Genomic DNA, 107,112 nt, shown 5'->3' on the forward strand with positions numbered 1-107,112 from the left:
CCAACATCAGGCGGCCTTGTCATATCCAGAACACGCAAGGTAAGCTCACGCTTGCTTTGGACGCCAGTCCAAAATGGTGACGCGGGGTGGAGCAGCCCGTTCGGCCTGAAATTGATCCACAGGATCAATTCCTTGACGGCCTCACCTCATCAGGCTACGCCTGACTTCGCTCCCGGGCCACAAACGCCCGGTTCAAATGGTGACGCGGGGTGGAGCAGCCCGGTAGCTCGTCAGGCTCATAACCTGAAGGTCGTTGGTTCAAATCCAACCCCCGCAACCAACTTCAAACTTCTCAGCAATCAACATTCAACGCCGCGCACTTCAGGGTCAGCTGGCGGGACGCATGCGTCCCTGGCCGAGGTAGCTCCTCGTCCTGCGGACCATAAGCTGAAGGTCGTTGGTTCAAATCCAACCCCCGCAACCAACAAATCCCCTCAATCGATAGATGCAGGACGCCAGATGTACCCCGATCTGGCGCGCCAGACTTTTATTCTCCTGGCGGAATTGGTTCGTCGCCGATGCTTGAGCATGAAAACGACGGGGAACTAGTTCAGGCTTTGCGGCATGGCATCGTCATGATGATTGGTCGAAAGGGCCATATTGCGCGTTACAGACGCGAGCATGTGCGCTTGCCAAGAGACGCTAGCAAAATGGTGATCCCGACAGGATTCGAACCTGTGACCCCCAGATTAGGAATCTGGTGCTCTATCCTGCTGAGCTACGGGACCGCCAATGCGGATATAAACGGTTCCATTGGCTTAGCCAACCGTTTTGGTGATATTCATGCGCGGCTTGCAGCGGTTTCCGCGATGCGGATCCAATAGGCTATGCCGTGGGGGAGGGCATCGTCGTTGAAGTCGTAAGCAGGATTGTGGAGGCTGGCCGTATCGCCATTGCCTGTAAAGATGAATGCTCCCGGCCGCGCGATCAGCATGTAAGAGAAGTCTTCACTGGCCATGAGAGGACGAAGCTCGGTATCGACCTTTGAAGTGCCGGCGACTTCCTGTGCGACCTGGATCGCGAAATCTGTCTCCGCGTCATGGTTGACGGTCACGGGGTAATTGATCTTGATCTCGACGTCAGCGCGCACGCCAAGTGCAGCTGCAACACCCTCTGCGATCTCCTTGATGCGCTTGTAGGTGTTGTCGCTGACCTCCTGTCGCAGGGTACGTATCGTTCCGCCAAGGAATGCGCTTTGCGGGATGATGTTGTGGGTGTCGCCGGCGTGGAACTGGGTCACAGAAACTACCACAGCGTCGAGTGGATCTGTGTTGCGGGACGCGATTGTCTGCAAGGCCTGTACGATCTGACTTCCGGCGATGATCGGATCTGCGCCCGTATGCGGCATGGCAGCATGTGCGCCTTTGCCGTGCAGGGTAATCTGAAATTCGGCGGTCGCCGCCATGATCGGGCCGGGGCAGATGGCAAATTGCCCAACTGGGAGACCAGGCATGTTGTGCATGCCATAGACCTGATCGATCCCGAAGCGCTCCATCATGCCATCGTCAACCATGGCCTTTCCTCCGGCACCGCCCTCTTCGGCTGGCTGGAAGATCGTGACGACCGAACCTGAAAAATTACGCGTCTGCGCGAGATATTTGGCGGCACCGAGCAACATGGTGGTGTGGCCGTCGTGCCCGCAAGCGTGCATCTTTCCCGGCTTGGTTGATGCGTAAGGCGTGCCGGTCACTTCGGTGAGGGGAAGGGCATCCATATCCGCCCGCAGACCGATGGTCGGACCATCACCCTGCGAGCCGCGAATGACGGCAACGACCCCTGTTCGACCAATTCCGGTAACCACCTCGTCGCAACCGAATTCCCGAAGTTTGGTCGCCACGAATTCAGCGGTCTCGTGCACGTCGTACAGGAGTTCGGGTATCGAGTGGAGATGACGGCGCCAGGCGGTTACTTCATCGTGCATAGTGGTGACCCGGCTTAGAATCGGCATTATACAGTCCTCGTCATACTCCAGCGTATGCCTGTTGCTCGTATCGGCGACAGGCCCTACGGGTTCTTTGCCTTCTTGGCGTCACATAGATTAAATAGCAAGATCGGACTTTCGATACAGGGACAGCTGCGGCGTTGGCGCGTTTCTTACCGCCGGCAATTTGGTGTCCCACGGTACGGCAAGGGCGGTTCACGATGAAGTTCAGGTCTACGATTATCGCAGGATTGCTGCTGTCTTTCGCGTCAGGAAGCGCCGCGGCGGGGCCGGCGATATTGTTGGACCTTGATAGCGGCAAGGTGCTCGAACACGAGGATGTGTTTGCGCCCTGGTATCCGGCTTCTCTTACCAAGCTCATGACGACCCTGGTGGTTTTCCGGGCTGTAAAGGCCGGTGAAATTACCCTTCAATCACCCGTACGCATTTCTGAGCGGGCTGCCAAAGAGCCGCCGAGCAAGATGGGTTACAAACCCGGTACCGTTATTACCTATGAAAATGCGATCCGCATCCTGATGGTGAAATCTGCAAATGATGTCGCCACCGCGATCGCAGAGAGCTTGACCGGCACACGTCAGGCGTTTGCGGCGCGTATGAATGAAGAGGCCAAGCGCCTCGGAATGACGTCTACACGCTTCGTCAATGCACATGGCCTTCATGCTGATGAGCAGGTGACGACCGCGCGAGATCTTGCCATTCTCGCCATGGCGGTCTGGAACGAGTTTCCGGAGTATCACGAATATTACGGGATCGAGGCGTTAAAGGCGGGAACGCAAACCCTCGACAATCACAACGATCTCATCATGCGCTTCGATGGCGCGAACGGTATGAAGACGGGCTACACATGCCCGTCCGGATTCAATCTGATTGCCACTGCGGAACGGCAGGGCAGGTCCCTCATGGCCGTGGTGATCGGTGAGCCGACAGTAGAGGCGCGCGCCGACAAGGCTGCCAACATGCTGGCGCGAGGATTTGAAACGATGGGGGATTCCTCTCCGTTCATTGGTCAGCTGCGCGCTTCGGGGAAGGAGGCTGCAAGCCCTCCCAATCTGCGTCCCGTTATCTGTACCCAGGAACATTGGAAGGCGGTGGAAGCGGCGCGCGGCCCAAGCGGCAAGCCCAAATACACCTCGCCGCATCTGAAGGACCTGCCGCAGCGCGAGCGTGTGGCTGTTGCGATCAGTACGGGAGCCACGGGACCAGAGTCGAAAGCTCCGCGCTATGCTAATGTGCCACTTCCGACCCCGCGTCCTGAATACACTCCAACAAGCGTCGCGGAAGGCGGCTGATTTATGCACAATACTCCTATTGCGGTATCGGTCCTGACGGGGTTTCTCGGTGCGGGCAAGACGACTTTGCTCAACCGGCTTCTGAAAGATCCAGCGCTCGAAAATACCGCTGTCATCATCAATGAGTTTGGCGAGGTCTCGGTCGATCACATGCTGGTCGAACAGGCCTCCGATGGGATCATTCAGCTCGCCGATGGTTGCCTTTGCTGCACCGTTCGCGGCGAGCTGGTCGATACGCTGGCTGAGCTGATCGAAAAATCGCAGACCGGCAAGATCCAGCCATTGAAGCGGATCGTCGTCGAGACGACGGGTCTTGCGGATCCTGTTCCGGTCTTGCAATCGATTATGGGCGATCCGGTTCTCGCGCGGATGCTGCGCCTTGACGGCGTTATCTGTGTCGTGGACGCGGTGAATGGTGCGGCAACGCTCAGCGCGCATGAGCAGGCTGTCAGGCAGGCAGCCGTTGCCGATCGGATCGTCATTTCAAAGGCAGAGCTTGCGGAGCCGCACGAAGAGGCCTCGCTGCGGGCACGGCTATCCGTTATCAATCCATCCGCAGAGGTACTGGATGCCGGGCGCGGCGAAGCGGGTGTGAGCCAGTTGTTTGAATGCGGTCTTTACAATCCGCAGACAAAGACAGCGGACGTCCGGCGCTGGCTGGGTGAAGATCAGGCCCATAACCATCAGCACCATGATCATCACGATCATGATTGCGAGGGGCATGGATGCACTCACCACCACCACCATCACCATGATGAGCGGGTAAAGAGCATTTCGCTGGTGCACGACAAGCCGGTCTCCTACTCGACGGTCGAGATGTTCCTTGATCTGCTGCGTTCAACGCAAGGAGAGCATCTACTGCGCATGAAGGGCGTGATCGAGGTGGTTGAGGACATGGACCGCCCGCTCGTTATCCATGGCGTGCAGAAATTGCTGCACCCGCCCGCATGGCTGCCAGAATGGCCGGAGGGACCGCGTGGTACGCGGCTCGTGCTAATCGGTTATGATCTTTCGGAAGACTATACCCGCAAGCTCTTCTCAGCTTTCGTGGGGGAGCCAATGATTGATACCGCCGATGGTGCGGCACTGTCCGACAATCCACTGGCAATAGCAGGCTTCAAGGCCTGAGACACAGGCTTGTCTGACGCGGAGGCCGGGGTATCGCACTCCGGCTTTTTTCTATCGTCAACAGCGCTCGATTAGGAAGCGATGAGAGCCATCGGCAGCGGTTTCGCTGCTGATGAGGCGGTGCCCGCTGTCGTTGCAGAAGGCGGGAATATCGATGACCGCCAGCGGATCTGTGGTTTCCACCCAGATGCGGGAGCCGCGCGGCATCCCTGCCAGTCTCTTGCGCGTGCGCAGGACAGGCAGCGGACAGTTAAGTCCCTTCAAATCATAAACGTCATGACTTCGCGGCTGCACGACTTATCCGCCAAACATGCCGAGCAGGCGGCTGCGAAGCCCGGGCTTCTCCGAAACAACCGTCTCGGCCTGTGCGGCTCCCGTAGCTTCGGCAATGCCGCTTTCTGCGCGGGCAGTCGCTGCAGGCGTAGGGACCTCTGCAACGGTGGCTGGAGCTTGAGCCGGGGCGGTGGTCTGTGCGGGACGCTGCTGCTCCGCGAGCATCACCTGGGGCCGCTCCAAGGTTGGGGGCTCGCGTGAAACGCGTTCTCCGCGTGCGCGTCTGCGTGACCAGTCAGCAACGAGGCTCGCTTCCTTGAAGCCGGCGATCGTAGGGGCAGGGCTCTTGTTGCTCTTCTTGCCGAGCGCTGCCTGGAATGCGCTGTCATAGGTCTTCAGATAGCTGCGGTAGGCGATCTCAAGCGACTGCGGCTTTGCCAGAGACGGGCATGCGGCAACCGGATTGAGCGGACGTCCATCAGTCGCAACCGAGTTGAAGACGTAACGCTTGCCACAAACGTCTACCTTGGGCGGGACCTTTGTGATTTCGAAGTGGTCATAGCCTTCCTTCAGCATGGTCCAGAACTCGTAGTTCGGATCATCCTTGTAACGCGCCATATTTGCCGGCGTCATGCGGAAGGGAAACGCCTGGATCTGGAACGATTGCTGGCCGCCTTTGAAGGCGTCGCGCGCAAATGCGTAGATTTCCTCGACCTGCTTGTCGGTCATGGAGTAGCAGCCTGCGGATGAGCAGGCACCATGAACCATCAGGTGCTGGCCGGTCCGGCCATTGGCGCGATCATAGCTGTTTGGAAAGCCGATATTGAACGCCAGATGATAAGACGAGCGCGGGTTCATCTGGTGCGGGCCGACGGAATAAAAACCTTCCGGAGCCTGGCGGTCACCTTCGATGAATTTGGGGCCAAGTCGTCCCGACCATTTGCAGATATCGTAGGAAGCGGCCAGATCGTAGCGGCCATTGTCCTTTTGCTTCCACACTTCCAGAACGGCTTCTTCCTTGAAGATGCGGACCATAATCGGCGAAGTTGAAGACATGCCCTTCGCCTTGAGCGACTGCACCACTCTCGCGGGCAACGGCTTGTTAGCCTTCTCGCTTGAGGGCGCAATATCTTCGAGCGTGCCGTTGCAGCCAGCAAGAAATAGGCCTGCAATCATAAGCCCGATACTGACAATTCTGGTCGTCATGGATCGCGATCTGCTCTGGTTTCAGGAACCGGACCTGAGTGTCCGGGCCAAACACGCCCCGGAACACACCATAGCCCGGTTAACCTTGAAAAAACCTTACCGCAAACTTTACGGTTGGCCACCGCCAGGCGGAAGGCATGCGCGCAAGTTTGTAGGGAATGCTGTCAGACCTTTTGTGGCAAAAAAGGGGCCGCAATCAGAGCGTGCGGCCCATTGCCAGGAATTTTTCGCGGCGATGTTCGCGGTAATCGATCGGTTCAGCGCCTAGTTCGGCGAAACCCGTGGCGATCTGTTCGCCAGCGGCCCTTATGACGACGTCCGGCGCGCGATGAGCGCCGCCGAGCGGCTCGCTGATGATCGCGTCGATGATCTTCAGGCCCAGAAGGTCCTGAGCGGTGATCTTCATGCTGGTAGCCGCGTCTTTCGAACGGGTGGTGTCGCGCCACAGAATAGAGGCGGCACCTTCGGGCGAAATGACCGAATAGATGGAATGCTCGAGCATGTAGACCTTGTTCGCAACGGCAATTGCAATTGCGCCCCCCGAGCCACCTTCGCCGATCACGACAGAGATGTTCGGCACCTTCAGGCCAAGGCAGGCAGATGTCGAGGTTGCAATGGCCTCAGCCTGACCGCGCTCTTCCGCGCCAATGCCAGGGTAAGCACCGGCGGTATCAACGAGGCTCACCACCGGGATCCCGTAGCGGTCGGCCAGTTCCATGATGCGGACAGCCTTGCGATAGCCCTCAGGCCGCGCGCTGCCAAAATTATGCTTCAGCCGGGTCTGCGTGTCGTTACCTTTTTCAAGGCCGAGAACCGCGACGGACTCGCCACGGAAGCGGGCAAAGCCGGCGACCAACGCCTGGTCCTCACCAAAAGCGCGATCCCCTGCAAGCGGAGTGAAGTCCGAGAAGAGCCCGCGCACATAATCGAGGCAATGCGGCCGGTCGGGATGACGTGCGACCTGGACCTTTTGCCAAGGGGTCAGCTGCCGATAGGCTTCGCGCAGCGCGTCCTGCGACCGCTTCTCGAGCCGGGCAATTTCGTCTCCAACGTCGACTGCCTCGCCGCTCTCGGAAAGCTTCTTCAGTTCGAGAATCTTGCCTTCGAGGTCGGCAACGGGTTTTTCGAAATCGAGATAGTTGAACATTCGCCGTGTCGTGTCCGAAGGATGGTTGGAGCGAGAATGCCCCGGAAATTTGCCATGCGCGGGCGTAAACGCACGCCTCACATAACGGTCATAAGGCTAATCGGCAAGCGGATGATGCTTTGTGACCAGTTCGATGAGCCTGTTTTCGAGTACGTGGGTGTAGATTTGCGTCGTTGAAATGTCGGCGTGGCCCAGAAGTTGCTGCACCGCGCGCAGATCCGCGCCGCGTTGAAGCAGGTGACTTGCGAAGGCGTGACGCAAAACGTGAGGCGAAACTTTTGCGGCGGGGATGCCGGTTCGTGCCGCCAGTGCTTTCAGTTCACGGGCAAATACCTGGCGGGACAGGTGCCCGCTTTCAGAATCAGCAGGAAACAGAAATGCGCTCTCTGCGCAGGAGGGGACCGTGTTGCGAGAGGCAATCCACTCCCGCAGCGCTTCTTTCGCCTTAGGTGACAAAGGCACGATGCGATCCTTGCCGCCCTTGCCCCTGACCGTGAAGAACCGCTCGTTTCTGAGGGCAACCGCAACCGGCAGAGAAACGAGCTCGGATACGCGCAATCCGGTGGCATAAAGCGTCTCCACCAGTGCGTGGAGGCGGAAGGCCGCGAAACGTGCAGCGTAATCGTTTGCCTCAATCTTCTCGGCTTCAGCGCGGGACAGAAGTTTCAAAACCGCGTCCTCCTGCATCGTCTTGGGGAGTGAAGCAGTTTTTTTCGGCGAGTCGATCACACTGGTCGGGTCATCTTCGCGAAGACCCTCCGCATGCAGAAACTTGAAGAACTGGCGCAGCGCGGAAAGTTTGCGCGCCTGGGAGGAGGCGACAAAACCGCGTGCCGAAATGTCGTCGAGCCACCGGCGTATATCCGTCGGCGTTAGGTCGTCGAGGCGGCCGCCAAAGAACTCGGCGGCGTCTTCAAGATCACGACGATAGGCCTCAAGCGTGTTTTCGCTCGCCCCTCGTTCAGCGCTCATCATTTCCAGAAAGGTTTCGAGCCGGACGGCTGCTTTCATCTGCTGTCTCTCCGTCCCTCCGCTCGCAAATTGTACAATCACCGCGTTTCCGAATGGTGAACCGTTCCGGAACCCAGCGGAGGTGATGTGCGTTTCTCTGGCGAAAGGTAAAAAGGTCATGGAACACATCGCCGCATTCATCCTCGCCGTAACATGTTCAGGTGATCTGAAGGATTGCCACGAGCTTCCCGCTCCTTTGCCTGTTTATGAGACCTATGCAGATTGCACCTCTGACCTGCCAGCCGTTCGCCAGCGGTTTGAGACGTATCAGAACCTGCATATTGCCTGTTTCGAGGTCGATCCTCTTTTGGCCGAGGTCGACGCGGAAATCGTGTGGGATGTCACAGTGGAGGACGGATTGACGGCGAGCGTGGAACCGATTGAGGCTGAAGAGGTTCTTGTAGCGTCGAAGCAGCCGCACAACGGTTATTCAGAGACTTTGCATCCTTAGGTGGTGGCGCTCTTGAAGCAGACGTTGTGTTGGGGCATCGTCGTTCCGGAAGGGGCGGATCCAACACCCAGGAGGTTGTAATGAGGAATATGTTGTTCGCGGCCGTTGCCGCTCTGACGATGGCAGGCTGCACGACTGCGGAGCAGGCGGGTACGGTTGGCGCCATCGGTGGTGGTCTTGTCGGCGCCGCTGTAGGTGGCACTGAAGGTGCGCTGATCGGCGTTGTTGCTGGCGGTGCCGGTGGCTATCTGCTGGGTCGCGCATCAGATCGTCCAGGCTATTGTAATTATCGTCACGCACGCACCGGTCGCGTCATCGTCGACCGCTGCTATTGATCGATAGGCATAGAGATTGAGGGCTCGGGTTACCGGGCCCTTTTCTTATGCGAAAGCGCGCATTGCTCCCGGGCCGGGGGTAGCACCTGGCGGGCACTTTCCCAAGATGATCATTCCGAGCACTTCGTCCTTCGTGACATCTTGCGTCCGCGCAGTTCCCACCACCTGACCGTTCTTCATCACACAGACGCGGTCTGACAAATCAAACACGTCGTGAATGTCGTGGCTGATCAGGAAGATGCCGATGCCATCGGCCTTCAACTGTTTGACCAGTTCGCCGACCTGCGCGGTCTCCTGAGGCCCAAGTGCAGCTGTGGGTTCATCCATGATCAGGATCTGGGCGTTGAAGTGAATGGCCCGTGCAATCGCTACCGATTGGCGCTGGCCACCGGAGAGCTTGATGACGGGCTCCTTGAAGCGCTGGAAGCGGGGGTTGAGCCGCCCCATGACCTTGCGGGTCTCGGACTCCATGGCGACATCATCCAGCGTGCCCCATTTTGTACGGATCTCGCGTCCGAGGAACAGATTGGCTGCCGCATCGACATTATCGGCAAGCGCCAGGGTCTGGTAGATTGTCTCAATGCCGTACTTCTTCGCGTCGCGCGGGTTATTGATGATGGCTTCTTCCCCTCTCACGAAGATTTCGCCGGCATCGCGCTTGTAGGCGCCGGAGAGAATCTTGATCAGGGTGGATTTGCCGGCGCCATTGTGTCCGAGGAGCGCGACGACTTCTCCCGCATGCAGGTCGATGGATGCGTCGTCCACGGCGTGAATGCCACCAAAGGAGATCGAAATGTTGCGCATTTCAACAAGAGGCGTTGAGGGCTGGTCCATGATCTTCTCCTCAGCCGATGCGGCGGCGATAGACAGTGTCGAGCCAGACGGCGATGACGAGCGCCAGACCGACGACAATGTTCTGCAACGGGGTGTCGACACCGAGCAGGATCATGCCCGTGGCAAGGGATTGCATGAGGACAGCGCCCAGCATCGCGCCCGCAATGGTGCCAACGCCGCCTGAGAGAGACGTGCCGCCAATGACGGCAGCAGCAATGACAAGCAGCTCATCGAGCGTACCTTGGGCGTTGGTCGCGGCATTGAGACGGGCCGTCGAAATCAATGCGCCGACCGAAGCCAGGCCGCCCATGAGCATGAAGATCTTCATCGTCACCCAGCGGGTGTTGATGCCAGCCAGGGCAGCTGCTTCCGGATTGCCGCCAATCGCGAAGACATAGCGACCAAAGCGGGTTCGGGTGGTCACGAACGTCATCACGATGCCGACGGCCAGCGCGATCAGCACCGGAATTGCGATCCCGTGGGCAATGTAAGCACCCTCTGGAACCTCCTGACCAAGGGCCTGATAGTAGCGGCGGACGATGCCAACAGGCCATGGATAGGAATTTGCGACCCAGACACATGCGAGGATGACACCGCACGTGACCGTTCCAAGGAAAGCCTCGGCCCATAATGGGCGCAGGGGGAAGCGGAAGCGCTTGCGCTGGGTTCGCGCGTTCATCAGCAGCCAGATGATGGCTGCGCATGCGATGATTCCGATGATCCAGCTCCAGGTGGAGCCTATTGCCCCATCAGGGCCGCCGCCCATCAGGCGGAAGGTGGCATCCATTGGAGCAACCGTGCGACCGCTCGTCACCCACCAGGCAGCACCGCGCCAGACCAGCAGACCGCCCAGCGTAACGATAAAGGCGGGAACGCCAAGATAAGCGATCACGTAGCCATGCAGAGCCCCGATGGCGACGCCCACAATCAGGCCGGCGATTGCAGCCAAAATCCAGATGGAGGGAGAGCCGAAGCCGAGATATTGCGGCAACAGTTCCGCCTGGGTCACGCCCATGATCATCCCGGTGAATCCGAGGATTGAACCAACCGAGAGGTCGATGTTGCGGGTGACGATGACCAACACCATACCGGTTGCCATCACGGCAACGGAAGAAGATTGGACTGAAAGGTTCCAGAGGTTTCGTGGAGTGAGGAACAGTCCACCGGACAGGACGTGGAACAGCGCCCAGATGATCAGCAGCGCGCCGACCATTCCAAGCATCCGGGTGTCGAGTTCAGTGTCTTTGAGGAAACGCGCGACCGGCCCAAGGTGGCTCGCTCGTGCCCGGTCAACAGGGGTCTGAGCCGTTGCGTCCGACATATCGTCCTCCCGTTTCCGGTCGGCCTTCTGTGGGACGCACCGGATCATTCACTTGACCAGACGCCGCGGGGATCGTCAAACCGCGGCGCCGGTTCCCAAAGCGGGAAAATCAGTCGCAGGCTGCGACAGTTCCAGCCTGCACACCCTGGCAAACCACGTCCTTGGATACCCAGCCCGCATCAATCACGGTGGCGAGGTTGTCCTTGGTGATTGGGTTGGGTGCGAGGAAGATCGCGTTCATCTCAATGCCGTTGGGGCCATCTGACCATTTAACCGCACCTTCAACTTCCTCGAGCGACTTGCCGTCTGCGAGTTGATTGGCGATTTCCGCAGCGGCCTTGCCGAGTTCGCGCGAGTCCTTCCAGACCGAGACGGTTTGGGTGCCAAGTGCGATGCGGTTGAGAGCAGCGTGGTCGCCGTCCTGGCCCGAAACCGGCACCGAGCCAGCAAGCCCCTGTGCTTCGAGAGCAGCAATTGCGCCACCAGCGGTGCCGTCGTTCGAAGCAACCACTGCATCAACGTTGTTGTCGTTGGCGGTCAGGAACTGCTCCATGTTGCGCTGGGCGTTCGCAGGGAGCCAGCCATCCGTATAGGCTTCGCCGACATTCTTGATCTTGCCGCTGTCGATGGCTTCCTTCAGGACTTCCATCTGGCCGGCAAACAGGAAGTCTGCATTGGGGTCGGCGCCATTGCCCTTGATGAAGACGTAGTTGCCTTCCGGCTGGACGTCGAAGACAGCCTTGGCCTGCAGGCGACCAACTTCCTTGTTGTCGAAGGTGAGGTAGAACGCATCCGCGTTCTCGATCAGGCGGTCATAGCCAACAACAGGAATGCCCTCGGCGACGGCTTTTTCAACTGCGGGGCCGATGGCGCTGGCATCTTGAGCCAGAATGATGAGAGCGTCCGCGCCCTGCGCGATCAATGCTTCAACGTCTGTGAGCTGCTTGGAGGCGGACGACTGCGCGTCAGCCGAGATGTATTTGTTGCCGGCGGCTTCCAACGCAGCCTTGATCGCAGCTTCGTCCGTCTTCCAGCGTTCTTCCTGAAAATTGGACCAGGACACGCCAACAGTCTTACCTTCTGCCAGAGCCGCCGCGGACAGAGTAAGCGACAGCGCGGCACCCGCGAGCAACGCGGTTGCAAATTGTTTCATGACTCTCCTCCCAATCGGGCCTGTTAGGCACCAAACGAAACCCTTTTTTTCGAGCTTCGAAAAAATGAATGACTCAGCATTGTCTGCATGTCAATATCTCGCGTGCGCACTGTCTTTTCCGGTTCGCGGAGACTAAACCCCGCTGAACTGGAATCTGGGAGGAGATTGGAATGACGGTCGGCGTGCGGCACGACGATCTGCGCAGGCGTAACCGGGCGATGGTGATCGCAGCGGTGCGCGGCGGAGGTCAGCCATCCCGGACGGAAATCGCTGCCGCAACGGGCCTCAGCAATTCGACGATCTCCACCATCTCTGCTGATCTGATCACGGAAGGTGTTTTGACGGTTGTTCCGGCTATCGAAAACGGGATCCTGAAGCGAGGACGCCCGCAAGTGGCGCTTGGGCTGCATCCACGAGCCGCGAATGTCATCGCCGTTACCTTGTCGCTGAATTCCCTTTCGGCGGCGATTATCGACTATTCGGGCAAGGTGATCGTGCACGAGTTCAGGCGGCCCTCGACGCTGACCATGAGCGCGGACGAACTGCTCAATGCATTAGCCGAGCTTGTCCAGTCAGTCATCCTTCGTATGGGGCAGGACCTTGCACCGCTGCTGCGTATGACGCTGGCGATACAAGGCATCACCGATTCCTCAAAGCGCGCGCTTTTGTGGTCTCCAATTACGCCACACAGCAACATCGACTTTGCCGATTTTTTCGAGACCCGCTTCAGGGTACCGGTCACCGTCGAGAATGACTGTAACATGATCGCAGTGGCGCTCAGGGCACGTTCGCCGGAACGCTACGGCAAGAACCTCATAACGGTGATGCTGTCGGACGGGATCGGTATGGGGCTGATCCAGCGGGGCGAGCTTTTTACCGGATCGCGGTCATCCGGTGGGGAGTTCGGTCACATGATCCACATCCCGGATGGCGCCCAATGTCGCTGTGGCCGCCGCGGATGTGTGGAAGCCTACGCCGGAAATTACGCCATCCTTCGCCATGCGCGCGGCGAATGCGAAACTGCTCAGCCTGCTGCGGATATCGACCATCTGACGATGACCGAAATGGCAAATGCGGCGCGCAACGGTGAGGGGCTTGAGCGAGATGCGTTCAAGAGGGCCGGCGAGGCGCTGGGCTTTGCGCTGGGCAGTCTCTTTGCGTTGTTCGATCCGGCGCCTGTGGCGTTCGTCGGCCTTGGAACATCTGCCTTTGACCTGATCGAGCCGTCTATTCGAAACGCGATCGCCCGTACGGCGGGCGGTCAGCATAATGCAGAGTTCGACTTCGCGATCCAGGCGGATGAAGCGCCTCTGATCCGCGAGGGGGGCGCCTATCAGGCGCTGACTTATCTCGATCAGACCGTGTTTGCGGCAAGCCCGCCGCTGCAAGTTCTCGATCTGGCCTAGAAGAAAAAAAGAGCCCCCAACGGCTATACGCTGGGGGCTCTTTCTGGCTTAGCCAGAATTCAATCCTCTTCGACGAAGACTTCTTCGCGCTTCTTGCGTACCGACGGCATGAGGACGATTGCCAGGACCACCAGCGACATGACCAGCAATGTCGCGCTGATCGGGCGGGTCAGGAAGACTGAGGGGTCGCCCTTCGAGATGATCATCGCGCGCCGCAGGTGCTCTTCCAGCATCGGCCCGAGCACAAAGCCGAGCAGCAATGGTGCTGGTTCGCAGCCAAAGCGGACGAGTGCGTACCCAAGAGCGCCGAAAAGCGAGAGGGTATAGAGATCATACGGGTTCGAGTTGATTGAGTAGATCCCGATTGCTGCGAACGCCATGATGGCCGGGAAAAGAAGATAGTAGGGGATCGTCAGCAGTCGCACCCAAAGGCCGATCAGCGGCAGATTGAGCAGCACCAGCATCAGATTGCCCGCCCACATTGAGGCGATGATGCCCCAGAACAAGTCAGGGTTCTGATTAACGACGTTAGGGCCGGGCACGATGCCCTGGATGATCATGGCACCGATCATCAGCGCCATCACGGGGTTGGCAGGAATGCCGAGGGTCAGCATCGGGATGAATGACGTCTGAGCACCCGCATTGTTGGCTGACTCGGGCCCGGCGACACCTTCAATCGCCCCGCGACCGAACTCTTCCGGCGTGCGAGAGAGGCGTTTTTCCACCGTATAGGAAGCGAAGGATGCCAGGATCGCGCCGCCGCCCGGCAAAACGCCCAGAATGGATCCGAGGGCCGTGCCGCGCACGACGGGGGCGGCCATGCGGCGGAAATCCTCGCCGGAAGGCCACAGATTGGCGACCTTCTTCACCATCACGTCGCGGTCCGTTTCGCTTTGAAGATTGCGCAGGATTTCGGCAATGCCGAAGATGCCGACTGCCACAGCCACGAAATTGAGCTCGTCTGAAAGCTGAGGAATACCGAAGGTGAAACGCTGGGCTCCGGAATAGAGGTCGGCACCAACGAGGCCGAAAAGGAGCCCGATGACGATCATCGCTGTCGCCTTCAGGATCGAGCCGTGGGCGAGGGCGATGGCGCAGATGAGACCGAGGACCATCAGCGAAAAATATTCGGGAGACCCGAAATTAAGCGCTGCCTTCGCGAGCGGCGGGGCAAAAAGCGCGAGAATTACGGTCGCCACCGTTCCGGCAAAGAACGAGCCAAGTGCCGCAGTGGCAAGCGCAATGCCAGCGCGTCCCTGCTTTGCCATCTGATAGCCGTCAATCGCAGTCACCGCGGAGGACGATTCGCCTGGCAGATTGATCAAGATGGCGGTCGTCGATCCACCGTACTGCGCGCCATAGTAAATGCCGGCGAGCATGATGAGCGAGGTCGCGGGATCAAGGCCCAGGGTGATCGGCAACAGCATAGCGATGGTTGCCGTCGGACCAATGCCCGGCAGCACGCCGACAAGCGTTCCCAGCAGACAGCCGAGGAAGCAGAACATCAGATTGTGCGGCTGCAGCGCGATGGAGAGGCCCAGATACAGGTTCGATACGAGATCCATCTCAGCGAACTCCGAAGATTGGCCGCGTCCAGGGCTCTACAGCGGAGCCGAACACGCGAAGTGGCAGGCCAAGACCGATGCTGAAGACAAGGATGCAGAAGATCGTGAGGCCGACCGACAGGGCGACTGCAGCGAGGAGGGACATGCGCCGGCTGGCGAAGGAGGTGACGAAGGTGGTGATGAGCAGAACGGGTGCTATTCCGAGCGGTCGTATCAGCAGCCCGAAAAGCACGGGCACGCTGAGGAGCACCGGGATGCCGCGCCAAGGCAACGGACCGCGTTCCACGTCTGGATGGCTCATTCCCTTCAGGATGGTGGCAATGCCGAAAACGATCAAGATGCCCGACAGGACGATCGGAAAATAGCCAGGGCCCATGCGCCGGGCTGTTCCGATATCCAGCCCGTAAAGTGTCATGAGACCGAAAAACAGGCCGATCGCGACAAAAATGCTCCCGGCTCCAACATCACTTCTGTTGAAGGTCATCGTCTCTCCTCTCCGAAGAAATCGCCGACGCGACGGGGGCGTCGCGCCGGCGAGACTGCCGAAGCAGATGATCAGTCGGCGTAAACGCCGGCAGCTTCGATCAGCGGCTTCCAGCGCGCGATTTCAGACTCTACCTTGGCCTTGAGCGCGTCAGGCGTGGCGTTCTCTTCCGGCTCCGGGCTCGTGGCGAGGGCGGCGAAGCGCTCGATCACGTTCGGGTCCTTGAGGGCCACCTTGAGCGACTGGCTCAGGCGGTCAACGATCGCAGCGTCGGTTCCGGCAGGTGCATAAAGGCCGTGCCAGATACCAAACTGCATCGAGGCGAGGCCGCCTTCTGCTGCAGTTGGAAGGTCAGGGAGCTGCTCAAGGCGTTCAGCGCTTGTCACTGCGTACGCCTTGACCGCGCCAGCCTGGATCTGGCTGGTCGTGTTGGTTGTCTGGTCGCACATGAAGTCGACCTGGCCGCCGAGAAGATCGGTCATTGCCGGGCCGGTGCCCTGGTAAGGCACCGTGGTCAGCTGGGTGCCAATCTCGCTCATGAACAGCATGCCGCAAAGATGCGAAGCTGCGCCGATGCCAGCATTGGCGTAGGTCACGTCATCTGCATTTTCTTTGACGTAGCTGATCAGTCCCTGCAGATCTTCCGCCGGGAAATCCGGACGGGCGATGATGGTCATCGGAACTTCGGTGACGAGGCCCGCATATTCGAACGATTCAAGCGGATTGTAGGTGAGGTTACGGTAGAGAGTCGCGCTGGTAGCCATGCCGATATGGTGGAGGAGGAGGGTGTACCCATCCGCCTCTGCCTGTGCGACGCGTGCGGCGCCAACCGTGCCACCTGCACCGCCGACGTTCTCAACGATAACTTGCTGGCCCAGATCCCGGCTCATCGCTTCCGCAACGAGGCGCGCAACCGTGTCGGTCGGGCCGCCAGCCGAGAACGGCACGACCATCGAGATGGTGCGCTCGGGGTAGGTTTGAGCGCTGGCAAATTGCGGCAGCACCGCAAGCGCGGCAGCGATGGATAGCGATGCGACTAGCTTCTTCATGAGATCCTCCCGGTGATCATTTTATTGACCGGCAGGCGCAGTTTCCTCCCCGCGCCAGCCCTGGGAGACAGTAGGAAGCTTCTGAAGACACTATTTCAATGCTCTCGACCGCCCTTAAGCGGACTCGACAAGTTCATTGGGAGATGATGGGTAGAAAAGGTAACATCTGCGTCAAGTTGATGTGTCGAGTCTCACACATCAGCTGCTAGTCCGTGTGGTCACGACGATCCAGCTTGTAGCGTTGCATCTTCTCGTACAGTGTCTTTCTCGAAATGCCGAGCTCTTCATATACCGGTTTGAGAGAGCCGCCATGGGCCTGCAATGCGCTGGCAATTACGGATTTTTCGTAGCGTGCCATGCGTTCTGCCAAAGATATTCCGGGCTGCTCGCCGGCTGCAGGGTCAAGACCATCAATGCCCAGACCCAGTACATACCGGTCAGCGGCATTGCGGAGTTCGCGGACATTGCCGGGCCAGTTTCGCCGGGTTACCGCTTCAATGACGTGCGCTGGCGGTTCGAGCGGTTCGCGCCTGTAGCGACCGGCCGCCTCGCGCAACAATTGAAGGAAAAGTATCGGCACATCCTCTCGCCGTGCCGCTAACGGTGGCACCTTGAGGGTCACCACATTGAGCCGGTAGAAGAGATCGGCTCGAAATCGCCCTGCGGCCACTTCCTCTTCAAGATCCACCTGGCTTGTTGCGACGAAGCGAAGATCAAGTGGGATCGGCTCGTTGGAGCCAAGCCGGACGATAACCCGATCTTCAATCACGCGGAGCAATTTCGCCTGAAGGTCGAGCGGCATCTGGCCGATCTCGTCGAGCAAAATCGTGCCGTCGCGTGCATGCTCGAACTTGCCGTAACGCGCGCGGATTGCGCCGGGAAATGCGCCAGCCTCGTGGCCGAATAACTCGCTCTCGATGAGGTTTTCAGGAAGGGCGGCACAGTTGATGACGACGAAGGGCCGATCCGCGCGGCGGCTGATATCGTGGAGGGCTCTAGCTGCGACTTCCTTGCCGACGCCGGTATCGCCGACGATGAGAACGTCAGCATCGGTGCCTGCGACAGCTCTTAGCCGGTAGCGCAGGTCGATCATCGCTTGCGACCGTCCCGGAAGGCGAGTTTCGACGTCATCGCGCTTTCCGGCAGCGGCGCGCAGCAGGCGGTTTTCGAGGACGAGGCTGCGCCGGTCGAGCGCCCGGGCCACCACGTCTGCCAGTTGCTGACCGGAGAAGGGTTTCTCGATAAAATCGTAGGCACCCTCGCGCATGGCCCTTACTGCCAGTTGCACGTCACCGTGGCCAGTTACGAGAATTGCCGGGACATCCGCGTCAATGTCGCGGATCTTGGTGAGAAGCGTCATGCCGTCCATGCCCGGCATGCGGATGTCGCTGACAATGACACCGGCAAAACCGGGAGTAACAAGGTCAAGCGCGGCTTCGGCGGACACTACCTCCTGAACATCGAAACCGGCCAGCTCAAGCGACTGGCGGGTGGAACGGCGGATGTCTTCCTCGTCATCCACCAGGAGAACTGACGGCTGCTTCATTCTGCAGCCTCGCGGGATGACGAGGCCTCATCTTCCTGGAGGATAATAGTCGCGATGGTGCCGCCCTCGTGGTGCTGTTCGACGGACAGGGTGCCTCCGAAATCCTTGGCGATGTTGTAAGAAATTGAAAGCCCCAGCCCGAGGCCCTTTCCGACGCCCTTTGTCGTGAAAAACGGGTCGAAGATCCGCCCGGCTATCGCTTCCGGCACCCCGGGACCGTGATCTCGTACGGTGATTGAAATTTTGTCCGGCTCTGCGCGCTGCGCCGAAAGGGTGATGGTACGGTCTTTGGTGCCTTCGATTGCGTCGGCCGCATTGGAGATGACGTTTACCAGCACCTGTTGCAGACGGACCGTTCCCGCCTTCACCCATAAGGGCTCGCTGCCGAGGTCGAGTGTAAGAGCAGCATCGGCAGCTTTTAGCCTCCAGCCAACGATCTCGAGCGTTGCGTTGACAATGTCGTCGAGCAGGACCGGTCCCAGTTTCTCATTCGGCTTGCGCGCAAAGTTGCGCAGATGCCGGCTGATTGACGCCATCCGCTCCGTCAAGCTGGCGATGCGTTGGACGGCGTCTCCGGCTTCGTCCAGTCGCCCGCGCTCGATGAATTGAGCTGCGTTGTCGGCATAGGTTCGGGTCGCGGCCAGCGGTTGATTGAATTCGTGCGAGAGAGCGGCGGCCATTTGGCCTAGTGCTGCAAGCTTTCCCGCCTGGACAAGATCTGATTGCGTCTTCCGAAGAACCCGCTCGGTTGCGCGCCGCTCTGCAACTTCAGCCTGGAGGAGTTGGTTTACGTCCGCAAGATCAGCGGTGCGTTCCGCAACCCGCTGCTCGAGCTCTTCCTGCGCTTCACGCTGTACCTGAAGCCGTTCCGCCAGCCGGGCACGGCGCTCAAGCCAGACGGCAAAGCCCATTGCTCCAAGGGCCACCAGAAGGACCAGTGCTGCGATGGTTGTGAGCACCTGCGTGCGGACGGATGCGGTATCGAGTAGGACCTTCACGGTCCAATCGGCCTCGGGCATCAACTCGGTGACCGCCAGATATTGTCGCTGTCCCTCTGCACCCGTGATGGTGAGAAGGTCATGCCCGTCTTGCGACTGGCTCCGGACTACGGGGAGTTCGCGAAGCTCCGCATTTGCGTAGCGACGTGTCGCCACGGTTCGGGCAAGCCGGTCAGGCGTCAGCGGCTGGATGGCAGTGAAGAGCCAGTCCTGGCGGCCGGACATGAAGACAATGCCCTCGGGATCGGTGACGATGATCTCATAGTCACTTCCCCGCCAGCTGCTCTCGATGGCGTCTATGTCCACCTTGAAGACGACGACACCGGAGACACGCTGATCGGTTACAATCGGGGCGCCGAAATAATAGCCGCGTTTAAAGGATGTTGTGCCAAGCGCGAAGAAGCGGCCCTTCCCACCATCGAGCGCGTCGCTGAAATACGGGCGATAACTGAAGTTTTCTCCGATGAAGGTCGGGCTTTGATCGAAGTTAGATGCAGCAAGTGTGACCCCGTCCGTGAGCATCACATAGATGTCGGACGATTCGAGCAGCGAATTGATCTGTTTGAGGAACAGGTTGATCTCATCGACCTTTGTACGGTCTTGAGGATTCGCAACAAGCTGCTTGATGTCGGGATCGTCTGCGATCAGTTCCGGCAGCTTCTCGTATCGGGCGAGCTGCCCACGCAACGCGGTGACCGCAAGCCCCAGCGTGTTGCTGCCGCGGGCGGCAGCTTCGTCGAGGTAGCCCGCGGTAGCATAACGATGTCCAAAGCTGGCGATCAGCAGGCAAAGGGCGAACGCGACTGCCCCCAGGATGATCAGATGTCGCCGCCGGTTCCGGTTCATGCGTTATGTCGTTCCTCCCGAAATGATCATAACGCCGGATTTGTCGCGGTGTCGAATGCCTAATGCTTGAGCACGTCCGCCCATTCAGGATGACGCTGGAACTGTGCGGCTGCAAACGGGCATAGCGGCAAAATTGTCTTCCCGGCAGCGCGCGCGTCCTCTACGGCCCTCGCTACCAGCCGAGCGCCGATACCTTGGCCTCGGAACGCATCAGGGACCATGGTGTGGTCGATGATAATCTGGCTTTCGCCGATGCTGGTGTAGGTCATCTCGGCTTCAGCGCCGTCCGGTCCTTTCACCAGATACCGCCCCTTGGTGCCGGTCAGTTCAAGCTCGATCGGTAAATCACCTGTCATCACTCTGTCTCGCTCCGCTGGAGGCCAGGAAGCGCTGGGCTGCTTCCATCTCTACCGGACGGACTTCATGTCCGCCGTCGTGCCATATTGTTTCAACGATCGCGCCATGTCGCCCGAAATCGGATTCCAGGCGCTGCGTCTGGGGCGCGGGGCAAATCGGATCGTGACGACCGGCCGTCATCAGTATCCTCGTATCGGCCAGCGTTCCTTCCACCTTCGGTTCGAACGGGATCAGTGGGTGCATCAGGACGGCGGCGTCGAACAGGCCTGGCTGCGCGAAGATCGCGGAGGCAAGGATGTTCGCGCCGTTCGAGTAACCGAGACCCAGAACCGATGAAGGCTTTATTTCGGCGCGGTGTGCTTCGACGAAAGCCAGCATCTTCTCCGTCGCGCGCGCGAGGTCAGCCATGTCGTAAACGCCTTCACCGGTGCGGCGAAAGTAGCGAGCAGCGCCAAATTCCGAAACGTCCCCGCGCGGGGCGACGATGGTCGCATCCGGCGCAAGATGGCGTCCGATGCTGAGGAACTGATTTTCATCTGCGCCGGTGCCATGGAACACGAAGAGCAAAGGCCCGCCGGTTTCCCCGGCGGTCTGCTTGTAGGTGTAGTTGTCGATGGCCATGGTCATTCCCCTAGCGGCTGGAGGTGGCTCTCAAGGAAGCTGCGCAAATGCTCGTGCTGCGTGGGAAGCTTGAGAGCTTCGCCGAGATGCGCGGTGTCCTCGTCGCGATCAAAACCCGGTTCGTTGGTGGCAATTTCGAATAGGATGCCGCCGGGCGTGCGGAAGTAGATCGCCCAGAAGTAATCCCGGTCAATGACAGGCGTTACCTGGTAGCCCGTATCCATCAACGCCTTGCGGACTTCGAGCTGCTTCTCCCGATTTTCAACCGCAAACGCGACGTGGTGGACCGAGCCCGCACCCTGGCGACCATGATTGACCATCGGCAGGGTTTCGAGGTCGACGTAATTGGCTCCGTTACCCGCTCCCCTGACAGCGAAGCGGCGGACGTTCCCCGCCTTCTCCACTTCCTCGTAATTCATGAACTTCAAAAGCTCGGCGGTCGCATCGGCATCCTGCAGCCGCATCGACACCGAATGGAAACCGCGAATAGCTTCATCGGTGCCTACGCCGCCATTGGTCCACGGTGCCCGTCCATCCTCGGCAGCTTCCACGAGTACAAACCCGTCACCATCGGGACCGTCAAATGCCAGGCGCTTCTCGCCGAACCGCTCTTGCGGGCGCACATTGGTGACGCCTTGGTCAGCAAGTCGCTGCTCCCAATAACGAAGCGTGCCGTTTGGCACTGAAAAGGCGGTCACACCCACTTCACCGGTTCCTTGACGGCCACGTGCCGCGTGGGGGAACGGGAAATATGTCATTACGGAGCCAGGCGTTCCAACCTCGTCACCGTAGTAGAGGTGGTAGACGTCAGGCGCATCGAAATTGACGGTCTTCTTGATGCGGCGCAGCCCCAGCTTGTGCGTGAAAAAGTCATTGTTCGCCGCAGCGTCGCGAGCAAGCGATGTGACGTGATGAAGGCCCTTGATCTGTTCGAGCATGATCGGCTCCTTTTCTAAGCACCGCCTGATGCGGCTTTCACATCCATATGTCTTTTAATCTGCTCGCGGGGAAAGCTCGTAGGGACGCTAAGGACTGTTCTTAAAAATTGAACGATGGTGGCTGCGCTGTTCAATTCGAGGGTCTTGATCCCGGAACGGAAACGGGCTCGCATCCGAAGATGCAAGCCCGCCTCAGGTCCGCCTGAAAGAAATTACTGTGCGGGGACTACCAGAAGCTGGCCGTCACGATTCTCGGCAAAAGTGCCTTCATCATATTCCGGCTGGGCTTCGAGCTGCTCCTTTGTCATGGACGTGTAGAGATAGTGGTTGGCATCTCCATCGGCCATAAAGGCGAGGTTTTCCATGCTCACTGCGACGGACTTTTGTCCGATGCCAAGGAAGCCGCCGACGTCAATAATAACCGCATCGACCCCGCCGTCCTGGGACAGAAGAACGTCGCTGATTTCACCGACGTTTTCATCATTGGCACCGTAAACCGTGGTCCCGATGATGTTGTCGGCGCTCATCGTGCCTGCATCGACTTCATTCAGCGTCGAGCGGTCAATTGCGGCAGTTGCAGTATCATCGGTATCAGTAACAACAGTGTCGTTAGCAGCAGTGTTATAGGAGGTAGTGTCCGTCGTCGTTGCTGGTGCAGTAACGGCCGGAGCAGTTGCCGTCGTATCATTTGTCGGGGCAGTCGCTGCCGCGCCAGCACCCGTCGCTGCTACACCGATGTCCTGCCCGGTAGCCGGGGTGGTGTTGCCCACTTCAGCGTTCGCATCCTGAGGAGTGAAGGCAGAGCGATCAAACTCAGGAAGCGCTTCAAGGGCCTCACGGTTCGTCGGAATTACGAGCCATTCGTCGCCATCACGTTCGGCCCATTCAGCAACGCTGAATTCGAGAGCTACGTCCTTACGGCCAATCCCGAGGAAGCCGCCGACACCGACAACAAGCGCTTCAATCTGGCCCTGATTTGAGATCACCATATCGGTCACGCTGCCAATGTTCTCGGCATCATCGCCGGTACCGTTGTAGACGGTCTCACCGATCAGATTGCTGGCGAGATGGCCTTCAGCGTGTTTGACCTGAGGTGCGGCCTGTTCCGTCTGCATCGTTGGTTCAGTCGTTGTCGTCGTCTGAGCGTAGGCACCGGTGGCTACGAGCGTTGCAATTGCAGTAGTCGCCAAAAGATTGCGGATCATGTTAGTGTCTCCTTGTGCATGTTCTTTTGCACGACCGTGCCCCGGCCAAACTTTTCGCAGAGGGAGGCCCGGGGCGCGGCCTTCACCCGTCGACAACGCCGACCTCCCGATGAGGTTCCGCATTAGATCAATCGTTTCCCGGCTCCTCAGGAACGAAACCATCATGCTCACGTTGCTGGCGGATGAAGTTCCAAATCATACTGAACAGGGATGGCGGTACGCTGCGGACACTTGATCTCGAGCAGTTCGAGAGCGAGTTGCGCGCAGTGCTCCAGGCCGCTGGCCATCAGGTAGACGTTTCAGTTATCGAAGGTGCAGAGCTTGAGCGCCGCCTCGACAATGCGCTCGCAAGCGATTGCGACGTCGTCATGGTGGGAGGCGGCGATGGCTCGATCTCTGCTGCCGCCAGCCGGATGAAGGGATCGGATAAAGCGCTCGCCATTCTACCGGCGGGGACCATGAACCTGTTCGCGCGCAGTCTCGGTATTCCGCAAAATCTCAGCCAGGCGGTGGTTTCGTTTGCAGATGGTCAAATCCGCAGGGTCGATCTTGCCTCTGCAAACGGCCGCTTTTTCATCCACCAGTTCTCCGTGGGCCTTCACGCCAAGGTTATTCGGATCCGCGAAAGCCACGTATTTGGTTCCCGCCTAGGCAAGATCTGGGCATCGCTTCGCGCTGGTTGGAAGGCCATGTTCAAGCCGCCGCGCCTCAAAGTGGAAATGGAGCTGGATGGCGTCCGGATCCGGCGCAAGACGGCGGGGATAGGCATCAGCAACAATATCTTTGGTGAAGGGCATCTTCCGTATGCCGATGACCCAGATGGTGGCGTGCTGGGGGTCTATGTCACACGAGCGCGCAAGCCGGGTGACATATTTCGGATGGCAATCCAGGTCGGCCTTGGGCGGTGGAAGGCGATCGACACGATTGAAGTCTTGCAAGCGAAGAAAGTCTCGCTACGCCTGCTGTCGAGGCACGAACGCTATGGATGTGCGATAGACGGCGAGATTTGCCCGCTGGAGACAGTGACGCGCCTGGAAATCCATCCGGGCGCGCTCAATGTCCTGGCTCCTTCGCAAGGCGAAATCAGCTAGGGTTTGCGGGTACCTGTTCGGTTGGGGTTTCGCCGATCGGATTTTCAGGCTCAATGGACTCGCCGTAAATTTCTACAGCCCACCAGCCGATTGCTACCAGGATCAGCGCGCAGATGAGGACGACCAGCACGGGCCATCCGCTGCGGCCCTGTCGCGCTCGATTTCCGTCTATCTTCTTTTCCATAGAAAAAGCTCCGGGAGGTGATTGATCTCCCGGAGCAATGTTTGGATCTGTGTGTTGTTCCTGCCTAGTCGCGCATATCGCCCAAATTCCTGCGCCCGCGCGAGTTCTCTCGCCAGACAGCCCAACCCAGCCCAGCAAGAGCAGGAGCGAGCAAGGCCAGCGACGACCGCCCTTTGCCGCCGGCGAGAAGGGTAGGGATCATCGCCACGGCCGCTGCACCCACAACTGCCGTAATTTCGCTCTGACGCCTTTTTGCCGCCAATTTCGCTTTCGATCGCGCCGCGACACGATGGACTATCACGATGATTGCGGCACCGATGATGAAAACGGCAGCGAACCCGAGCGCAGCCTTAACGACGCCGAACTCACGCGCTGCGACAACGAACGCCGCAATAAGGAGAAAGACGAGGCCTGCCGCCATCAAGGCCGCGGCGATCAGATATGCCACCACGGCCCGGCGTATCCGGCCCGCGGTCTCGGCAGCTTCTCCGGAAACAAGACCTGTAATCAGCGATGCCAGCATGTCGACTAGCGGCGCAGGACTGCGAGGAGGTAGCCGATGCCGGCTGCTATAGCGAGCGCAGTGATTGGCTTTTCGCGCACGGCGTCCGAAATCTGCTCTTCGATATCGCTTGCGTTTGAGCGGATCGCGTCGACCGCAGCTTCGCCTTTCGCGCGCAGATGATCTGCGCCTTCGCTGGCAACGCGGCGCGCGGCGGAATAGGTATGCTCGCTGGTCTTGGCAAGTTGGTCGGCGAGCTTGGCTACATCTTCTCGCAGCCTTTTGATCTCTGCCTCGAGATCCGCCGGTGAGCCGGTGGTGAAATCGTCGACGCCGCCGGCGCCCGCCCTTGGTGTTACTGCCATATTCAGACTCCCGTGACTGCTAACAGATCAGGTAACGCACTGGTGAAGTCGGGGTTCCACGCGACACGGGAACACAAATTTAAGCGTTAGTTCTTTTTGGAGCGGATCAAGTCAGCCCTAGTCTTTACCTAGCGTAATGCATGTTGCCGGTGACAAACAACTGCGTATACGCCAAAGCTTCTTGATCGATGGAGGGCGCTGCTTGATAAACAATTCGCTGGATGGTTTGCGCATCCTCGTTCTGGAAGACGAGATGCTCATTGCAATGGACGTGGAAGACATGTGCCGGCAAAGCGGAGCTGAACACGTCACCATCGCTCGTAGTTTTGATCAGGCTACCGAACGCCAGATGGATTACGACGCTGCCGTCATTGACGTCATGATTGAAGGCCGGCCGACCTTCGATTTCGCCCACCTGTTGCGCCAGAACGGCATCCCGTTCGTTTTTGCTACCGGGCACGCGGATGACCGCCAGATGTTCGCCGATTTTCCTGGCGTTCCGGTTGTGGCCAAGCCGTATTCAGGAAACGCGGTCGTCACCGCCCTGAAAACGGTTCTGGAGCCTGATGGGGCGCTTACGCCGCGCTCGTCCCCATGACCTGGGATGAAATCGCGTCCGGGCCATAATCAGCTTCGCCCACCACGCCCAGCATCTCCTGAAGCCTGCTGCGGGCACGGCTTACCCGGCTCTTGATCGTACCGACGGCGACGCCGCAGATTGTGGCGGCTTCCTCGTACGAAAAGCCAGAGGCGCCTATCAGGATGATCGCTTCACGCTGGTCCTCCGGCAGCTTTTCAAGCGCTGAACGAAAATCGCCGAGATCGAGCGAACCGTGCTGGCTGGGATGCACTGCCATTCGCTCGGTCATGATGCCGTCGCTGTCCTGTACCTCGCGGCCACGCTTGCGCATCTGCGAATAGAATTCGTTGCGCAAAATCGTGAACACCCACGCCTTGAGATTGGTGCCCGGCTGGAACGAACTTTGCTTGTCCCACGCCTTTACAAGGGTCTCTTGTACGAGGTCGTCGGCTTTATCGGCGTTTTGAGAGAGTGACATGGCGAACGCCCGAAGATTCGGGATGCAGCCAAGTAACCCGGTCTTGAAGCTGGAGCCGTCGCCGGCAATGGCCTGAGTCATGACTATTCTCCGTCGCGAGCCGACTGCGGCTGAGAGCGTTCATCCAGTTGACGCAGAAGATCTGCGAAACGATCAGGAACTTCCTCGGAGACTAGATCATCATAATACTGCTTGAGCTTGCGTCCGATTTCGGAATTGGGCCCGAGCGGATCGCCCTTCTTTGCAGGTTGATTGCGGCCTTCATCGGCCGCCAAGGTGTTGGATTTCATACAGGTTCTTTATGCCCCCCTAGCTCGATTTTCCTTCACCCGTCCCAACGCGATGTGCCATAGGACACGCTTTTCCCGAGACGGGTTTGCGCAGGAAACGCGGAATATGCACTATCGTTCCATTCGACGAGGAACTTTTTTCTCGGTTTGGCGTTTGTTTCGCTGTGGGTCCGCTTTTCGGACCGGTCATGCGTCATTGAGGGAGACGATACCTATGAGCCTTTCAGCACGAATTGCGCCGCATCTACCGTATCTGAGGCGTTTTTCGCGCGCCGTGACAGGCTCTCAATCGAGTGGTGATACATTGGTCGCCGCGACGCTTGAGGCCATCATTGCAGACGTGAGCGTCTTTCCAGAGCTCACCAGCGATCGCATTTCATTATACCGCATTTTCACAAAGCTCTTTTCGTCCGTGAATGTGCGAGTTCCCGAGGACAATTCTCAGGCCGGCTGGGAGGGACGCGCATCCGCAAATCTCGCCGCGCTGTCGCCACTGCCCCGCCAAGCATTCCTGCTCGTGGCCGTAGAAGGATTCTCGGAGAGCGAAGCTGCCGAAGTTCTTGACGTCGACGGGGCTGAGTTTGCGTCCTTGCTTGCTGAAGCAAGCGAAGAAATCTCGCGACAGGTCGCTACCGACATTATGATCATCGAGGATGAGCCTCTGATCGCGATGGACATCGAAGAGATGGTTGAGAGCCTGGGACACCGGGTGGTGGGAACGGCGCGTACTCATAAGGAAGCCGTTGCCATGTTCTCGACTGCCCGTCCGAAAATGGTTCTTGCGGATATTCAACTGGCTGACGGGTCGTCGGGCATCGACGCCGTTAATGAGATGCTTGCTGTCTCACCCGTACCGGTCATTTTCATCACGGCCTTCCCCGAGAGACTGCTGACTGGCGAACGTCCTGAGCCTGCTTTCCTTGTTACGAAGCCCTTTAATCCAGACATGGTCAAAGCGCTCATCAGCCAAGCCCTGTTCTTTGATCGGCAGGCCGCAGCAGCCTAATTTCATCCAGTTCATGATCAGGTCGCTTCGCGCGGCCTGATTGCGTATCGCGGCCCGTGGCGGAACCAACGCCGAACGGCCGCGTTTTCGTACACACAGCAAGGAGATAGGTCATGCTCTACTGGACATTGGTATTTTTTGTCGTGGCCATCATCGCCGGCGCGCTGGGCTTTGGCGGGATTGCCGGCGCTTCCGCGGGGATCGCGCAGATCCTGTTCTTCATCTTCTTGGTCTTCTTGGTCATATCACTGATCGCCGGCCTGATGCGCCGTGCAGGATAGGGAAACCGCTTCACCCGCGGCAATTTCCTGTCGTGGTATGAAGAGGGCGGAGCGCGCATCCCCCTCAAGCGCGCTCCGCCGCTGGAGTTGTCATTATGCCGTGGAACCAGCGCGAAGCACTGTTCGTTTACTCGCTTGCGCGATACCTACGATCGGTGATCACATGAGCGGGGTGCGAGTGTGGAAGTAAGACGCGGTCTACTGCGTGCTCTGCGCAACACGGGAATTATTGTCATCTACCAGACACCGGACCTTCGCGTTCGGTGGGCGCAGAATATTCCCGAAAAATGGTCGAGCGGAGACGTTTCCGGGCGCAGCGACGGCGAGTTTATGCCGGCGCTGGTTGCTGAGCGCGCTCTTGAGTTGAAACGATCCGTCCTCGCCACAGGTATCCAAGAGACGATGGAGTTTCGCGACCGCAACGCGGTAGGTGCGCGGTGGTACGACATGTGGATCGATGCGGACCGCGACGACGAGAACCTCATTCAGGGCGTTGTCACCACCATTGTTGACGTCACCGAACGAAAGAACCGCGAACAGACCCTTCAGACCCTGTTGCGGGAGGTGAGCCATCGCTCCAAGAACCTTCTGGCCATCATCCAGGCGATCGCATCACAGACAGGGCGATATTCCAGCGGTATCGAGATGTTTCTGGATCGCTTTCGCGGCCGTCTCCAGTCACTCGCATCGTCGCAGGATCTGGTGACATCCTCCAACTGGCGCGGCGCGATGTTGAGCGAACTGGTAGAGGGGCAGGTGGACCGCTTCCTCAACGGCTCAGGGACGGAGGTCCGCTTTCAAGGTCCCGATGTCTATCTGAACCCGAACGCTGCCCTCCATATCGGGCTTGCTTTACACGAACTCGTGGTAAATTCGCTCAGCCATGGGGCGCTTTCGCGGCCGAATGGCGATGTCGTGTTGACCAGTGAAATCAATCAGACGGCAGTAGACGGGACACCGTCACTCGTCATCCAGTGGCGTGAGAGTACAGACGCCCGCGACATGCATTCCGAACCACGGTTCGGCAGCGTAGCGCTTGAGCGCGTCGTGCCGATGTCCCTCGATGGAAGAGCCAAACTGGAAGTCGGCGAAAACCGTCTCGACTATCGACTGGAAGTTCCAGGCGGCAACTTCGAGAGCTGAGTTGACATAGCCGCTCACTGCTCCTTCGAAAAACGCAGTTTTCGCTCGCGCGACCCTCGTCGTTGCGAGCTTTTTCAGATCTGATTGTTCGGGATGTTGACAATCCCGCTACGTGCCATTTGGGGGGGCGTTCAGAGGGGGCTTAGCACGTAGCGGGACCGTCTGCTCAATAAACGCGGGGCCCCGGAACTGGTTCCACACTTACGTATCTTTTTTGACGCAAGGCCGGGGCGAGTGTAGCATCGCAGTGGAACGACATTCGGTGAGGATGGCGATGAGTTTTCAAATGCATCACATTCACCGCGCGGCCCGTCTGGCAATGGCCGATCACCGGGCCGGTGCTACTCGCGAGGCTACCACCAAAGCGCGCTGGCAAATGTTGCGCAGCTTTTTCACCAAGCTGATCCGAGCGTTTCAACGAGCTTGATTTAACCGCTCCGCCGGGATCCGCACTGTCATCTCTCCCTTATTGGGTTCCACATAAAGGACCACGGCGTACATCGCGCCGTAGATAAGCGCGGCGAGTACAGCCAGGGTCGTAAGGAACCGGAAAAGAGTGGGCATCAGGGGCAGGTACCTGAGATCATGATCTAACTGTGCCGTTATGGAACCCTCAATCCGCCATTGCAAGGGTTGGGGTGTGGAACCCGATGCTTGACGAGCTTCGCCTTTTCATGTGTTACCCGCCTTAAAAGGCGGAGAGCATGACAGAGCAGGCACATCCGGACATCGCAGAATCGATCCGCGGACTTCTTGGCCGTCGCGTCATCGTGTTCGTCGGCTTGATGGGTGCTGGGAAAACAGCAATCGGCCGAAAAGTGGCTGCTGGGTTGCAACTGCCCTTCATCGACAGCGACCATGAGATTGAGTCGGTCTCCTGCATGACCGTGCCCGATCTATTTGAAAAATATGGGGAACCGGAGTTCCGCGCTCTCGAGCAGCGCGTCATTGAGCGGCTCCTGCAAGAAGGCCCGCGTGTCGTTTCTACCGGCGGCGGAGCCTACATGAATGCCCAGACGCGTGCCGCGATATCAGCGCACGGTATCTCGATATGGCTTAAGGCGGACCTCGATACCTTGATGGAACGGGTGTCCAAGAGGCAGAATCGTCCCCTGCTCAAGAATCCCGACCCGCGCGGCGTGATGCAGAAGCTGATGGACGACAGATACCCGTTCTACGCGCTGGCCGACATTCACGTACAGACACGAGATGCGCGACGTGAAATCATCACGGCTGAAACCTTGGAAGCCTTGCTTGCCCACCTTCAAGACGTTGGCGCAGCCGTCAAAGACAATGGAACTTCGGCATGATTTCAGCACAGCAGCGCCAGGTGCGCGTCGATCTTGGTACGCGCAGCTATGACATCTTGATCGGTCCCGACCTTTTGGCCACTGCTGGCACCCGGATCGCCGAGCGGCTGCCAAAGGCGCGTGCGGCGATCGTTACGGATGAGAATGTCGCTGCTGCCCATGCAGCGACGCTTTCTGCCAGCCTCGAACAAGCCGGGATAGAGGCGGCCACCATCACCGTGGCGCCCGGAGAAAAATCGAAGAATTTTGCCACGCTTGAGCGCGTCGTTGATGAGGTGATCGCAGCCAAGCTTGAGCGTGGAGATGTCGTCGTCGCTCTCGGAGGCGGTGTTGTCGGAGACCTTGCCGGATTTGTCTCCGGCATTGTGCGTCGGGGTATGAAGTTCGTCCAGATGCCGACATCGCTGTTAGCGCAGGTGGATTCGTCCGTCGGCGGCAAGACCGGTATCAACACGCAGCGCGGGAAGAATCTCGTCGGCGTCTTCCAGCAGCCTTCGCTGGTACTGGCTGACACGACGGTGTTGGACACCCTGCCGGAGCGCGAATTCCGCGCTGGCTATGCCGAAGTCGCGAAATACGGCCTGATTGATCGTCCCGATTTTTTTGCCTGGCTTGAGGCTAATTGGCGCGACGTGTTTGCGGGTGGTGATGCTCGAACGCATGCGATCGCAGAATCCTGCCGTGCCAAGGCTGAGGTCGTCGCGCGCGACGAGTTTGAAAAGGGGGATCGCGCGCTACTCAATCTTGGGCACACTTTCGGACACGCCTTTGAGGCTGCGACCCAATATGACGGATCCCGGCTGGTTCATGGCGAGGGCGTTGCGATCGGGATGGCACTGGCTCACCGGTTTTCGAGCCGGCTGAATCTTTGCTCGATGGATGATGCACTTCGTGTGGAGGCGCATCTTCGCGCAGTCGGGTTGCCGATCTCGCCGCTGGAAATTCCCGGGGAGCTTCCTGGCGCAGAGCGTATGCTCGACTTCATTGCCCAGGACAAGAAGGTGTCACGCGGGGCCCTGACGTTTATCCTCACGAAGGGAATCGGGCAGTCATTTGTCGCGCGCGACGTCCCACCTTCCGAAGTTCTTTCATTCCTCCAAACCACGTTGCACGCGGAAGCCGCATGAAAGCATATGAAGTCGCTCTGACGTTTGGTCCGCTCGCGCTGCTGGTGATCGCGGCGCTGCTGCATCGTCAATTGCTGGCTTTATGTGGTTATGAACTTCGAAAAGCGGATCGGAACGGCAGCAACCCCGAGGGGAATGGGGAGGTGCAGTTTGATGCGGAGCGCAACGGAGCGGCTTCAAGACCAACCCGCGCCAGCGGTATTTCCGAGCTTGCGGAGCTGGAAGTCTCTGACGTGATGGTCCACCGCACCGATATGCGGGCAGTGGAAGCAGATCTTCCCCCGGAAATCGTGGTGCGTGAAATTTTGCAAAGTCCGCACACACGCATGCCAATCTGGCGGAACTCGAAGGAGAACATCGTCGGCGTCGTGCACTCGAAGGATCTGCTCCGGGCGCTGATAGACGCCGAGAACGATTACTCGCGCATCGATATTCTGAAGGTTGCGAGCAAGCCGTGGTTCGTCCCTGATACGACGATACTTCAGGACCAGCTGAGCGCGTTTTTGCGCCGCAACGCTCATTTCGCCATCGTCGTGGACGAATATGGCGAGGTGCAGGGTCTGGTGACGCTCGAAGATATCATCGAGGAGATCGTCGGCGATATCGCAGACGAGCATGACGTTAGCGTGCAGGGCGTGCGGCAGGAAGCGGACGGCTCTGTGGTGGTAGAAGGCTCCGTCCCAATCCGTGACCTTAATCGCGCTCTGGACTGGCACCTTCCCGACGAAGAGGCGACGACTATTGCGGGTCTCGTCATTCACGAGACCCAAACCATTCCGCGCGAGCGTCAGGCTTTCACCTTCCACGGCAAGCGCTTCATCGTCATGAAGCGGGAAAAGAACCGCATTACGCGCATTCGGATCAGGCCTGCTGACAAGGCCTGAGGGCCGTTACCAGCGCGTCTTTTCGCCCGGTGCCGCAGCCTCGATAGCGAGAGCGTGCACGCCCGAGTCGAGTTCGGCGGCCAGAAGCGCGTTGACTGCGCGGTGCCGGTCGATCCTGCTCAGCCCATCGAAGGCGGATGTGACGATGCGGACACGGAAATGCGTTTCCCCGGTGCCGTCGAACGAGGCGTGATGGTCCGAGCCGCCATGATGATGTCCGGCATGGAGGTGGCTTTCGTTGAGAACCTCAAGGCGCTCGGGAGAAAACTCCGCCGCGAGCTTGGCTTCTATCGTCGACTGGATGGACAAGGCAGGTTCCTTTCACCATATGAGGCGTACGCGCGACCGGGATGGTCGATTCACGCGGTTGGGCGATGATCCCGCAAATGTCAATTCTTGTATCGAAGTGCGAACGGCTCATAATCGCCGGACCAATTCTCATCTGGACTGTATGAAACCGAACTCGAAATATTTCGACAAGATCAGGATTCGCCCGGACCGCAAGGCGGAGACGAAGGCGCATGCGCCCCTCTGCCAGTGGGACGGATGTTCTGAGCCGGGCACGCATCGTGCACCTGTCGGCCGTATGCGTGAGGGCGAGTACTTCAAGTTCTGCTTCGATCACGTTCGCGAATATAACAAGGGCTTCAATTATTTCTCCGGGGTGCCGGATTCCGACATAGCGCGCTTCCAGAAAGAAGCGCTGACCGGTCACCGCCCGACATGGAAGATGGGTGCCAATGCTGCGGCTGCCTTTTCTCAGACCCCCTCGCAAAAGCGGTCTGGCGCAGCTGGCTATTACAACCGCGTGCGCGATCCCTTCGGCATGTTCAACGAGGAGGCGCCTGTCGCCAAGCCTCGCGAACGCAAGCTGAAAACGCTTGAGGCCAAGGCGATGGAAACACTAGGCCTCGACGCCAAGGCGACTAGCGCGGACATAAAGGCGCGCTATAAGGAGCTCGTAAAACTTCATCACCCTGATGCGAATGGTGGCGATAGAGGCTCAGAAGACCGGTTGCGCGATGTGCTGCAAGCCTACCGCGTGCTCAAACAAGCAGGTTTGTGTTAGGTCCCCCGTCTGCTAGATACGCCTCCGGAAAATTTGAATTTGCTGGCGGAATACCCGCTTCCGCGTGTGGAGACTTGAACATCATGGCCGATCGCGACATCGCCAACCTGCCTGACACAACTGTATCGGTGAAAGATACGTTCGGCTTTGATTCTTCGATGGTCGTTCCGGCCTACTCGAAGACGTCCGAGCACGTTCCGGACATTGACCCGGATTACCTGTTCGACCGTCAGACGACGCTCGCGATCCTGTCAGGCTTTGCCTACAACCGCCGCGTGATGGTCTCGGGTTTCCACGGCACGGGTAAGTCGACCCACATCGAGCAGGTTGCCGCGCGCCTCAACTGGCCGTGCGTTCGTATCAACCTCGACAGCCACGTCTCGCGTATCGATCTGGTCGGCAAGGATGCCATCGTCGTCAAGGACGGCATGCAGGTCACCGAATTCAAGGACGGTATTCTTCCCTGGGCTTACCAGAACAATGTCGCTCTCGTTTTCGACGAGTACGATGCTGGCCGTCCAGATGTGATGTTCGTGATTCAGCGGGTGCTGGAATCATCTGGACGCCTGACGCTTCTTGATCAGAGCCGCGTCATTCGCCCGCACCCGGCATTCCGCCTGTTTGCGACTGCCAACACTGTCGGTCTTGGCGACACGACCGGCCTCTACCACGGCACGCAGCAGATCAACCAAGCGCAGATGGACCGTTGGTCGATCGTTACGACCTTGAACTATCTGCCGCATGACAAGGAAGTCGAGATCATCCTGGCGAAAGCCAAGCACTTCCGCGACGAGAAGGGTCGCGACATCGTCAACAAGATGGTGCGCGTGGCCGACATGACCCGCTCCGCCTTCATCAATGGCGATCTGTCCACGGTCATGAGCCCCCGCACGGTGATCATGTGGTCGGAAAACGCCGAAATCTTCAACGATGTCGGTTTTGCTTTCCGCCTGACCTTCCTGAACAAGTGCGACGAACTCGAGCGGGCAACCGTCGCCGAGTTCTACCAGCGCGCATTCGGCGAGGAATTGCCGGAAAGCGCAGCGAACGTAGTGCTGGGTTAAGTCGTTGGGGCGGTGGTGCTCGTCGCATCACCGCGGCACAGGAACGATCTAGATGGCAGGTCCCGGAGATAATACGCGCAATCGCTCGGTAAGGGGCGGGGACGTCGACGTGTTCAAGCGGGCGGTGTCCGTCTGCATGCGCGCCGTTTCCGGCGACAACGAGCTGGAGGTGTCGTTCAGCAAGGACAAGCCGGTTCTCGCGGGCACCATTGCTCGACTGCCGGAGCTGCCTAAGAAAGCAACGGCAACGGATATTGCCGTCACTCGCGGCATGGGCGATTCGATGGCTTTGCGCCGCGCCCGCCACGATCCGCGCATCCATATGAAACTTGCCCCTGAGGGGAAGCTGGCGCGGTCCATCTTCGATTCGGTCGAGCAGGCCCGCGTCGAGGCGATCGGCAGCCGCGCCATGCAGGGCGTATCCGACAACATCGCCCAGATGCTGGAAGATCGCTACGCGAAGGCCAACTACGTTGCCATAACCGAGCAGTCGGAAGCCCCGCTGGAAGACGCGCTTGCCCTGCTGGTGCGTGAGCGTCTGACGGGCCGCCCTGCGCCTGCGAGCGCCGGGCAGGTGGTTGAGTTTTGGCGTCCGTGGATTGAGGATAAGGCAGGCATTGATCTCAATGGCCTGGCCGACAAACTCGAAGACCAGCAGGCGTTTGCACGTGTCGTACGCGACATGCTCGCCTCAATGGAGATGGCTGAGGAACTCGGCGAAGACGAGGAAACGGAAGACGAGAACGAGGACGACGATTCCCCGCAGGGCGAGGAAGAGTCGCAAGAAGGCGGAGAGGATGATTCCGGCTCGGAGGACTCACAGGCTGAGGAAAGCGATACCTCAAGCGAGGACCAGGAGTCGGGCGAGAGCGAGTCTTCTGACGCGAGCGCCGATGATCTGTCTGACGATCAGGATCTGGATTCCGAGACGCCTGGCGAGGCCAAGCGCCAGGACAACCCCTTCGCAAACCTTCCTCGGGAAATCGATTACAAGGTCTACACCACCGAGTTTGACGAAACGGTCGGCGCAGAGGAACTCTGCGACGAAGAAGAACTCGAGCGCCTGCGCGCCTTCCTCGACAAGCAGCTGGCAAATCTGCAGGGCGTCGTTGGACGGCTCGCCAATCGTCTCCAGCGCCGCCTGATGGCGCAGCAGAACCGCTCCTGGGACTTCGACCTTGAAGAGGGTGTTCTTGATACGGCTCGCCTGATGCGAGTTGTGATCGACCCGATGCAGCCGCTTTCATTCAAGTGGGAGCGCGACACCCAGTTCCGGGACACCGTGGTCACGCTGGTTCTCGACAATTCCGGTTCGATGCGTGGACGCCCGATCACCGTTGCCGCCACCTGCGCAGATATTCTCGCGCGTACGCTGGAGCGTTGCGGCGTGTCGGTTGAAATTCTTGGCTTTACCACGCGCGCCTGGAAGGGCGGGCAGTCACGCGAGAAGTGGCTCAAGGAAGGCAAGCCCGCCAATCCGGGCCGGCTGAACGATCTTCGCCATATCATCTACAAGTCGGCTGACGCTCCGTGGCGTCGTGCACGCCGCAATCTTGGCCTGATGATGCGCGAGGGGCTGCTCAAGGAAAACATCGACGGCGAGGCGCTGTTGTGGGCACATCAGCGCCTGATCGCGCGCCCTGAACAGCGCAAGATCATGATGGTGATCTCTGACGGCGCGCCTGTTGATGATTCCACGCTTTCGGTCAATCCGGGCAATTATCTGGAGAAGCATCTTCGCGGTGTGATCGAACTGATCGAGACGCGCTCGCCAGTCGAATTGCTGGCAATTGGCATCGGCCATGACGTGACCCGCTACTATCGCCGGGCCGTCACAATCGTCGATGCCGAGGAACTGGCAGGCGCGATGACCGAGCAACTTGCATCTCTGTTCGGCGAAGAGACAAGACGTGACACGCGCCGCCTGAGCCGTCGAGCGTGAAGCCTCTGGCACTTGCGCTGGGACTAGGTCTCAGCGCTTGGTGCGCTCCACTGGCTCTTGCTGAAAGCAGCGCGCCCGTCACGGTCGAGACGCGCTCGATCCCGTTCTCAACCTTTGCGGCAGGCTCAAGTCAGGTCCGTTTCGGCAAACTCGAATTCGTTGGCGGATTTGAACTTCGTTCGCGTGCTTCCAAATTCGGACAGATGTCGGCATTCCGGTTCACCGAACCCGGTGGGCAATTCATTGGCGTGTCGGACCATGGCTACTGGTTTTTCGGTTCCGTCGAGCGCGATGGGAATATCCCGGTCGGCGTATCGGATTTTCGTAAGCAGCCAATTGTCGACGCTGCGGGAAATGTCATTTCGGACAAGCACTACGTCGACGCGGAGGGGCTGGACGTACACGGGGGCGTTGCAACCGTCTCCTTCGAGCGACTAGCGCGCGTCACGGAATACCCGATCAGTGCCCATGGCGCGGGTGCGCCGCTCCGCGATCTCGACTTCCTGATCCCGCGACGGGAACTGCGTTACAATAGCGGGATGGAAACGGTTGCTCGAGGCCCTGCGGGCTCCGCGCTACAAGGTGCACGCATTGTAATTGCCGAGCGCAGCATTGATCAGGAGGGCAATATCTTCGCCTCTGTGCTGGAAGGACCGCGCAAGGGCATCTTCAAGGTAAAGCGGCGCGATGATTTCGACGTGACCGACGGCGTGTTCCTGCCCGATGGCGATCTGCTCTTGCTGGAGCGGCGCTTCACCCGGCCGATCAGTGTCGGAATGCGCATGAGGCGCATTGATGGCAGCAAGATCAAGCCGGGAGCTGTCATCGATGGCGAAGTGCTCATCGACGCCGATTTATCTGCGCGTATCGATAACATGGAAGCCATCGACGTTTGGCAGCGCGAGGATGGAGAGCTTGTGGTCTCCGTTGTGTCTGACGACAACCAGTCGTTCTTGCAGCGCACCCTCTATCTTGAGTTCGTGCTGCGGGAGTGAGAGCAGCCGAACATGTTCGCCGGCTGCTCCTTTTCGTAAGCCCTACTGCAGCGCCAGCTGCACCTTGCTGCGGATCTCCATCAGCGTGAATGGCTTCGGGACGACATCAACGATGATCCGCTCAAGGTCCGAAGCGCGCTCGCGCTGCTCCGCATAGCCGGTCATCAAGAGGATCTTCAGTCCAGGAAACTCGACTGCCGCGCGCTTGGCCATCTCGATGCCGTCCATTGCCGGCATACGAATGTCTGACAGCACCAGATCATAGCTGCCTTCCGCTTCCCTGATCTGAGAAAGGCCGAGATCGCCATCTTCGGCAGTTTCGACTTCGTGCCCGGCGGCAGCAATTGCGCGCGCGGTGAAGGTGCGGACCGAGACGTCGTCTTCTACAATCAGAATGCGAGCCACTTCAGGCGTCTCCCTTGACGATACCTACAAATGGAAGTTCACGAAATGCGTGGGCGACGTCCATGCCGTAACCCACGACGAAGTAGTCGGGGCACTCAAACCCGACAAAGTCAGCGTCCAGCTCGGTTTGCCGCTTCTCGCGCTTGTCGAGGAGCACCGCGATGGACACGCTCTTAGCGCCGCGCGACAGCATCAGATCGCGGGTGAACTTCAGTGTCTTGCCTGATTCGAGAATGTCGTCGACGAGGAGGACGTCGCGTCCCTTCACCTCATTGTCGATGTCGCGCAGAACCCGGACCTCACCGGAGGTGGTGCCGGTGCCATAGCTCGAGATGAAGATGAACTCGACCTCGGGTGACAGGCCGGTGTCATGCATCGCGCGGATCAGGTCTCCAGCGAAGATGAAGGACCCCTTCAGAATCGAGATGACGAGCAGATCCTCGTATTCCCGCTCGGCGATTGCCTTGGCGAGTTCGAGGTTCCGTCGAGCGATTGTCGAGGCGCTGAACAGGACCTCGATATCCTTGCCGCGTACAATAGGCATCAGCGCTGGAACTCCTGGAATGCTGCGGAGACAGTCTCGACCCCAGTCTTAGAGGCCGCCATCCGGCTGGAAAAGGAGTAGCGTTCGCCGGAGGCGAGCGCCACCTGGTTTGTCCCCAAATAATAATTCGTCATGACCCCGTAATTTGATCTCACCACGATCTCCAATATTGGCAAAGTCCGGACTGCCGATCCGCGGTTCTCGACTTGTCCTTCAAGGAAAAGCACATCTCGTCCGCTATGCTTTTCGAAGCGGCTGCTGATCCCGTCGAGGCTTAGCCCTACCTGCTTGCCGGCTGCAGCCTTAACAAGCGCACGGCCACCGGAACTCCAGAAGGCCAAGACGACAAGGCAGATACCAATCAGCCAGAAGAGAAGCGTCTTGGTTCGTCCTTCTAATGCTGCCTTATCTCCGGGCCTCAGAAAGCCGAGCCCTTCGGTCGCAAAAACGGGAGATATCCTCGAGGGTTCCTGCGAAGGCGTAGGGCACTGTTCAAACTCTGCGTCGACGGCATCCGACCCATTGCGGATGAAGGTTGTGCGTGTGCGGGCGTCGGTCATGATTTCGCCGGAAACCGGGCGTGGTTTGTCGTTGCTCATGCGACCGACCGTCCTCTTGCGCTTATCCGAGTGGGTAGCCTCTATAGGTTAACGCTTCGCTGCAAATGGCACATGAGTGAACTTGTTAACCTCACATTAACCATGCGGGGGCGAAGTTCGGGACTTAGCAAAAAATTCGCGGGGCGCTCCGGTCAAACCGTTGATGAACAAGGACTTCCGGTGATCCGCTTCGAGAATGTCGGCCTCAGATATGGGATGGGACCGGAGATACTCCGCGACATCTCGTTCCACCTGCCCGAGCGCTCTTTCCAGTTTTTGAGCGGCCCGTCTGGTGCGGGCAAAACGACCTTGCTTCGCCTGCTGTTCATGTCGCTCAAGCCGACGCGCGGTCTGATCACGGTTTTCGGGCGAGACCTGTCCCGTATCCCCAGAAATGAACTGCCTATGCTGCGCCGGCGCGTTGGCATCGTGTTTCAGGACTTTCGCCTGCTTGACCACATGACGACCTACGAGAACGTGTCGTTGCCGCTGCGCGTGCGTGGGCGAGAGGAAGCGAGCTATCGCTCGGACGTCATTGAATTGCTGAAGTGGGTGGGGCTTGGCGAACGTATGCATGTCTTGCCGCCGGTTCTGTCGGGAGGTGAGAAGCAGCGCGCTGCGATTGCGCGGGCGCTGATCGAGCAGCCGGAAATCCTCCTGGCGGACGAACCGACCGGAAATGTCGATCCGCCGCTGGCGCGGCGCCTGCTGCGCCTTTTCATCGAGCTCAACCGCCTTGGTACGGCCGTCGTCATCGCAACCCACGATGTTGCGCTGATGGAACAGGTAGATGCGCGCCGGATGGTTCTGTCTGGCGGGAGGCTTGAGATCCATGACTGATCCGGCGACCATGCCAGGAGCACCGTTGCGACGCATGGCAGCGGCACGATCCCATCGCAAGCAGGCGCCGATTGTGCCGCCAGCAAATGTGGCAGGTCATGCGCTGATCCTGGTGATTGCGATCATGACGTTTCTTTCCTGCCTGACGCTTGGTGCCGTCACGCTGGTTCGCGATACCGCCGCCATGTGGCAAACACAGATCGCCCGCGAGGCGACAGTGCAGATCAAGCCGATTGAAGGCCTCGACATGGAGGCAGCTCTCGCCTCCGCTCAGCGGGTAGCCGCCTCCTTCCCCGGTGTGAGGCAGGCGAGGATCGTCGAGCGAGATGCGACGATCCGGCTGCTCGAGCCCTGGCTCGGAACGGGATTTGATATTAACGAACTGCCGGTTCCCCGCCTCGTCATCGTCACCATCGACCCGGCGAATCCGCCGGATTTCGCTGCCTTGCGTCAGGCTGTGATCGGTGAGGTCCCGCAAGCAACGCTCGATGACCACCGAACATGGGTCGACCGGTTGATCGCGATGGCGAATACCACCGTAACGATCGGGTTCTCTGTTCTGGTTCTGATGCTGGTGGCAACGGTCCTCGCCATTGTGTTTGCGACCCGCGGCGCGATGTCGGGGAATGGGCACATAATCGAGGTTCTGCACTTTGTAGGTGCCGAAGCGGGCTTCATCGCCGGCCAATTCCGGCGTCACTTTCTTTTGACCGGCATGAAAGGCGCGGCTGGAGGCGGGATCGCTGCGATCATCGTATTCATTGGCTTTTCCTGGTGGTCCTCTTGGAACCTAGCCACGCCCGAAGCCGATCAGGCCACCGCGCTTTTCGGTAATTTCGCCATTGGCAGCGCCGGCTATATCGGCGTCGCCCTTGTCGTCCTGTTGATCGGCGCGCTGACGGCGGTGACCTCACATGTCACTGTTGTCTCCTATCTCGGGGACATCGATCCGAGCCATAACGCCTGAGAAAGACCATTCTTGCGCCATCAGCGGCACACTCAAATACCTGTTCAACGCCGATATTGGCAGGTATCCATACGAGCATGACGGGGCCAGTCGACAGAAAGGCGTCGCGCGGGAATGAGCGCGACCTCTATGAACCGCCGGCGCGCCGCCGCCGTCCGGTGAGCCGCATTCTTTCGTGGCTTCTTCTGCTTGTCGTGGGGACGACGCTCGCGTTTCTGGGTGGTTTTGCAGCGTTCGCAACGCATGTCGCTCGTCTTTCGACCCCGACCGATATTTCCAACGCGGATGCGATCATCGTGCTGACTGGCGGCGAAAAACGCCTTTCGTCCGCAGTCGAATTGCTCCAGTCAGGCAAGGGGAGGCGGCTGCTGATCAGCGGCGTCCACCCATCTGCAGGGCTCGCGGATTTGAGGCGCGCCACGGGGGGCGACGCGAAGCTCTTCTCGTGTTGCGTCGATCTCGACCACACGGCGCTGGACACCATCGGCAATGCCGAGGAGAGCGCAAAGTGGGTCGATAGCCGGGGCTGGGACACGATCATCATCGTGACGAACAACTACCACATGCCGCGCAGCCTGCTTGAACTGAAGCGCTACATGAGCGACGTCGAGCTGCTGCCCTATCCGGTCGTCAACACCCAGCTGGAAGGCGGCGAGTGGTTCACCAACCGCGCTGCGCTTCGAGTCCTCTTCACCGAATACGCCAAATACGTTGCGGCCCTTGGAAGGGGCGTGCTGCCAGATCTGAGGAGACAGGATGCGGGCTGAGCCCGAAGAGGAATCGAACAGAGCTGATTGCGAGCTCTGCATTCCCCTTTGCCCGCGTCTGGTGTAACCAACGATCCGCACGGTAATCTTCAGGCACGTCTCATGCTCGTTATTCGGTCGCTGGCGTTCAATGCCGCTTTCTATCTGAACCTGATCGTCCAGATGATCGTGTTCACTCCGTTCTACTTCCTGGCACCGCGTCATAAGGCGTGGTTCGTGCCAAGGTTCTGGTCGCGAACAAGCTTGAAGCTGCAAGAGTGGCTCGCGGGAACCAAGACCGAGATTGACGGGCTGGAAAACCTTCCAGACGGCCCATTCATTCTCGCGCCGAAGCATCAGTCTTTTTGGGATACGATCGCGTTCTTCCCGTACTTGAAGGACCCGGTTTACATCCTGAAGCGGGAACTCACCTGGATCCCGATGTTCGGTTGGTACATCGGCAAGATGAAGATGATCCCGATCAACCGTGGCAGCCGTTCCAAGGCGCTGAAGCAGGCGCTGGTGGTTGCCAAGGAGCGCATGGCGGATAACCGTCAGCTGATCATCTATCCAGAGGGTACTCGCCGCTCACCGGGCGCTGAGCCTGCGTATAAATGGGGTATTGCCGAAATTTATGCCGCGCTGGGCGTGCCTGTGGTTCCGGTTGCTCACGTTGCTGGCCTTTACTGGCCGCGCCGTAAGTTCTTGCGCTTTCCCGGTACCCTGAAGGCTCGCTTCCTGCCACCTATTGAACCAGGCATGGAAAAGGACGCGTTCATGAAGCGGCTGATCGCTGAGACCGAGGCCGGGTGCGATGCGTTTCTGATTGACGCAGCGACGTCGGATAATCCCCCGGCGATGCCCGACACGGCGATCAAGCGACTTAAGGAGCTTGGGGTGGAGCTTCCTGCTCGTCCGGCAAAGTAAGGTGCCGGGCGACGTTTTCGAGCCAGCGGTCGCGAATGCCGAGCGCCGTCAGGTGCTGGATGGTGTTCAAGACGTAGTCTTCGTTTCGCCCTGAAAGGCCGACCGAACCGCAGACGCGGCGTGCAGCCTCTTCGACGTCCACCTGGCCGGCATATTGAATATGAGAACGATCGGTCACATAGGTCACAGCCTGAACGCGTGAGCCGTCTTCGAGGCGAATCGGCAGGCGTTTTTCCAGATAGACGTTGGTGATCAATTCACGTTGGCGCAGATAGGCCATGACCTCGTCAGTCAGCTCTCCTGGCACTCGAAAGGCAAGGCCGACGCAGGATCCACCACGATCAAGTCCAAGCACAAGGCCCGGCTTTTCCACGGAGCCGCGATGAATATGTGACGTGATGCACAACGCCCTGCGATAGCCGGAAAGATGCGCCTTTTGCGTTTCCCTATGGGCAAAGCCCGGCCGCCACATCAGCGAGCCATAGCCAAACACCCAAAAATCGCCCATATCGCACATCCAGGAATCGTAGATCGGCTAAATGCCGACCGTTGAGGGTTAGCGAGAGCCGCACCATGGCGTCAAGCAAGGACAAACCGGTAAACACCAGCAGGCGCTTCATGTTCTTTGCGCTTGCGATTGCCGGAACAATCGCACTTTACACCGGCGGCTGGTTCTATGCAGCAGGCCAGCTTGAGGAGCGCGTTCAGACAGCTGTCAGCGACGCGAACCGCAGCGGTCGTCGTGCCAACTGTGAGAACCTGGAAGCTCGGGGCTATCCGTTCCGCATCGGCGTGTTCTGTCGGTCCGTGATGTTTGAGGACCCGAAAGCGGCGATTCGCTTTCAGGCCGGTGAGTTCAGATCTGCTGCGCAGGTCTATCGGCCTAATCTGGTCATTGGCGAGCTTGACGGGCCTGCTACATTAGAAACACCTGGTATCCCCTCGCTCGACCTCAAATGGGAAACGATGCGGGCAAGCGTTCGCCTGGCTTCGCCGCTGCCCGAGCGGGTCTCGATCGAGGGACGGAATGTCGAGGTTCGGTTGGATGAGGTTGGAGCGGTCGCGCCCTTGATCGCACAGGCCGGGACGGCCGAACTTCATGCCCGCCCTGCGCCTGAGGGATATGACCTGGCGGCGCGGTTTGGCCAGCTTATGCTCGACCCGGAGTTTATCGGTACCGATAAGCTGCCTCCACTTGCGGGGCTTGCAGATGTTTATGTGCAGAGGTGGCAGGCAGGTGGCCGCGATTCCCAGGTGGATATCCGCAACCTCACGCTGTCCATCGACGCCGAGGGAAGTGGTGCGAGCGTGGCAGGGCCATTCGCGATTGGAGCAGACGGACTGATCGACGCAAATCTCGAAGTTAAGGTGCGCAATCCGCGTGCGATCGGCGATTTGCTGATCGAGCTGATGCCGGACCAGCGGCGTGAGATTGAAATGGCAGTCACAGGGATCGCGATGATCGGCGAAGAGCCGACCCTGCCGCTGAAGATTACGCGCGGCAAGGTCAGCCTTGGCTTCATCTCGCTGGGGTCAATCCCGCCCCTGTGAGGCCTCAGCGGGTTTAGCGACAGCGATACGTCCGAAGTCCGGTGCGTCGACTTCCTGACCTGCCTCGATGATCGAGCGCCGAACGGCGCGCGTACGGGTGAACATGTCGAAGAGCTTATCTCCATCGCCCCATCGGATTGCGCGCTGGAGTGAAGCGAGATCTTCCGAAAAGCGCGCAAGCATCTCGAGGATTGCATCCTTGTTGTGGAGGCATACGTCGCGCCACATGGTCGGGTCAGAGGCCGCGAGACGGGTGAAGTCACGGAAACCTGACGCGGAGTACTTGATGACTTCCGACTTGGTTACCGTCTCCAGATCGTCCGCGGTGCCCACGATGTTGTAGGCGATAATGTGCGGCAGGTGCGAGACGATCGCCAGAACCATGTCATGATGGTTGGGATCCATCGTGTCGATATTGGAGCCACAGGCGGTCCAAAAATCCGCGAGCTTTGCAACTGCCGCTTCGTCGGACCCGGGCAGGGGCGTCAGAATGCACCAGCGGTTCTGGAAAAGTTCGGCAAAGCCAGCGTCAGGACCTGAGCGCTCCGTACCGGCGATCGGATGTCCTGGAATGAAGTGGACGTTGGAGGGAACGTACGGTTCCATCTGTGCGATCACCGAAGCCTTGGTCGAGCCGACATCGGTGAGAATCGCGCCTGGCTTAAGCGAGCTCGCGATCTCTTTCGCGACAGCACCCGAGGCGCCGACAGGCACGGAAACGATGACGAGGTCAGCGTCTTTGACGGCCTCGGCTGCGCTTTGCTCGTAGCGGTCGCCAAGGCCAAGTTCTTCTGCCCGTGCGAGAGTTTCGGCTCTGCGTGTTGATATGATGATCTCGCCAGCGAGGCCTTCGCGGCGAATTACGCGTGCAATTGATGATCCGATCAGGCCGATCCCGATCAGGGCGATGCGGTCAAACATCTTCGTTGTCATTTTTAGTCTTTCAGGAAATCCGCGAGTGCGGCGACTACGCCGCGATTGGCTTCTTCGGTGCCTATCGTCATACGCAGCGCGTCGGGAAGGCCGTAAGCCGCAACGCGCCTGAGAATATAGCCGCGTGCGCTTAGATACTCATCCGCCGCTGCGGCGGTGTGCTTCCCGTCTTCCTGAAAGTGAATAAGAATGAAATTGGCAACGCTTGGCGTCACCCGCAGGCCCAGCTTGCGCAGTTCCTCGCTCGTCCATTCGAGCCATTCTTCATTGTGGCTGACACAGCTGTCGACATGCGCCCGGTCGAGGATCGCGGCCGTACCGGCCTCAATGGCCATAGCGTTGACGTTGAACGGGTCACGGACGCGCTCCAGCGCATCGATGATGTGGGTTGGCCCATAGCACCAGCCAATCCGCGCGCCGCCCAAGCCATGCACCTTCGAGAAGGTGCGGGTCATGACGACGTTTTCATTCGCGGCGACCAACTCGACACCCGCTTCATAGTCGTTGCGGCGTACGAACTCGGCATAGGCCGCGTCGATGACCAGCAAGACGTTCTTCGGCAGTCCGGCGTGCAAGCGGCGAACTTCCTCGAACGGCAAGTATGTGCCGGTGGGGTTGCTGGGATTCGCCAGAAAGACGATCCGCGTCTTTTCGGTCACGCAGGAAAGGATTGCGTCGACATTGGCCGTTTCATTGGTCTCGGGCGCAATGACGGGCTTTGCACCGACCGCACGAATGTAGATCGGGTAAGCAAGGAAGCCGTACTGGCTGTAGATGCCCTCATCGCCTTCGCCGACATAGATGCGGGTCAGCAGCGCCAGCGCTTCGTCGGAGCCGTTAAAGGCCATGACATTGCCGACGTTGAGGCCGTGCGTCTTTGCGATCGCCTCGCGCAGCTTCCTCGAAGAGCCGTCCGGATACAGAGCCAGTTTCTCGGCAACTGACTGTGCAGCGGCGATGGCATGCGGGGAGGGGCCAAAGGGATTTTCGTTGGACGAAAGCTTATAGACCTTGGTCACGCCGGCCGGCGCGTGGCTCTTGCCGGGCACGTAGGCGTCGATCTCCATCACGCCAGGGCGCGGTTCAGGGCGAAGCTCAGTGGTCATTGCTATTGTCCAGTTGGATAGGTGTGCTTGCCTCTATCAAGTCTTTGGCGTTGACGCAAAGGTTCGGCGTACCTAAATATGCCGCGTTCCGTGGTGATTTGGCCGGTCGGCTTGCAGCCACGTAAAATAAGTTGCTAAATGACCGATCGCAGCAACTCCGTTGGGACCGGTCGCCTATTGCCGCCGGTTTTTTTGTTTCTGGAGTCGAGCCGTGCCCATCAAGATCCCTGACCAGCTACCCGCCCACGACATTCTTGTCAGAGAAGGCGTTCAGGTGATGGATGAGCGCACCGCGCTGAGGCAGGATATCCGGCCGCTTCAGATCGGCCTGCTGAACCTGATGCCGAACAAGATACGCACGGAGACGCAGTTCGCTCGTCTCATCGGCGCATCACCCCTTCAGGTGGAGCTGACGCTGGTGCGCATTGGCAGTCACGCCGCCAAAAACACCTCCGAGGAGCACCTCATCGCCTTCTATCAGACCTGGGAGGAGGTGAAGCAGCGCAAGTTCGACGGCTTCATCGTCACCGGTGCGCCCGTCGAAAAGCTCGACTTCGAAGAGGTGAACTACTGGGACGAACTCACGCAGATCTTCGACTGGACGACGACCAACGTACATTCGTCCTTCTTCATCTGCTGGGGCGCGATGGCGGCTGCCTGGCACTTCCACCGGATCCCGAAATATCAGCTCGACAAAAAGGCGTTTGGCGTCTTCCGTCACAAGAACCACGCGCCGGCATCGCCGTATCTGACGGGCTTTTCGGACGACTTCGCGATCCCCGTCTCGCGCTGGACCGAGGTTCGATCGCAGGACATCCGGGCCAATCCCGAGCTGGAATTGCTGATGGAATCCGAGGTAACCGGGCCCTGCATGCTGGCTGAGCAGCGGGCAAACCGCCTCTACATGTTCAATCACATCGAGTACGATTCCACGTCGCTTAAGGAAGAGTATGATCGTGACGTCGCAACGGGCGTTCCGATCGATGTGCCGCACGAATATTATCCGGACGATGATCCTGCGCGCCCGCCGCTCAATCGCTGGCGTTCGCACGCGCACCTTCTGTTCGGCAACTGGATCAACCAGGTTTATCAGACGACAACCTACGATCTGAACGAGATCGGCAAGGGACGGAGCTAACCTGCAGCCTTTCCGAGTTGTCCAGGCAGGAACCCCTTCAATGAAATGGCGTTTCGGTACGACGCGCCTTTCATTGAAGGAATTTCATGCCCGCCAGGAAGAATAGTCTCCAGACCGATCAGATACGTTCTGCGGTCGATGCCGTCGTAGCCGAAGTGGAAGTAATCGAGAGCTTCGGCAAGGTCATCGACCACATCGCCGAGCTCAGTGACCTCCAGATAAACCGCTTTGGCATCTGCGTCGTGACCGCTGATGGAGATGTCGTCACCGGGGGCGAGGCCGATCATCCCTTTCCGATTCAGAGCATTTCCAAGGTTTTCGCGCTTACCATGGCTTTGGAGGCGCACGGCGATGATGTTTGGAAGCGGGTGGGGCGTGAGCCCTCGGGAGATCCGTTCAACTCCATCATCGACCTCGAGCGCATGAAGGGTGTGCCACGAAATCCCTTCATCAACGCGGGTGCACTGGTCGTCGTCGATATGCTGCTCGATCGCGAGAAGCCACGCCACGAAGATGTCGCGGCGTTTTTGGCCGAACATATCGGATCAGACGAATTCGACGTCGATCCGGAGATTTTCGACAAGGAGGCCAAGGGCGGCTACACGAACCGTGCCCTGGCAAATCTGGCGAAGTCTTTCGACAATTTTCATCACGAAGTCGACGACGTATTGAAGGTCTATGTGCGCCAGTGCGCGATTGCGCTCACATGCCGCCAGCTGGCTCTTGCCGGGCGGTATCTGATGCTCGCGCCACCTGGCGGCCGGAAGAAGACTTCCATTGAAGAGGCGCATCGGGTGCGGCGGATTAACTCCCTGATGCTGACCTGCGGCCAATATGATGGTGCGGGCGACTTTGCCTATCGTGTGGGACTACCCGCAAAAAGCGGCGTTGGCGGCGGCATACTCGCGGTCGTGCCGCATGTCGCATCGATTGCGGTCTGGTCGCCCGGGCTGGATGACAATGGCAATTCCCTGTTGGGTACGATTGCGCTGGAAAGGCTGTCCGAGCGGCTGGGTTGGTCCGTTTTTGGCAACCTGCCCCCCAAGGATGTCTAGCTAGCCCCGCGCGAGCTTCTGCCACTTCTTTATGGCGCGATCACGCTTGAGGCGCGACAGCCGCTGCAACCAGAAAACGCCGTCAAGCTGGTCGACCTCATGCTGCAGGCAGGTGGCGAGAAATCCGGTTGCCTCCTCGCGTTGCTCCTCGCCGGTAATCGTCTGGTAGCGAAGCGTGATCCGGTCGGGTCGTTCGATTTCTTCCGTCACGCCAGGCATGGAGACGCTACCTTCGGTATGGCGCTGCAATGTCTGCGACGTTTCCTCGATCACCGGATTCACGTAGATTCGCACGCCATCCTCGGGCGACAACTCAATGACGGTAATGCGCTTGAGGACGCCGATATGAGGACCTGTGATGCCGACGCCAGGGGCCGCACGCATGGTCTCAAGAAGGTCGTCGGCAAGTTGACGCAGCTCGTTATCAAACGTCTCGACTGGCGCAGCGGGCGTACGCAGCGCGATGTCGGGAAATTTTACGATGGGCCGAACAGTCATGCGTCGCCTTCTCCAGCTATTTGACGCGCCGTGCGGGTTGCCCCTTGCGGCGACAAGACCGGCACAAAGACCCGCCGCGAGGCGCGCGCTGATACCGGAACGCCCTGATAGAGGCGCTTCTGCGCTTCGACGACCAGAACGCCTGCGAAGATGGGCCCGAACCGCCTGCCAGCTCCTTCGAATACGCCATGCATGCGCATCATCCAGCGGCGTTTGGCGGGGGGAAAGTGGAGGGCATCCGCCCATGGCCCAGGGGTAAAATTCGTTTCACGCAGTAATGCGTTTAGCTGTGCCCGGGAAAACGGACGACCGGTGCCAAATGGCGTGTGCTCGAAACGCGCCCAGACACCGCGCCGGTTGGGGGTAACGATGACCAGCCTGCCGCCGGGCGCAAGGACACGCCAGGCTTCCATCAGCATCTCGCGCGGATTTTCGGCGTGCTCCAGCGCATGGACAAGCAGCATCCGGTCGATTGACGAATCGTATAGCGGCAATTCTTCTTCAAAGACGAGCGCTGTCGCACACGGGCCGTTGGCCGGCCAGCTTACCGCTCCCTGACTTGCGGGCATGAAGGCAAGGACACGCTCTGTCCCCTCGCGCAGCCGGTCCAGCCAGGGCAACGCATAGCCAAGCCCGAGCAGTCGCTCGTTCGGCATCTTCGCCCAGACCTGAGAGATGGCGCGTCCAATCGACTGCTCGGCCAGATGGCCAAGGGTAGAGGAGTAAAACGAGCGAAGTTCAACAATGTCGGAAAGCATTTGGCGACCCTAGCTGGCCCAAACCAGGACGACAAGGAGTGGTAGCGGCGTGACAAGGCCAGCCGCCGGGCATACATTCGCGCGCCTACGAGGAGAGCACTTATGGCTGTCGATGTCGAACTATTCATGTGCCTGTCGGACAATTTCGGAGCACTGGTCCGAGACCGCGAGACGGGAACCGTCATGCTGGTTGATGCGCCGGATGAACGCGCCATTGTCGCTGCTATCGAGCGCACGGGATGGGTTCCGAGCATGTTGCTGACGACCCACCATCATTCCGATCACGTGCAGGGAAATCTTGCACTCAAGGAGCGCTACGGGCTGACCATCTACGGCCCCGAAACTGAGGCGGCCAAGATCCCGGGCATTGACGAGATGGTGTCGGAAGGCTCTCAGATCCGCTTTGGCAGCCAGATCATCGAAACGATAGAGACGCCTGGACACACGGCGGGTCACGTTTCCTACTGGCTGAAGGATGCGAAGGTCGCCTTTACCGCAGACACCTTGTTTGCGCTTGGATGTGGTCGTTTGTTTGAGGGAAAGCCTGCAACCATGCACGCTTCCCTGTCAAAGCTCGCAGCGCTCCCGGCTGATACTACGGTCTATTGCGGGCACGAATACACGCTCTCGAATGCCAGATTCGCACTGACCGTCGATCCGACCAATTCGGCACTGAAGGAGCGGGTTCGCAAGATCGAGCAATTGCGCGCCGAGGATCTTCCGACCTTGCCGACAACTATCGGCGACGAACTGGCAACGAACCCGTTTTTGCGCCCGCACGACCCTGCAATCCGCCGCAATCTTGGAATGGAAACCGCCACGGACGCCGAGGTCTTCGCAGAAATTCGCAAGCGCAAGGACGTCTCCTGATTGTAGATCAGATCAGGATGCCCAATGCGATGAGCACTTGCGCGAAATAATAGAGCACCCAGCTGACCGGTGCCGTGTCCTTGGAGGTCGCTGGCAGGAAAAGCCGCGCGCCCAAAAGCATGTCGGAAGCAACGAACAGTACGGCTCCCGCGACTATCAGAGGCGTCGGGACCGTAGCTGCCGTCAGCACCATGATGAGGATCACAGCTACATAAGCGACAAGCGGCAGCCGCAGATCTGGTTCAACGCGCTGGAGGATGCTCGACGACAGGCAAAGCGCTGCGCCGATCACGACGGCAAGCAATAGCGGCCGCCATAGCTCCGACAAGATGAGGTCTCCTCCCAAGCCGCTCTGCCAGAACAGGACTATGTAGGCGAGGTGCGCGATAAGGAAGCTGCCAAGACCCAGCAGAAATCGTTGACGTCCGTTCTGCGCCAGAAACGCATCGCCAACTGCGCTGATGGCGAGTGCGAGGACAAGCAATACGGGGCCGCCTTCCAGAGCAGCCAGCAGGGCGAGCAACGCTACCGCGGCAGTTTTCATCGCCGTGCGACGCCAGGAAGGGGCGTCGCCCTGCTTCAGGAGGTAGAAGAAGGCGGCACCAGCTGAGAATATCAGCGTCCCGTTGGCAAGCGAATCGATCCCGCCAGCAAATGGCATCAGTTTTCCTCGGTCCTGCGGCCGAACAGCATGGACTTTGCCGCCAGCACGGCACCGACGGTAATGAACAGACATGCCGCGAGTATGTAGAGACTGGCCTCGGCGGCACCCGCGATTATCAGCACGATTGTCGACAGGAGGGGAGCAGCATAGCTGGCAGCGCCAAGTACCTGGATGTTGCCGCGCTTGACCCCGTGGTCCCAAGCGTAAAACGCCGCACCCACCGGCATCAGGCCCAGCCCGGCCACGGCGAGCCACTGCCCTATTCCCTGCGGCCAGATCGTCTCCTCAAGGAACAGATGGCATAGAAGTGATAGGAGGGCGGTTGCGGCACAAAACCATGTAACAATGCTCGTCGGCACGGATGGAAAGCGTCGGGACAGCAGAGAATAGCTCGACCAGGTCACCGCACAAAGCGCCGCCATCGCATAGCCGAATGCGAATTGTGGATCGAATGAGAGGGTTCCGCCACGCGTGACGATCAGGAAAGCGCCTGCAAGGCCGAGCGCTGCACCTGCAACATGAAACCAGCGCAGTCGCTCACCCGGAAGGAGCGCCGAGCCGACCACAATAAGAAGCGGCCAAAGATAGGCGATCAGGCTTGCTTCAACCGCCGGGGCATTGCGCAAGGCCGTGTAGTAAAAATAGTGGTAGCCAAATAGTCCGGCGATGCCGATCAACCACACGATCGGGGGGATCGGCGGATGATCCTGCGACGGCATGAAACCGCGCATGATGAGGCCGACAATGGTTCCGATCGCGAATGTGATCGCAGAAAGCTGGAAAGGTGGGACGTTTCCCGATTCTGCCGTCAGCAAAGCCAGCAGCGACCACATGATGACGGCAGAAAATCCGATCAGCGTTGCACGTGCCATGTCCCCTCCGCTCCCTCCAACGGCTTGAACCGTTAGCCCGATAGGCGGGTGCTCGCAAGCTGGCGGACGAATCAGCGGGCAACGATCTTAGTCGCGGCGATTCGAACGGTGCCGATCTGAGTGCCGTCACTCGCGCTGACGGGGGCGAAGAAACCTGTGGATCCGAGTTGGGCGAAAGTGATGCTCATGCGGCTCTTCGAGCGCATGTATTCGATCTGTTTCTTGCCCTTTCGGTAGCCCGACACCGGCGAAAAGCTGGCGCGGCAGGTTACCGTGCCGTTGTCTGACAGCGACGGTGCTGCCAGCGAAAGATCGCCGCGCAGTTCGCCATCAAAGAACCGGATCGTGCGCCCGCAGACTTTCGCAGGATCCTGAGTGCGAATGAGTGTGGCGGAGAGGGGATCGAGCGCGCCTGCAAGATGGGACGTCGTTACGTCGATCCACGATTCGCCCTTGCGGGGCTCGGGCGTGTTTTCGTAACTTGCGACTTTCCCACCCGAGAACCGGATCGCGGTGACGCTGTTTTTCTTGCCGGATTGGTACTGGGACGAAAAATGCTTGGGCGAGGCTCCATTTCTACCGATTGACCCCTCGACCTTTGCCGTCCCACTCGTTCTGGCAAAAAGGTTGGCGATTCCCGCGCTCGACATTTCTCCGTCGATTGCAAAGCTGTCGCCGTTGAAGCTGGAGACAAAAGTCGCCTTGCCAACAGGCATTCCCAATAAGGTTATCGAATAGTCGGCGTGGAACTTTGAGCCAGTGCCGAGCCTGGCGCGGCTAGCAGAAACAGCGACAAAGCGGCTTTTCCTAGCGCTTTCATCAGAAACACTTGCTGGGGGAATTCGGCGATAGTATGAAGGTGCACGGCCTGTCCAAAGGCAGCTTGCGCTTGACCGGAGCGCCATTTGCCACTATGGAACGGCAACTTTTTCCAGGAGGCCGCCTGAATTTACCCGCGTGCCGTGCGTAAACGCTACGGCAGTTGGTCTTGGTCGGCAACGAAACGAAGGTAAGTAACATGTCCCGCGCTTGCGAACTCACCGGCAAGGCTGTGCTGACTGGCAACAATGTGAGCCACGCCAACAACAAGACCCGTCGCCGTTTCCTGCCGAACCTGTGCGATGTCACTCTGCAGTCAGAGGCACTTGGCCAGAGCGTACGTCTTCGCGTCTCGGCTAACGCCCTGCGCTCGGTTGAGCACCGCGGTGGTCTCGACGCATTCCTCATCAAGGCTGACGCGAACGATCTGTCGCAGCGTGCTCGCCTTTTGAAGAAGCAGATCGGCAAGAAGATCGCTGAGCAGGCTGCTTAATCAGCCCAAAGCGACTTCCTGAAATCCTTGCGGCGGGCCTTTGTGCCCGCCGACTGGTTCCATCACCCAGGCTAAAAAAATGTCACGCACCCAGACAATCTGGCCGTTCATGGCCGCGATGGCAGCTGTTGTTGCTGCTTCAAATTTCCTCGTCCAGTTCCCCTTCGAACACCTAGGCCTTCAGGATATCCTGACCTGGGGGGCGTTCACCTATCCGTTTGCATTCCTCGTCAATGATCTCACCAACCGCAGGTTCGGTCCGGGTTCGGCACGTCGGGTGGTTTATGCCGGATTTGCAATGGCGGTGGTCATCTCGGCATTCCTGGCGACACCGCGAATCGCGATCGCGTCCGCCAGTGCGTTTTTGACGTCCCAGTTGCTGGACGTTTATGTGTTTGACGGGCTGCGCCGTCGAAAGTGGTGGATCGCACCGCTTTCGGGAGCGGTTCTTGGCTCGTGCATCGACACCATCCTGTTTTTCTCGATTGCCTTTTCGGCAAGCTGGTCGGTTCTCGACACCGCATTCGGGCTTGAAGATGGCTCGCTCGCGTTCGGTGTGCCGTTTTTCGGTGGCGAGGTACCGCTTTGGGTGTCGTTGGCGGTTGGCGACTTTGTGGTGAAGATCGTGCTTTCGGTGCTGATGCTGATCCCCTACGGGGCACTGCTGAACGTCATTCGGCCAGTCCGCGTCTGAACTAGCGGAGCTCCAGCAGTCTCTCGAGATAATTGCGCTCAAGCTCCGGGCTGAGCGCGTTGCCCAGCCTGCGGCGTATTTCTTCCAGAATCTGGCGCGCGCGCTGGGCATCGATTACGTCGGGAACCTCGACGGAGTCGCCGAAATCCGGACCAGTCGTGGCACGCGGACGGCCCAGCGGATCTCGACCCGAACTTTGCTGACGCCCGCCTTGCGCACCCTGGCCGTCCTGGCCTTCGCCCTGCATAGCCTGGAGCTGCTGCATCATGTCCTGTGCTCCGCGCCGCAGCGCCTCCAGCGCCTGTCCCTGCTCCGACACCGCGTCTTCCCCCTGGCCTTCACCAAGCGCTCCCTCGGCGCGCCCCATGGCGTCGCCTGCCTCGCCGAAGCCTTCGCCCGGCTGGAGGCCCATTCCTTCCAGTCCTTTCTGGAGCTGCTGCAGCTGTTGCTGCAACTCGCCTTGCTGCTGTTGAAGCTGGCGCATCGCCTCTTCAAACTCTTCGGGCGACATCTGCTGTTCGCTCTGCTGCTGCTGGTCCAGCCGGAACGTCTCGTTCATCGTTTCCTGCTGACGGCGCATCAGATTGCCAAGCTCGTTCATTTGCTGTTGCATCTGGCCCTGCTCGCCGCCGGGCTGTTGCTGGCGGCCAGCCTGCAAATTGTTCATCATGTCCTGGAGCTGCTGCAGCATATCCATGGCCTGATCGCGCGCGCCGGAGCGGGCGAGGTTTTCGATCTGGTCCATCATGCGCTCGAGATCGCCCGGGCGCATTTCCTGCGCATTGTCAGGCATCTGCATTGCCATGTTTGGATCTTGTGCAGCGCGCTCGGCATATTCACGCAGGAACTCGCGCATGGCTTCGCGGAGCTCCGCCATCAGTTGATCGAGTTCCTCGTCGCTGGCGCCATTCTCGATGGCCTGCTTGAGCGCTTCCTGCGCCTGCTTCAGACGCCGTTCAGCCGCGGAGAGCGCGCCATCTTCGATCGCAAGGGCCATGTTCCAGAGATAATCCGCCACGTCCCGTAGCGCGTCTTCGGTGTAGGCGAGCTTCAGACGCGATCTTGCCGACATTATGCCGAGGTATTGCGCAAGATTTTCTATCGTATCTTCCGGTCGCAGGGTGATAGCGTCCATCAGAGCCAGCACGAATGGCTTGGCATTGGCATCAAGCGCCAAAAGGCGTCTTTGCTCGACCAAGGCTTTGGCGAGCGGATTGGCAAAGGGGCGCTCGGGAAGAGTGATAGTCCTGCTTTCGCTCTTCGACTTTTGTCCGGCCCCATCTTCCGCCTCAAGAGTGAGCGTCACCGCTGTGCCCGCCCAAGGATGCTCGCTGAGGTCCTTGGATGTGCGCGCGGACTTCCTATCGCCATTTCGCCGCGGGAGCGCCAGCGGCATGTCTGGGGCGCCGTAAAGAGGCACTGCCTCCGGGTCGGCCGGCGCGGTGGGGTTGATCAGTGCGCGTGCGGCGCTTGCACCATAATCGTCTTCGATTTCATAAGTCAGCTCGAGCGCACCGTTGACCGCGCGCCTTGGCTCATCGACAAATCGGATTGCGGGAGGTGCATCAGGAATAATCGCAAAGGCCCAGCTTTTCGACTCAACATCCGAACCGCTCAGAGTGAGCATGCCATCTCGGGTCAACGTGTCTGAGAACTGCTTTGAGGTGGAGTGGGCTGTTGCGGTTCCGTTTACCTGCTCCAGGCCATCGTCTTCCGCTATCGCGGTTTCGGAGCCCGTGTGCGAATCCAGCCAAATCAAGCTTTCGTCGCCGCTCGCCCCGGCAATGCGAACAGCAATCGTGCTGCCCGTCGGGACACGAAAGACAGGCACGTCCTTGTCCTGCTGTTGAACAGTCAGAAAAATGGGAGGCTTTCCGGTGTAGGTGGGCGGCGTGACCCATGCGTCCACCCGAACGGGCGTGAAGGACGATGCCGTGTGGCTGCGGAATGCGTCGGTTAGAGTTCCGCCCAGCGGACCGGATGAAAAGCCAAGGGCGATAAACAATAGAAGCGGTGCCACTGCTCGCAGTGCCCAGGGGTCGCGCTCTGGCACACCGGCGCGCGGCAGATCGCCCGACAATGCGTTGAGGCGACTTGCCATCCTCTTCTGGTGCTGATGCCACAGGGCCTGAGCGAACGCATCCTGCGAAGCAGGTGAAAGCGTGTCTGTCTGCGTCAGGACGGGCGCGTGTTCCAGATGGTTTGACGCCTCGATCCGCCGGTCGATCTCGGCTGGGCTCGGTGATCGGAAGTGGCGAAGCGGAAACAGCGCGACGAATGCGGCGAGGGCAAAGGCAGTCAGAAGGCCGAACCGCAACCAGTCCGGCACGACGCGGAATACGCCAAACCAGGACAGGCTGACAAACAGACTGATGGTGACCAGAAGGGGCAGGACAAGTGGCCAGCCTCGTTCAAGCAGCATGGCGGCTCGCACTGACCCGCGTGTGCGGGCCAGTTCGCGTGGCAAGAGATCACTGCGCGCCTTATGCTGCCGGTCGGCCATCCGCTCCCTTCAGGCGCGAAGTCGCGCCATCACCAACGTCGAGAATAACAGTAAACGCGGCGAAGGCGAGGCAGGCGCGAAAACGTGATGAGGTCAAACCCAGTCCGGAACCGAATCGAGAGCGATGAGGTCTTCATAGGTCTGGCGCGGGCGCACCACATGGTAACGATCACCATCGACAAGGACCTCAGGAACCAGAAGCCGGGAATTGTAGGTGCCAGCCTGTACCGCGCCGTAAGCGCCAGCTGAACGCACCGCGATCAGGTCACCGGGTGAGAGGCGCGGGAGGTTTCTGTCCTGGCCGAGGTAGTCGCCGGTTTCGCAGACGGGGCCAACCACGTCGACAGTCAGATGGGGATCACCGCTCGCGGCTTCTTTGACCGGGACGATGTCGTGAAATGCCTCGTAGAGCGTCGGACGAATGAGATCGTTCATCGCGCCATCGACGATCAGAAAGTTCTTGGCTTCGCCCTCCTTGAGGAAGATGACTTCCGAAACGAGAATGCCAGCGTTACCGACAATCAAGCGACCCGGCTCGAAGATCACGTCGACACCGAGAGGCTTCAGGTGCTTCTTGACGACGCGGGCATAGTCCTCCGGAACGGGGGGAGGGTTGTTGTCGGTGCGGTAAGGAATACCGAGGCCCCCACCGGCGTCCACATGGCGAATGTCGTGTCCGTCTGCCTTGAGGGTGCGCGTCAGTTCGGCAAGGAGCAGGAATGCATCGTCAAACGGTTGCATATCCGTGATCTGGCTGCCGATATGCATATCAATGCCAGCCACTCTCAGACCCGGAAGCGATGCGGCCTTTGCGTAGGCTGCACGCGCATCCTTCCAGGCAATGCCGAATTTGTTTTCGGCCTTGCCGGTCGAGATTTTCGCGTGGGTCTTCGCGTCGACGTCCGGATTGATGCGCAGCGAGACGGGGGCCTGCCGACCCGCGGCAGTTGCACGTGCGGAAAGCGCTTCAAGTTCGGGGAGGGATTCGACGTTGAAGCAGTGGATGCCTTCTGCGATTGCGAAATCCATTTCGCGGGCGGTCTTGCCGACACCGGAAAAGACCACTTTGCTTGCCGGGATACCGGCTGCGAGTGCCCGCCGAAGTTCTCCCTCGGAAACCACGTCCGCGCCCGCGCCCAATTTTGCAAGCGTGCGGATCACGGCCTGATTGGAGTTCGCCTTCATCGCATAGCAGACAAGGGCGTTCATGTCGGAGAACGCTTGCGCAAACACGTTGTAATGGCGGGTCAGGGTGGCGGTGGAATAGACGTAGAACGGGGTGCCTACTGCCTCGGCGATAGCCGGCACGGCCACGTCCTCGGCGTGGAGCACGCCGTCGCGATAGTTGAAATGGTCCACTTTGGTGGTTCCTAAATCAGGCGGTCGAGAATGAAGGGCTTGTCGTTGTCCGGACGAGAACGGGCAGGCGGCAGCGGCTCGTTGTTTTGCTCCGCTTCCTTTCGCGCCCGCTCGGATGCCTCGAATGGCGTTTCAAGCTCGCTGGGGCGACGGCCACAGGCCGTGACCGCTGCTGCTACGGCAGCAAGCAACAGTGTCGTCCTGATCAGATTTCCTGCACGCATGAGCCCGTCCGTCCGTCAATTAGTCAAAGGGTTCTACCGGTTTTTTTACCGCCTTGCACCCCGTTTCAGGCGAGAGCGCCAGTAGCGGATCTGGCGACGAACTTCCGCCGGTGCCGTGCCACCAAAGGACGCGCGGCTCTTTACCGAGGCATTGACCGAAAGCACGCCGAACACAGCGTCGGTAATCCGCTCGTCGATTGCCTTGAGGTCTTCGAGTGAAAGCTTCTCAAGTGACACCTTCTTTTGCTCTGCAAGAGCAACAGCACGCCCGGTGACGTGGTGCGCCTCGCGGAACGGCATTCCTGCTTCGCGGACCAACCAGTCTGCAAGGTCCGTCGCGGTGGAATAGCCCGAGCCTGCAGCCTTCTTCATGGCCTGCTCGTTGATGGTCATGTCGCTGACCATGCCCGTCATGGCTGCAACCATGAGGTCGAGCGTCTCCGCGGCATCGAAGACAGCTTCCTTGTCTTCCTGCATGTCCTTGGAATAGGCGAGTGGCAGGCCCTTCATGACGGTCAGAAGGCCAATCAGATGGCCGTTGACGCGGCCGGTCTTGGCGCGGACGAGTTCTGCAGCGTCCGGGTTCTTCTTCTGCGGCATGATGGATGAGCCGGTCGAAAACTGGTCGGACAGACGGATGAAGCCGAATTGCGGGGTCGACCAGATGACGATCTCTTCAGCAAGTCGCGACAGATGCGTTGCGCAAATTGCGGCGAGCGACATGAACTCCAATGCGAAATCGCGATCGGAAACACTGTCGATCGAGTTGCGGGACGGCTCTCGGAAGCCGAGCGCCTTCGCTGTCATGTGACGGTCGATTGGGAAACCGGTGCCGGCAAGCGCTGCGGCACCAAGCGGCGATTCATCCATGCGCTCGATCGCGTCGCGAACGCGCGACAGGTCACGGGCGAACATTTCGACATAGGCCATGCAGTGATGGCCAAAGGTCACAGGCTGGGCTGTCTGAAGGTGGGTAAATCCAGGCATCACCGTAGCGGCGTGCGCTTCGGCCTTTGCCAGAAAAGCTTCAATCAGCGCGACCAGCGCAGCATCAGTACGCTGCAGCTCTTCCTTGACCCACAGACGAAAATCGACTGCCACCTGATCATTGCGCGAACGCGCGGTGTGAAGACGGCCGGCAGCCGGCCCGATCAACTCGGCAAGCCGTGCCTCGATGTTCATGTGAATGTCTTCGAGCTGCGCGGAAAACTCGAACTTGCCGCTCTCTATCTCCGACAAAATCGTGTTCAGCCCGTGAGCGATCTGTTCTTGATCTTCACGGGAAATGATGCCGGTCTCTGCAAGCATCTCTGAGTGGGCGATGGAGCCGCGAATGTCCTGGGCGTAAAGCTTCTTGTCGAACGAGATCGAGGCGTTGATGGCCTCCATGATCGCGGCTGGACCCGAGGCAAAACGTCCGCCCCACATCTGGTTGCTGGTCTTGTTCTCGTTCATCGTGCTAACCGGACCCCGGAAACTGACTGGACTTATGGAATGGCAAACGGAAAGTTTCATCTGCCGACGGGCCGCTTGATCGCGGTCGCCGTCGCGGCCGGCATGTTCGCAGGCGCCCTCGGCGTATACGTGATGGGTGGCAGCTCTGGCAACAACACAGCGCAATTGAGTACCGCAGAAAGCTCTTGTGCGGCAAAGCAGCCGCGTGCGGATCGGGTAAACGAGGCCGCCACGGGCGAAGTCGCTGCCATGATGGGCGCCAAACCGCCTCGCCCGCTCCACGACCTGAAATTCAATTCGCCTGATGGCGTGCCCATGAGTGTCGCGGATTTGTCCGGCAAATTGGTGCTTTTGAACCTGTGGGCGACATGGTGTGCACCCTGTCGCCATGAAATGCCCGCCTTGAACCAGCTTCAGGAGGAGCTCGGTAGCGAATCCTTCGAGGTGGTCGCGGTCAATGTCGATACGGGCGGGGATGAGAAGCCGAAAGCCTTCCTCCAGGAAACCGGTGTAGACGCGCTTGGCTATTACCGGGACGCCACGCTCGGGCTTTTTAACGATCTCAAGCGACAGGGCCTGGCTCTGGGACTGCCGGTGACACTGCTGATCGACGAGGAGGGCTGCATGCTTGCCTCAATGAACGGGCCAGCGGAGTGGGCCAGCCAGGACGCCAAGAACCTGATTGCAGCAGCACGATAATCCAGATTCAGGCAGTTGAACGAAGCCCAACCGGGTCGTGGCGCCTAACCCGATCTTTACGGATTAGCTGCGAGGGTCAGTTTGGGGGGCTGGCGCGAGGAGGTGCGAAAATTGTTATCACGCTTTCGAGGCGTTTCGCCCCGAGCCTGGCGCCGGGTCGTGATGTGGACGATCCTTGGTCCACTCGTTTGTGTGGCAATTTGCCAGATCTTCATCTGGTTCACCTTCCCCCACCTCGCTCCTGAAGATTTTCGCAAAGTTGCCATAACGGCCACGATCTTGCCGACTGTCATCGCTGCGCCTCTATTCTTTATGCACTCGCTCAAACTGCGTGAACTCGCGATCGCAAATCACAAGCTGAATGATCTCGCATCGCTCGACGGGCTGACCGGATGCCTGAACCGCCGGAGCTTCCAGTCGACCGTTGAGGACTGGCTTCGCAGGACATCGCAAGGGGCCTTCCTGATCATCGATGCCGACAACTTCAAGTCGATCAACGATACGTATGGGCATGAGAGGGGCGATGAGGCCCTGCGCGTGATCGCGGGTGCGGTCAGCGCCTCGATGCGGCAGGAGGATTTGTGCGGCCGTATCGGTGGTGAAGAGTTCGGGGTCTATCTGCCCAACGTGCAGATCCCTGTCGCGACCGAGGTGGCCGAGCGGTTGCGCGCGGCAGTATCGGATGCGCCATTTGCGCCGTACCACGACGACGACTATCGCAATCTTTCGGTTAGTGTCGGCTGCGCGGTTCACAGCCGGGCGACGAGCTATGCGGAGCTTTTCTCAGCCGCCGACGAGCAGCTTTACGTCGCCAAGGAGCTTGGTCGTGACCGTGTGCGGCTCGCTGTGATCGACCCCGCTGTCGAGGCGCAACTGCAGGGTCGAAGGCGAGCGGCGAACTGATTGGTTCGCCTCTCAAATTCACCGGGTGGGGACGGGATGTTCGCCGCGATAATCGTAGAAGCCGCGGCCGGTCTTGCGGCCGAGCCAGCCAGCCTCGACGTATTTTACCAGCAGCGGGCAGGGGCGGTACTTTGAATCTGAAAGCCCTTCATGCAAGACCTGCATGATCGACAGGCAGGTGTCCAGGCCGATGAAGTCCGCCAGCTGCAGCGGGCCCATCGGATGGTTCGCTCCAAGCTTCATGGCGGTGTCGATTGCTTCAACCGTGCCAACCCCTTCATAGAGGGTGTAGATCGCCTCATTGATCATCGGCAGCAGGATGCGGTTGACGATGAAGGCTGGGAAATCCTCGGCAACGGTGATCGTCTTGTCGAGCTTCGCCACATATTCCTTCGCCGTTTCGAAGGTGCTGTCCTCGGTGGCGATGCCGCGCACGAGCTCGACCAGTTTCATGATCGGAACGGGGTTCATGAAATGAATGCCGATGAAGCGCTCAGGACGATCCGTCTGCGCTGCAAGGCGGGTGATCGAGATGGATGAGGTGTTGGTCGCGAGGATGGCTTCGGGGTTCAGTACCGGGCACAGCTGGGCGAAGATCTTGCGCTTGATCGTCTCGTCTTCAGTCGCCGCCTCAATGACGAGGTCGACGTCGGCAAGGTCGGACAATGCAGGTGCGCTGGAAATCTGGGCAAGCGCCTGCTGGCGAATAGTCTCCTCCATCTTCCCGGATGAGACCTGTCTTGCCATATTGCCGCTGATCGTCGCGATCCCGGCCTCGATGCGCTCGGGCGATATGTCGTAGAGCTTTACGTCATATCCGGCGAGCGCTGATACATGCGCGATACCGCCGCCCATCTGACCGGCGCCAATGATGCCTATCGATTTGATTTTGCCCGTCATCATATCATCCCGTCCGAACCCGCAGGCCTGCCTCGTCGCCATATGAAAGAGGGCGAGGCGACCTTTGTCTACCCCGCCCTCGATTTCCTTAGCACGTGTCGCTGCAAGCGACTACGTTGGTTAGAGCGCCTTTTCGAGTTCTGGCAGGATGGTGAAAAGGTCACCGACGAGGCCGTAGTCTGCGACCTGGAAGATCGGAGCTTCCTCGTCCTTGTTGATCGCGACGATGACCTTCGAGTCCTTCATGCCAGCAAGGTGCTGGATCGCGCCGGAGATGCCGACGGCGATGTAGAGCTCGGGCGCGACGACCTTGCCGGTCTGGCCGACCTGCCAGTCGTTCGGCGCATAGCCCGCGTCGACCGCTGCACGGCTCGCGCCAATTGCAGCGCCGAGCTTGTCGGCGATCGGAACGATAACTTCCTCGAACTTTTCCGAAGAACCCAGCGCGCGACCACCCGAGATGATGATCTTGGCCGAGGTCAGTTCCGGACGATCGCTCTCCGACAGCTTGTTCTCGACGAAGGTCGAAACGCCCGGGTTGGCGGCAGCTGCAACGGTTTCGATCGAAGCTGCGCCGCCTTCGCCAGCGGCTGAGAAGGACGCGGTGCGCACGGTGATGACCTTCGTGGCATCGCCCGACTGAACCGTCTGGATCGCGTTGCCGGCATAGATCGGACGCTTGAAGGTGTCCGCCGAGACGACCTCGGTGATTTCCGAGATCTGCATGACGTCGAGAAGCGCTGCAACGCGCGGCAGGACGTTCTTGCCGGTGGTGGTCGCTGGCGCGACGATGGCGTCATAGCCACCAGCCAGCGAAACGATCAGCGCAGCGGTCGGCTCAGCGAGACGCTCTGCAAGTTCGTCAGCGTCGGCCACGAGAACCTTGCGCACGCCGGAAAGCTTGGCAGCAGCATCGGCAACGCCTTGAGCACCCTTGCCAGCCACCAGCACGTCGACGTCGCCGCCGATCTGGGAGGCTGCGGCCAGTGCCTTGTTGGTCTGGTCCGAGAGGGTTGCGTTGTCATGTTCGGCAACGAGAAGAATAGCCATTGGTAAAACTCCCTTTCCCGAAATCAGATGACGCCAGCGGACTTGAGCGAGGCGACGAGCTCGGCCACGTCCTTGACCTTGACGCCCGCCTTGCGGCCGCCCGGCTCTTCGGTCTTCAGGACCTTGAGGCGCGGGGAAACATCGACGCCGTAATCGGCAGCCGACTTCTCATCGAGCGGCTTCTTCTTGGCCTTCATGATGTTCGGCAGCGAGGCATAACGCGGCTGGTTGAGGCGAAGATCGGTGGTGACAATCGCCGGCAGCTTGATGTCGACGACCTGCAGGCCGCCATCAACTTCACGGGTCACCTTGGCCGAACCGTCGCCAAGCTCGACCTCCGAAGCGAACGTGCCCTGCGACCAGCCGAGCAGTGCCGACAGCATCTGGCCGGTCTGGTTGGCGTCGTCGTCGATCGCCTGCTTGCCCAAGATGACGAGCTGCGGGCCTTCGGCCTCGACAACGCCCTTCAGAAGCTTGGCGACAGCGAGCGGCTCGACCACGTCGTCAACCTTGACCAAGATGCCGCGGTCAGCGCCCATGGCGAGCGCGGTGCGGATCGTTTCAGCCGCCTGAGCCGGTCCGATCGAAACGACGATGATCTCTTCGACCTTGCCCGCTTCCTTCAGACGGATCGCCTCTTCGACGGCAATCTCGTCGAACGGGTTCATCGACATCTTCACATTGGCAAGCTCAACGCCCGAGCCATCCGACTTCACGCGGATCTTAACGTTGTAGTCTACGACCCGCTTGACTGGGACTAGTACTTTCATGGGTAAGAAACCTTTCCGAAACTCGTCAGGGACTGGCTAACAGCTGCCAGGGCCGCTTACTTGCCGAAAAACGACATCTCTAGCGCTGTAGTCATCCGCCTTTTGCGCGTCAATAGAACTGGCGCCCGCGAACCGGATGAAACGGGGGCGCTTATTGACGCCCCCAGGGCGAACGTATTTGAGGCTCGACTTGTGCTGGACGTTCGACCTCAACGGCCTTCGGCGTCACCACTGTCGCGTCGGCCAGCGGAACGTTTCTGCGCCGCAGGATCAGCACAAGAATTGCGCCAGCCACGATGCCGCCAACATGCGCAGCCCAGGAAATGCTCTCATCTCCCCCGGCAAAAATCATCGCGAACTGGAAGAGGATCCAAAGCGCGAGGAGAATCCATGCCGGCAGGCGTAGCGGAATTCGGCCGAGGGCAAGTACCCAGATTTTCACCCGTGGGTGAAGGATGAGGTATGCGGCGACAATTCCTGCGATTGCGCCTGAAGCACCGATCAGGGGCGCTTCAGAATCCGGAACGATCAGTCCATGGACGAGGGCGCCGGCGGCAGCGCAGGCGAGGTAAAAGACGAGATAGCGGAAGTGCCCCAGCGCATCCTCGACGTTATCTCCAAACACCCAAAGGAACAGCATGTTACCGCCCAGATGCCAGATATCGCCGTGAAGGAACGAATAGGTCAGGAAGGTCCAGTCATCGGGCACGATGACCATTTCCGGCGGACGTTCCGCAATGTCGAAGATCGTTGAGGGTATGTATCCGAGCCCCCAGACCGCCGCGTTGACGAAGTCGTCCGTTCCGACGGTCGTCAGCAGGTACGCGACGACGTTGATCGCGATCAGGGAAAGGGTGACGTACTGAATCTTGATATTTCGGAATTCGTTCGCGTCATGCAGCGGTATGAACACGGGGCCAGTTCTCCTCTCCCGCGCATGGGTGAGCTAACGGTTTTGTCCCGGCACCCATAGCACGTCGGTCTCGCCATTGTCATTGACGGCCCGCGAGGCGACGAACAGGAAATCCGATACGCGGTTCATGTATTTGATCGACTCCGCGCTGACTTTTTCTCCCTCGACGTGAGACAGTTCGACCATCATCCGCTCTGCACGGCGTGCAACCGTGCGGGCAAGATGAAGAGCTGCCGCCGCGGGTGATCCTCCCGGAAGGACAAAGCTGCGAAGCGGCTTGATCGGCTTGTTTATGGCGTCGATGTCGCGCTCCAGGCGCTCCACCTGGGAAGCAACGATGCGCAGGGGCTCATAGCCCAAATCCTGATCCGTTTCGGGTGTTGCAAGGTCTGCGCCGAGATCGAACAGGTCGTTCTGGATGCGGCCCAGCATGGCATCAAGCTCCGGATGGCTGGACGCGGTGTGGAGGCGGGCCATTCCAATGCAGGCATTGGTTTCGTCGACAGTGCCGTAGGCTGCAATGCGCAGATCGTACTTTGGACGCCTCTCGCCGGTCACCAAAGCGGTTGTGCCGTCATCGCCTGTGCGGGTGTAGATCTTGTTGAGGACGACCATTTTTACCTCTTAGCTGCGGCCGCCGGCGAAATAGACCGCCAGCACGATGAAGACGAGAGCGAAGAACTGGAGGATGATGCGTGCCTGCATCAGCTTGTTCGACCGGTTGCCAGACCCGCCGCGCATCATGTTGAGAAGCCCGCGGATCAGCACGATGACGACCGCGAACATGAATATGATGGCAATGATGTTAAAGGCTGTGGACATGGGGCTGTTCCCTGGTGCGCAGGTCGGAACTACGTGTAGGCAAGGGGCGTTCCCAAACCTGAGCTTGCCTTTTCAAGGCATTCCTTCCCATATTCGCGCCAGCGATACAATCGGCCGGAAAGATGCTTCGCTCACTTGCTGTTACGAAACGCGTCCTTGGAGACGCTCTCGGACATTTTAACAATGATGATGGATGGGCCCTCGCAAGCCATTTGGCGCTGTCGGCGTTGATGGCTCTTTTCCCCTTCCTCATCTTTGCCACCTCGCTTGCGAGCTTCCTCGGGGCAGAGGCTTTTTCCGATACGGCTGTGCACCTGGTGTTCGACACCTGGCCAGACCAGATCGCCGAGCCGATAGCGCGGGAAGTCGCGACGGTTCTTACCGTCCCGCGTGGCGATGTCCTGACCGTTGGCATCGTAGCGGCAGCCTTCTTTGCGACGAACGGGATCGAGGCGTTGCGGGTCGGGCTGAACCGCGCCTACCGGGTTATCGATACCAGATCCATCCTGTGGCTGCGGACGCAGAGCCTTGCCTTTGTGATCATTGCCACTGCCGGGTTTCTGATTGTGTCTTCTCTTCTCGTCGTTGCGCCGATCGCGGTAGATATTGCGCAGAGGCATCTGCCCTGGATCCGGCCCTATCTCGGCACAATCACCATCTGGCGCTTTATCATCGCTTCCTCGGTGATCGTGCTCGCGCTCGTGGCCGTTCATCTGTGGCTGCCAGCCGGACGTCGCAGTTTGCGCGAAATCTGGCCGGGGCTGATCTTTACCCTGGTGTTCTGGGTGGTGGGATCTACCGTGTTCGCGACCTATCTCGGCTACTTTTCGTCCTATGTGACGACCTATGCTGGCCTCGCATCGATCATGATCGCGCTGGTTTTTCTCTACATCGTGTCCGCGATCTTCATTCTTGGTGGTGAGCTGAATGCCGCAATTCGTCGCTATCTTGACGCGAGAGCCAAGGTGGCCCGACTGCCCGATTAGGACCGCGTTGCCAGCCAGACGCCGACAGTGGTGACCGCCATTCCGGCAAGCTGGACGGGAGATAGCGTCTCACCGAACAGGAACCAGGCGATGATCGCGGTCACGGCTGGAACAAGGTAAAACAGCGACGCGACCTTCGCCATTTCTCCTTGCCGGATCATTGTCATCAGCAAGAAGATCGCTCCGATTGACAGAACGAGCACGAGCCATGCCATCGCGAAGATAAGTTCGCCATTCCAGATGAAGGTGCGGGTTTCAAATGCGAGGGCCCCGACCGCCATCAGCGCGGCCGCCCCAAGATATTGCCACAAAGTCGCGCTCACCAGATCGGCACTTCCGACGAACTTTTTCTGCCAGATGGTACCGGCGCTGATTGCAAAGGCCGCGCCGACGCAGGCCGCAAATGTAAGGAGCGTCACCCCTCCGAGGGCGTCACCGAACTTCGGCGCAAGCACGATGACAATGCCGATGAAGCCCACGGCAAGCTCTGCCCAATGACGCGGCATGACCCTTTCTCCCAGGGCCCATCCGGCCATCACCGCGGTGATTAATGGCTGCAACCCGATGATCAGGGCGGAAAGGCCCGCAGGCATCCCGTTTCGGATCGCCCAAAAGACACCTGCCAGATAAGCGCCATGGATCAATGCGCCGGCAAATGCGGCATGTATGGCCTGGCGGGATGTCAGGCGGCGCACCGACAGCGCCAGCAAAAGGCAGCCGATGATTGCCGCAGCCAACGCGAACCTGGCTGCCAGAAAACTCAGAGGCTCTGCCCATGGCATCGCGTAACGCGCGCCAATGAAGCCTGTCGCCCACAGTATGACAAAAAGGGGCGGAATGACGCGTACGGCACGGTTCATGTCAGAAAGGGTCCAGTTCAGCAGCTATTGCGGGCATGCCCCCATAGCATTACCCAACGCAAGCAAAAGGTAATATTTGCGGCGCATCCTTTGTTTCTCGATGGGGTTTATTGCGGGGATTTGATCCAGCCAACGGGGGATCGAATCTGTTGTTGTATCTTGAGCCGCTGGGCGTCGTCATGGCACTTGGGGGGATGGGTCTTCTTGCAGCCTCTGTGTCCATCGGGCTGAACGCGATCCTTGACGAGGATGGCTTCGGTGCGACCGGGAATGCCGTCATCCTGATGGGAGGCATCGTCATTGGCGAGGTATTGATCCCGATGGTCGTCGAGCAGGCACCAGGCAACCGATCAATGATCGGCAACGCGCTGATCAGCGGATTTTCCTGCCTGGCTATGTCGTTGTTCGTGAAGGCCGTCTTCAAGCGCTACAGGCGCGTCAGGCGAGCCCCACCATCCGCTTGATGTCGCTGGGCGTCAGCCCGGCCTCACGAAGGGAATTCAGCCCTGTGTCGCGTCGACTTTTCGAGAGTTTGTGGCCGTCTTCGCCGAGCACCAGATCGTGATGGAAGTAGACTGGTGCGTTCAGCCCGAGCAGTTCCTGCAATAACCGTTGCAAAGCGGTGGCTTGGAAGAGGTCCTTGCCGCGAACGACGTGGGTGATGCCTTGAAGCGCGTCGTCGATGACCACGGAGAGGTGATAGCTCGTGGGCACTTCCTTGCGCGCTATCACGACGTCTCCCCATGCGCGTGGGGTGGCAGGGATTTCGCCCGTCTCTCCTTTCGGTCCGGCACCACCTTCGATCCAGAAGAGTGTCTGCCCGGCGTGCCGCATCGCTTCATCGACATTGATACGCCAGGCAAAGGGTTCGCCGTCGGCAATGCGGCGTTTGCGTTCCCGGTCGCTGAGGTTCCGTTCCGTCGATGGGAACAGCGGGACCCCGTCTGGATCGCGCGGCCAGTCTCTACCAGCTTCTTCAGCTTCCGTGATGATCGCGCGCACTTCGCCCCGGCTCATGAATGATGGGTAGACAAGGCCAGCATCGGCCAGCGATTCAAGGGCGCCTGCGTAATCTTCGAAGTGCTCGGACTGATGGCGGACTGGCTCTTCCCAACCGACCTCAAGCCAGTTGAGGTCCCGGTAAATCGCCTGCTCGAAATCACGCGTGCAACGCGTCACGTCTATGTCTTCAATGCGCAGGAGGAGCCGTCCGTCAGCCTCTTTTGCCATGCGATCGTTGAGAAGCGCAGAATAGGCATGGCCGAGATGGAGCTCGCCATTCGGGCTGGGCGCAAAGCGGAAGACAGGACGCGTCATGGGGCTGGCGCAAAGCGGGTTGTGATGACCAATCCCTGATTGCTACTTATCTCTGCAGATGCCGGCAAGCGTTTTTGGAGGGAAGTTTGCGCAGGATCGAGTCAGACGCTGACATCACTGAAGGTCTGGCCGCGCTGGCAGCAACGGACCGGCGCCTGCAGCGCATCATTGACGAAGCAGGCCCGATCCCGCTGCGGCGTTCGCCTCCGGGCTTTGCCGCAATGGTCTCCATCATCACCGCGCAGCAGATTTCGCGCGCCAGCGCCGATGCCATCCTCGGGCGTTTTTCAAGCTTGGTCGACCCACTTGATCCTGAGTCGGTACTTGCATGCGGGGATGAGCCTTTTCGTGCTGCCGGAATGTCTCGTCCAAAGCAAACCACTCTCACCGCGCTCGCCAGAGCCGTCATTGATGGTCAGCTCGAATTTTCTCAGCTCGCGGACCTCTCTGCAGGCGAGGCGCGAGCAAAGCTGACTTCAATACATGGGATCGGCCCATGGACGGCAGATGTCTATCTGCTGATTGCAGCAGGGCACGTCGATGTTTTCCCGGCGGGCGACGTTGCTCTCCAGGGGGCTGTCGCTGACGCGCTCGGCCTTGATTCGCGCCCCTCGTCTAAAGAACTCACAGTCATCGCCGAGTCGTGGTCGCCATGGAGATCAGTGGCTGCGCGGCTATTCTGGGCTCATTGGAGGAAATGGAGGGGGCGTGAAGCTGCACCAACTATTGATGCTGTAGATTAATCCAAGGTGACAAGGGAAAAGACATGCGTTTCAGCTGCGATTCCTGCTTCACAATTCTGCAACAGGAGGATTAGAGTATCCGCATCGTCGAACTGCGATGCCCAAGGAGGAACGTTTGTGACGATAGCAGTGTCACCAGACAGCCTGCCGGCACTGGTGCTGAACGCGGATTACCGCCCGCTCAGTTATTACCCCTTGTCGCTGTGGTCCTGGCAGGACGCGATCAAGGCGGTGTTTCTCGATCGTGTGAACATCGTTGCCGAATATGAGCATTCGGTGTCGTCGCCTTCGTTCGAGATGAAGCTGCCGAGTGTTGTCTGTCTCAAGAACTACATCAAGCCATCGCGTCATCCGGCTTTCACGCGATTTAATGTTTTTCTTCGCGATCGTTTCCAGTGCCAATATTGTGGCGCACATGATGAACTGACGTTCGACCATGTTACCCCAAGGCGCTGTGGCGGAGCGACGACGTGGCAGAACATCGTGGCGGCGTGCTCAACTTGTAACCTCAAGAAGGGCGGGATGCTGCCGGCACAGGCGAAGATGTGGCCAAGACAGGCGCCCTTCCAGCCAACCGTCCAAGATTTGCACAATAATGGCAGGCTGTTTCCACCCAACTATCTCCACGAAAGCTGGATGGACTTTCTCTATTGGGATGTCGAGCTGGAGCCGTAACGCACCGCTTCAGTCTTTCCGGAAGGCTGCGACATACGCGATGACGGCGAGGATAACGCTCGCGACAACATTCCAACCGGCGAAGGACAGGCCAAGAAAACGTCCTGCCGCCTGATCGCAGGAAGGTGGGATCACCGCATTGAGCTGATCAAGCAGGCTGCCACTTCCGCCTGTTGGAGCAGGAACGGCGCCGCAATCCGTAGGTCCCGGCCAAAAGCCCCATTCGGCGCCAGAGTGATAGACACCGAGTGAGGCGCCCCAACTCATCAGCAGGGCACCGATAAGCAGCAGACCTCTGGTCGCGACAGGCGGTAGTCTAAGTACGGACGACGCCAGCGCCAGGAGCATGACCGGAATGCCGATATAATAGGGCACGCGCTGTTCCAGGCAGAGCTTGCACGGGATGTAGCCGCCTATGTGCTGGAAACCCAGCGCCGTCCCTACGGTAACCGCCATGCCGGCAGCCAGGATCGCTGCTCCGACCGTTTGCGTGCGACCTGTTGCAGAGGTTAGCGCCATTCCTGCCTCGTCTCTATCCCTGGCCCTTCGGGCCATGCTCGTTGAACGGCCAACCTGGACCCGGGATCAGTTCAGCAAATCCATGCGGCGCACTAGCTTCTTTCACCACACAGACCCAGAGCGAGCAATGGGGCACCTGTTTTTTCGCGAAACCGTGAACCTTTCGCAAGAAGCTGACGAATGGGAATTGACGAGACGCCCTTGGCTCGTATAGTCCCGCCACATCCGGTGATTTACCGGACCCTTTTAAGGGCCCCTGTGGCGGAATTGGTAGACGCGCTCGACTCAAAATCGAGTTCCGCAAGGAGTGCTGGTTCGATCCCGGCCAGGGGCACCAAGGGTTCCAAGCTCCCTTGATTTTATTGATTAATTTACCGTTTTTGTCCCACTTTTAACCATCGCGTTTTTCGGTGGGACAGTTTCGTCCATTTTTTGTTCTGGGATCAGCTTGTGCGCAGCGCCAGCAGCGATCCGCTTTCGGCTCGCGTTTTTCGTGTAGTGGGTGGTCTGCTGCTTCGTGGTCCAGCCGAATATTGCCATCAGCTCTTCATCGGTCGCGCCGTTCTCCGCGGCGATAGTCGCGCCAGCTTTTCGTAGGCCGTGTGTCGAGCACTGGGGTAGTCCTGCCTCATCGCACCACTGGCGCATTTTGTTCCCCAGGCCGTTGACGGAGAATGGCTTGTTAAACTCGGTGACAAGAAACGTCAGGTCGCCCGTCTTGCACTGATCGATCGTTGCCTGAAGCGGCGCAATAACTGGCAGCTCCACCAAGACCCCGGAAGACTTTTTCGTCTTGCCAGGGCGTATTGTGAGCCACCCGTTCCGAATATGTTGCCGCCCGACGATCGCTAAGTCAGACAGCCGCAAGCCTGTGAACATCGCAAGATGAAGGGCCAAGCGAGCTTTGGATCCTGCCGGATGGTGATCTTCGAATTGGGCAACTTCTTCGCGGCTCCAAGTGTGGAAGCCGTCTCCGGATCGCAGACGTTTTATGCCCAGCGCCGGGTTAATCTTCGCCAAATCAGATTCAACGGCCCATCCGTACATCGCTGATATCGTTTTCACGATGTCGTTTTGAGCGCCCGGCGTCGCTCTGAGCTCGTCTCGAATTTCTAGAACGTGCTTGCGCTCGAGCAGTGCATAGGGCAGAGCGCCGCGTCGCTTCCCTTTATGCTTACTCTCGCATACCTCGTCGAGGATGCGCTTCCGCCGCCCCATCACGGCATGCGCAAGCTTTACCAATGCCCGTGTGTGGTATTGCTGGACAAGCCATTGGAAAGATCCCTCAGACGCTGTATCGCGAAGGGGCTCTGCAGGTTCTGACTTGACAACGTGGGGGATCCCCAGACGTGCGCAGGCAACCTCCTGGTCGAACTCTTTCGTTCCCGGCGCCTCCCTCAGTCGCACTTTAGGCTTTCCAGCCATGCGGAAGTAGAGCCGCACGTTGCCGTGTCGGTCCCGGTCGATAGATACACCCTTGGGCAGCTTCTTAGGCATCAATCCCAAGGATTGCCCTCCGTAGACCTGGCGTCAACCGAAACCGAACGATGTGGTAAAGCACGAAACGCTGCGACGACTTCCGCCACATCCCAAACCAGTCGGCCGTACAGCATTCGCGCGTCAGGCATTTTGCCGTCTGCTACAAGCCGATCAAACAGGGTTGCGCTCACACCAATAAGTTCTGCGGCCTGCTCCCGGTTGATGCCAACTGGCGCCAAGCTTTGGGGAAGGATCTCCGCTTTCCTCATAGTCGGCTCCTGTTCCGCAGCCATCGTCGGAACGCGTACCCGGGTTCATTCTTTTGCCGTTCGATCTCAAGCCGGGCGCGACGGTTCCAGAGCCTCGCACGTAGACGGGAAACCAAAACGGCAATCGCGCCACAGATCATGACAGCGCCCTCCATGTGATGGCGATCCACAGAGCGCAGATCGTGATGCCCACACAGCAGGTAAGAGAAAAGCTCTTAGTGGGAGTCATGCTTCACCCCCAACCCATAGGCACCCGATAGCAAAGAGCAGGAGGAGGATCTGTGCCGTGGTCATGCCAATGCTCCTTCACCCAAGAATGACCGCAACAAGGGGATCACGGCACTTTCGTCGTCTCCGAGGGTCAGTGTCTCAAGGAGTGCGTCATCACTGAGGATCAGATTGACCTTGTCCCTCACCGCGTCGATTGACTGGCATGGAAGGGCAATGATCGCTTCGCCAGTGATTCTGAACGCCTCGTAGCTCTCACCTTCGCACTCTAAATCGCGGCCGCGATACTTTGCGTGCCATAATTCCCGCGACACCGCGTGGGCAGCAGCGAGGGCCATCAGTGGCAGTCTCAGAAGTTGATTGGTGACGTTCATGAACGCGCCCTCATTGCCAAGATGACGAGTTGGAACTGGTGGTCGATCGTGATCCGCCATTCGCCGCCATGAATGTTGCGCAATTGCTCGGCTAGATCGCTTGTGGTGGCTTCAACTGCGGCCAGCGCGGCTTGACCCTCGGCGTGAGCGCGGCCTTTCAGTTGCTCTAGGACGCTCATGCCTTCACCTCGCTGCGCTTGACGGCCTCGATATGGGTCCAGGGGTTGGTGTGGTCGACCGTGGATGAGGCGTCAGATGGCGGGTTGGCGACTGATGCACAGGCGAAGTCCCGGGCGGAATGCAGTAGGCGTAGCAGTGCTCGATAGTCTTGCTTGATGTTGAAGGTCAGTTCATCGCAAGAGAGCTGGTCCCAAAGCAGGTCGAGATAGACGCACGCATAGGTAAGCTGAATGGCCACATCCTCGAGACTTTCGGCCTTGACCATGCTGATCATCGATCGCAAGGCGAGCTCTTCATCGTAGGCGTGCTTCGAAGCGGACACGCTTGCCCACTTGGTGCCGTTATCGTCCTGCTGGCTCTCCCATGAGATGACCTCAGCCTTGCTGTAAAGGGTCATCGCGTCGTCGAGGCGAGATGCTAGGGCGACAATCGGAGTCGCCGCTACAGGTACAGCTTCGCCTTTCACCCGCGTGGTGCCGTTCGTATCCATCAATATGTCTCCGGGTTGGGTGTGGTATTAACCATCTACTACACGTTATGTGTAGCGGTCAACCCAGAAATACACCTTTTGCGTAATCAGATCGGGCGATAGCTGCCTATGATTAGCGCGAACACCTCGACTTGAGTGTCGCATTCGGGAGCATGCATATTGATTGGCGTCTGGTAGCGCGGGTCGTCACTCTCCGGCATCAGCAGTATATCTCCGCCTCGCTCGAGGTACCGCTTGATCGTCGTCTCGACGAGGCCCGCGCGCATTCTGCGCAAGGCGACCACGTCACCATTCCGGGGCGACCTGGCGTGCTCAAGGGGTACGCCAATGGCATAAACTCCATCTGGCAAAATCTTGTTCATGCTGGGTCCGTTGACCTCAACTGCTATCTGCTTGTCAGGCGGATAGTCTGCAGATGGTGCGGCCGGAATAACCGGATAGTCATCCTCGGCGACGTTGCCGTCTACTTCGAGCCACACGCCGGCTGCTACCTTTCCAATAACTGGGATAGAGGGCACTAAACGGGGGTCTTCCGCCTCCTTATCGGAGCCTGTGAGTAGCCAGCCCGGAGTGGTCCCAAAAGCGCGCGCGTACTTTCTTGCAGAATCCAGTCGAAGGCCCCGGGATCCATTCTCGTGCGATGCATAGGTTGAGTAGCCCCATCCAAAGTTTTGGGCCGCATCTGCCGCGCTCCGGAACCCAGCCTTTTCTCGAGCTATTTGTAGGCGCTCATGCGGCGTGTTCTTCATTTCGTATACTCCAACATCCACAGGCCATCATTCTACACCGGAAATCTACACATAACGTGTTGACGTGATATTACACATTTCGTATAGATTTCGCATGTCTTTCATCCAAATGGTTAATCTTTGGCCTACGCGAGCCGCCTTCGCGACCGACATCGGGGCTACGCCCCAGGCCGTCACCAACATGATCAAGCGGGACAGCGTTCCAGCCCGCTATTGGACAGATATGGTCAGGGGCGCGAATGAGCGCGGCCTTGACGGCGTAACTTTGCACGCACTCTCCCAAGCGGCAGCGCGGAGGGAGGCGGCATGAACCATCTCGCTGTTATCGAAACCGCATCGCTCCCTAGCCTTGTTCAGCAAGCGGCCCGTCAACTTGCCAGTGCCACTACGGCGGCGGAAGTTCTCGATGCTCACGACACCGCGTCGATCGTGTATGACGCGGCTAAGAAAGCCGCTCGCATGGCTAAGGCCAAGGGCGCTCATGACGAACTGGTCGCTGCCGCGCACCGTGCGCAGGCCGACGCTCTCGAAATTGAGGCGATGGCAAAGCGCCGCCTGGCCGATGAATATGATGGTGCTGTTGAGCGCGGTGAACTCGCCGGACATGGCGGCGCACGAAATTTCAAGGTCGCAGACCCTGACCTTGAAAAGCCAACCATTGGAGACGTTGGCCTTTCGAAGCAGGAACTTTCCGAAGCCCGCCAATTCCGTGACGCCGAAGTCGCTCAGCCGGGCATAGCCCGCCGCGCGCTCGACGCCCGTCTTGCCCAAGGATTGGAGCCGAACAAGGCGGCGCTCCGAAAGGCAGTCGTTGATGCTGCAAAGCGAGCGGAAAACGATGCCTCCCGCGATCGAACACGCGAAGCGTTATCACCAGAAGTCCAAGCGATGCAGCAGGCTAAGGCCGAGGCGATAGCTGCGCGTAAAGCTCAACCAGTCGACGTTGAGGCGCTTAGGGCAGAGATTGAAGAACTACGCGAAGCTAATGCCGCTCTGGAGACCGACGTCGCGCGGCTGACCGCCGAAAACAAGCTCTACGGCGAGATGAAGGTCCAGTTCGCTCAGGGCGGGTTCGACAAGGTGATCGCCGGCAAGGACGCAGAAATCAGCGCTCTCGAAAGCCGCTTGTATCGCGAGAGCGAGGATAAGGCTTCGTGGATGAAGTCTGCGAAATACTGGAACGCACAGGCGATCAAGCACGGCTACTCCAGAAACACCGAGATTGATCTTCAGACACTGGAGATCGTCAATGGCTGATGCCGGGGCGATCCTCCAGCGCATCCGGGCGCTCGGCGCGAATGTCATGATCGACGGCGGGCGGCTGATCGTTATCAACCGGGAGAAACTGCCGGAAGGCGCGCTCGACTTCATTCGGCAGAATGGCCGGGAGATAGCGGCCTTTGTCGAACGTGAAGGGAGCGTCGAGGAACGCGCCGCGATCATAGAGCATGACGGCGGAATGGCGCGGCAAGATGCTGATCGCCTCGCCCGATTGCTGTTTGCCAGCTGCCCGCCGGAGACGAATCCGGCCGATTGGACTTGGTTCGTCAACAAGGCGCTGGAGATCATGGATGCGGCTCCACGGGAGCGCGCGGCATGAAAGAGCTGCAGCTTCGCCCCCATCAGCTGCACGTCGAGGAGCAGCTTCGCGAGCAGCTGCGAACTGGCGCGTCGTGGATCGTGCTCGTCGCGCCCACCGCATTCGGCAAAACCGAGACAGCGATCCACCTCATCCGTCTAGCTCTACAGAAAGGAAGGCGCGTCTGGTTCCTCGTCGACCGGGTGACGCTCGCGAGGCAGACCAGTGACCGCTTCCGAGAATACGGCATCGCCCATGGCGTCGTGCAGGGTGCCAACGCAGAGAACGACCGGTATGCGCCGGAAGAGAACGTCCAGATCATGACGATCCAGACGTTCGAGCGTCGGGAGTTCGGCGAGGAGCCGGGCCTCATTTTCTACGACGAGTGTCACAGCCAGTATCAGAAGACGCTTGAGCGCCTGAAGGAATATTCGAAGGCCAAGATCATCGGCCTTACCGCGACCCCGTTCACCGCCGGCATGGCGGAGTATTGGGGCGGCCTGGTCAACGGCGCGACGGTCAACCGGCTGCTCGCTGACAGATACCTGTCGCCCCTCAAGATCAAGGCGTGCGTGTCGCCTGATATGACGGGGGCGAAGAAGAAGTTCACCGGCGAGTATGAGGACGAGGAAGCCGCTTCACGCGGCATCACGATCATCGGCGACGTCGTGCAAACGTGGGTCCAGCAGACGGCAAAGTTCTTCGGTGGTCCGGCCAAGACTATCGTGTTTTCGCCGTCCATCCGCCATGGCGAAGAGCTTTGCCGCCAGTTTGCCGAGGCCGGCTACAACTTCCAGCAGATCAGCTACCTCGATGCTGCCGACGGCAGCCGGGACGCCAAGATCGAGGAGTTCAGGAAGCCCGACAGCGCCATCCATGGCCTCGTCTCCTGCGCAGTCCTGACCAAGGGTTTTGACGTGCCCGACGTGCTGGTCGGCATCTCCTGCCGTCCGTACCGAAAGGCATTCTCGAACCACATTCAGGAAATGGGCAGGGTCATGCGGACCTCGCCCGGCAAGGAGTTCGGGCTTTGGCTGGATCACTCCGGCAACTGCATCGCCTTCGCAGAAGATACCGCGTGGCTCTACGAGAACGGCGTCGACAGTCTGTCGAATGCGCAAAAGAAGGACAGCGAGGCGCGCGAGCCGGCGGAGAAAATCAAGTCGAAATATTTCTGCAGCGACTGCGGGATGGAGATGCTGCCGGCGTCGACCACGTGTCAATCCTGCGGATGGGAACGCCCGAAGCGCGGTGAAATCCAGACCGTCGAAGGTGAACTGGTCGACTTCGAGGTCAGCATCAAAGCCGCATTCCAACCACGACAGGGTCTGCGCGCAGAATGTCTGCAAAGTCCGAAGCGGATATGGAACGCCGCACTCACGTATACGCTGGCGAACAGTCGCGGTGGTGAGGACCGAGCACGCAAATGGGCATATGGCGTGTGGGCCGGCATCTATCCAGGCAGCAAGCTGCCCTACGGCCTTTACGACTCTGTCTGCGATCCGAGGGACGTGCTGCCCGATGAATGGTCGCTCATCGAGCGAGAGGTGAAGCGCTTCCGCAAGACCAACAAGCGGAGGGCTGCGGCATGACGGTTGACGACGCGATCGAGCAAGCTTGCGCCGATGTCGGCATTCAACCACCGCGAAAGGCCGCATTCGGTAAATGGCTGAGCACCGATACGCTTGCCGGCAAAAAGGGCAAGGGCGACGGCAGGCTTATCGTCAATGAGCACTATGTCACTGCCTGGAACTGGCAGACCGGCGAGAAATCAACGGTGGCGCTTCGTGATGGCTTATCAATTAAGGAGCAGAGAGCAATTGCCCACGACGTCGCCAAGGCCAAGGAGAAGGCCGAACAGGACGCAGCGCGCGCGGCGCGTCAGGCGAGTGCCCTCATCGCTCAGTCGAGGACGACCACGCATCCTTATCTCGCCGCGAAAGGCTTTCGAGACGAGCTTGTCGCTGTTATCGGCGCACAGGCCGTACGCGACATCGGCGCTAGCTACCTCGTCGCCGGTTCGAACGCCATTATCGTGCCGGCGCGGCGTGACGGAGCGGTCACCAGCGTTCAGTTGATATGGGAAGACGGAACAAAGAAGTTTCTTTTCGGCGGTGAGATCGGCGGCGCATCGCACCGCATCGCCACTGGCGTCTATACGTGGCTGTGTGAGGGCTTCGCGACCGGGCTGACTGTCAGGGCCGCGCTGAGGGGCTTGAAGATCCAGGCGACGGTCCTGTGTTGCTTCTCTGCCTCAAACATTCACGCCGTCGCACGCCAGGTCAATGGACGGGCGTTTGTAGCGGCAGACCATGACAAGCCCCTGCCTCAGTTCGGCGGTGTTGGCACAGGCGAACATTACGCAAAACAAACCGGTCTGCCGTTCGCCATGCCGCCGGTCATTCAAACGGATTTCAATGACATGCACCAAGCGGAAAGCATCTTCGCAGTGCAGCGCATTCTGACGTCGGTGATGGCAGGGAGGCGCGCAGCATGAAGAAGGAACTGGATAGGTCCAAGGCCTCGTTCAAGCTCGACCTGATCGAGACTGCGAATGCCGATCCCATGCTGACGCCTGCGGATTTCAAGCTTCTATCAGCCTATGTCGCGGTAATGGCGTGGCCATCGCACCGGACGTGGCTAGCTGCCTCGCTGGCCATGGCCAAAACCGGACTCAGCCACGGGCAGTTCTGGAAAAGCCGGGGCCGATTGCTCGGTGATAACTCAGAAAAGCGCGCGTACCTGATCGCCGTTCGCAGCGGCGGTAAAGTGGCAACTTATAAGCTGATCAACCCGTGGCGCGATGAAGCCATAGAGCATGTCGATGCGATGACAGCCTATCATCGCGAAGCGGAAAGACAGAAGAAAGCCGGAAAACGCGCGACGTCATCCATCCAGAATATGGAGGGACAAGAAGTCAATTTGTCCCTGCACAGAATGGAGGGACAAAAGGCACCCTGTCCCTCCAGAATTTGTAGTTCTGTCCCTCCAGAAAATAGTAGCTATTACCCCTCAGTTATAACCCCAAGTAAGAATGGGGTCCGTGATGAAGTTTCTCTGAGTTCGAACGTGGTGCCTTTCAACAGGAAGGACATCGCATGAACCTGCGCACCATCGAACCCATCAACATCTCTGATCTTGACACAGCGGCTCCCGACACTGGCGAACCCATCTGCGAGCGTGTCGATCCGCGGTCCTTGTTCGTTGACCCTGCCTATCAGCGCAGCGTCGGAGAGCGCGGCCTTCGCCAAATCAGGCGCATAGTCGAGGCGTTCGACTGGACGAAGTACAAGCCCCCGATCTGCGCGTATGCGGAGCATGACGGCCGAACGGTCCTCAAGGTGCTCGACGGGCAGCACACGGCGATCGCAGCGGCAAGTCATCCGGACATCGACATGATCCCGGTGATGATCGTTGAGGCGGCTGAGATATCGGCCCAGGCTGCTGCGTTCGTTGGCCAGAACACCCAGCGTGTTGCGGTCACGCCGCTGCAGGTATTCTTCGCTGAGGTTACCGCTGGGGATGTCGACGCACTCGACGTGTTGAAAACATGTGAGCGTGCCGGGGTGACGATCATGCGCTCGCCGCCCAGCCGATCGGACTTCAAGCCGGCTGAAACTATCTCCATCTCGGCAATCAAGGCTCTGGTCGACAAGCGCGGCATCATGCGGGCCCGGATGATCCTTGAGGTTTTGGCTCAGGCCAAACTGGCCCCGATCGCTGCAGACCACATCAAGGCCGCTGAGTTCCTGATGTCCGAGCCGGAATATTGCGACCAGTTCGAACCCGAGGATCTGACGCGCGAAATCCAGATGAGCGGAAAGGCCGCCGAGCACGAAGCGAAGGTGTTCAGCGTGGCGCAGAAGGTGCCGGTCTGGCGGGCGCTGGCGGTGCAGTGGTTCAGGAAAACCCGGAAGAAGCGGAGGCAAGCAGCGTGACCAATTTGGACACGGTGAAATTCCGCAAGATCCACGCCTTGATGAAGGGCGGCGCAACCGAGGGCGAGCGTGCAGCGGCGCGTATTCATGCTGGCAAGCTCGCCGCACGGGCAGGAATGACGCTTGAGCAGGCTGTGTCCGAAATGGACAGGGCGGTTGCGGCAAAGCCGGCAAATTTTATCGACGGCTTCAACGACTGGATGGAGGCGAAGCAGCCTGGGTACAAGGCGAGAGAAGCGGCGAAGCGCGCTGAGCGGCAAGACCGGTATGCAAAACGGCGCGCTGAAATACTTCAGGAGTTCGGCAGCGTTCGGCAGTTCATGGATCCAACGCCAAGCGAATTGCTTCTGCTGGAAGCAGGCGAGCCATTCGTTACAAGACGATTTTCCTATCTCGATGTGTGCGGCACCCAAAGGCAAGGCGCCAAAGAGTTTGCTGGCATAGCAGGACATTCCTTCAAGCTTGAAGACGTGAACCCGGAAGCAATCGCAGCGATCAAAGCAGCCATTCCATTCCCGATCGGCATCCGCGGAGCTTTCGAGGAGCTGAAAGTATGGGACAAGCTGAACCGCGATAGGGCTCATTTCTACGACCATCACGAATACTATTTCGATTTGCCGATTGAATTGCGGGTCGAATTACTGCGCGACGTGATGAGAACGCAGCCCGCCGAAACATGGGACGATCTCGAGGCGCGCTTCCACTACAAAGCCTACGACTGGCAGCAGCAATGGATCGACGAACAGATCTTTGACGATCCGGAGTGGTCACGCCTGTTTGGCGATTTTCGGATCCTTCGAGCAGCGGCAGAGGCCAGGACTACGCGACCCGTCCACTCTGGACGCCGTACCAATGCAGACAAGCGCGCGGCGGTCTTGTCCATGTTGGACAGTTACCCAGAACTTTCAGATCGAGAGATTTCCCGCCGCGTCGGAGTGAGCCCCCAGACCGTCAACACGTGGAGAAAGAAGGTGAGTGCATGACCATTGCCGAGCGCAGGGCGCGTCAAGCCTACGATCGCATGAACCCTTGGCGCCCTATGCCTGAGGCCGAGCCAGATGGCACTGTTTGCGAGCTTCTATTCAACGACATGGTCGGGTGCTTCGACGCGGATCCCGGTCGCTATTTCCTCGACCATGATGGGCGCTGGTATCGGATCGAACCACCTGGCGTGTGTCTGCGCACCGCGATCAATTGGCGCCCGGCCTTTGCGCGGATTACTCCCGAACGACGACACTATCTCAAGCAGCAAGCGAGGCGCACATGAGCAAAAAGACCCAAGCGAAGCAAAAGCGACCTACGATCTCTCAGCAGGAGAAGGAACAGGTGCGAGCTCGCAGGGCTGTCGGTCATTTCGAAGCCTTACATCTTGATCAGTTTGGGCGTTACCGATTGGCGGTTGGCACGGCCGAAGCGTCGCGCCAATACGACTTGAGCAAGGGTGGCATCGTTCGAGTTCGCAACGTTGATCCACTCAAGGGCATCTTGAGCTTGACGCAAAAGCAGCGGGAAGCTGGCGAGCGGTACCGGGCCGACTTTGAACTTGCGGCGAGAGAAGGTCTAAAGACCGGAACCGTCCAGGAGCGTGTCGACGGTGGCGGCGTCGCGGCTTCCATCGCTGACCATCTGATCGACAATCACAAGATCATGGCCGCGGCCCGTGATGCCTTGGTCTACCCGGAGATTGTAAGCGTCATGGATGCAGTGTGCGGCATGGGCATGTCGCTCAAGGAGGTCGCTGAGCGTGCGAACGTGGTGCGCGACATTCCATCTCAGCTCCTTCGCATGGGGTTGGAGCGATTGGTTCTCCACTACAGTCAACAAGGGGCCTCACGTCACGGTTGATAGGTGACGTCAGCTATGGTAATGATTTGCGTATTCGCAGAATTGCGTCCAGAACCCGCCCGAGTGATCAGGCGGGTTTTTCTTTGGAGGGTCTAGCGCCCGGAAGACACAGCAGCATCACAGGCCGCACGAGATGGGCCATGCTGCTCGATTATCTGCCGGGCCTTGTCCTGTGGGATCCCGTGCTTCTGTGCAAAGTATGAGACTTCATAAGGTTGATCGGCAGAGACGCGCGCTCGATCTTGAGCACCTTGGTTATCTTTGTCGTCAGGCATTCAGCTTCTCACTTATTCCGGGGTTCGATTAGCAGCATGATCCTGGCGCTGCTCATTCTGGACCTGCTTGCCATCAAGTCCTCGTTCCTCAGAGTGGCGTGACTTATCCCGGTTCGACAGGATGTCGTTCTCGCCAACCATCTCGCGCTGCAGCTCAGTATTTGCACCGCTGCCGTCGCCCTTGCCCTGCGATCCAGGGCCCATGTGCTTTTTGCTGGCATTGGCCATCGTGTATCTCCTCTTGAGTACAGGAGGCCAACCGCTCGACGGTGGAATAAGTTCCGGCGCGAACCGAGCGTCGTGCTTCGTGTAAGGTAGACGAGAGGGTAGTCCTCATAATTGGCAGGGTAGAGCAGTTCGGTAGCTCGTCTGGCTCATAACCAGAAGGTCGCCCGTTCGAATCGTGCCCCTGCAACCAGATCAGAACGGCGGCGTCGGCCCCTAGATGGCAGTGTCAAGCCGGTGAACACAGTCACGCATCATCAGCCACAACGTCAACGGGCAGAAGACACGCACTGACGCCGAGGGCCATTGTACGGCTGATACGTGTTGTCTTCGACCCTGTAGGAACGATAACGGGCAGAACAATATTCTATGTGGCTGAGATCAAGGCTTTCGGTACCAAGAGCAGCTTGATCAAATGGCGCGGCCAGCTCTGCATGCTCGACGTTGTGGGGTGCCTCATCAGCGGGTGTCTGTTCGGAATAAGGAGAGATGCACTCTCGATTTCCGCCGCTATACGGGCGGTAGGAATTGGTTTGCTCATCATAAGAACGATAGCGCCGGCTACACCAAGCGACGTGCTCTGCACTGAGCGCGCGGGGCGGATCATCTGGTAGGGCGCTCGTTACAATGTCTTCAACGCCAGCGCGGTCTACAGTCTCATCGTCAAACGCAGGATGCGGAGCCGTGGGCTCAACGCGCTCATAGTCTTGCGCGGTAACATCGATTTTCCGAATGTCAGCTAGGAACTCCGGTTCGGCCTCAACTGAAGTTCTCTGTACTGGCACAGGGTCCGCGCTCAAAAAGCTTAGGGCGAAGGCCACGCCGCCCACGAAAATCCCTATGGTTAGGGTGAAGCCACCTATCACTGCGAACAAGAACTTCATGACACGTCCCGCTTTAGATCCTGAATGGGGAATGCGGAGAGTTTTCAAGGGTTCCCAAAGTGAAGTCGGCAATGATCACGATCCGCCCACCCAATAACTAGCTGGGGCAGCCCATCGATGAGCGGCCCGGCGGTCGCTCGCATCATAACGTTCGGGAGCCTGTCTACTACAGGCGTAGGGATTCGGCCTTCTCGGCGTTTCATGCAGCAAGGCAGCGCGAATGCTGAGAAGGTTGGGCATTTCCCGGCCGTCCCTTGGTGCCCCCATCACTCGGAGCCTCCCATGATCAAGATCGGAACGCTCGTCTCCTATGCCGGCGGCCATGGCAAGGTAGACCGCACATCAGTCCGTACAGGCGCGAAGCTCTACCGCGTCAACGACAAGTGGATGACCAAGGACAGCCTCACCATCCTTGGCTAAGCTCAAGACCCTCAAGCCGCTCGTCGGCAAGCTGCCACCACGCCTCGGATATCAGCCAGGCAATGAACGTGAGCGCTCAAGGCACAGGGACAGCACACAAGGCTGGAGAGCTTGGTACAAGACGGCGCGCTGGCAGAAGCTGCGATGGTCAGTCCTCGTCCGTGACCTGTTCACCTGCCAGATGTGCAGCCGGGCAGAGGCTGACACTTCGCTGCTAGTAGGCGACCACATCAAGCCGCACCGCGGGGATGAGACGCTGTTCTGGGATGCGTCCAACATCCAGTGCCTGTGCAAGCGATGCCACGACCGGCACAAGCAGAGGGATGAGCGGAGATACTGATGCCTTACCCAACCGGATCTAGCAACCTCACCGGCGCAACTCGCTATCGATCTGGCTTCCGCGGAGTGTTGGTGCTCCAGGTTGAGGTGCGGGTCATAACTTGGTGGAAGGGCCCCCTGAGCCCGCTTGCCGACCGTAAGCCTACCTACAAGCATTGGTGGCGCGACGCCACGGTCGAAGATCTTCGTGCGCTGGAGCACGTGGCGCGTCAGTGCGAGGCATGAACATCAAGGGGGGGGTGGTCGAAACTCTGGGCGGCCCGAACCGCTAGACCCGCCCCTGTCGCATTCGCACAATTTTTTCCCCTTCGGAAGTTTGCAGCTGCAAACCGAGGTGCAAACCTGTGACCAGACCAAAGAACGATAAGCCAATCGATTGGGAAGGCATTGAGCGTGATTATTGCGCGGGCGTCATGGGCGTACGCGAGATTGCGCGCTGGTACGGCGTGTCAGACACGGCAATTCACAAGAAGGCAAAAGCTTTAGGCTGGGAGCGCAAGGCAAAGCCCAAAGGCCCGTTCCAGGAGCACAAGGAGCGGCGATCTGTTGCCGCTGAGATTGTTGTCCCGAGCTCTGTTCGACCCGAAGAGTTGTCGGATCGAGCCAAGAGCATAGCCGGCCGATTGATGGACGAGCTGGAAGCCGTCACGGCGAACGTCGGCGAGCTCGAGGAAATGATCTGGACGGAGGAGAGCGACCCGCGTCGTCGGCAGGCGCTGCTCAAAGCCTTGTCTTTGGCGGAGCGGGCCAAGACCCTCAAGGATCTGAGTACGTCGATGAAGACGCTCAACGAGGCTTCCGCACCGGAAGGCAAGAAGGCTCAGAAGCAGGCGGCAGCGGAAAGTGTGGGTGGGCGGTTTGCAGCTCCATCCGCTCCCAAACTGGTTGTCTCAAATAAATGAAGGACTGGACTACGGCCTGCATGGACTGGGAAAAGCGGATCGTCGCCGGTCGGCCCCTGATTGTATCGCCGCCGCTGTTTCCCGATGAGGCTCAGGCCGCGCTTGATGTGTTCAAGGCGCTTCGGATTGTTGACGCGGCTGGCAGCCCGACCTTTGGTGAAGCGTGCGAGCCGTGGGTCTTCGATTTCGTCGCGGCTATCTTCGGGGCTTATGATGCGGAGAGCGGACAGCGCCTGATCCGCGAGTTCTTCCTTCTCATCTCGAAGAAGAACGCCAAGTCTACCATTGCTGCCGGGATCATGATGACGGCGCTGATCCGCAACTGGCGCATGTCTGCCGAGCTGCTGATTATCGCACCGACGATCGAAGTGGCGCAGAATAGCTTTAAGCCAGCCGCCGACATGGTGCGGGCCGACGAGGAACTGACTGACCTTCTTCATGTCCAGGACCACTACCGGACGATCACGCACCGGACCACCGGCGCGGTGCTCAAGGTGGTGGCCGCTGATAACGATACCGTGTCGGGCAAGAAGGCTGCATTCGTTCTGATCGATGAGCTTTGGGTATTCGGTGCCAAGCCAAAGGCTGACGCGATGCTTCGCGAGGCGACTGGCGGCCTGGTATCGAGGCCGGAAGGGTTCGTTATCTCGCTATCAACCCAATCGGACGCGCCGCCAGCTGGTGTGTTCAAGGCGAAACTCGACTATTTCCGTGACGTGCGGGACGGCAAGATCGATGACAAGAAGTCTCTCGGCGTCCTGTATGAGTTCCCGAAGGCGATGCTCAACAGTGAAGCCTATCTGGATCCAGATAATTTCTACATCACCAACCCGAATTTGGGCCGATCGGTCAGTCGGGAATGGCTTGAGGACGAGCTAAAGAAGGAACTGGCAAAGGATGCGAGCACTCGCAACACCTTCCTTGCCAAGCACCTCAACATCGAGATCGGGCAAAACCACCGCAACAACCGCTGGCCGGGCACGGATTTCTGGCCGAAGCGGGCAATGGAAGGTCTGACGCTCGATCATCTGCTTTCCGTGTCTGAGGTTGTCGTGGTCGGGATCGACGGCGGCGGCCTCGATGACTTGTTCGGCTTTGCGGTCGTAGGTCGTCACAAGGAAACCCGTGACTGGCTGGTCTGGGCACACGCCTGGTGCCACGAGGGCGTTCTGGAGCGGCGCAAATCGATCGCTTCGGTGCTCTTGGACTTCAAGCGTGCGGGCGAACTGACCATTGTTGACGATGAGCTGGCCGATATCTCTGAGATTGTCGGCATCATTGACGAGATCAACCAGCGCGGCCTTTTGGCCTCGGTAGCTGTGGACCCGGCTGGGCTGGGCGAAATGATTGAGGCGCTGGCAGAGATCGGCATTACGCAGGAAGGCGGCCAGCTGATCGGTGCACCGCAGGGCTGGGCGATGATGAACGCCATCAAGACGGCGGAACGCAAGCTCGCCAACGGCACGATGAAACATTCCGGTTCCAAGCTGATGGCTTGGTGCGTTGGCAACCTCAAGATCGAGCCGACCGCAACCGGCATACGGGCGACGAAGCAGAATGCTGGTGATGCGAAGATCGACCCGGTTATGGCGATGTTTGACGCGGTTACCGTTATGAGCCGGAACCCAGAAGCCCCGGAGGGCGGTACGATGGATGATTACTTCAACAGCCTTGTGGGCGCTGCATGAACATCCTTCGCAAGATGGCCGACATCGTTATGCGCCGCCTCACGGTGCGCGAGCCGGACGACTGGTATTCGGATGCAATGCGTGGCGATGCTGGCGAGGTGGTTACTGATACGTCGGTGCTCGCTCTGTCGGCTGTATGGGCCTGCGTCAACCTGATTTCAGGCACGATCGCATCCTTGCCGCTCATGGTCTACCAGACGAGGAACGGCACGCGCGAGATCGCAAGGGATCATCCGCTTTATCGCATTTTGCATGACAGCCCGAACTACGATCAGACATCCGTCGATTTCTGGGAATTCGTTTGTGCGTCGATCGAGCTTTGGGGCAATGCATATGCTCGTATCGAGCGCAGCAATGGCCGTATTGTTGGCCTCGTGCCGGTAGCCCCAGCCCTTGTTTCGGTACGACGGCTTGGCAATGGTTCGCTTGAGTACCGCTGGACGGAAGACGGCAAGCCCTACGTTGAGACTGACCGGACCATGCTTCATGTGCGTGGCTTTGGCGGCAATCCGCTCGGCGGCATGTCTACCCTCACGTTCGGCCGGAACGCTTTCAGCCTGGCGCGAGCGGTCGATAAGGCGGCCGGTGCTACGTTCAAGAACGGAATGCGGCCATCTGTGCAGCTTGTGTTCGAGAAGTGGCTGACGCCAGAGCAGCGTGCCCTAGCTAAGTCCAAGATGACCGAGGAATATCTCGGCGCGATGAATGCGGGCCGTCCGTGGATCGCAGAAGGCGGCGCAAAGGTCGAGGCAATCTCGCTCAACCCGGAAGATGCGCAGATGCTTCAATCGCGCGGCTTTTCGGTCGAGGAAATTTGCCGGTTCTTTGGCGTTCCGCCTTTCATGGTGGGCCATACTGAGAAATCGACCAGCTGGGGCACCGGCCTTGAGCAGCAGACGCTCGGCTTCCAGAAGTTTACGCTTCGTCGTCGCCTGAAGCGCATTGAGCAAGCCCTCGAAAAGCAGCTTCTGACGCCGCAAGACCGGGCTGCTGGCATCACTATCGAGTTCAACCTTGAGGGGCTTCTGCGTGCTGACAGCGCAGGCCGTGCCCGCTTCTACCAGCAGATGACCGCCATCGGCGCCATGACCATCAACGAGGTCCGGGCGCTGGAGAACCTGCCGCCAGTTGAGGGCGGGGACGTACCGCGCATGCAGATGCAGAACGTGCCGATCACGGAAGGTGACCGCGAAACCGTGCGCCAGATCATCGCGGAAGAACAGGAATAGCCACATGAAGACCAAGGATTTCGCCCTGCACGTCAAGGACGTGTCGGAAGACGGCACCTTTGAAGGCTACGGCAGCGTCTTCGGCAACGTGGACAGCTACGGCGAAAAGGTCATGCCTGGCGCGTTCGTCGAAAGCCTCGCTCGTCACAAGCGCGAAGGCTCAAGCGTTCTGATGCTGTGGCAGCATAACCCTGATCAACCAATCGGTGTGTGGGAGGATTTGGCGGAAGACGCGAAGGGGCTTTGGGGCAAAGGCCGGTTTCTGCTTGAAATTCAGCGCGCACGTGAGGTTCACACGCTCGCCAAGGCCAAGGCTATCGGCGGGCTGTCGATCGGATACCGAGAGGTCGAGACGGAGCCAGATGGGCAGGTTCGCCTTCTGAAGAAGCTGGACCTCTATGAGATTTCGCCGGTCACCTTCCCGGCCAACCGTCGCGCACGGATCGAGAGCGTCAAATCAGAACGCATGGATGAGTTCGCCCGCCGGCTGCGCGATGGCGATCCCATGCCGATCAAGGAATTCGAGGACATCCTGCGTGAGGCAGGGGTTCCGAAAAGCATGGCTGTTGCGATCGCCTCGCACGGTTATGCCAAGGCCATTCGGAGCGAGTCCGAGGGCGAGAAGGCGAACGATGCCGTTGCGCTGCTCAAGGCACTGCGCGGCTGATCCCAACCCATCGCTCTAGGAGAAAACCATGAGCACTGAAAATAAATCCGCTGCCGAAATGGCGGCTGAGATCAAGGCCGACCAGCAGCGTGCTGTCGATGCCGTCAAGGCGATCGCGGAAGAAGCTCTCGGAAAGGCCAAGACCGGTGAAAAGCTGACCACTTCGCTGAAGGAGAAGGCCGACGAGGCGCTCCTGAAGATGAACGGCCTCACGGAACAGGTTGCTGAACTTGAGCAGAAGATGGCTCGCGGCGGCAATGCGGACCCGGAAGAGCAGAAGTCCTTCGGTGAGCAGTTCATCGAGGATGAAAGCGTCAAGTCATGGCTTGATGGCAGCCCGTCAAAGGGCAAGGCTGATGTCCGCTTCAAGGCGACCATCACGTCCGCCACCACCAACGCAGCTGGTTCTGCCGGGGCGGGTGTACCTGTCACGCGCCTTCCCGGCGTTCTGGAACTCCCGCAGCGTCGATTGACCGTCCGTGATCTGCTCACCCAGGGTCGGATGGATGGCAACTCGTTGGAGTACGTCCGCGAAACCGGCTTCGTGAATAACGCGGCTGGCGTTGCGGAAGGCGGCCTCAAGCCAAGTTCGGACCTCAAGTTCGATCTGGTCCAGACCTCCGCAAAGGTCATCGCGCATTGGATGAAAGCTTCGCGCCAGATCCTCGATGACTTTTCCCAGCTGCGCTCGATCATCGATCAGCGGCTGCTCTACGGCCTGGCCTACGTTGAGGAAACGCAGCTTCTCAACGGCGACGGGACCGGCCAGAACCTGCACGGCATTCTTCCGCAGGCGACCTCTTTTGCCGTTCCGGCGGGCACGGTCACGCCAACGCCGATGACGGCGATCGATACACTGCGCATTGCCATGCTACAGGCCGCTCTTGCTGAGTATCCTGCTACTGGCCATGTGCTGAACCCGATCGATTGGGCAGGCATCGAACTGACCAAGGACGAGGATGGCCGCTACATCATCGGCAACCCGCAGGGAACTGCGCAGCCGACAATGTGGGGCCTTCCGGTTGTCGCCACCCAGGCGATGGCGGCAGGCACGTTCCTCACCGGCGCGTTCCGCCTCGGTGCACAGGTCTTCGACCGCTGGGATGCGCGCGTTGAGGTCGGTTACGTCGATGACGACTTTATCCGCAACCTCGTGACTATCCTGGCGGAAGAGCGTCTGGCTCTCGCTGTGTACCGTCCAGAGGCGTTCGTTACCGGCAGCATCAACCCGGCTCCTGCTGGCGGTGGCGGCGGTTAATAGTTCGGCTCATCACGAGGGGCGGGCTTCGGCTCGCCCTTCCCATGAACCGAAGGAGATTGCGCTATGAAAACTTATACGGTCCTTCGTCAGCACTATGGCGACAAGCAGTACATGGCGGGCGACACGCGCGAAGCCAATGAAACTGACGTGAAGCACCTTGTCACGGCCGGAGTGCTCGAAGAAGTCGGTCCCAAGTCGGAGAAGGCTCCTGCCAACAAGGCAGAGAAGGCGGCTCCCAAAAACAAGTCGGCAGACTGACATGCACCGTCCCGTCCTCGTCACGCCCCCCGACATTCTTCCGGTCACGGTTGAAGATGTGAAGGGGTATCTGCCTGATACGGAAATGCCTGATCCTGTGATCGAGGGCATGATCCAGGCGGCTGTAGACTATCTTGACGGCTGGACGGGCATTCTCGGACGCTGCCTCGTTGAGCAGACCTGGCGGCAAGATTTCGATGCCTTCGACCGGGAGCTTCGGCTTCCATTGGGCAACGTTATTTCGGTCGCGTCGGTGACGTGGCGAGATCGCCAAGGTGCTGTGCATACCGTGCCGGATACGTCCTACTCGGCGCGAACGGATGCCGCTGGTCGTGCGTCAGTACGCTTTGAAGCAGGATTTGGCTTCCCGAGCAACTTGCACGAAAGCGCAGCAGTTGCGGTGACGTATAAAGCGGGGTTCCCGACAATACCGGCTGACGGCAGCGATCCAGCCAAGAGCACCGTTCCTCAGAACGCGAAGCTCGCGATCGTCCTGATGGTGCAAAACATGATGGCGACAGCAAAGAGCGAGGATCTTCGTTCCTTTGAGGTGCATGACGCCTACACCAAGCAGTACAGCAGCCCCGAACTCATTCAGCGGTGCCGCACTGGAGCTGTAGACATGCTTTTGTCGGGCTTGAGGGTCCAGAGCATATGAGGGCGCCGGCTGCTGAATATCGGGAAATGCTGCGCGACGGCGGTGAAGTCGTCACGTTGAAGCGGATCGTCCCGAACCAGCCTGAGCAGACGCTCGCGACGGTAAGCGCCCGGATCAAGGGATATCGCCCCGAAGAAGTCGTCGGTAGCATTCAAGCCGGGAACCGAAAGGCGATCTTGCTGGCGGAAGACCTGAAAGACGTTAGCCCGCCGATCCAGAAGAATGATCGGCTGGTTCTTGCCAGTGGGGGCGTGCTGACGGTCGTCACCGTCGACAGCAGCACCCACAAATACGGCACAACGGTTCTGGCCTATGTCTGCCAGGTTTCGGGTACTGCGCTATGAGCTGGGACTTTGATCCGGTCGTCACGTTTCGCGATCTGGCCGACGAGATTTCCTCGCCCAAAGCGAAATCGCAGCGGCTGGCAGCATTCGCAAAAGAGAAGATTGCCGAGGCAGATGCGATCAACCGCAATGCGCTTGGTCGGGATGTAGATCGCGAGGTCTACGTTGACGGCTCGGCTGGGAGGGCAATTGAACAGGTCAGCCCGGACGGCGTGGTTTTTGCCGAATGGAGCATGATCGGCAGCGTTCTCGAATGGATCGGTGAAGAGCTTCTGCTCGCATCGCCCATCCTCACCGGGAAGTACATGCGCAGTCATATTCTGTTCGTTGACGATGTGGAGCATCAGCCGGGAACACCGCTCAATGAGGCGGCTTCCGAATATGCCTTCGTCAACAAGCAACCATATGCCCGCAAGATCGAGCGAGGCCAAAGCCCGCAAGCGCCCGATGGCGTCTATGAGGTCATCGCGTCGCTGGCTTCCCGTCGCTTCGGCAATCAGGCGCGCATTCGCTACAGCTTCCGCTCCCTGACCGGGACGAAGGACAGAACCGACCGCCAACCGGCGATCATCGTCTATCCGAGGTAACATGGCACATCTCAGCGTCGTGCAAGCCGTCGAGAGCCGTCTCGCCGGAGCCTTCTCGCATTGCCCGATCCGCATCGAGAATGACGGCGATATGACGGTCCCGAGCGATAGCGGACCGTTCCTCGCGGTGCAGTTCCCCTGGTCTCGCTCCGAATGGGAAACGATCGAGGGGCCGAACGGCAGCGACTTTCTGGAAGAGGGCGGGATCAGGTTTGTTCTCGCGGCTCCAGCGGGCCATGGGGCGCACATCTATCGCGGCTGGCTGGACGAAATCGCCGCTCTGTTTCGGGGCGTGACCTTCAATGGCGTCCAGACCTTCGCGCCGACCTCGCCCGTCACCGACGACCGCAACGATCGTGCTGGCTACTTCAACCTGTCGATCGTCGTTCCCTATCAGTTCATCATCACGGGATAGCCGCCATGCTGAAGATCACGAACATCTCTCACAACACGCAGCGCTTCACCACCCGCACCGGCAAGCGCGTGGAGATTGAACCCGGCGCCAGCGAAAACGTCGCGATCGATGCCGACAACATTCGCATCAGAGCCAAGGTCAATGCAGGCCTGATTGCGGTGGCCGAGCAGCGCAAGGATGCCAAACCGGCTTTAAGCAAGGCCGCATCAGCCGCATCGTCGTACGACGAAAGCCCTTCAAAAGAATAGGCGGAGCTTCCGCTTCACCACTCGCACTCCCGCGAGCCCATGGCTGCCGTCCACCCGGCGGCCTCTTCAACGTGCCTGCAGCCCAAGGAGATAACCGGCCATGGCAAATAAACCACTTCCCGTCGCCCGCTCGAAAGTATCGATCGGCGGCGCAACCGCAGCATGGACCGAGGTCGCAGCAGCGGCTGATACCTATGTCGTCATTGGACGCATCCGCAACATTGGCGGCTTCGGTGACACCTATCAGGAAATCACCGTCGATGAAGTCAATGACGGTCGCACCCGCAAGGCCAAAGGCACGGCCAACGCTGGCAATATGGAGCTCGTCTGCTCCCGTGATGCAGATGATGCAGGCCAGATTGCCCTGATTGCGGCGGCTGAAAGCCAGGAAGCATTCAACTTCAAGGTTGAATTGCCGAACGGTGATGGGACCGATCAGGTCTACTACGTCTCCGCTCTGGTAATGTCGCAGAACCTCGGCCTTGGTGGCCCGAATGACACGCAGACGATCACCTTCAATCTGAGCCTAAACGAAGCTCCGATCGAAGCCGCTCCTTAACGCGAACCTCTCGCGAGAGCGGGGCGGCGGCTTGATCGGAGGCCGTCGCCCCATCCGATCTGATCCGGTCTTCCGATACAAAGGACAATTCCGATGAGTAAGGCAAAGACACTTTCTTCCGATGTGATGGTCGAGCTTGACGGCGATGAATATCCGCTACGCTCTTCACTTCGCGCTGCAACCGCGATTTCCAGCCATTTCGGTGGCTTCATTGCAGCGTACCAGCACCTCGCCAATGGCAATCTGCAGGCGTACCAGTTCATCATCCGCAACGGTATTCCCAAGGCTGATCAGCGCAATATCAGCACGGAAGAGCTGAACGAGATGATCTGGCGCAAGGGCACCGTTGATCTGGTTGGCCCGGTCTCGAAGTATCTCGGTCGGCTCCAGCATGGCGGGCGCGATCCGGATGAAGACGTTTCGCACGCCGATGATGGCGATGAGGGAAACGGCGAGATCTAATCACCGTCGATGAATACCTCATCCGCTTCTATGAGGCGGCGGTAACAATCCTTCGCGGATGGTCGGACACCGAAATCATGGAGTGCGACCTCCTGCGGCTCGATCTAGCCGTGACGTCCATGGCGAAGGAAGTTGGCCGCGAATGGCGAACGAGGTACCGCATTGCCGGGCATGACATTAAAGAGCCGGAAGACATGGCCGAGGTTGATGACGATACCTTCAACCGGAATGTCCGCGCCGCGATGGAGATGTTCAAGCGTCAGGGTGCGAGGCGCTAAGCGAAGTCGGCCGGATACTCCGTTAGAGGCGGAGTGCACCATTGCACTTGTATGCGACGCTCGCAATTTCATTCCCTGCGGGGTCGGTCACTACCTCTAGGAGCTTGTCGCGGTTGGACATAACGCTCACGTTTACTGGCCCGAAAGCCCTTTCACACAGGACGCCTGACTTCAGGCGCACGCAAGGTAGGGTTCGGGTCGGTGACCTTTCGCCATTGAAGATGCCGTTCAGCGTAATTCCAGCACCCGAGATCGTCACAACACGAATGGCAGAAACGGGCTGGTTATCGAAATGACCGCCGACCGATCGGCATTCCAGCGCATGAGCGCTCGTGATCGAAGCTAGTAAAGCAGTGCCGATCAGCAACAATTTCGTCATTCATGATCTCGCCATTTCACAACGGGCGAGAACTGTACTTTCGCTTGTAGGATTTCGCAAATGGCCAAAGATACAGTCCGCACGCTTACTGTTCGTGGCAAGGAGGAAAACCTCGATGCCGTTGCGAACAAGCTGCGTAAAGTCGGGCAAGAGGCAAAGGCTGCAGGTGATGGCGTCCAGAAGCTGGGGCCAGCTGCAACCGAAGGCGGCCGCCAGCTTGGCAACCTTGATCGCCAGCTGGAGAACCTCGACAAGCGGCTCGCTGGCGCACCGAGGGCATTTGCTGACTTCGAACGTAGCTCGCGGCTTTTGCAGCGCGGGCTTGACGCAGGCAAGGTTTCCGCAGCCGAGTTCTCGCGTCAGATGGCAGAGCTGCAGACGCGGCTCCAGAAGACTGTTGCGCCGCGCCTTGGGATGGACATCGATTCATCCGGGCTGCGCAGGCTTATCGACGGGCAGGTCGAGCTTGATGCTGCAACCCGTCGCACCGTGCTTTCGGTTGTTCAAAGCCAACAGCAGATCGAGCGCGCAATGGATGCGGCCGCTCTGGAAGTGGCTGAGTTTGGGACGGAACTGGAACGGCTGCGTGCCAAGTACAATCCGGTTTACGCTGCAGCCAAGCAGTATGATGCTGAACTGAAGGAGCTGAACCGCGCGCAACAGCTGGGAGCGATTTCAGCCAAGGAACACGCTTCGGCGCTTGAGTTGCTCGATAGCCGCTACAAGCAGGCGGCTTTCGGTGCAAATGCGCTTGATGCCAATAGCGGCATGGCGCAGCAACAAGTGCGCAACCTTGCGTTCCAGTTCCAGGACATCGGGACGATGATGGCGGCTGGCCAGTCGCCGTTCATGTTGCTGGCGCAGCAATTGCCGCAGGTGACGATGTACGGCGGTCAGCTGAATGGCGTGATGGGTGCGCTCAAGCAGACGTTTGGCAGCCTTATCTCGCCTCTCGGCCTTCTGACGGCGGGTTTTGTCATCGCCGGTAGCGCGGCCATCAGCTATTTCCGCGATACCAATGATGAGGCTGACGCGACCGCTGACGTGCTGCGGGATCAAGAGAACCTGATCCAACGCGTGGCAGACAGGTGGGGTGATGCCATACCTGCGCTAAAGGAATATGCGCAGGCCATCAAGGACGCGCGTGAGGCCGCCGATCTGCAGATCGCATCGCAGATCGTCCAGAACAGCTATCTCGATCAAGTCCGCGAACTGCTACCTGAGGTGGCACGGGAAATGGCTCGCTTCCAGGATTCTATGGGGTCGCTTGCCATTTTCACCCAGCCACAGTTGGAACTCGCTGCGCAGGCGATGTACGATGCCTATGCAGAAGCCGAGCGAGCACTGCGTGCTGCGGAGGTTTCTCTTCGGAAAAACGAAGATGCTTCAGAGGATTTGACTAAAGCCAACGAAGCACTCGCGGCTCTCCTGAAGAGCGAGGCCATCCCCGCAACCGGCTCGATGCGCGACGCCGTTGAGAAGTTGGCTGAGGCTTACGAACTCGCTGCTGAGCGCGCGCGAAAGCTCAACCAGCAGCAGGCGATAGCAGCAGCGCGGGAGGCCAACCGGCGCCGATTTGATAAGGCTGGGCCAAGGGTGGGGGAAGGAACTTTACCTTCACTCTCGGACACAAGGTTCAATGAACGGTTCGGCTGGGACACTGTCTTCAACTTCCCTGATGATGGTGCAAAGAAGAACCGAGAAGCCGAGCGTGCTGCGGAGCGCCTTGCTCGTGCCTATGATCGCTTGTTCTCGTCTGCACAGCGCCAGATCGACCAGATGCGGATGGAGATCGGTCTTGTCGGTGAATATGGCGTCGCTGCCGAGGCTCTCCGGTTCCAGTTCGAACTTGTCCAGGAGGCGCGCGAGCAGGGTATCGAGCTCGGCGACAAGGAAATGCAGCAGATCAAGGATCTGACGGCTGCGTATCGTGAACTCGCCGCTGAACTTGCCACCTTGCAGGCGCTCGACGACATCATGTTCGACCGCAGCCTTATCGGCCTATCTGCTGGTGATCAGGAGATACTGAGCTTCTTGCGGCAGCTGGGCATCGAGGCAGACAGCGCCAACGGTCAGATGATCGCTGGCCAGATGCGCTACAATCAGGTGCTGGAAGAGACACAAGCCGAGCTTGAGGAAATGCACGCCCTCGGCAAAGACGTCTTCATGTCGATCCTCGACCTGCTTTACGAGACGGGCGACATTGGCGAGAAGCTGATCGGCATATTCGCTGGCATCGGCAAGCAGTTTGCGCGCATGGGCATGGAGCGGCTGTGGAAGTCGCTGACAGGTGAGGGTAGCTCGATCTTCGACGGGATTTCGGGCAGTGCCAAGGGATCGTTCTCGCCGGTACAGGCGGCGCAGGTAGGCCGCGAGATCGGCAATTCGATTGCCCCGGCGATCTCGACCAGCCTCAACGATAATCTGCAGAGCTATGCAGCTGCGATCCGCAAGATCGAGAGCGGCTCCTATGAGGGCAATTACGGTGCGCTCGGCCCTGTGGTTGCCAAGGGTTCCTATGCCGGTGATCGGGCTTACGGTGCCTATCAGGTCATGGGCAAGAACATCGGGGCCTGGACCAAGGAAGTGCTTGGCGTATCAATGTCGGTCCAGCAGTTCCTCGGGGATCGCTCGGCACAGGATAAGGTGTTTTTCGCCAAGTTCGGGCAGTCGCTCGACAAGTTCGGCAACTTCGCTGATGCAACCTCGGTCTGGTTCTCGGGCCGTCCGCTCAACCGGGCGGGGAATTCCAGCGACGGTTACAACACCGTGCCGCAATATGTCAGCAAGGCCGAGGATGCCCTGCAGAACTATCCGGGCATTCGCACTGGTGTTCGAGATGGCACAATTGATGCGGCAAAGCGCCTTCAGTCACCTGCAAGCGGCGCAGTTGCCGCCGAAAGTGCCCCCGGGATATTCCAAGGCGAGAACTTCAAGAACCTGATGGGCGTTGGGGCTGCTGGCCTTGGCGCTTTCTTCGGGGGTATGCAATCAGGCGATCCACTGTCTGGCGGTCTCTCTGGTCTGATGACCGGCATCGGGGCCGGGCCGATGGTTTCCGGCCTTCTTGGCGTCGGCAGTATGGCCGGGGCGGTGATCGGCGGCATTGGTGGTGCGATCCTCGGCGTCATTGGCGCTCTGATCGGTCGTTCGCGCCGGAAGAAGCAGGAGCTGAAGCAAGCCCAGCAGGAGCTGGAGCAGCAGATGGGTGCGATCACCCAGCTCATTGCAAATGCTACCGGCAACTTCATGGGCCAATACGAAAAGAGCCTGATGGAGACGAGCGACGAGTTCGCCAAGGCAATCGCCATGGCAACGAAGGCGAAGAACAACAAGCTCGCCAACGAACTGCGTCAGGCGCAGGAAGAGTTCTTCGAGCGCACGGCAGAGAACTGGGTACGCAGCTTCGAAGGCATGATCGGCTCGCTTCGCTCTGGCATGGGCTTCGATGGCGAGTTCATGGCTGGCATGGATGCTGTCGAGAAGATGCGCGAAAGCCTTGTCGGCTTCGTCAACGACGCCAAGATGTTTGCCGAAAGCGGCGGTGATCTTTCCGCCTATGTCGGTGCGGCTCGCGGCAACAAGAGCGTTGCTGGCATCTTCAATCCGGGCGGTCTTCTGAATCCATATCAAGAAGAGGTTTTGGTTGGAGATCCGGGCGGTGGATATCAGGAGTTCAAGAAGAACGAGTTCATCGACGGCTATCTCGACATCGCCAAGCAGATGTTCGAACTCGGCGTCCAGGTCTTCAACAAGGACGGCGGTCAGCTTTACGAATCGCTCGATGAGTTGAAGAAGGTGGCGACTGACGCCGGCCTTGAGATCGACGAGTTCAACCGCGTCACCAAGCAGCTGCCGCAGATCGTGGCTGATGCTGTTGCGCAGGCGCAGGAAGCGGCCATTGCCTCGGCTCTTGCCTCTCTTCGCGGTGCGGAAAGCTTCACCGAGATGGAAGAGGCGGTGCAGAAGCTGCAGGGTGCAGCCGCAGCATTACCAAGTCTTCTGGAAGATCTCGGCATGAGCGCCGAGGATGCGGCGCAGGCAATCGAGGAATCGCTTCTCGTCGCCATGGACAAGCTACAGCGGTCCCTGCGCGATGATCTGACCCGCTCGATCAACGATCTGGCTGACAGCGGCTTCCTGAACGATCTCTGGGATGCACAGGCCACCTTCCAGACACGGATCAGGGATCTCGAAGCGCTCGGGATGCCGACCGGGCTTGCTTTCCAGGAGCTTGGTCTGCGGGTTCGCCAGATAGCCAGCGATGCCGAGCTTACAAGCGACCAGCTAATACAGCTGGCAGGCGTCTTCCCGGAAGTCGGCGCAGCAATCCTTGGTGCGATGGGCATCGGTGGGGCGGGTCTTTCCGTCGAGGATGCAAAGGCTGCACTCGATGAGGCAAAGTCAAACCTGCGCGCTGCTTATGATGCGGAGAAGACCTCGATTGAGCAGGTCATCTCGCGAATGCAGAGCCTCACGAAGAGCCTGAAAGCGTTCCTCAACGACATCCGCCTTGATGCCAACCTGTCGCCTTTGAGTGACCGCCAGCGCCTTGATGAAGCACAAAAGCAGTTCCGGGACCTGGCAACCAAGGCTCTTGGCGGGGATGAGGAGGCACTTGCCGACCTTGAGCGGGCAAGCCGGGAATACCTTGATCAGGCAAAGGCCTATTGGGCGTCTTCCGAAAGCTATTTCGCCATCTTCGGAGAGGTGGAGCGGATCGTTGATGAGGCGCTCGGTGTGGCAGGTGCTCAGCTATCCGAGGCAGAGCGGCAGCTCGCGGCGCTGGAGAAGCAGATCAGCCACCTTCTTAACATCGATGATGGTGTGAAGTCGGTTGCCGATGCCATTGCCGACCTGAAGCAAGCTGAGGCTGAGCATGTGGCTGCGCAGCGGGCACATGAAGCCTATCAGACGCTGCTCTTCGAGCGGATGCTGGCGATATTGGGAGCGCAGCGGGCAGCTGGTCCTGCAATCGATGCAGCCGCTTATCTTCAAGGTAATCCGGACATCAGCACTGCGATCGGCAAAGGCTATGATGCTGGTACCGGCTCTGTCGATATTGGTGTGATCGCAGATGCCCACTGGCAAGATCATGGCCGGTTCGAAAATCGCGATGTCGGTATGCGCCCGCAGACGCAAGCTGAAAGATATCTCGCCAACAACCCGGACGTTCTCGCCGGTATTCGGGCAGGTCAAACCTTTGGCTCGTCCTCAAGCAGCATTGAAGAACTGGCAAAAGCACATTGGGAGCAGCATGGTCGGTTTGAGAACCGCGCCAAGGGTTTCAGCTCAGGTGGCTTTACCGGAATGCTGCCGGTCAACGCTGTTGCGGGTCTGGTGCATGGGCAAGAGTTTGTCATGCATGCCGAGGCCACCCGTCGCTGGCGTCCGCAATTTGAAGCGATGAATGCCGGAATCAATCCGTTCAAGAATGACAATTCGGCGGTGGTCGGTGCGCTGAAGCAAGAGATCGGCGTCCTCACGGCCGAGGTGAAGCGCCTTGGTGCGATCATCGTCATGTCCGATCAGGAAACGCGCGAGGAGATCCGCAAGGGCAGCGACGCCGCCCGCGAACAGGTCTCGGTCAGTCGCCGCAGGGCTTCAGCCGCCTAAGGAGCCTTTCATGATCTATCTGATCGATGTCTGCGCGCATGATGGCGCTCAGATCGTCACATTGCGCTTCGGCACGGTTGGTTACACGACCCAGCCGAGTGATGATCCGGCAGATGCATGGTTTGAGCCGCGGATCATCCAGCCGGGCAATTACGAGCGCTATGCCTTCTCGCAATCGGCAACGAGCGGCAGTGCCCGGGTGGGTGCTGGCGAGATCATCCTCGCCAATCCTGATGGGGCCTTGGATCATCTCCTCGACTATGCCTTCGATGGCTACCAGCTGACGATCTACGGGCTCTCCTCGTTTGATGCGCCATGGGCCTCGCGTACCGTGATGTTTGTCGGCACCATCGAGCAGGCCGAGTTCACCTGGAAGCGCGTCGTGTTGCGGATCCGGGACCGGCTTGCTGAACTCGATGAGCCGATCCAGACGACAGATTACGCCGGAACGACGATTGCTGGCGGAATGGATGAGGCGGAAGGGCGACCGGAAGATGTGAAGGACCGACCCAAGCCGCTGCTTTACGGCGTTGGCAAGAACCTGCCTGCGGTCGCCGCCAACATGTTTGACCACATCTATGAGGTGGCATCCAACGGGGTTGCCTCGGTCGATGCGGTCTATGATCGCGGCGTCGCTCTCACTGCAAGCGGCGTCTATCCAGATCTTGCTGCACTCAGGGCTGCGAGCATAGCCTCAGGCAATTACGCGGTTTGCCTTTCGCCCGCCTATGTTCGTCTTGGCTCACGTCCAGCGGGACAGATCACTGTTGATGCTACGGAGGGCACGAGCTCAGCTGATCGTTCTGCTGCCTCGATTGCAAGGCGCATTCTCGAAGCGCAGGGCTTTGTTGCGGGCGATGATTTCGATGCAGCCAGCTTCGATGCTCTCCACCTGAAGAACCCGGCACCGGTCGGTCTGTGGACCGGAACCGATGAGATGACCATCCTTCAGGCGCTCAATCTGATCTTGGGGAGCATCGGAGGCTATATCGTTCCGGATCGTTTGGGCATGATGCATGTCGGGCGAATTGAACTTCCTTCCGCCGCACCGGTGGTCCGGCTGGACCGGGCACTCATTCTTGATCAGGAAGGCGGCGTCGAGCGGGCTGCAACCGGTGATCAGGGGGCAGGTGTTCCTGCCCACAAGGTCTCGGTCAACTACGCCTATAACCACGCCGTATCGGATGCCAATCAGCTTGCCGGTGGGGCAGAGGAATCGTTCGTTGCCTTCGCGGGCGAAGAGTGGCGCAGCGTCAGTGCCGAGGATCCGGCCGTCAAGGATCGCCACCAGCTTGCCGTAGCGCTCACCTTCGACACGCTGCTTGCCGCTGAGGACGATGCTGAGGCGGAGGCTCAACGTCGCCTTGCGCTTTATTCGCAGCGCCGCGATCTCTTCCGCGTCCATATCAAGAGCGAGTTTGTCTCTGCCGTCGACCTTGGCCGCACGATCGAGCTTGCCATCGATCGCTTCGGACTTTCCGCCGGCAAGCACTTCCTCTGCACCGGCATGGAAGAGGACTTTGAGCGAGGCACGACCATTTTGGAGGTCTACGGGTGACGGGGCATCAAATTCTGATCGGCTTTCCCAACCGGATTGATCAGGCTTCGACCATCACAGGTGGTGGCTGGTCTGCCGGACTTCCGCTCGACAACCTCAAGGATCGACTGTTTTCAAGGGTCGCGAGATCCGTCGATGCGGATCCTGCCAACACGCAGTTCGTGGTGGATTATGGCAGGCCGCAGCGGCTGCGCATCCTGGCTTTCGTTGCGCACAACATGTCGCTCTCCTCGCGCCTCACGATCGAGGCGGCAGAGGATGAGGCGTTCACGACGATCTTCTATTCCGCCGAGGTTGATGTGTGGACCGGGATGCTGTCAGCGGAGTGGAACATTGACGAGCTCGAGTGGGAGAACGACAATTTCTGGACCGGCACCTACACCGCCGAGGACATTGAAGGCTTTACCGCCGTCTCAACCCACATTCTGCCTGGCAGCATCAGTGCCCGGTACTGGCGGTTCAAGATCGAAGATCCGCAAAACGATGCTGGCTATGTCCAGATCGGACGTCTTTTCATGGGGCCAGCCTGGCAGCCGCGCATCAACTATAGCTGGGGTGCAGGCCTTGGCTATGAGATCGGCACCGGCGTCGAGACCGCTCTTGGCGGGGCCGAATTCTTCAACGTGAAAGAGCCGGTGCGGGTGTTTCGCTTCTCGCTCGACCACATGCGCGATGATGAAGGCTTTGGCCGTGCGCTCGAACTCGTCCGCCGTGCCGGTATCCATGGCGAGGTGTTCGTCGTTCCTGATCCGACAGATGCGTTTCAGGGGCTTCGCCGCAACTTCATGGGCCGTATTCGCCAGCCATCACCACTTGAGCAGGTGACATGGGCGAATGACGGCTCTGCCCATTCCATGTCCTTCGAAATCAAGGAGCTGCGCTGATGGCTTTGCCTCCACCGCCAACATCTGAGCTTGTCCGGCTCGCTGAGTATAATGGCAATGCCTATGACGAGGTCTCGAACCCCTATGGCTTTGCCTATGGCGGGCACCGTCAGAATTTTCCGCAAAGCCTGACCGATTTCGCGATTGTCGGCAACTGGACCGTTGATGCTGCACTCTACCTCGAAGGGCAGGTGATGCTCATCGATCAGGCAGTCATTGATGCCCAGCAGGCCGCCGCAGCTGCGCAGCAATCTGCGGAGGACGCGGCCCTGTTTGATCCATCGAGCTACTACTCAAAGACCGAGATCGATGCTGCGCTCGCCGACAAGGCGGACATGCAGGACCTCAGCAACCTTGAAGCCACAGCCTTCTGGCTGGCCATGACCTCCTGACAGGAACGCGAAGATGAGCACTGACAACAATGCAGGTGTAATGCTGACGACGACGCTGGCCGACATCTACACCGCCCCAGCTGGCGGGGCAAAGATCAGTTTAATCCAGGTGGCAAACACCCATGCGGAAAATGAGGTGGACGTTACCGTCGTCTGGTCGAACGCCAGTGCGAGCAATCTTGAGATACCGTTCTGCTCCAATTCTCCCGTTGCCGTTGGTGACGGGCTCTCGGTGCAGGCTGGCGGCATGATCCTGAAGCCCGGCGACAAGATCCGGGCTCGTGCCTCCGCAGCGAGCAATGCCGCCATCACCGTTGCTGTCATCGAGGGCTGACATGAGCAGGTTTAAGCGTATCGGCGGGCTGTCGCGCCTGAGCGATCGGCGCGGTGGAGGCGGAGGTGGCGCGCAATATCCAGTCATGGCCGCACAGACGACAGGAACAACGACGTCAGGGAGCTTAACGCTTCCAGCCCATGAGGTAGGTGATCTTCTGGTCGTTTTCCAGAGAACGATTGGCTCAGGTCTGGTTTTCCCCTCTGTCCCAAGTGGGTGGACGGAGCTGTACAGTGTTGGGACAGGGGCTACTCAGCTTCGCTGTTTGTGGAAATACTCGGAGGGTGACACAGCCTTCACAGCAACCGCGACAAACATCGGCACCCTAGCCGTCGTATTTAAGAATGCGGAGATCGGCGTTTTTTCCACACCTGCTGCCTCTACCGCCAATGAGATATCCTTCCCGCGCCCACCAGGATTCGAGTTTGGGTCGTATCAGCTGATTCATATGGTCGGGCATGACGATAACAACTCGAACTTGATCCGTGCGAGTGTTGTTTACGATCCTAGCCTGGCACTTAACCGGCGCTATACGTCCCTGTTCGTCGGTGGGCCGGGGCCTGAATTCGTTAACAGAACCACACCTGGCATAAATACCGCCACCACGAGCGCCAAGCGCTGGTGCATCATAGAAGTGAGGGCAAAGTCATGACCCTGTACTCCCTCAGCAGTTCCCACCCCGCACCGCTTCCCTTTCGCATTATCCTCTCCAGTGGGGAGACGCGCACCGATCCGGCAACCATCACGCCTGCCGAGATTGCGGACGCTGGCTATGTCGAGGCACCGGCAAAGCCGACCTTCGATCCGGGAACGCATCAGCTTGGTTGGGATGGGATGAACTGGACGGTGACGGAGCTGCCACCGCCACCCCCACCGTTGCCAGATGAGGTGGATGCGGAGCGCGACCGACGAATTGCGGCGGGCTTCATCTTCGAAGGCAAGCTCTACCAGTCGCGCCCGGAAGATCGGGAAAATATGGCAGGGGCATCGGTCGCTGCACTTGCCGCGATGGTCAACGGTGTTGAACCCGGCGACTACCGCTGGCATGGCGGCGACAGCGACTTTGCCTGGATCGCGGAAGACAACAGCCTGACCCTGATGGACGCGCAAACGATGTTCGCGCTTGGCCAAACCGCAATGGCGCACAAGCAGGCGCATATCTTCGCGGCCCGCGCCTTGAAAGATGCCGACCCGATCCCGGCGGATTACGCTGACGACAGCTACTGGCCGTGAACAGCCTTTTTTCTTCACAAGGTGTCGCGTTAGATAAAGAGAACGGGGAGCTTGAAGCCCCCCGTTCCATCAATTTAGTGAAGCTGGCGCTAATTAGAACATACCGAAGTCGACCGAACCAAGCCCCACAACGTTGTTTGCAGAAAGAACAGCACCGTTCAAATCCACAAGTAGGCCCTCGTCTCCATAGAGGTACGTGGAGCCTTGGAACTCGAATTGGGCGTAGGCAGCGGTACCTAGAATCGCATCCACATTATTGATTGCCTCAAACAGCGATTCAGCTCCGTCAACAGCGTTGTTGACAGCGTGCTGAGCAGCAAAGCTTCCATCAAAATTGTTGAAGCCAGCCAGCGCCAGTACGTCTGAACCGTTGCCAAAGTCAGTGATGGTAGTGAAACCAAGACCGTCAGCAAACCCGTCATTGGCGTCATTGAATAAGATGTTGGTACCTTGAATAACAAAAGTGTCGCCACCGGCACCGCCAGTTAGGACGACATCGCCACCGAGGACGGCAGGAGCATCTTCATCCGGATCAGCAGGGGAGACATACCCCAGGATGATTGTATCGTTGTCAGCACCGGCGTCTATGGTCAGTGAGCTTTCCCCGCCATTCGCCATTACAACAACGGTGTCTTTACCAGCGCCCGTCTGGATCGCAGCGTCGTTTCCAAAGCGAGCAGTCGCGATCCCAATCGCATCGTTTCCGGAGCCACCGATTACAGAAGTAAGAGAGAGTTCGCTTTCTGCGCCCATCATCGCGGCCATTATGCCGCCTGTGGATCCCGAAGCGTTGATGGTCTCAATATTGCTAAAACCGTTGCCGATTTGGAGGAGTGTGTCTGTCGAAAGCGACAGATTAAGCGTCTTGATACCGTCCGCGCCGCCAGCATCTTCAATTTCTAGGTCCAGGACGGCGAGGTCAACCGTAACGTCGTCTTCGTCTCCAATAATGATTTCAGTTTCTACCAAGCTGCCGGAAATCGATAAGGCATCAAGATTGTCGCCTTCGATGACGATGGAGCCACCGAGTTCAACATCGTCGAACGCGATGGCACCGGACGCACCGGTGAACCCGACCGTGAGATCTCCTTCGGTTTCAACGTCGCGGAAGCCGGCTGCGGTCCCAGCTCCAACCCCGCTCACGTTTCCAGCGCCACCAATCTGCCAGATCTGCTGAGCACCCTGGAAGCCGGCAGCATTAACAGCAAGGCCGTTCTCATTCAGGATATTGATGATTTCTACGTTCTTAACGGTAGCGCCGGTAGGAACGGCGACCTGAACATCAGCGGCCCCGCGTGCAATGATATTCATCGTGTCGACGCCATCGCCGCCATCAACGCTATCAAACTGGTTCAGCGAGCGGTCGGTCAGGCTGCCACCTGATTTCGCATTGAAGGTGTCGTTGCCGTTGGTGCCGACGTAGGTATCAATATCGGTAGTGAGGTTGAAGGTGTCGCCTGGTACGCTGTGGTCGATCTCAGGAGCGCCCGGACGATCTTCGAACTGGCCGTGCATTACGAAGTGAGCATAGGCTTCTTCAGCAGTGTCGATGCCAGCTTCGCCGAGGTCCGAGTTCAGTTCGACGTAGGTTTCCCAATCGAAATCAGCGAACGCCGGGAAGGAAGCGCTAGGTGCACGGCCTTCGTTCACGCCGTGGGTGAGATAGTGCTCGAACGGGTTGACGCCAGCGGCAGCAACGTCGGTGTTGGCAGCCAGATATTCATCGGTGTTGAAGATGGCGTTCGGGTTTGCACCTTCGTAGCGGCCATGGTTGTTGTAGTGCTGCTGAGCGAACTCATCCCAGGTCAGGCCGGTCGAGCCGGCTGTGGCGACGAATGCCTGGAACACGTCCGGGCGGTGCGTCAGATAGTAGGTTGCATCAAATTGCATCGACATAAGTTCTCTCTCCGTAGTCGTGGTATCTTGACGTCAAGCATAGAGGTGGTGGGATTTTGCCTCCCCCGACCACTACGTTTCACTGACAGTTTGCATGCTAGTTCAGTGAAATTGGTACCAGTTGCCGAAAGAAGAGTATTACGCTTAGCGAGTAATGATCCCTGCTTTGGGCTTCTGTATTCGTGGATTTATTGATTGGGCAGAGGCGGGTTAGTCTTCCCCGAAGATCATCTTGTAGGCTACGGGCTCGTAACCCTCGAGCATCTTCATTGCGAAGACCCGTGGATGGACGTTGAGGATTTTCGCCCAGAGTTCCCAGCGTTCCGGGATGATCCGGCCCTGACCGAGCTCAATCTGGGAGATGTAGGTGTAGTAAAGAGAGCCCACCTGTTCTGCGACTTCTCTTTGAGTAAGGCCAGCTGCCTCACGCTGTTGCTTCAGCCAGCGACCAACCTCGGCGCGATTTTCATGACGATCAACGTCGCGCAAATCTGCACTTACCCTTCCTCTTGCCATTTATCCCTCCGTCCCAATCAATACTTGATGGCGCTAGAAGAAGCACAGAAAAAAACAAGAGTCCACTAGAAAAGAGACCGGCTAAAACTAGTACATATGAACACTGTAATCTTTCGTTGTCCGGATACCTACCGAGGCCATGTCGTAGCTGATCTAAACGTGAATCATTTGACAGCAGCGCGCGCTGATTGGGCAGCGTCTGGTATCTATGAGCGCGCTCAACTGTAAGCGAAAATGCTGGAGCGACTACGCCAAGAAAGCCAATTAAATCAATTGCACCGAAGTCGAGCCATGCTAGGTTACTACAGCAGGAAATGGAGTTTTGTTAGTTTTGCTCGTGATCTGCAATAGATGAGCGCGTTAACTAATAGAGGTCCTCGGCTGGAATTCTTGCTGCTGTTTTTTGAGCGTATAACTCCGGTATCTGCTGTAGTGGTTTTCAGGCGTTTTCCGGTGTTTGAAGGATGTCGGAGCCTTTCAGGCGCGCCTGCGATCACAAAACTTTTCAGATTGAGAGACTTTTCCGCTGCTGGAGCCACGCGAATGATTCCGGTGTGGCGCATTAAGACCCGGCTTTTTCGGAAGCCATAACGACAGGTGACTGCCCTTGAGTGCGCCGCGAAATCGCGTGGCCGAGGGCAGCTTGTACTCGGTTCCCTCATAAAAAGGATTGACCCATGGACCGCAACTTCCAGCGGGCGCTTCCGCTCGTCCTCAAACACGAAGGTGGCTTCGTGAACCATCCGGCAGATCCGGGTGGCGCAACCAACAAGGGCGTGACGCTGGCGTCGTTCCGCGCCTATGTGAAGCCGAACGGCACGGTTGATGATCTCAAGGCCATCACCGATGCGCAGGTCGCTACGGTCTATTACCGGCACTAC

Annotated in this window: 126 protein-coding genes, 4 tRNA genes and 1 riboswitch (1 of these 131 only partly in view); of the genes, 69 read left to right on the top strand and 61 right to left on the bottom strand. The window is 59.0% G+C overall.

Annotated features, from left to right (window positions below; all coding sequences use genetic code 11):
- Positions 1-203: 203 nt before the first annotated feature.
- Positions 204-280 (top strand) — tRNA-Met (locus IOD40_RS12045).
- Positions 281-651: 371 nt separating this feature from the next.
- Here IOD40_RS12045 and IOD40_RS12050 read toward each other — a convergent pair.
- Both IOD40_RS12050 and IOD40_RS12055 read right to left on the bottom strand, forming a co-directional pair.
- A tRNA-Arg gene (locus IOD40_RS12050) sits at positions 652-728 on the bottom strand.
- 53 nt (positions 729-781) lie between these two features.
- Positions 782-1,948, bottom strand: coding sequence for a M20 aminoacylase family protein (locus IOD40_RS12055; RefSeq protein ID WP_198476793.1), 1,167 nt, complete (start codon positions 1,946-1,948; stop codon positions 782-784).
- A gap of 194 nt (positions 1,949-2,142) precedes the next feature.
- On the opposite strand from IOD40_RS12055, the gene IOD40_RS12060 reads away from it, so the two are divergent.
- Together IOD40_RS12060 and IOD40_RS12065 are read left to right on the top strand one after the other, a co-directional pair.
- A complete protein-coding gene (locus IOD40_RS12060; protein ID WP_198476794.1) occupies positions 2,143-3,231 on the top strand; it encodes a D-alanyl-D-alanine carboxypeptidase family protein in 1,089 nt (362 codons plus the stop codon).
- Between the two features lie 3 nt (positions 3,232-3,234).
- Entirely contained in the window at positions 3,235-4,359 is a 1,125-nt protein-coding gene (locus tag IOD40_RS12065) for a CobW family GTP-binding protein (RefSeq protein ID WP_198476795.1), read from the top strand.
- A gap of 57 nt (positions 4,360-4,416) precedes the next feature.
- On the opposite strand, the gene IOD40_RS12070 is transcribed toward IOD40_RS12065, so the two are convergent.
- The 4 genes from IOD40_RS12070 to IOD40_RS12085 form a co-directional block, all read right to left on the bottom strand.
- The gene (locus IOD40_RS12070) at positions 4,417-4,653 is read right to left on the bottom strand and encodes a sulfurtransferase TusA family protein (RefSeq protein WP_198476796.1); all 237 of its coding nucleotides are present in this window, start codon (positions 4,651-4,653) and stop codon (positions 4,417-4,419) included.
- A 3-nt stretch (positions 4,654-4,656) separates the two neighbouring features.
- Positions 4,657-5,838, bottom strand: coding sequence for a L,D-transpeptidase family protein (locus IOD40_RS12075; protein ID WP_198476797.1), 1,182 nt, complete (start codon positions 5,836-5,838; stop codon positions 4,657-4,659).
- A 196-nt stretch (positions 5,839-6,034) separates the two neighbouring features.
- A complete protein-coding gene (locus tag IOD40_RS12080; RefSeq protein WP_198476798.1) occupies positions 6,035-6,985 on the bottom strand; it encodes an acetyl-CoA carboxylase carboxyltransferase subunit alpha in 951 nt (316 codons plus the stop codon).
- Between the two features lie 96 nt (positions 6,986-7,081).
- Positions 7,082-7,996, bottom strand: a complete 915-nt coding sequence (locus IOD40_RS12085; protein ID WP_198476799.1) for a site-specific tyrosine recombinase XerD — start codon at positions 7,994-7,996, stop codon at positions 7,082-7,084.
- Between the two features lie 118 nt (positions 7,997-8,114).
- Between IOD40_RS12085 and IOD40_RS12090 the strand changes: the two genes are divergently transcribed.
- On the top strand, positions 8,115-8,447 hold the full coding sequence (locus tag IOD40_RS12090; protein WP_198476800.1) for a hypothetical protein: 333 nt from the start codon (positions 8,115-8,117) through the stop codon (positions 8,445-8,447).
- Positions 8,448-8,527: 80 nt separating this feature from the next.
- Positions 8,528-8,782: a hypothetical protein gene (locus IOD40_RS12095; protein ID WP_198476801.1), complete on the top strand. Its 255-nt coding sequence runs from the start codon at positions 8,528-8,530 to the stop codon at positions 8,780-8,782.
- Between the two features lie 45 nt (positions 8,783-8,827).
- Here the strand turns inward: IOD40_RS12095 and IOD40_RS12100 are convergent, their stop codons facing one another.
- The 3 genes from IOD40_RS12100 to xylF all read right to left on the bottom strand — a co-directional run bounded on the left by IOD40_RS12100 (position 8,828) and on the right by xylF (position 12,090).
- Entirely contained in the window at positions 8,828-9,616 is a 789-nt protein-coding gene (locus tag IOD40_RS12100) for an ATP-binding cassette domain-containing protein (RefSeq protein ID WP_198476802.1), read from the bottom strand.
- A 10-nt stretch (positions 9,617-9,626) separates the two neighbouring features.
- A complete protein-coding gene (locus IOD40_RS12105; protein WP_198476803.1) occupies positions 9,627-10,937 on the bottom strand; it encodes a sugar ABC transporter permease in 1,311 nt (436 codons plus the stop codon).
- 109 nt (positions 10,938-11,046) lie between these two features.
- Positions 11,047-12,090, bottom strand: coding sequence for a D-xylose ABC transporter substrate-binding protein (xylF, locus tag IOD40_RS12110; protein WP_198476804.1), 1,044 nt, complete (start codon positions 12,088-12,090; stop codon positions 11,047-11,049).
- Positions 12,091-12,260: 170 nt separating this feature from the next.
- Here xylF and IOD40_RS12115 point away from each other — a divergent pair, with 170 nt between their 5' ends.
- Positions 12,261-13,496, top strand: coding sequence for an ROK family protein (locus IOD40_RS12115; RefSeq protein WP_198476805.1), 1,236 nt, complete (start codon positions 12,261-12,263; stop codon positions 13,494-13,496).
- 59 nt (positions 13,497-13,555) lie between these two features.
- Here the strand turns inward: IOD40_RS12115 and IOD40_RS12120 are convergent, their stop codons facing one another.
- The 9 genes from IOD40_RS12120 to IOD40_RS12160 all read right to left on the bottom strand — a co-directional run bounded on the left by IOD40_RS12120 (position 13,556) and on the right by IOD40_RS12160 (position 23,105).
- A complete protein-coding gene (locus IOD40_RS12120) occupies positions 13,556-15,061 on the bottom strand; it encodes a tripartite tricarboxylate transporter permease (RefSeq protein WP_198476806.1) in 1,506 nt (501 codons plus the stop codon).
- A 1-nt stretch (position 15,062) separates the two neighbouring features.
- Positions 15,063-15,545, bottom strand: a complete 483-nt coding sequence (locus IOD40_RS12125; protein WP_198476807.1) for a tripartite tricarboxylate transporter TctB family protein — start codon at positions 15,543-15,545, stop codon at positions 15,063-15,065.
- Between the two features lie 71 nt (positions 15,546-15,616).
- A complete protein-coding gene (locus tag IOD40_RS12130) occupies positions 15,617-16,594 on the bottom strand; it encodes a tripartite tricarboxylate transporter substrate-binding protein (protein ID WP_198476808.1) in 978 nt (325 codons plus the stop codon).
- Between the two features lie 205 nt (positions 16,595-16,799).
- A complete protein-coding gene (locus IOD40_RS12135; RefSeq protein WP_198476809.1) occupies positions 16,800-18,140 on the bottom strand; it encodes a sigma-54-dependent transcriptional regulator in 1,341 nt (446 codons plus the stop codon).
- Positions 18,137-19,984, bottom strand: a complete 1,848-nt coding sequence (locus IOD40_RS12140) for a sensor histidine kinase (RefSeq protein ID WP_198476810.1) — start codon at positions 19,982-19,984, stop codon at positions 18,137-18,139. Before IOD40_RS12140 ends, IOD40_RS12135 begins: the two co-directional genes overlap by 4 nt.
- Positions 19,985-20,043: 59 nt before the next feature.
- The gene (locus tag IOD40_RS12145) at positions 20,044-20,340 is read right to left on the bottom strand and encodes a GNAT family N-acetyltransferase (protein WP_198476811.1); all 297 of its coding nucleotides are present in this window, start codon (positions 20,338-20,340) and stop codon (positions 20,044-20,046) included.
- Positions 20,330-20,962 (bottom strand): alpha/beta hydrolase, encoded by a 633-nt coding sequence (locus IOD40_RS12150; protein ID WP_198476812.1) that lies wholly within the window; start codon positions 20,960-20,962, stop codon positions 20,330-20,332. Before IOD40_RS12150 ends, IOD40_RS12145 begins: the two co-directional genes overlap by 11 nt.
- Positions 20,963-20,964: 2 nt before the next feature.
- On the bottom strand, positions 20,965-21,900 hold the full coding sequence (locus tag IOD40_RS12155; RefSeq protein ID WP_198476813.1) for a VOC family protein: 936 nt from the start codon (positions 21,898-21,900) through the stop codon (positions 20,965-20,967).
- A gap of 212 nt (positions 21,901-22,112) precedes the next feature.
- Positions 22,113-23,105 carry a PRC-barrel domain-containing protein gene (locus IOD40_RS12160; protein WP_198476814.1) on the bottom strand — a complete coding sequence of 331 codons (993 nt, stop codon included), beginning with the start codon at positions 23,103-23,105 and terminating at the stop codon, positions 22,113-22,115.
- Between the two features lie 182 nt (positions 23,106-23,287).
- Here IOD40_RS12160 and IOD40_RS12165 point away from each other — a divergent pair, with 182 nt between their 5' ends.
- Complete coding sequence (locus IOD40_RS12165; protein WP_198476815.1) at positions 23,288-24,196, top strand: diacylglycerol/lipid kinase family protein; 909 nt, start codon at positions 23,288-23,290, stop codon at positions 24,194-24,196.
- Here the strand turns inward: IOD40_RS12165 and IOD40_RS12170 are convergent.
- The 3 genes from IOD40_RS12170 to IOD40_RS12180 all read right to left on the bottom strand — a co-directional run bounded on the left by IOD40_RS12170 (position 24,189) and on the right by IOD40_RS12180 (position 25,247).
- On the bottom strand, positions 24,189-24,380 hold the full coding sequence (locus tag IOD40_RS12170) for a hypothetical protein (RefSeq protein ID WP_198476816.1): 192 nt from the start codon (positions 24,378-24,380) through the stop codon (positions 24,189-24,191). The two genes, IOD40_RS12165 and IOD40_RS12170, sit on opposite strands and share 8 nt — an antisense overlap.
- 64 nt (positions 24,381-24,444) lie before the next feature.
- Positions 24,445-24,903 carry a hypothetical protein gene (locus tag IOD40_RS12175; protein ID WP_198476817.1) on the bottom strand — a complete coding sequence of 153 codons (459 nt, stop codon included), beginning with the start codon at positions 24,901-24,903 and terminating at the stop codon, positions 24,445-24,447.
- A gap of 5 nt (positions 24,904-24,908) precedes the next feature.
- A complete protein-coding gene (locus IOD40_RS12180; protein WP_198476818.1) occupies positions 24,909-25,247 on the bottom strand; it encodes a DUF883 family protein in 339 nt (112 codons plus the stop codon).
- Positions 25,248-25,449: 202 nt separating this feature from the next.
- Between IOD40_RS12180 and IOD40_RS12185 the strand changes: the two genes are divergently transcribed.
- A complete protein-coding gene (locus IOD40_RS12185; protein ID WP_233713966.1) occupies positions 25,450-25,845 on the top strand; it encodes a response regulator in 396 nt (131 codons plus the stop codon).
- Here IOD40_RS12185 and IOD40_RS12190 read toward each other — a convergent pair.
- On the bottom strand, positions 25,823-26,386 hold the full coding sequence (locus tag IOD40_RS12190; RefSeq protein ID WP_198476819.1) for a sigma-70 family RNA polymerase sigma factor: 564 nt from the start codon (positions 26,384-26,386) through the stop codon (positions 25,823-25,825). The two genes, IOD40_RS12185 and IOD40_RS12190, sit on opposite strands and share 23 nt — an antisense overlap.
- Positions 26,387-26,388: 2 nt before the next feature.
- Positions 26,389-26,595: a NepR family anti-sigma factor gene (locus tag IOD40_RS12195; protein ID WP_198476820.1), complete on the bottom strand. Its 207-nt coding sequence runs from the start codon at positions 26,593-26,595 to the stop codon at positions 26,389-26,391.
- 214 nt (positions 26,596-26,809) lie between these two features.
- Here IOD40_RS12195 and IOD40_RS12200 point away from each other — a divergent pair, with 214 nt between their 5' ends.
- From IOD40_RS12200 to IOD40_RS12210, 3 genes are all read left to right on the top strand, one after another.
- Positions 26,810-27,601: a response regulator gene (locus tag IOD40_RS12200; protein ID WP_198476821.1), complete on the top strand. Its 792-nt coding sequence runs from the start codon at positions 26,810-26,812 to the stop codon at positions 27,599-27,601.
- A gap of 113 nt (positions 27,602-27,714) precedes the next feature.
- A complete protein-coding gene (locus IOD40_RS12205; protein ID WP_198476822.1) occupies positions 27,715-27,882 on the top strand; it encodes a DUF1328 domain-containing protein in 168 nt (55 codons plus the stop codon).
- Between the two features lie 180 nt (positions 27,883-28,062).
- A complete protein-coding gene (locus IOD40_RS12210; protein WP_198476823.1) occupies positions 28,063-29,025 on the top strand; it encodes a sensor histidine kinase in 963 nt (320 codons plus the stop codon).
- Positions 29,026-29,439: 414 nt separating this feature from the next.
- Here the strand turns inward: IOD40_RS12210 and IOD40_RS20070 are convergent, their stop codons facing one another.
- On the bottom strand, positions 29,440-29,589 hold the full coding sequence (locus IOD40_RS20070) for a histidine kinase (RefSeq protein ID WP_233713967.1): 150 nt from the start codon (positions 29,587-29,589) through the stop codon (positions 29,440-29,442).
- A gap of 140 nt (positions 29,590-29,729) precedes the next feature.
- Between IOD40_RS20070 and IOD40_RS12215 the strand changes: the two genes are divergently transcribed.
- Genes IOD40_RS12215 through IOD40_RS12225 form a run of 3 tightly spaced genes read left to right on the top strand, consistent with a single transcriptional unit; the run spans position 29,730 to position 32,346 of the window.
- Entirely contained in the window at positions 29,730-30,335 is a 606-nt protein-coding gene (locus tag IOD40_RS12215) for a shikimate kinase (RefSeq protein ID WP_198476824.1), read from the top strand.
- Positions 30,332-31,462: a 3-dehydroquinate synthase gene (aroB, locus tag IOD40_RS12220; RefSeq protein WP_198476825.1), complete on the top strand. Its 1,131-nt coding sequence runs from the start codon at positions 30,332-30,334 to the stop codon at positions 31,460-31,462. Before IOD40_RS12215 ends, aroB begins: the two co-directional genes overlap by 4 nt.
- Positions 31,459-32,346, top strand: coding sequence for a transporter associated domain-containing protein (locus IOD40_RS12225; protein WP_198476826.1), 888 nt, complete (start codon positions 31,459-31,461; stop codon positions 32,344-32,346). The genes aroB and IOD40_RS12225 overlap by 4 nt, the downstream gene beginning before the upstream one ends.
- Positions 32,347-32,352: 6 nt before the next feature.
- Here the strand turns inward: IOD40_RS12225 and IOD40_RS12230 are convergent, their stop codons facing one another.
- Positions 32,353-32,655: a BolA family protein gene (locus IOD40_RS12230; RefSeq protein ID WP_198476827.1), complete on the bottom strand. Its 303-nt coding sequence runs from the start codon at positions 32,653-32,655 to the stop codon at positions 32,353-32,355.
- A 142-nt stretch (positions 32,656-32,797) separates the two neighbouring features.
- Here IOD40_RS12230 and IOD40_RS12235 point away from each other — a divergent pair, with 142 nt between their 5' ends.
- The 4 genes from IOD40_RS12235 to IOD40_RS12250 all read left to right on the top strand — a co-directional run bounded on the left by IOD40_RS12235 (position 32,798) and on the right by IOD40_RS12250 (position 37,416).
- Positions 32,798-33,415, top strand: a complete 618-nt coding sequence (locus tag IOD40_RS12235) for a J domain-containing protein (protein ID WP_198476828.1) — start codon at positions 32,798-32,800, stop codon at positions 33,413-33,415.
- 83 nt (positions 33,416-33,498) lie between these two features.
- A complete protein-coding gene (gene cobS / locus IOD40_RS12240; RefSeq protein ID WP_198476829.1) occupies positions 33,499-34,479 on the top strand; it encodes a cobaltochelatase subunit CobS in 981 nt (326 codons plus the stop codon).
- A gap of 52 nt (positions 34,480-34,531) precedes the next feature.
- Positions 34,532-36,421, top strand: a complete 1,890-nt coding sequence (cobT, locus tag IOD40_RS12245) for a cobaltochelatase subunit CobT (RefSeq protein WP_198476830.1) — start codon at positions 34,532-34,534, stop codon at positions 36,419-36,421.
- Positions 36,418-37,416, top strand: a complete 999-nt coding sequence (locus IOD40_RS12250) for an esterase-like activity of phytase family protein (RefSeq protein WP_325099724.1) — start codon at positions 36,418-36,420, stop codon at positions 37,414-37,416. Before cobT ends, IOD40_RS12250 begins: the two co-directional genes overlap by 4 nt.
- Before the next feature lie 42 nt (positions 37,417-37,458).
- Here IOD40_RS12250 and IOD40_RS12255 read toward each other — a convergent pair whose 3' ends face one another.
- The 3 genes from IOD40_RS12255 to IOD40_RS12265 are packed head-to-tail and all read right to left on the bottom strand — an operon-like array spanning position 37,459 to position 38,964.
- Complete coding sequence (locus tag IOD40_RS12255; protein ID WP_198476831.1) at positions 37,459-37,821, bottom strand: response regulator; 363 nt, start codon at positions 37,819-37,821, stop codon at positions 37,459-37,461.
- A 1-nt stretch (position 37,822) separates the two neighbouring features.
- On the bottom strand, positions 37,823-38,365 hold the full coding sequence (gene hpt, locus IOD40_RS12260) for a hypoxanthine phosphoribosyltransferase (protein WP_198476832.1): 543 nt from the start codon (positions 38,363-38,365) through the stop codon (positions 37,823-37,825).
- Positions 38,365-38,964: a hypothetical protein gene (locus tag IOD40_RS12265; RefSeq protein ID WP_198476833.1), complete on the bottom strand. Its 600-nt coding sequence runs from the start codon at positions 38,962-38,964 to the stop codon at positions 38,365-38,367. Before IOD40_RS12265 ends, hpt begins: the two co-directional genes overlap by 1 nt.
- A 180-nt stretch (positions 38,965-39,144) precedes the next feature.
- Between IOD40_RS12265 and ftsE the strand changes: the two genes are divergently transcribed.
- From ftsE to IOD40_RS12285, 4 genes are all read left to right on the top strand, one after another.
- Positions 39,145-39,804, top strand: coding sequence for a cell division ATP-binding protein FtsE (gene ftsE / locus IOD40_RS12270; protein ID WP_198476834.1), 660 nt, complete (start codon positions 39,145-39,147; stop codon positions 39,802-39,804).
- A 10-nt stretch (positions 39,805-39,814) separates the two neighbouring features.
- On the top strand, positions 39,815-40,771 hold the full coding sequence (locus tag IOD40_RS12275) for a cell division protein FtsX (protein ID WP_233713969.1): 957 nt from the start codon (positions 39,815-39,817) through the stop codon (positions 40,769-40,771).
- Between the two features lie 77 nt (positions 40,772-40,848).
- Positions 40,849-41,538 carry a YdcF family protein gene (locus IOD40_RS12280; protein WP_198476836.1) on the top strand — a complete coding sequence of 230 codons (690 nt, stop codon included), beginning with the start codon at positions 40,849-40,851 and terminating at the stop codon, positions 41,536-41,538.
- Between the two features lie 102 nt (positions 41,539-41,640).
- Positions 41,641-42,444, top strand: a complete 804-nt coding sequence (locus tag IOD40_RS12285) for a lysophospholipid acyltransferase family protein (RefSeq protein WP_198476837.1) — start codon at positions 41,641-41,643, stop codon at positions 42,442-42,444.
- Here IOD40_RS12285 and IOD40_RS12290 read toward each other — a convergent pair.
- Positions 42,401-42,952: a gamma-glutamylcyclotransferase gene (locus IOD40_RS12290; protein ID WP_198476838.1), complete on the bottom strand. Its 552-nt coding sequence runs from the start codon at positions 42,950-42,952 to the stop codon at positions 42,401-42,403. The two genes, IOD40_RS12285 and IOD40_RS12290, sit on opposite strands and share 44 nt — an antisense overlap.
- Positions 42,953-43,017: 65 nt before the next feature.
- Between IOD40_RS12290 and IOD40_RS12295 the strand changes: the two genes are divergently transcribed.
- Positions 43,018-43,995 (top strand): DUF2125 domain-containing protein, encoded by a 978-nt coding sequence (locus IOD40_RS12295; RefSeq protein WP_198476839.1) that lies wholly within the window; start codon positions 43,018-43,020, stop codon positions 43,993-43,995.
- Here IOD40_RS12295 and IOD40_RS12300 read toward each other — a convergent pair.
- On the bottom strand, positions 43,978-44,928 hold the full coding sequence (locus IOD40_RS12300) for a prephenate/arogenate dehydrogenase family protein (protein ID WP_198476840.1): 951 nt from the start codon (positions 44,926-44,928) through the stop codon (positions 43,978-43,980). The genes IOD40_RS12295 and IOD40_RS12300 overlap by 18 nt on opposite strands.
- Before the next feature lie 2 nt (positions 44,929-44,930).
- Entirely contained in the window at positions 44,931-46,034 is a 1,104-nt protein-coding gene (gene hisC / locus IOD40_RS12305) for a histidinol-phosphate transaminase (protein ID WP_198476841.1), read from the bottom strand.
- An 80-nt stretch (positions 46,035-46,114) separates the two neighbouring features.
- Positions 46,115-46,192: riboswitch (SAM riboswitch) on the top strand.
- Between the two features lie 53 nt (positions 46,193-46,245).
- On the opposite strand from hisC, the gene metA reads away from it, so the two are divergent.
- Positions 46,246-47,172, top strand: coding sequence for a homoserine O-acetyltransferase MetA (metA, locus tag IOD40_RS12310; RefSeq protein ID WP_198476842.1), 927 nt, complete (start codon positions 46,246-46,248; stop codon positions 47,170-47,172).
- A gap of 86 nt (positions 47,173-47,258) precedes the next feature.
- The gene (locus IOD40_RS12315) at positions 47,259-48,227 is read left to right on the top strand and encodes a glutaminase (protein ID WP_198476843.1); all 969 of its coding nucleotides are present in this window, start codon (positions 47,259-47,261) and stop codon (positions 48,225-48,227) included.
- Here the strand turns inward: IOD40_RS12315 and IOD40_RS12320 are convergent, their stop codons facing one another.
- Positions 48,228-48,725, bottom strand: coding sequence for a peptide deformylase (locus IOD40_RS12320; protein WP_198476844.1), 498 nt, complete (start codon positions 48,723-48,725; stop codon positions 48,228-48,230).
- Positions 48,722-49,483, bottom strand: a complete 762-nt coding sequence (locus tag IOD40_RS12325) for a class I SAM-dependent methyltransferase (RefSeq protein ID WP_198476845.1) — start codon at positions 49,481-49,483, stop codon at positions 48,722-48,724. The genes IOD40_RS12320 and IOD40_RS12325 overlap by 4 nt, the downstream gene beginning before the upstream one ends.
- A gap of 102 nt (positions 49,484-49,585) precedes the next feature.
- Between IOD40_RS12325 and gloB the strand changes: the two genes are divergently transcribed.
- Positions 49,586-50,353 carry a hydroxyacylglutathione hydrolase gene (gene gloB / locus IOD40_RS12330; RefSeq protein ID WP_198476846.1) on the top strand — a complete coding sequence of 256 codons (768 nt, stop codon included), beginning with the start codon at positions 49,586-49,588 and terminating at the stop codon, positions 50,351-50,353.
- Positions 50,354-50,360: 7 nt separating this feature from the next.
- Here gloB and IOD40_RS12335 read toward each other — a convergent pair whose 3' ends face one another.
- The 3 genes from IOD40_RS12335 to IOD40_RS12345 all read right to left on the bottom strand — a co-directional run bounded on the left by IOD40_RS12335 (position 50,361) and on the right by IOD40_RS12345 (position 52,794).
- Complete coding sequence (locus IOD40_RS12335; RefSeq protein ID WP_198476847.1) at positions 50,361-51,014, bottom strand: lysoplasmalogenase; 654 nt, start codon at positions 51,012-51,014, stop codon at positions 50,361-50,363.
- On the bottom strand, positions 51,014-51,889 hold the full coding sequence (yddG, locus tag IOD40_RS12340; protein ID WP_198476848.1) for an aromatic amino acid exporter YddG: 876 nt from the start codon (positions 51,887-51,889) through the stop codon (positions 51,014-51,016). Before yddG ends, IOD40_RS12335 begins: the two co-directional genes overlap by 1 nt.
- Positions 51,890-51,960: 71 nt before the next feature.
- A complete protein-coding gene (locus tag IOD40_RS12345) occupies positions 51,961-52,794 on the bottom strand; it encodes a DUF3108 domain-containing protein (protein WP_198476849.1) in 834 nt (277 codons plus the stop codon).
- Positions 52,795-52,907: 113 nt separating this feature from the next.
- Between IOD40_RS12345 and rpmB the strand changes: the two genes are divergently transcribed.
- Together rpmB and IOD40_RS12355 are read left to right on the top strand one after the other, a co-directional pair.
- Entirely contained in the window at positions 52,908-53,201 is a 294-nt protein-coding gene (rpmB, locus tag IOD40_RS12350; protein WP_198476850.1) for a 50S ribosomal protein L28, read from the top strand.
- A 79-nt stretch (positions 53,202-53,280) separates the two neighbouring features.
- Positions 53,281-53,895, top strand: coding sequence for a queuosine precursor transporter (locus tag IOD40_RS12355; RefSeq protein ID WP_198476851.1), 615 nt, complete (start codon positions 53,281-53,283; stop codon positions 53,893-53,895).
- A gap of 1 nt (position 53,896) precedes the next feature.
- Here the strand turns inward: IOD40_RS12355 and IOD40_RS12360 are convergent, their stop codons facing one another.
- The 4 genes from IOD40_RS12360 to argH all read right to left on the bottom strand — a co-directional run bounded on the left by IOD40_RS12360 (position 53,897) and on the right by argH (position 59,436).
- Complete coding sequence (locus IOD40_RS12360) at positions 53,897-56,398, bottom strand: TIGR02302 family protein (protein WP_198476852.1); 2,502 nt, start codon at positions 56,396-56,398, stop codon at positions 53,897-53,899.
- A gap of 93 nt (positions 56,399-56,491) precedes the next feature.
- A complete protein-coding gene (lysA, locus tag IOD40_RS12365; RefSeq protein WP_198476853.1) occupies positions 56,492-57,757 on the bottom strand; it encodes a diaminopimelate decarboxylase in 1,266 nt (421 codons plus the stop codon).
- 11 nt (positions 57,758-57,768) lie between these two features.
- Positions 57,769-57,981 (bottom strand): hypothetical protein, encoded by a 213-nt coding sequence (locus IOD40_RS12370; RefSeq protein WP_198476854.1) that lies wholly within the window; start codon positions 57,979-57,981, stop codon positions 57,769-57,771.
- A 45-nt stretch (positions 57,982-58,026) separates the two neighbouring features.
- Complete coding sequence (argH, locus tag IOD40_RS12375; RefSeq protein WP_198476855.1) at positions 58,027-59,436, bottom strand: argininosuccinate lyase; 1,410 nt, start codon at positions 59,434-59,436, stop codon at positions 58,027-58,029.
- 39 nt (positions 59,437-59,475) lie between these two features.
- On the opposite strand from argH, the gene tlpA reads away from it, so the two are divergent.
- Both tlpA and IOD40_RS12385 read left to right on the top strand, forming a co-directional pair.
- Positions 59,476-60,135, top strand: a complete 660-nt coding sequence (gene tlpA, locus IOD40_RS12380) for a thiol:disulfide interchange protein TlpA (protein ID WP_198476856.1) — start codon at positions 59,476-59,478, stop codon at positions 60,133-60,135.
- 162 nt (positions 60,136-60,297) lie between these two features.
- Entirely contained in the window at positions 60,298-61,038 is a 741-nt protein-coding gene (locus IOD40_RS12385) for a GGDEF domain-containing protein (protein ID WP_233713970.1), read from the top strand.
- Positions 61,039-61,056: 18 nt separating this feature from the next.
- Here IOD40_RS12385 and IOD40_RS12390 read toward each other — a convergent pair whose 3' ends face one another.
- The 6 genes from IOD40_RS12390 to IOD40_RS12415 form a co-directional block, all read right to left on the bottom strand.
- Positions 61,057-61,938 carry a 3-hydroxybutyryl-CoA dehydrogenase gene (locus IOD40_RS12390; protein ID WP_198476858.1) on the bottom strand — a complete coding sequence of 294 codons (882 nt, stop codon included), beginning with the start codon at positions 61,936-61,938 and terminating at the stop codon, positions 61,057-61,059.
- 120 nt (positions 61,939-62,058) lie between these two features.
- Positions 62,059-62,988, bottom strand: coding sequence for an electron transfer flavoprotein subunit alpha/FixB family protein (locus tag IOD40_RS12395; protein ID WP_198476859.1), 930 nt, complete (start codon positions 62,986-62,988; stop codon positions 62,059-62,061).
- A 23-nt stretch (positions 62,989-63,011) separates the two neighbouring features.
- Positions 63,012-63,758 carry an electron transfer flavoprotein subunit beta/FixA family protein gene (locus IOD40_RS12400; protein ID WP_198476860.1) on the bottom strand — a complete coding sequence of 249 codons (747 nt, stop codon included), beginning with the start codon at positions 63,756-63,758 and terminating at the stop codon, positions 63,012-63,014.
- A gap of 151 nt (positions 63,759-63,909) precedes the next feature.
- Positions 63,910-64,671, bottom strand: a complete 762-nt coding sequence (locus IOD40_RS12405; protein ID WP_198476861.1) for a rhomboid family intramembrane serine protease — start codon at positions 64,669-64,671, stop codon at positions 63,910-63,912.
- 33 nt (positions 64,672-64,704) lie between these two features.
- Positions 64,705-65,286, bottom strand: coding sequence for a cob(I)yrinic acid a,c-diamide adenosyltransferase (locus tag IOD40_RS12410; RefSeq protein ID WP_198476862.1), 582 nt, complete (start codon positions 65,284-65,286; stop codon positions 64,705-64,707).
- Positions 65,287-65,295: 9 nt separating this feature from the next.
- Positions 65,296-65,493: a twin transmembrane helix small protein gene (locus IOD40_RS12415; RefSeq protein WP_198476863.1), complete on the bottom strand. Its 198-nt coding sequence runs from the start codon at positions 65,491-65,493 to the stop codon at positions 65,296-65,298.
- 122 nt (positions 65,494-65,615) lie between these two features.
- Between IOD40_RS12415 and IOD40_RS12420 the strand changes: the two genes are divergently transcribed.
- Positions 65,616-66,479: a YihY/virulence factor BrkB family protein gene (locus IOD40_RS12420; RefSeq protein ID WP_198476864.1), complete on the top strand. Its 864-nt coding sequence runs from the start codon at positions 65,616-65,618 to the stop codon at positions 66,477-66,479.
- Here the strand turns inward: IOD40_RS12420 and IOD40_RS12425 are convergent.
- The gene (locus IOD40_RS12425) at positions 66,476-67,339 is read right to left on the bottom strand and encodes a DMT family transporter (protein ID WP_198476865.1); all 864 of its coding nucleotides are present in this window, start codon (positions 67,337-67,339) and stop codon (positions 66,476-66,478) included. The genes IOD40_RS12420 and IOD40_RS12425 overlap by 4 nt on opposite strands.
- 152 nt (positions 67,340-67,491) lie before the next feature.
- Here IOD40_RS12425 and IOD40_RS12430 point away from each other — a divergent pair, with 152 nt between their 5' ends.
- Positions 67,492-67,803, top strand: a complete 312-nt coding sequence (locus IOD40_RS12430; RefSeq protein WP_210336886.1) for a hypothetical protein — start codon at positions 67,492-67,494, stop codon at positions 67,801-67,803.
- Here IOD40_RS12430 and gluQRS read toward each other — a convergent pair.
- Positions 67,778-68,656, bottom strand: a complete 879-nt coding sequence (gene gluQRS / locus IOD40_RS12435) for a tRNA glutamyl-Q(34) synthetase GluQRS (protein ID WP_198476867.1) — start codon at positions 68,654-68,656, stop codon at positions 67,778-67,780. The two genes, IOD40_RS12430 and gluQRS, sit on opposite strands and share 26 nt — an antisense overlap.
- An 86-nt stretch (positions 68,657-68,742) precedes the next feature.
- Between gluQRS and IOD40_RS12440 the strand changes: the two genes are divergently transcribed.
- Positions 68,743-69,399: a DNA-3-methyladenine glycosylase family protein gene (locus IOD40_RS12440; RefSeq protein ID WP_198476868.1), complete on the top strand. Its 657-nt coding sequence runs from the start codon at positions 68,743-68,745 to the stop codon at positions 69,397-69,399.
- A 117-nt stretch (positions 69,400-69,516) separates the two neighbouring features.
- Complete coding sequence (locus IOD40_RS12445; protein WP_198476869.1) at positions 69,517-70,074, top strand: HNH endonuclease; 558 nt, start codon at positions 69,517-69,519, stop codon at positions 70,072-70,074.
- Positions 70,075-70,083: 9 nt separating this feature from the next.
- Here IOD40_RS12445 and IOD40_RS12450 read toward each other — a convergent pair whose 3' ends face one another.
- Positions 70,084-70,593, bottom strand: coding sequence for a disulfide bond formation protein B (locus IOD40_RS12450; RefSeq protein WP_198476870.1), 510 nt, complete (start codon positions 70,591-70,593; stop codon positions 70,084-70,086).
- Positions 70,594-70,845: 252 nt separating this feature from the next.
- On the opposite strand from IOD40_RS12450, the gene IOD40_RS12455 reads away from it, so the two are divergent.
- Positions 70,846-70,930 (top strand) — tRNA-Leu (locus IOD40_RS12455).
- 29 nt (positions 70,931-70,959) lie between these two features.
- Here the strand turns inward: IOD40_RS12455 and IOD40_RS12460 are convergent.
- The 6 genes from IOD40_RS12460 to IOD40_RS12485 form a co-directional block, all read right to left on the bottom strand.
- Positions 70,960-72,090 carry a tyrosine-type recombinase/integrase gene (locus tag IOD40_RS12460; protein ID WP_198476871.1) on the bottom strand — a complete coding sequence of 377 codons (1,131 nt, stop codon included), beginning with the start codon at positions 72,088-72,090 and terminating at the stop codon, positions 70,960-70,962.
- Entirely contained in the window at positions 72,090-72,341 is a 252-nt protein-coding gene (locus IOD40_RS12465; RefSeq protein WP_198476872.1) for a helix-turn-helix transcriptional regulator, read from the bottom strand. The genes IOD40_RS12460 and IOD40_RS12465 overlap by 1 nt, the downstream gene beginning before the upstream one ends.
- 290 nt (positions 72,342-72,631) lie before the next feature.
- A complete protein-coding gene (locus tag IOD40_RS12470) occupies positions 72,632-72,943 on the bottom strand; it encodes a hypothetical protein (RefSeq protein ID WP_198476873.1) in 312 nt (103 codons plus the stop codon).
- Complete coding sequence (locus tag IOD40_RS12475; RefSeq protein WP_198476874.1) at positions 72,940-73,122, bottom strand: hypothetical protein; 183 nt, start codon at positions 73,120-73,122, stop codon at positions 72,940-72,942. Before IOD40_RS12475 ends, IOD40_RS12470 begins: the two co-directional genes overlap by 4 nt.
- Positions 73,119-73,613 (bottom strand): hypothetical protein, encoded by a 495-nt coding sequence (locus tag IOD40_RS12480; RefSeq protein WP_198476875.1) that lies wholly within the window; start codon positions 73,611-73,613, stop codon positions 73,119-73,121. The genes IOD40_RS12475 and IOD40_RS12480 overlap by 4 nt, the downstream gene beginning before the upstream one ends.
- Before the next feature lie 86 nt (positions 73,614-73,699).
- Entirely contained in the window at positions 73,700-74,362 is a 663-nt protein-coding gene (locus IOD40_RS12485; protein ID WP_198476876.1) for a helix-turn-helix domain-containing protein, read from the bottom strand.
- A gap of 306 nt (positions 74,363-74,668) precedes the next feature.
- On the opposite strand from IOD40_RS12485, the gene IOD40_RS12490 reads away from it, so the two are divergent.
- The 9 genes from IOD40_RS12490 to IOD40_RS12530 are packed head-to-tail and all read left to right on the top strand — an operon-like array spanning position 74,669 to position 81,724.
- Entirely contained in the window at positions 74,669-75,619 is a 951-nt protein-coding gene (locus tag IOD40_RS12490) for a hypothetical protein (RefSeq protein WP_198476877.1), read from the top strand.
- Positions 75,612-75,962 (top strand): hypothetical protein, encoded by a 351-nt coding sequence (locus IOD40_RS12495; RefSeq protein ID WP_198476878.1) that lies wholly within the window; start codon positions 75,612-75,614, stop codon positions 75,960-75,962. Before IOD40_RS12490 ends, IOD40_RS12495 begins: the two co-directional genes overlap by 8 nt.
- Entirely contained in the window at positions 75,959-77,533 is a 1,575-nt protein-coding gene (locus IOD40_RS12500; protein WP_198476879.1) for a DEAD/DEAH box helicase, read from the top strand. Before IOD40_RS12495 ends, IOD40_RS12500 begins: the two co-directional genes overlap by 4 nt.
- Positions 77,530-78,438: a hypothetical protein gene (locus tag IOD40_RS12505; protein ID WP_198476880.1), complete on the top strand. Its 909-nt coding sequence runs from the start codon at positions 77,530-77,532 to the stop codon at positions 78,436-78,438. Before IOD40_RS12500 ends, IOD40_RS12505 begins: the two co-directional genes overlap by 4 nt.
- Positions 78,435-79,043, top strand: a complete 609-nt coding sequence (locus tag IOD40_RS12510; RefSeq protein WP_198476881.1) for a hypothetical protein — start codon at positions 78,435-78,437, stop codon at positions 79,041-79,043. The genes IOD40_RS12505 and IOD40_RS12510 overlap by 4 nt, the downstream gene beginning before the upstream one ends.
- Complete coding sequence (locus tag IOD40_RS12515; RefSeq protein WP_198476882.1) at positions 79,040-79,879, top strand: DUF6551 family protein; 840 nt, start codon at positions 79,040-79,042, stop codon at positions 79,877-79,879. Before IOD40_RS12510 ends, IOD40_RS12515 begins: the two co-directional genes overlap by 4 nt.
- Positions 79,880-79,920: 41 nt before the next feature.
- Positions 79,921-80,862: a winged helix-turn-helix domain-containing protein gene (locus IOD40_RS12520; RefSeq protein ID WP_198476952.1), complete on the top strand. Its 942-nt coding sequence runs from the start codon at positions 79,921-79,923 to the stop codon at positions 80,860-80,862.
- Positions 80,859-81,146: a hypothetical protein gene (locus IOD40_RS12525; protein ID WP_198476883.1), complete on the top strand. Its 288-nt coding sequence runs from the start codon at positions 80,859-80,861 to the stop codon at positions 81,144-81,146. Before IOD40_RS12520 ends, IOD40_RS12525 begins: the two co-directional genes overlap by 4 nt.
- Positions 81,143-81,724 (top strand): DUF6456 domain-containing protein, encoded by a 582-nt coding sequence (locus IOD40_RS12530; protein ID WP_198476884.1) that lies wholly within the window; start codon positions 81,143-81,145, stop codon positions 81,722-81,724. The genes IOD40_RS12525 and IOD40_RS12530 overlap by 4 nt, the downstream gene beginning before the upstream one ends.
- Positions 81,725-81,816: 92 nt before the next feature.
- On the opposite strand, the gene IOD40_RS12535 is transcribed toward IOD40_RS12530, so the two are convergent.
- The gene (locus tag IOD40_RS12535; protein WP_198476885.1) at positions 81,817-81,999 is read right to left on the bottom strand and encodes a DUF3606 domain-containing protein; all 183 of its coding nucleotides are present in this window, start codon (positions 81,997-81,999) and stop codon (positions 81,817-81,819) included.
- 12 nt (positions 82,000-82,011) lie between these two features.
- Positions 82,012-82,227, bottom strand: a complete 216-nt coding sequence (locus tag IOD40_RS12540; RefSeq protein WP_198476886.1) for a hypothetical protein — start codon at positions 82,225-82,227, stop codon at positions 82,012-82,014.
- A gap of 112 nt (positions 82,228-82,339) precedes the next feature.
- Between IOD40_RS12540 and IOD40_RS12545 the strand changes: the two genes are divergently transcribed.
- A tRNA-Met gene (locus tag IOD40_RS12545) sits at positions 82,340-82,417 on the top strand.
- A gap of 76 nt (positions 82,418-82,493) precedes the next feature.
- Here IOD40_RS12545 and IOD40_RS12550 read toward each other — a convergent pair.
- Positions 82,494-83,108 (bottom strand): BA14K family protein, encoded by a 615-nt coding sequence (locus IOD40_RS12550; protein WP_198476887.1) that lies wholly within the window; start codon positions 83,106-83,108, stop codon positions 82,494-82,496.
- Positions 83,109-83,390: 282 nt separating this feature from the next.
- On the opposite strand from IOD40_RS12550, the gene IOD40_RS12555 reads away from it, so the two are divergent.
- From IOD40_RS12555 to IOD40_RS12635, 17 genes are all read left to right on the top strand, one after another.
- Positions 83,391-83,528: a hypothetical protein gene (locus tag IOD40_RS12555; RefSeq protein WP_198476888.1), complete on the top strand. Its 138-nt coding sequence runs from the start codon at positions 83,391-83,393 to the stop codon at positions 83,526-83,528.
- Positions 83,521-83,868 (top strand): HNH endonuclease, encoded by a 348-nt coding sequence (locus tag IOD40_RS12560; protein WP_198476889.1) that lies wholly within the window; start codon positions 83,521-83,523, stop codon positions 83,866-83,868. Before IOD40_RS12555 ends, IOD40_RS12560 begins: the two co-directional genes overlap by 8 nt.
- Positions 83,868-84,092, top strand: coding sequence for a hypothetical protein (locus IOD40_RS12565; protein WP_198476890.1), 225 nt, complete (start codon positions 83,868-83,870; stop codon positions 84,090-84,092). The genes IOD40_RS12560 and IOD40_RS12565 overlap by 1 nt, the downstream gene beginning before the upstream one ends.
- A gap of 119 nt (positions 84,093-84,211) precedes the next feature.
- A complete protein-coding gene (locus IOD40_RS12570; protein ID WP_198476891.1) occupies positions 84,212-84,769 on the top strand; it encodes a hypothetical protein in 558 nt (185 codons plus the stop codon).
- Positions 84,766-86,457 carry a terminase large subunit gene (locus tag IOD40_RS12575; RefSeq protein ID WP_198476892.1) on the top strand — a complete coding sequence of 564 codons (1,692 nt, stop codon included), beginning with the start codon at positions 84,766-84,768 and terminating at the stop codon, positions 86,455-86,457. Before IOD40_RS12570 ends, IOD40_RS12575 begins: the two co-directional genes overlap by 4 nt.
- Entirely contained in the window at positions 86,454-87,686 is a 1,233-nt protein-coding gene (locus IOD40_RS12580; protein ID WP_198476893.1) for a phage portal protein, read from the top strand. The genes IOD40_RS12575 and IOD40_RS12580 overlap by 4 nt, the downstream gene beginning before the upstream one ends.
- Before the next feature lie 4 nt (positions 87,687-87,690).
- The gene (locus tag IOD40_RS12585) at positions 87,691-88,353 is read left to right on the top strand and encodes an HK97 family phage prohead protease (RefSeq protein WP_198476894.1); all 663 of its coding nucleotides are present in this window, start codon (positions 87,691-87,693) and stop codon (positions 88,351-88,353) included.
- A 28-nt stretch (positions 88,354-88,381) separates the two neighbouring features.
- Positions 88,382-89,611 (top strand): phage major capsid protein, encoded by a 1,230-nt coding sequence (locus tag IOD40_RS12590; RefSeq protein ID WP_198476895.1) that lies wholly within the window; start codon positions 88,382-88,384, stop codon positions 89,609-89,611.
- A 66-nt stretch (positions 89,612-89,677) separates the two neighbouring features.
- The gene (locus tag IOD40_RS12595) at positions 89,678-89,872 is read left to right on the top strand and encodes a hypothetical protein (RefSeq protein WP_198476896.1); all 195 of its coding nucleotides are present in this window, start codon (positions 89,678-89,680) and stop codon (positions 89,870-89,872) included.
- Between the two features lies 1 nt (position 89,873).
- Positions 89,874-90,530 carry a head-tail connector protein gene (locus tag IOD40_RS12600; RefSeq protein WP_198476897.1) on the top strand — a complete coding sequence of 219 codons (657 nt, stop codon included), beginning with the start codon at positions 89,874-89,876 and terminating at the stop codon, positions 90,528-90,530.
- Positions 90,531-90,556: 26 nt separating this feature from the next.
- Positions 90,557-90,874: a hypothetical protein gene (locus tag IOD40_RS12605; protein WP_210336887.1), complete on the top strand. Its 318-nt coding sequence runs from the start codon at positions 90,557-90,559 to the stop codon at positions 90,872-90,874.
- Entirely contained in the window at positions 90,871-91,461 is a 591-nt protein-coding gene (locus tag IOD40_RS12610) for a hypothetical protein (protein ID WP_198476899.1), read from the top strand. The genes IOD40_RS12605 and IOD40_RS12610 overlap by 4 nt, the downstream gene beginning before the upstream one ends.
- Before the next feature lies 1 nt (position 91,462).
- On the top strand, positions 91,463-91,876 hold the full coding sequence (locus tag IOD40_RS12615; protein WP_198476900.1) for a phage tail terminator-like protein: 414 nt from the start codon (positions 91,463-91,465) through the stop codon (positions 91,874-91,876).
- 5 nt (positions 91,877-91,881) lie between these two features.
- The gene (locus tag IOD40_RS12620) at positions 91,882-92,124 is read left to right on the top strand and encodes a hypothetical protein (protein ID WP_198476901.1); all 243 of its coding nucleotides are present in this window, start codon (positions 91,882-91,884) and stop codon (positions 92,122-92,124) included.
- Positions 92,125-92,224: 100 nt separating this feature from the next.
- The gene (locus IOD40_RS12625) at positions 92,225-92,683 is read left to right on the top strand and encodes a phage tail tube protein (RefSeq protein ID WP_198476902.1); all 459 of its coding nucleotides are present in this window, start codon (positions 92,225-92,227) and stop codon (positions 92,681-92,683) included.
- Positions 92,684-92,776: 93 nt separating this feature from the next.
- Positions 92,777-93,145: a hypothetical protein gene (locus IOD40_RS12630; RefSeq protein ID WP_198476903.1), complete on the top strand. Its 369-nt coding sequence runs from the start codon at positions 92,777-92,779 to the stop codon at positions 93,143-93,145.
- 77 nt (positions 93,146-93,222) lie between these two features.
- Positions 93,223-93,423, top strand: coding sequence for a hypothetical protein (locus tag IOD40_RS12635; protein WP_198476904.1), 201 nt, complete (start codon positions 93,223-93,225; stop codon positions 93,421-93,423).
- A 22-nt stretch (positions 93,424-93,445) separates the two neighbouring features.
- Here the strand turns inward: IOD40_RS12635 and IOD40_RS12640 are convergent, their stop codons facing one another.
- Positions 93,446-93,802, bottom strand: a complete 357-nt coding sequence (locus tag IOD40_RS12640) for a hypothetical protein (protein WP_198476905.1) — start codon at positions 93,800-93,802, stop codon at positions 93,446-93,448.
- Between the two features lie 60 nt (positions 93,803-93,862).
- On the opposite strand from IOD40_RS12640, the gene IOD40_RS12645 reads away from it, so the two are divergent.
- The 6 genes from IOD40_RS12645 to IOD40_RS12670 all read left to right on the top strand — a co-directional run bounded on the left by IOD40_RS12645 (position 93,863) and on the right by IOD40_RS12670 (position 103,819).
- Positions 93,863-99,418: a phage tail length tape measure family protein gene (locus IOD40_RS12645; protein WP_198476906.1), complete on the top strand. Its 5,556-nt coding sequence runs from the start codon at positions 93,863-93,865 to the stop codon at positions 99,416-99,418.
- 10 nt (positions 99,419-99,428) lie between these two features.
- Positions 99,429-100,976 carry a hypothetical protein gene (locus IOD40_RS12650; RefSeq protein ID WP_198476907.1) on the top strand — a complete coding sequence of 516 codons (1,548 nt, stop codon included), beginning with the start codon at positions 99,429-99,431 and terminating at the stop codon, positions 100,974-100,976.
- Positions 100,973-101,860, top strand: coding sequence for a hypothetical protein (locus IOD40_RS12655; RefSeq protein ID WP_198476908.1), 888 nt, complete (start codon positions 100,973-100,975; stop codon positions 101,858-101,860). The genes IOD40_RS12650 and IOD40_RS12655 overlap by 4 nt, the downstream gene beginning before the upstream one ends.
- Entirely contained in the window at positions 101,860-102,252 is a 393-nt protein-coding gene (locus tag IOD40_RS12660) for a hypothetical protein (protein WP_198476909.1), read from the top strand. The genes IOD40_RS12655 and IOD40_RS12660 overlap by 1 nt, the downstream gene beginning before the upstream one ends.
- A gap of 13 nt (positions 102,253-102,265) precedes the next feature.
- Positions 102,266-102,586 (top strand): hypothetical protein, encoded by a 321-nt coding sequence (locus tag IOD40_RS12665; RefSeq protein WP_198476910.1) that lies wholly within the window; start codon positions 102,266-102,268, stop codon positions 102,584-102,586.
- Between the two features lie 648 nt (positions 102,587-103,234).
- Complete coding sequence (locus IOD40_RS12670) at positions 103,235-103,819, top strand: DUF4376 domain-containing protein (protein ID WP_198476911.1); 585 nt, start codon at positions 103,235-103,237, stop codon at positions 103,817-103,819.
- 93 nt (positions 103,820-103,912) lie between these two features.
- Here the strand turns inward: IOD40_RS12670 and IOD40_RS12675 are convergent, their stop codons facing one another.
- Both IOD40_RS12675 and IOD40_RS12680 read right to left on the bottom strand, forming a co-directional pair.
- Complete coding sequence (locus tag IOD40_RS12675) at positions 103,913-105,715, bottom strand: hypothetical protein (protein WP_198476912.1); 1,803 nt, start codon at positions 105,713-105,715, stop codon at positions 103,913-103,915.
- A gap of 210 nt (positions 105,716-105,925) precedes the next feature.
- Positions 105,926-106,231 (bottom strand): helix-turn-helix domain-containing protein, encoded by a 306-nt coding sequence (locus IOD40_RS12680; protein WP_198476913.1) that lies wholly within the window; start codon positions 106,229-106,231, stop codon positions 105,926-105,928.
- A gap of 677 nt (positions 106,232-106,908) precedes the next feature.
- On the opposite strand from IOD40_RS12680, the gene IOD40_RS12685 reads away from it, so the two are divergent.
- Positions 106,909-107,112: the 5' portion of a glycoside hydrolase family 108 protein gene (locus tag IOD40_RS12685; RefSeq protein WP_198476914.1), read on the top strand. 606 nt of this gene lie beyond the right edge of the window; the window shows 204 of its 810 coding nt (coding positions 1-204); its start codon is at positions 106,909-106,911; its stop codon lies off the right edge, out of view.

The organism is Aquamicrobium zhengzhouense, from assembly GCF_016124105.1.
GTDB classification, from domain to species: Bacteria; Pseudomonadota; Alphaproteobacteria; order Rhizobiales; family Rhizobiaceae; genus Aerobium; species Aerobium zhengzhouense.

What these genes read in the sequence shown, in the direction of transcription:
- IOD40_RS12165 (WP_198476815.1), top strand. Translation starts at nt 23,288, where the DNA reads ATGAAGTTCCAAATCATACTGAACAGGGATGGCGGTACGCTGCGGACA.
- IOD40_RS12065 (WP_198476795.1), top strand. Translation starts at nt 3,235, where the DNA reads ATGCACAATACTCCTATTGCGGTATCGGTCCTGACGGGGTTTCTCGGT.
- IOD40_RS12575 (WP_198476892.1), top strand. Translation starts at nt 84,766, where the DNA reads ATGAAGGACTGGACTACGGCCTGCATGGACTGGGAAAAGCGGATCGTC.
- IOD40_RS12585 (WP_198476894.1), top strand. Translation starts at nt 87,691, where the DNA reads ATGAAGACCAAGGATTTCGCCCTGCACGTCAAGGACGTGTCGGAAGAC.
- IOD40_RS12580 (WP_198476893.1), top strand. Translation starts at nt 86,454, where the DNA reads ATGAACATCCTTCGCAAGATGGCCGACATCGTTATGCGCCGCCTCACG.
- argH (WP_198476855.1), bottom strand. Translation starts at nt 59,436, where the DNA reads ATGAACGAGAACAAGACCAGCAACCAGATGTGGGGCGGACGTTTTGCC.
- IOD40_RS12450 (WP_198476870.1), bottom strand. Translation starts at nt 70,593, where the DNA reads ATGGCGCTAACCTCTGCAACAGGTCGCACGCAAACGGTCGGAGCAGCG.
- IOD40_RS12615 (WP_198476900.1), top strand. Translation starts at nt 91,463, where the DNA reads ATGGCACATCTCAGCGTCGTGCAAGCCGTCGAGAGCCGTCTCGCCGGA.
- IOD40_RS12140 (WP_198476810.1), bottom strand. Translation starts at nt 19,984, where the DNA reads ATGAACCGGAACCGGCGGCGACATCTGATCATCCTGGGGGCAGTCGCG.
- IOD40_RS12090 (WP_198476800.1), top strand. Translation starts at nt 8,115, where the DNA reads ATGGAACACATCGCCGCATTCATCCTCGCCGTAACATGTTCAGGTGAT.
- IOD40_RS12370 (WP_198476854.1), bottom strand. Translation starts at nt 57,981, where the DNA reads ATGCGTGCAGGAAATCTGATCAGGACGACACTGTTGCTTGCTGCCGTA.
- rpmB (WP_198476850.1), top strand. Translation starts at nt 52,908, where the DNA reads ATGTCCCGCGCTTGCGAACTCACCGGCAAGGCTGTGCTGACTGGCAAC.
- IOD40_RS12215 (WP_198476824.1), top strand. Translation starts at nt 29,730, where the DNA reads ATGACAGAGCAGGCACATCCGGACATCGCAGAATCGATCCGCGGACTT.
- IOD40_RS12465 (WP_198476872.1), bottom strand. Translation starts at nt 72,341, where the DNA reads ATGAGGAAAGCGGAGATCCTTCCCCAAAGCTTGGCGCCAGTTGGCATC.
- IOD40_RS12605 (WP_210336887.1), top strand. Translation starts at nt 90,557, where the DNA reads ATGCTGCGCGACGGCGGTGAAGTCGTCACGTTGAAGCGGATCGTCCCG.
- IOD40_RS12200 (WP_198476821.1), top strand. Translation starts at nt 26,810, where the DNA reads ATGAGCCTTTCAGCACGAATTGCGCCGCATCTACCGTATCTGAGGCGT.
- IOD40_RS12190 (WP_198476819.1), bottom strand. Translation starts at nt 26,386, where the DNA reads ATGACTCAGGCCATTGCCGGCGACGGCTCCAGCTTCAAGACCGGGTTA.
- IOD40_RS12670 (WP_198476911.1), top strand. Translation starts at nt 103,235, where the DNA reads ATGACCCTGTACTCCCTCAGCAGTTCCCACCCCGCACCGCTTCCCTTT.
- IOD40_RS12485 (WP_198476876.1), bottom strand. Translation starts at nt 74,362, where the DNA reads ATGAAGAACACGCCGCATGAGCGCCTACAAATAGCTCGAGAAAAGGCT.
- IOD40_RS12390 (WP_198476858.1), bottom strand. Translation starts at nt 61,938, where the DNA reads ATGACGGGCAAAATCAAATCGATAGGCATCATTGGCGCCGGTCAGATG.
- hpt (WP_198476832.1), bottom strand. Translation starts at nt 38,365, where the DNA reads ATGCCTATTGTACGCGGCAAGGATATCGAGGTCCTGTTCAGCGCCTCG.
- IOD40_RS12280 (WP_198476836.1), top strand. Translation starts at nt 40,849, where the DNA reads ATGACGGGGCCAGTCGACAGAAAGGCGTCGCGCGGGAATGAGCGCGAC.
- IOD40_RS12080 (WP_198476798.1), bottom strand. Translation starts at nt 6,985, where the DNA reads ATGTTCAACTATCTCGATTTCGAAAAACCCGTTGCCGACCTCGAAGGC.
- IOD40_RS12645 (WP_198476906.1), top strand. Translation starts at nt 93,863, where the DNA reads ATGGCCAAAGATACAGTCCGCACGCTTACTGTTCGTGGCAAGGAGGAA.
- IOD40_RS12320 (WP_198476844.1), bottom strand. Translation starts at nt 48,725, where the DNA reads ATGACTGTTCGGCCCATCGTAAAATTTCCCGACATCGCGCTGCGTACG.
- IOD40_RS12505 (WP_198476880.1), top strand. Translation starts at nt 77,530, where the DNA reads ATGACGGTTGACGACGCGATCGAGCAAGCTTGCGCCGATGTCGGCATT.
- IOD40_RS12475 (WP_198476874.1), bottom strand. Translation starts at nt 73,122, where the DNA reads ATGAGCGTCCTAGAGCAACTGAAAGGCCGCGCTCACGCCGAGGGTCAA.
- IOD40_RS12595 (WP_198476896.1), top strand. Translation starts at nt 89,678, where the DNA reads ATGAAAACTTATACGGTCCTTCGTCAGCACTATGGCGACAAGCAGTAC.
- IOD40_RS12265 (WP_198476833.1), bottom strand. Translation starts at nt 38,964, where the DNA reads ATGAGCAACGACAAACCACGCCCGGTTTCCGGCGAAATCATGACCGAC.
- IOD40_RS12120 (WP_198476806.1), bottom strand. Translation starts at nt 15,061, where the DNA reads ATGGATCTCGTATCGAACCTGTATCTGGGCCTCTCCATCGCGCTGCAG.
- IOD40_RS12170 (WP_198476816.1), bottom strand. Translation starts at nt 24,380, where the DNA reads ATGGAAAAGAAGATAGACGGAAATCGAGCGCGACAGGGCCGCAGCGGA.
- IOD40_RS12315 (WP_198476843.1), top strand. Translation starts at nt 47,259, where the DNA reads ATGCCCGCCAGGAAGAATAGTCTCCAGACCGATCAGATACGTTCTGCG.
- aroB (WP_198476825.1), top strand. Translation starts at nt 30,332, where the DNA reads ATGATTTCAGCACAGCAGCGCCAGGTGCGCGTCGATCTTGGTACGCGC.
- IOD40_RS12360 (WP_198476852.1), bottom strand. Translation starts at nt 56,398, where the DNA reads ATGGCCGACCGGCAGCATAAGGCGCGCAGTGATCTCTTGCCACGCGAA.
- IOD40_RS12415 (WP_198476863.1), bottom strand. Translation starts at nt 65,493, where the DNA reads ATGTCCACAGCCTTTAACATCATTGCCATCATATTCATGTTCGCGGTC.
- cobT (WP_198476830.1), top strand. Translation starts at nt 34,532, where the DNA reads ATGGCAGGTCCCGGAGATAATACGCGCAATCGCTCGGTAAGGGGCGGG.
- IOD40_RS12150 (WP_198476812.1), bottom strand. Translation starts at nt 20,962, where the DNA reads ATGGCCATCGACAACTACACCTACAAGCAGACCGCCGGGGAAACCGGC.
- gloB (WP_198476846.1), top strand. Translation starts at nt 49,586, where the DNA reads ATGGCTGTCGATGTCGAACTATTCATGTGCCTGTCGGACAATTTCGGA.
- IOD40_RS12540 (WP_198476886.1), bottom strand. Translation starts at nt 82,227, where the DNA reads ATGGCCAATGCCAGCAAAAAGCACATGGGCCCTGGATCGCAGGGCAAG.
- IOD40_RS12630 (WP_198476903.1), top strand. Translation starts at nt 92,777, where the DNA reads ATGAGTAAGGCAAAGACACTTTCTTCCGATGTGATGGTCGAGCTTGAC.
- IOD40_RS12555 (WP_198476888.1), top strand. Translation starts at nt 83,391, where the DNA reads ATGATCAAGATCGGAACGCTCGTCTCCTATGCCGGCGGCCATGGCAAG.
- IOD40_RS12410 (WP_198476862.1), bottom strand. Translation starts at nt 65,286, where the DNA reads ATGGTCGTCCTCAACAAGATCTACACCCGCACAGGCGATGACGGCACA.
- IOD40_RS12395 (WP_198476859.1), bottom strand. Translation starts at nt 62,988, where the DNA reads ATGGCTATTCTTCTCGTTGCCGAACATGACAACGCAACCCTCTCGGAC.
- cobS (WP_198476829.1), top strand. Translation starts at nt 33,499, where the DNA reads ATGGCCGATCGCGACATCGCCAACCTGCCTGACACAACTGTATCGGTG.
- IOD40_RS12175 (WP_198476817.1), bottom strand. Translation starts at nt 24,903, where the DNA reads ATGCTGGCATCGCTGATTACAGGTCTTGTTTCCGGAGAAGCTGCCGAG.
- IOD40_RS12285 (WP_198476837.1), top strand. Translation starts at nt 41,641, where the DNA reads ATGCTCGTTATTCGGTCGCTGGCGTTCAATGCCGCTTTCTATCTGAAC.
- IOD40_RS12470 (WP_198476873.1), bottom strand. Translation starts at nt 72,943, where the DNA reads ATGAACGTCACCAATCAACTTCTGAGACTGCCACTGATGGCCCTCGCT.
- IOD40_RS12355 (WP_198476851.1), top strand. Translation starts at nt 53,281, where the DNA reads ATGTCACGCACCCAGACAATCTGGCCGTTCATGGCCGCGATGGCAGCT.
- IOD40_RS12675 (WP_198476912.1), bottom strand. Translation starts at nt 105,715, where the DNA reads ATGTCGATGCAATTTGATGCAACCTACTATCTGACGCACCGCCCGGAC.
- IOD40_RS12160 (WP_198476814.1), bottom strand. Translation starts at nt 23,105, where the DNA reads ATGATCCGCAATCTTTTGGCGACTACTGCAATTGCAACGCTCGTAGCC.
- IOD40_RS12625 (WP_198476902.1), top strand. Translation starts at nt 92,225, where the DNA reads ATGGCAAATAAACCACTTCCCGTCGCCCGCTCGAAAGTATCGATCGGC.
- IOD40_RS12600 (WP_198476897.1), top strand. Translation starts at nt 89,874, where the DNA reads ATGCACCGTCCCGTCCTCGTCACGCCCCCCGACATTCTTCCGGTCACG.
- IOD40_RS12525 (WP_198476883.1), top strand. Translation starts at nt 80,859, where the DNA reads ATGACCATTGCCGAGCGCAGGGCGCGTCAAGCCTACGATCGCATGAAC.
- IOD40_RS12500 (WP_198476879.1), top strand. Translation starts at nt 75,959, where the DNA reads ATGAAAGAGCTGCAGCTTCGCCCCCATCAGCTGCACGTCGAGGAGCAG.
- hisC (WP_198476841.1), bottom strand. Translation starts at nt 46,034, where the DNA reads ATGACCACTGAGCTTCGCCCTGAACCGCGCCCTGGCGTGATGGAGATC.
- IOD40_RS12085 (WP_198476799.1), bottom strand. Translation starts at nt 7,996, where the DNA reads ATGAAAGCAGCCGTCCGGCTCGAAACCTTTCTGGAAATGATGAGCGCT.
- IOD40_RS12385 (WP_233713970.1), top strand. Translation starts at nt 60,298, where the DNA reads ATGTGGACGATCCTTGGTCCACTCGTTTGTGTGGCAATTTGCCAGATC.
- IOD40_RS12105 (WP_198476803.1), bottom strand. Translation starts at nt 10,937, where the DNA reads ATGTCGGACGCAACGGCTCAGACCCCTGTTGACCGGGCACGAGCGAGC.
- IOD40_RS12125 (WP_198476807.1), bottom strand. Translation starts at nt 15,545, where the DNA reads ATGACCTTCAACAGAAGTGATGTTGGAGCCGGGAGCATTTTTGTCGCG.
- IOD40_RS12060 (WP_198476794.1), top strand. Translation starts at nt 2,143, where the DNA reads ATGAAGTTCAGGTCTACGATTATCGCAGGATTGCTGCTGTCTTTCGCG.
- IOD40_RS12180 (WP_198476818.1), bottom strand. Translation starts at nt 25,247, where the DNA reads ATGGCAGTAACACCAAGGGCGGGCGCCGGCGGCGTCGACGATTTCACC.
- IOD40_RS12145 (WP_198476811.1), bottom strand. Translation starts at nt 20,340, where the DNA reads ATGACAGGTGATTTACCGATCGAGCTTGAACTGACCGGCACCAAGGGG.
- yddG (WP_198476848.1), bottom strand. Translation starts at nt 51,889, where the DNA reads ATGGCACGTGCAACGCTGATCGGATTTTCTGCCGTCATCATGTGGTCG.
- IOD40_RS12620 (WP_198476901.1), top strand. Translation starts at nt 91,882, where the DNA reads ATGCTGAAGATCACGAACATCTCTCACAACACGCAGCGCTTCACCACC.
- tlpA (WP_198476856.1), top strand. Translation starts at nt 59,476, where the DNA reads ATGGCAAACGGAAAGTTTCATCTGCCGACGGGCCGCTTGATCGCGGTC.
- IOD40_RS12055 (WP_198476793.1), bottom strand. Translation starts at nt 1,948, where the DNA reads ATGCCGATTCTAAGCCGGGTCACCACTATGCACGATGAAGTAACCGCC.
- IOD40_RS12640 (WP_198476905.1), bottom strand. Translation starts at nt 93,802, where the DNA reads ATGACGAAATTGTTGCTGATCGGCACTGCTTTACTAGCTTCGATCACG.
- IOD40_RS12345 (WP_198476849.1), bottom strand. Translation starts at nt 52,794, where the DNA reads ATGGCGCTCCGGTCAAGCGCAAGCTGCCTTTGGACAGGCCGTGCACCT.
- IOD40_RS12680 (WP_198476913.1), bottom strand. Translation starts at nt 106,231, where the DNA reads ATGGCAAGAGGAAGGGTAAGTGCAGATTTGCGCGACGTTGATCGTCAT.
- IOD40_RS12300 (WP_198476840.1), bottom strand. Translation starts at nt 44,928, where the DNA reads ATGACAACGAAGATGTTTGACCGCATCGCCCTGATCGGGATCGGCCTG.
- IOD40_RS12400 (WP_198476860.1), bottom strand. Translation starts at nt 63,758, where the DNA reads ATGAAAGTACTAGTCCCAGTCAAGCGGGTCGTAGACTACAACGTTAAG.
- IOD40_RS20070 (WP_233713967.1), bottom strand. Translation starts at nt 29,589, where the DNA reads ATGCCCACTCTTTTCCGGTTCCTTACGACCCTGGCTGTACTCGCCGCG.
- IOD40_RS12665 (WP_198476910.1), top strand. Translation starts at nt 102,266, where the DNA reads ATGAGCACTGACAACAATGCAGGTGTAATGCTGACGACGACGCTGGCC.
- IOD40_RS12510 (WP_198476881.1), top strand. Translation starts at nt 78,435, where the DNA reads ATGAAGAAGGAACTGGATAGGTCCAAGGCCTCGTTCAAGCTCGACCTG.
- IOD40_RS12155 (WP_198476813.1), bottom strand. Translation starts at nt 21,900, where the DNA reads ATGCTCGAACAGATCAAGGGCCTTCATCACGTCACATCGCTTGCTCGC.
- IOD40_RS12295 (WP_198476839.1), top strand. Translation starts at nt 43,018, where the DNA reads ATGGCGTCAAGCAAGGACAAACCGGTAAACACCAGCAGGCGCTTCATG.
- IOD40_RS12115 (WP_198476805.1), top strand. Translation starts at nt 12,261, where the DNA reads ATGACGGTCGGCGTGCGGCACGACGATCTGCGCAGGCGTAACCGGGCG.
- IOD40_RS12460 (WP_198476871.1), bottom strand. Translation starts at nt 72,090, where the DNA reads ATGCCTAAGAAGCTGCCCAAGGGTGTATCTATCGACCGGGACCGACAC.
- IOD40_RS12650 (WP_198476907.1), top strand. Translation starts at nt 99,429, where the DNA reads ATGATCTATCTGATCGATGTCTGCGCGCATGATGGCGCTCAGATCGTC.
- IOD40_RS12420 (WP_198476864.1), top strand. Translation starts at nt 65,616, where the DNA reads ATGCTTCGCTCACTTGCTGTTACGAAACGCGTCCTTGGAGACGCTCTC.
- xylF (WP_198476804.1), bottom strand. Translation starts at nt 12,090, where the DNA reads ATGAAACAATTTGCAACCGCGTTGCTCGCGGGTGCCGCGCTGTCGCTT.
- IOD40_RS12195 (WP_198476820.1), bottom strand. Translation starts at nt 26,595, where the DNA reads ATGAAATCCAACACCTTGGCGGCCGATGAAGGCCGCAATCAACCTGCA.
- IOD40_RS12535 (WP_198476885.1), bottom strand. Translation starts at nt 81,999, where the DNA reads ATGCCTGACGACAAAGATAACCAAGGTGCTCAAGATCGAGCGCGCGTC.
- IOD40_RS12075 (WP_198476797.1), bottom strand. Translation starts at nt 5,838, where the DNA reads ATGACGACCAGAATTGTCAGTATCGGGCTTATGATTGCAGGCCTATTT.
- IOD40_RS12425 (WP_198476865.1), bottom strand. Translation starts at nt 67,339, where the DNA reads ATGAACCGTGCCGTACGCGTCATTCCGCCCCTTTTTGTCATACTGTGG.
- IOD40_RS12550 (WP_198476887.1), bottom strand. Translation starts at nt 83,108, where the DNA reads ATGAAGTTCTTGTTCGCAGTGATAGGTGGCTTCACCCTAACCATAGGG.
- IOD40_RS12135 (WP_198476809.1), bottom strand. Translation starts at nt 18,140, where the DNA reads ATGAAGCAGCCGTCAGTTCTCCTGGTGGATGACGAGGAAGACATCCGC.
- IOD40_RS12590 (WP_198476895.1), top strand. Translation starts at nt 88,382, where the DNA reads ATGAGCACTGAAAATAAATCCGCTGCCGAAATGGCGGCTGAGATCAAG.
- IOD40_RS12530 (WP_198476884.1), top strand. Translation starts at nt 81,143, where the DNA reads ATGAGCAAAAAGACCCAAGCGAAGCAAAAGCGACCTACGATCTCTCAG.
- IOD40_RS12335 (WP_198476847.1), bottom strand. Translation starts at nt 51,014, where the DNA reads ATGCCATTTGCTGGCGGGATCGATTCGCTTGCCAACGGGACGCTGATA.
- gluQRS (WP_198476867.1), bottom strand. Translation starts at nt 68,656, where the DNA reads ATGACGCGTCCTGTCTTCCGCTTTGCGCCCAGCCCGAATGGCGAGCTC.
- IOD40_RS12515 (WP_198476882.1), top strand. Translation starts at nt 79,040, where the DNA reads ATGAACCTGCGCACCATCGAACCCATCAACATCTCTGATCTTGACACA.
- IOD40_RS12235 (WP_198476828.1), top strand. Translation starts at nt 32,798, where the DNA reads ATGAAACCGAACTCGAAATATTTCGACAAGATCAGGATTCGCCCGGAC.
- IOD40_RS12610 (WP_198476899.1), top strand. Translation starts at nt 90,871, where the DNA reads ATGAGCTGGGACTTTGATCCGGTCGTCACGTTTCGCGATCTGGCCGAC.
- IOD40_RS12635 (WP_198476904.1), top strand. Translation starts at nt 93,223, where the DNA reads ATGGAGTGCGACCTCCTGCGGCTCGATCTAGCCGTGACGTCCATGGCG.
- IOD40_RS12660 (WP_198476909.1), top strand. Translation starts at nt 101,860, where the DNA reads ATGGCTTTGCCTCCACCGCCAACATCTGAGCTTGTCCGGCTCGCTGAG.
- IOD40_RS12565 (WP_198476890.1), top strand. Translation starts at nt 83,868, where the DNA reads ATGCCTTACCCAACCGGATCTAGCAACCTCACCGGCGCAACTCGCTAT.
- IOD40_RS12480 (WP_198476875.1), bottom strand. Translation starts at nt 73,613, where the DNA reads ATGGATACGAACGGCACCACGCGGGTGAAAGGCGAAGCTGTACCTGTA.
- IOD40_RS12520 (WP_198476952.1), top strand. Translation starts at nt 79,921, where the DNA reads ATGAAGGGCGGCGCAACCGAGGGCGAGCGTGCAGCGGCGCGTATTCAT.
- IOD40_RS12130 (WP_198476808.1), bottom strand. Translation starts at nt 16,594, where the DNA reads ATGAAGAAGCTAGTCGCATCGCTATCCATCGCTGCCGCGCTTGCGGTG.
- IOD40_RS12205 (WP_198476822.1), top strand. Translation starts at nt 27,715, where the DNA reads ATGCTCTACTGGACATTGGTATTTTTTGTCGTGGCCATCATCGCCGGC.
- IOD40_RS12290 (WP_198476838.1), bottom strand. Translation starts at nt 42,952, where the DNA reads ATGGGCGATTTTTGGGTGTTTGGCTATGGCTCGCTGATGTGGCGGCCG.
- IOD40_RS12495 (WP_198476878.1), top strand. Translation starts at nt 75,612, where the DNA reads ATGGCTGATGCCGGGGCGATCCTCCAGCGCATCCGGGCGCTCGGCGCG.
- IOD40_RS12095 (WP_198476801.1), top strand. Translation starts at nt 8,528, where the DNA reads ATGAGGAATATGTTGTTCGCGGCCGTTGCCGCTCTGACGATGGCAGGC.
- IOD40_RS12275 (WP_233713969.1), top strand. Translation starts at nt 39,815, where the DNA reads ATGCCAGGAGCACCGTTGCGACGCATGGCAGCGGCACGATCCCATCGC.
- IOD40_RS12325 (WP_198476845.1), bottom strand. Translation starts at nt 49,483, where the DNA reads ATGCTTTCCGACATTGTTGAACTTCGCTCGTTTTACTCCTCTACCCTT.
- IOD40_RS12490 (WP_198476877.1), top strand. Translation starts at nt 74,669, where the DNA reads ATGAACCATCTCGCTGTTATCGAAACCGCATCGCTCCCTAGCCTTGTT.
- IOD40_RS12100 (WP_198476802.1), bottom strand. Translation starts at nt 9,616, where the DNA reads ATGGACCAGCCCTCAACGCCTCTTGTTGAAATGCGCAACATTTCGATC.
- IOD40_RS12225 (WP_198476826.1), top strand. Translation starts at nt 31,459, where the DNA reads ATGAAAGCATATGAAGTCGCTCTGACGTTTGGTCCGCTCGCGCTGCTG.